Source organism: Polaribacter batillariae (genome assembly GCF_017498485.1).
Classification (GTDB): Bacteria; Bacteroidota; Bacteroidia; order Flavobacteriales; family Flavobacteriaceae; genus Polaribacter; species Polaribacter batillariae.
Genome location: NZ_CP071795.1, coordinates 3,428,529 through 3,525,000, shown reverse-complemented (window position 1 = coordinate 3,525,000; position 96,472 = coordinate 3,428,529). Strand labels below are relative to the sequence as shown.

Genomic DNA, 96,472 nt, shown 5'->3' with positions numbered 1-96,472 from the left:
ATAATGAATGTTGCTGGTGCTTATTGGCGCGGTGATGAAAACAATAATCAGTTGACGCGTGTTTATGGAATTAGCTTTCCGAAGCAAAAAATGTTGACTGAATATTTAGAGTTATTAGAGGAAGCTAAAAAGAGAGATCATAGAAAGTTAGGAAAAGAGTTAGAATTGTTTACTTTTTCTCAAAAAGTAGGTGCGGGTTTGCCTTTATGGTTGCCAAAAGGCGCTGCTTTACGTGCCAGATTGGAAGATTTCTTAAAAGCGGCTCAGAAAAAAGCGGGTTACGAAATGGTAATGACGCCTCATATTGGTCAGAAAGAATTGTATGTTACTTCTGGACATTATGAAAAGTATGGGGAAGACAGTTTCCAGGCAATTAAAACTCCGAAAATGGATGAAGAGTTTTTACTGAAGCCGATGAATTGTCCACATCATTGTGAAGTTTACAATTTTAAACCTTACTCTTATAAAGATTTGCCAAAACGTTTCGCAGAATTTGGAACCGTGTATAGATATGAGCAAAGTGGAGAACTACATGGATTAACTCGTGTTAGAGGTTTTACACAAGATGATGCACATATTTTTTGTACTCCAGAACAGTTGGATCAAGAATTTAAAGATGTTATCGATTTAGTATTATATGTATTTGGTTCTTTAGGTTTTGAAGATTTTACTGCACAGGTTTCTATTCGAGATAAAAGCAATCTCGATAAATATATAGGAGATACCAAAACTTGGGAAATTGCTGAACAAGCAATTATTAATGCAGCAACAGATAAAGGTTTAGATTTTGTGATTGAAGAAGGCGAAGCTGCTTTTTATGGTCCGAAATTAGATTTTATGGTAAAAGATGCTTTGGGCAGAAGTTGGCAGTTGGGAACCATACAAGTTGATTATAACTTGCCAAAACGTTTCGATTTGACTTATACAGGCTCAGACAATCAATCTCATAGGCCTGTGATGATTCACAGAGCGCCATTTGGTTCTATGGAACGTTTTATTGCAGTATTGCTAGAACATACAGGTGGAAATTTTCCACTTTGGCTCACTCCAGATCAAGTTATCTTATTGCCAATCAGCGATAAATATCAAAAATATTCAGAAAAAGTTTTAGAATCGTTAGAAAATTCCGAAATTCGCGCCCTCGTAGATAACCGAAGTGAAAAAACTGGACGTAAAATACGAGATGCAGAAGTTGGCAAAATTCCATTTATGGTAATTGTTGGTGAGAAAGAAGAACAAGATGGCACAGTTTCTGTAAGAAAACACGGTGAAGGTGATATTGGAACATTTACCGTTGAAGAATTTATTTCTTTAATTAAAGCCGAAGAAAGTAAAACATTGAAAAAATTTTAATTAATTTTGAAATTCAATAGAAAATAAAAAGGTTGGAAAACAGCCACAAGTTAAATTTAAAAATTTTAAGTCATAGCAATACGTAGAAGTAGGTCAAGAAGACCGTTAAGAGTAATCAAAGAAGATCAACATAGGATTAATGAAAAAATAAAATATGTTGACGAAGTTCGTCTTGTAGGCGATAATGTAGAAGTTGGTGTATATCCTTTAGCCAAAGCTAAAGAAATTGCCAAAGAACAGGAATTAGATTTGGTAGAGATATCTCCCAAAGCTAAACCACCTGTTTGTAAGGTTATTGATTACAAGAAGTTCTTGTATGAGCAAAAAAAACGTGAAAAAGCTTTAAAATCTAAAGCGACAAAAGTTACCATTAAAGAAATACGTTTTGGCCCTCAAACAGATGAGCATGACTATGAGTTTAAGAAAAAACATGCCATAAAATTCTTAAAAGATGGGGCAAAATTAAAAGCATTTGTATTCTTTAAAGGACGTTCGATTATATTTAAAGAACAAGGACAAATTCTTTTATTAAAATTAGCACAAGAATTAGAAGAATATGGTAAAGTAGAGCAATTACCAAAACTAGAAGGTAAACGTATGATTATGTTTATTGCTCCCAAAAAGTAAAATAAAATAAAAAGCCCTGGAACAAGTTCGGGAATAAATGTCTTATAAGCAAGATAAAAACGAAGGAGAAATGCCTAAAATAAAAACCAAATCTAGTGCCAAAAAACGTTTTAAACTTACGGGTACTGGAAAAATTAAAAGAAAGCACGCGTTTAAAAGTCACATCTTAACAAAGAAGTCTAAAAAACGTAAATTAAAGTTAACTCACGATACTTTGGTACACAAAGCAGACGAGGCTAACATTAAGCAACAATTAAACTTAAAATAAGTTTAATAAGGGAATTTAATTATTAACCATGGAGTTAGGCAACATTTAAAAAGTATTCTTAATTGAATCGCCTACTACAAAAAACATTGAAATTATGCCAAGATCAGTAAATTCAGTAGCCTCAAGAAAAAGAAGAAAAAAATCTTGAAGGCAGCAAAAGGTTACTTTGGACGTAGAAAAACGTTTACACAGTAGCAAAAAATGCGGTTGAAAAAGGTATGCTTTATGCATATAGAGACCGTAAAAACAATAAGAGAAACTTCCGTTCTTTATGGATTGTGCGTATTAACGCTGCAGCTCGTTTGCACGGAATGTCTTACTCTCAGTTTATGGGAAAAGTAAAAGCGAACAATATCGAATTAAACCGTAAGGTTTTAGCAGATTTAGCCGTAAACAACCCAGACGCTTTTAAGGCAGTTGTAGAGAAAATAAAATAAATATAAATACTTGCTTATATAATAAAAACCCAAACATAACCGTTTGGGTTTTTTTATAAATTTGTAATCTACTCAAAAAAAACTTTAAAATGAAATTTAAATTAGCTACTTTTTGTTTATTAATTTGCACAATGTTTTCATTTGCACAAGAAAATACTCAAGAAACAGTTCAAGAAGATAACTCTTTAGAAGGACAGTTTGATAAGATTTATAGAACTTCAACCACCTACAAACCTAAAGGTACACCCAAAAGATACAAAGTTGTTGATATTAAAAAATACGAAGAGTTAAAATCGAATGTTTTAGATTCAATAAAAGTATTTCAAAAATTAGTTTTAGAGAAAGAGAGCCTTTTAAAAATAGAGAAAGATAATATTCAAAAAATTCAAACAAACTTATCTAAAACACAATTAGATTTAGAGACAGCTACCAACAAAGAAAATTCTATTCCTTTATTTGGTTTACAACTTAACAAAACTACTTATAATCTTATTTTATGGGGCGTTATTTTAGTATTAACTTTGGCTTTATCTTACTTTGCCTTTAAGTTTTCTAGAAGTCATGTTATCACAAAAGAAGCACAAAGCAATCTTTTAGAAATAGAACAAGAATTTGAACAACATCGCAAAAAATCTTTAGAAAGAGAGCAAAAATTAAGAAGACAACTTCAAGATGAAATTAATAAACAGCGAAACAGCTAAATTTTATTTTTTATATCTTAATAATATATTAAGTAATGCTTCTTATTACTAATAAATCTTTAATTATACTATACTAATTGCCCCTTTGTATTATTAAAGTGATAATAATACTTCTTGTGTAGGTAATACCTGATATTTTTTTGTTAATTTAACGTCGTTAATTTAAAAACAAACAACGATTATTAATTATTAAATTATCTGTTAAGCCTATGAAAGCACTTTTTTTTACAAGAGAATTTCCTCCATATGTTTATGGTGGAGCTGGAGTTCATGTTGAATATTTAGCAAATGAACTTGCTAAACTAATGGAAATTGATGTAAGGTGCTTTGGAGACCAAGATTCAAAAAACAATAATTTAACAGTAAAAGGGTTTCCTTACGAAAATACGATATTCGATAATTCTAACGATAAATTAAAAGCTGTTTTTAAAACACTAAGCACTGGGCTTCACATGAATGCGGCTCCAATTGATGCAGATGTAGTTCATTGCCATACTTGGTATGCTCATTTTGCAGGAATCGTTGCAAAACTTTGCTATGGAATTCCACTAGTAATTACCACACATTCTTTAGAACCTTTAAGACCTTGGAAAAGAGAACAATTAGGTCGTGGTTACGATGCTTCTTCTTGGATAGAAAAAACAGCTATTGAAATGGCAGACGCACTTATTGCAGTTTCAGAAGAAACTAAAGAAGATGTTTTAAATTATTTTAATGTTGATGAAAAAAAAGTAAAAGTAATTTACAACGGAATTAATTTACAAGAATACATAACCACTTCCGAAAGCAATACTTTAGATGAATATGGTATCGATAAAAACAAACCTTATGTTCTTTTTGTAGGAAGAATAACAAGACAAAAAGGGATTATTCATCTAGTAAATGCCATTAAATATATAGATGCAAATACACAAATTGTTTTGTGTGCAGGGGCACCAGATACTCCAGAAATTGGAGAAGAAATGAAAAATGCCGTAAACGAGGTTCAAAAAACACGCAGCAATGTTATTTGGATTGATAAAATGGTAACCAAAAAAGAAATTATTCAATTATATTCTCATGCACATGTTTTCTGTTGCCCATCTATTTACGAACCTTTTGGCATTATTAATATCGAAGCCATGGCTTGCGATACAGCTGTTGTTGCCAGTGCTGTTGGAGGAATTAAAGAAGTAGTTGTACATAACGAAACTGGAATCTTAGTGCCTGTTGAGCAACAAAAATCGGCACCTTTCGAACCTATTGATCCAGATAAATTTGCCAGAGATTTAGCAAATGGAATAAACAAAGTTATTCATAATCCTGAATTGAGAAAATCGATGGCAAAAAAAGGAAGACAAAGAGTTGAAGAACATTTCGATTGGATAGCAATTGCAAAACAAGTAGAAGAATTATATAAATCACTAAAAAACTAACCAGATGATAAACGATAAAGTATTAGGAATTATTTTAGGAGGAGGCCAAGGCTCTAGATTGTACCCATTAACAGCAACAAGATCTAAACCAGCTGTACCAATTGCAGGAAAATATAGGTTGGTAGATATTCCTATTTCTAATTGTATAAATTCAAATATAAAAAGAATGTATGTTTTAACACAGTTTAACTCAGCTTCTTTAAATCAACATATAAAAACACCTATCATTTTAGTTTTTTTAGCTCTGCTTTTGTAGATGTTTTAGCAGCAGAACAAACCATACATAGCGATAAATGGTTTCAAGGAACTGCAGATGCTGTAAGGCAAAGCATGCATCATTTTTTACAAAACGATTTCGAATATGCATTAATACTTTCTGGAGACCAATTATATCAAATGGATTTTAACGATATGATTCAAAAACACAGAGAAAGCAATGCCGAAATATCGATTGCAACCTACCCTGTAAACGCTAAAGATGCGACCTCATTTGGTATTTTAAAAACCAATGACGAAAACACAATTACTTCTTTTATCGAAAAACCAAGTGAAGATTTACTACCAGATTGGACTTCCGATGTTAGTAATCAAATGAAAAATGAAGGCAGGCATTACCTTGCCTCCATGGGAATTTATATTTTTAACAGAGATCTTTTAGTAAAATTAATGAACAATCCAGATACTGTAGATTTTGGCAAAGAAATTATTCCACAAGCCATTGGAGATCACAAAACCTTAAGCTACCAATATGAAGGATATTGGACAGACATTGGAAACATCGACTCTTTCTTCGAAGCAAACCTAGGCCTGGCAGAAGATGTGCCAAAATTTAATTTGTACGACGAAGAAAAAAGAATATACACAAGAGCTAGAATTTTACCAACCTCTAAAGTTTCTGGTACAATGCTTCACAAAGCTGTTATTGGAGAAGGATGTATTATAAACGCAGCAAAAATTGATACCTGTGTTATTGGAATTCGTTCTAGAATTGGTAAAGAAGCAGTTGTTTCGAATACCTACATGATGGGAAACGACTTTTTTGAATCGTTAGAAGAAGTTGCCAATAATAAAATTGAAATTATGATGGGAATTGGAGATAGATGCCACATCAATAATTGTATTATCGATAAAAATTGTAGAATTGGAGACGATACTAAAATTAATGGAGGACCTCATCTAGAAGATACAGAAACAGATAGTTATTTTGTTAAAGATGGTATTGTAGTGATTAAAAAAGATGCAACAATTCCAAAAGGAACCATTATCGGAATGAACTAATTTTAAATTCTTTAACATTAAAAAGAAAAACGAATTAATGCAAAATCAAAGTAGAATTGTAATAGAAAACATAGCTCCTCAAATAAACTGTGGAGCTGTTTTTATAAAACGTGTTGTAAACGAAATTGTAACTGTAACTGCCGATATTTTAGTAGATGGGCACGATGTAATTCAGGCTAGTTTATTGTACAAACACAAAAATGAAAAAACTTGGAAAGAAGCAAGAATGTATCCAACAAATAACGATGGATATACTGCTAGTTTTCAAGTAACAAAACAAGGGTTTTACGAATACAAATTACAAGGTTGGGTAGATTATCCATTAAACTGGCAATATGGAATTGGCAGAAAAATTGATGATTATCAGCACGTAAAATCAGAACTTTTAGAAGGCGCAGCATTATTAAAACCAATCGTTAAAAAAGCATCTACAGAAGAAAAAAAATATTTAAATTCTTTAATTGCCATTTTCGAAGACGAAACAACATATGCAGAAGCCATAAAAGAAGCAGTTTCTAATAAATTAAAGGAAATTTTAATCAAATATCCTATCAAGCTATTAACGCAAGAAAGCAAATCTTTATCTGTTTATGTAGATAGATTAAAAGCACGTTTTAGTACTTGGTACGAATTTTTTCCACGCTCAGCTTCAGAAACCGAAGGCAAACATGGTACTTTTAAAGATTGCCACAGATTGTTGCCAAGAGTCGCAAAAATGGGATTCGATACCTTGTACTTCCCTCCTATTCATCCAATTGGAGAAGTAAACAGAAAAGGAAAAAACAACACTACAGAAGCAGAAAAGAACGATGTAGGTTCTACTTGGGGAATTGGGTCTAAATACGGTGGGCATAAAGACATTCATCCAGAATTGGGTTCTTTAGAAGATTTTAAAGAATTAATTAAAGACGCAAAAAAACAAGGCATTGAAATTGCCATGGATTACGCTTTACAAGCAGCTCCAGACCATCCTTGGGTAAAAGACCATCCAGATTGGTTCAAGTGGAGACCAGATGGAACTGTACAATATGCAGAAAATCCGCCAAAAAAGTACCAAGACATTTTACCAATTTATTGGGAAACCGCAGATTATAAAAATCTTTGGAAAGAATGTTTAGACACCTTGTTTTATTGGATAGATTGTGGCATTAATGTTTTTAGAGTAGATAATCCGCATACAAAACCTTACTATTTTTGGGGTTGGATAATTACTGAAGTAAAGAAAAAACATCCAGATGTATTATTTTTAGCAGAAGCATTTACGCGCCCAAAAATAATGCAACAACTAGCAAAACAAGGTTACACCCAATCTTATACTTATTTTACTTGGCGAGAATCGAAACACGAGATTATCGAGTATATGAACGAGTTAACAAAAACCGATCAAAAAGAATACATGCGTCCTAATTTTTGGCCAAATACACCAGATATTAACCCGTTTCATTTACAAAATGCACCAGAAGCTAAATTTCTTTTACGCTATGCTTTAGCGGCTACATTAAGCTCCAACATAGGTATTTACGGGCCAGTTTTTGAACAAATGATTAGTGAGCCAATTATTGGAAAAGAAGAATATTACATGTCAGAAAAATTTCAACTTTGCCATTACGATTGGAACAAAGAAAATAGGTTAACGACCATTATTTCGTCGATTAATTCCATCAGAAAAAACAACGAATCTTTTCAACAAACCAATAACATTCAATTTTGTGAAACAGGAAACGATCATTTAATTGCTTTCTATAAATGGAATCAAGATAAAACCAACGAAACCTTAACAATTATAAGTTTAGATGCTTATCATTCGCAATCTGGCTCTGTGCAAGTTCCATTGCAACAATTAAATGTGCATGAAGGGCAAAAAATAGAAGTCCACGATTTAATAACAAACAATTCTTACAATTGGTATAACGAGTGGAATTATGTAGAATTACATCCGTACATTCCTTTTCATATATTTAAAATTAACAAATAAAAATGTTAGAAAAAGTAGCATCGAATACTAAAACCACATTGTTTTCTTCCAGTAAAAATTGGAACGAAATAATGTTGGATACAGATTTTACTGCTATTTTTCTGTCTGAAGTTTTAGAAGAATACATTCAAAAACAACGTTGGTATGGAGGAAAATCGAGCCAATTAAAATATATAGAATTAAGTGAATATTTTAAAATTCAACAAGATGGAGAAATCTATTTTGGCTTAATTTTAGAAGTAAATTTTGTAGAAGCCTTTTACCATCATTACTTTTTACCCATTGCTTTTGTTTCTGATGAAAGTGCTGCTGAAAAAAGTAAAATTTTACCCATAAAATTAGAAAACAAAAAAGGTTTTATTGTAGATGCCATTTATTTAGAAAGTTTTAGAAAAGTCGTTTACGAAAGAATTAGCACAGCTTTGCCAATAGACAAAACCCCTGTGCAATATCATAAGTCAGAAGGTTTTCAATTTCCAAATTACCAATCTTCAAAATTAATGGGGGCAGAACAAAGCAACACTTCTATTATTTATAATGATGCATTTATTCTAAAATTTTTCAGAAGAATTTATGCGGATAAAAATCCCGACTACGAAATGAGTCGTTTTTTATCAGAAAAAAAAGAATACCAAAATACACCACCTTATTTAGGCAGTATTCATATTATTGATTCTGACGATGTAAACATTACCATTGGTTTAATGCAAAAATTAGTACCAAATAAAGGCGATGCTTGGGAATATTTTCTGAAAGAAATTCATACGATTTACCAAAATGTAGATCAGAAAAACATCATTTTTAAAAATTTACCCGATGTAAGTTTATACGACCGTGTAAAAATCACAGAAGTTGCTCCGCAAATAATCGATTGGTTAGGACTCAATATTTTAAATAACGTAAAACTAATTGCTAAAAGAACTGCAGAAATGCATGCAGCTTTAGGATCCGAATTCGAAGATACCGCCTTTACACCTACTCGTTTTAATGGAGATTATTCTGTTTGGTTAAAAAACAGGTTAACCTATCAGTTTCAAAACAGGTTAAATCTTGCCGAAAATAATTTACACAAGTTAGAAGGGTATTCTTTAGAACTCGCCAAAGATTTTTTAGAACGAAAAAATGAAATTAGAAAACGCCTGGTTCATTTCGATTGGACAAAGTTAAAAGGCGAGCGCATTCGAATTCATGGCGATTATCATTTAGGGCAAATTTTAGTACAAGAAAACGATTTTTGCATTCTCGATTTCGAAGGAGAACCAGAAAGTACTATAAGAGATCGTAAAGTAAAACAACCTCCATTAAAAGATGTCGCTGGTTTGTTTCGTTCTTTCCATTACGCCATTTATTCAACCATATTTAACAACGAAAATACGTATTCTAAAAGCAGAGAAGAACTTTTTGAATATGGAGAATTATTATACAAATACATGGTTTCAATTTTCATGGAAACCTATGTGGCAACAACAAAAGAAGCAAACCTACACATTGGTTATAGAAACGAAAGAAGGTTTTTATTAAAATATTGCTTGCTAGAAAAAGCAATTTACGAATTGGGCTACGAACTCAATTCAAGACCAAAATGGACCATTATTCCATTAAAAGGTATTGCTAACATATTAGATTCATAAAACTATGACACAAACAAAAGTACACAGTCTTTTTACAGATTTTGACATTGATTTATTTAAAGCAGGAAAACATTATCGTTTATACGAAAAATTCGGCGCACACATTATTACTGTAGATGGTGTAAAAGGCACCTATTTTGCGGTTTGGGCACCAAGCGCTAAAGCCGTTTCTGTAATTGGAGACTTTAACTTTTGGCAAGAAGGCGAACATCACTTAAACGTACGTTGGGATGAAAGCGGAATCTGGGAAGGTTTTATACCGAATGTTAAAAAAGGTGCTATTTACAAATACAAAATTCGCAATTCTAGCAATAATGTAATTACCGAAAAAGCAGATCCATTTGCAAGAAGGTGCGAACATCCACCAAAAACAGCCTCTGTTGTTTGGGAAGATAATTATGCTTGGAATGATAAAAAATGGATGAAAAACAGAAAGAAAAACAACGCATTAGATGCACCTTTTTCTGTATATGAAGTTCATTTAGGCTCTTGGAAAAAACAAATCGAAGAAAATCGATTTTTAAGTTATAACGAATTGGCAGAAGAATTGGTAAAATATGTAAAAGAAATGAATTTTACGCACGTAGAATTTATGCCAATTATGGAATATCCTTACGACCCAAGTTGGGGATATCAATTAACTGGATATTTTGCACCAACATCTCGTTTTGGTTATCCTGATGAATTTAAATTTTTAGTTGATAAATTTCACGAAAACGGAATTGGCGTTTTATTAGATTGGGTGCCTTCTCATTTTCCTTCAGACGACCATGGTTTAGGATTTTTCGACGGTTCGCATTTATACGAACATCCAGATAGAAGAAAAGGATATCACCAAGATTGGAAAAGTTTAATTTTTAATTACGGAAGAAACGAAATAAAAGCATTTTTAATTAGTAATGCCATTTTTTGGTTAGACCAATACCATGCAGATGGTTTGCGAGTAGATGCAGTTGCCTCTATGTTATTTTTAGATTATTCTAGAGAAGATGGCGAATGGGAGCCCAATATGTATGGTGGAAATGAATATTTAGAAGCCATCGATTTTATAAAAGAAATGAATACGGCTGTTTATGAAGCCTTTCCAGATGTACAAACCATTGCAGAAGAATCGACTTCTTTTTCTAAAGTTTCGAAACCAATTTACGATGGTGGTTTAGGTTTTGGTATGAAATGGATGATGGGCTGGATGCACGATACTTTACAATATTTTGCCAAAGAACCTTTGTATAGAAAGCATCATCAAAACGATTTAACTTTTAGCTTAAATTACGCATTTACAGAAAACTTTATGTTACCTCTTTCGCATGACGAAGTTGTGTATGGCAAAAAATCCATCGTTTCTAAAATGCCTGGAGACGAGTGGCAACGTTTTGCTAATTTAAGGTTGATGTACAGTTATATGTTTACACACCCTGGAACAAAACTGTTATTTCAAGGTGGAGAATTTGGGCAAACGTCTGAATGGAATTTCGAAGGAAGTTTAGACTGGCATTTATTACAATACGACGTGCATAAAGGCGCACAAACTTTAGTAAAAGAATTAAATACATTTTATAAAAAAGAAAAAGCACTGCACCAAAAACAATTTTCTCACGAAGGTTTCGAGTGGATAAATCATGGAGATCATCAAAATTCGGTATTATCTTATATAAGAAAAGGAGAAAACGAAAAAGACAATGTAATTATTGTATTGAATATGACACCCGTTCCTAGAGAAAAATACAGAATTGGCTTGCCCAAAGCTGGCAAATTAAAAGAAGTTTTTAATAGCGACGATAAAAAATTCTACGGAACAAATCAATATAAAAATAAAACAATTACTTCAGAAAAAAAGACGTGGAACAATAGAGAAAACTCTATAGAATTAGATTTACCACCTTTAGCGATGGTTGCTTTTAAATATCAATAAAAATAACTGTTTATTTTTACTGTTGTATTGGTAAAAATAAACAGTTATTTTTTAATACTTCAAAATAAAGAAGTGCTATTTTTATAGAATTCTAAATAATTTATACACTTTATTCTTATTCTGTTTTTTATAGTATTTTAGCACTTTATTTATCAAAAATAAACTAAAACGTTATCGTAAAAAAAGAACTTTATAGAAGGTTCTATACCAAACTTTTACGATTTTTACACGATAAAAAACAAGCAAAATATATGATTGTTAATACCGAATTAGAACAAAAAGGAAATCTTTTTCCTTCAGAAATTATAAAATATAGAAAAGACGTAGATACCCTTTATTTTACAACTAGCAATAATGTAGTACTACAAATTACAGTCATTAGAGACAGTGTAATTCGTTTTCGCTACTCAACCACAGGAAAGTTCGAAAATGATTTTTCTTACGGAGTTACCATTCATGCAAGTAGAGGATACAACTTTTTAAAAGTTACAGAAAACGATACGCATTATGTAATTACAACTGCAAAATTAGTTTGTAAAGTAAGAAAGCAAAATTTACAAATTAGTTTGTACGATGCTATAGACATGAAACTAATTAACGAAGACGAAATTGGTTTTCATTGGGAAGAAAGTTACGAATATGGTGGAGACATTGTAAAAATGAGTAAAGCTTGCCAAAAAGCAGAAAGTTTTTACGGTTTAGGAGACAAGCCTGTAGATGTAAATATGAAAGGGAAACGTTTCGAAAACTGGGCAACAGATTCTTACGCTTTTGGTAAAAATACAGACCCAATTTACAAGGCAATTCCTTTTTACACAGCCATTCAAGATAACAAAGCTTATGGTATTTTCTTTGACAATACTTTTAAATCTCATTTCGATTTCGCACACGAAAGAAGAAATGTAACTAGCTTTTGGGCGCAAGGTGGAGAAATGAATTATTACTTTATTTACGGCCCAGATATGAATGATGTCGTTAGAAATTATACCGATTTAACAGGAAAACCACATGCTTTACCTCCATTATGGGCCTTAGGATTTCACCAATGCAAGTGGAGTTATTACCCAGAAAGCAATGTAAAAGAGGTTACCAATACTTTTAGAGATTTAAAAATACCTTGCGATGCTATTTATTTAGACATCGATTATATGGATGGTTTTCGTTGTTTTACTTGGGATAAAAACCATTTTCCTGACCCAAAAAGAATGGTAAAAGAATTAGAAGACGATGGTTTTAAAACGGTGGTTATTATAGATCCAGGAATTAAAATTGATATGGAATATGATGTTTTTAAGGAAGCATTAGATAAAGATTATTTCTGTAAACGTGCAGATGGACCTTACATGAAAGGTAAAGTTTGGCCTGGAGAATGCTATTTCCCAGATTTTACAAAACCAGAAGTTAGAGATTGGTGGTCTGGTTTGTTTCAAGAATTAATTGAAGAAATTGGTGTAAAAGGTGTTTGGAATGATATGAACGAGCCAGCAGTTATGGATGTTCCAAACAAATCTTTTCCAAACGATGTACGTCATGATTATGATGGTAACCCTTGTTCTCACAGAAAAGCGCACAACATTTACGGAACACAAATGGCACGTGCAACCTACCACGGTTTAAAAAAATATGCATATCCAAAAAGACCTTTTGTAATTACACGATCTGCCTATTCTGGTGCACAACGTTATACTTCTACTTGGATGGGAGACAATGTAGCAACCTGGGAACATTTGGCCATTGCAAACAATCAAGCGCAAAGAATGGCTATGTCTGGCTTTTCTTTTGCAGGAAGCGATATTGGTGGTTTTGCAGAACAACCTCAAGGAGAATTATTTGCAAGGTGGATTCAATTAGGAATTTTCCATACGTTTTGTAGAGTGCACTCCTCTGGAGATCATGGAGATCAAGAACCTTGGGTTTTTGGTGATGAAATTACAGACATCGTAAGAAAATTCGTAGAAATTAGATATCAACTTTTACCTTATTTATATACTTCTTTTTGGAAATATTTAAATGATGGAACACCAATGTTAAAATCGTTGGTTTTGTATGATCAAGAAGACCAACAAACACATTATAGAAGTGATGAGTTTGTATTTGGAGAACAAATTTTAGCCTGCCCAATTATAGAACCCAATGCCAAAGGAAGAAGAATGTACATTCCAAGAGGCAAATGGTATAATTTCTGGACAGATGAAATTGTAGAAGGTGGAAAAGAAATGTGGGTTGATGCAGATATCGATAGCATGCCTATTTTCGTAAAAGAAGGAGCTGTTATCCCTAAATATCCTGTACAACAATATGTAGGTGAAAAAGATTTTGATGAAATTACGTTAGACGTTTATTATAAAGAAGGAAAAGAATCTTCTAAATTATATGATGATGCACATGATGGATACGATTATAAGAAAGGAAGGTTTAGTTTACGTACATTTAAAGTAACTGGTAAAAAATCAGAATTTATTTTACAGCAACATAAACGTGGAGATTTCGATGCGAGTTACACGAAATTTAATATTGTATTTCACAATTTGCCTTTCGAAATTACATCAGTTCAAATCGATAATGTAGAAATCGAATTAGACAGAATAAATTCGTCTGTAAATAAAGCTATTACAATAAATAAAGACTTTACAGAACTACATTTGTTCGGAGAATAATACCATTTTTTTTTGAATAAGACTTTCGAAATATTCATTTAGAAAAAAAAAGCGATTAAAAGTCCCCCAACTTTAATCGCTTTTACATGTACTTAGAAATTATATTTCATAGTTTTTGCACTCTTTTTCATAGCTTTTCACTTCTTTTTCGAATAACATTTTTTTCTTTTTCTTTCATCGTTTTTATTGTAACTTTTTTTGATTTTTTTCTCCTTCTAGCTTTTTTTCTTTTTCTTGTTCTTCTTTATTTTTTTTATATGCGTAAGCAAGAATTGCAATTTCTACAAGCAATATTGCAATTTTAATTTTTTTACTCTTTGTAAAGGCACTAGAGAGACCTAAAATTTTTGTGGCTATCATTTTTTTTCTTTTACACTTCAAAAGTAAGTAAGAAACAAAAGGCAAATTAATTCATATACATCAAAAAGTATCTCAAATAAAAAAGAGGCTGTCACAAAAATAAATTTAACTACTATTTTTGACCGAAGTCAAAGGTACAAGATGCTAAAATTCAATAGATAAAACTTCTCCATTTCTCCATTACAGTCGAAAATGATAAATTTTAATACTTTCGAGATAGCTTCTTGTAATTATATGTAACCGTAAAAATTTTAAATTCCGTCTCCTAATTCTTTTAATTTCTCGGTGTTTTCTGCCAACATTAATTCGTCGATAATTTTCTGAATATCTCCATTCATTATATTTGGCAAATCGTATAAAGACAATCCAATTCTATGGTCTGTAACCCTACCTTGTGCGTAGTTGTAAGTTCTAATCTTCGCACTTCTGTCTCCAGAAGAAACCATAGAACCACGTTTTAAAGCGTCTTCTGCCTGTTTCTTTGCCAATTCCATGTCATACAAACGAGAACGCAATACTTTAAATGCTTTCTCTTTATTTTTATGTTGCGATTTTTGGTCTTGACATTGCGCCACCAAACCTGTAGGAATGTGCGTTAAACGTACTGCAGAATAAGTAGTGTTTACAGATTGACCTCCAGGACCTGAAGAACAGAAAAAATCGATCCTTACATCTTTGGGGTTAATTTCTACATCAAACTCTTCTGCCTCTGGGAAAACCATACAAGTTGCTGCAGAAGTATGTACACGACCTTGTGTTTCGGTTTGTGGCACTCTTTGTACACGATGCACACCCGCTTCGAACTTTAAAATTCCATAAACATCTTCTCCAGTTACCTCAAATTGAATTTCTTTAAAACCGCCATTTGTACCTTCAGAATAATCTACAGTAGAAACTTTCCAACCTTTACTTTCGCAATATTTAGAATACATTCTAAACAAATCTCCTGCAAAAATACTGGCTTCATCTCCACCAGTTCCTGCTCGTAATTCTACCACTGCGTTTTTAGAATCTTCTGGATCTTTTGGTATTAAAAGAAATTTTATTTCTTCTTCTAATTGAGGAATTCTACTATTGGCTTCTTCCAGTTGCATTTTTGCCATTTCTGTCATTTCTGCGTCAGAGCCATCTGCAATTATTTCTTTTGCCTCTTCTATATTGTCTGTTAATTGCTGGTATTCTTCCCCTTTTTTAACAACATCGCCTAAATCTTTATATTCTTTCATTAATTGCGCATACCGTTTTTGATCTGTAATTACATCAGGTTGAATAATTAAATCCGAAACCTCATCATAACGTTGCTTTACAATTCTTATTTTTTCTAACATTTGATACTCTTTTCTTGTACTGCGAATTTACAATATTTATCGGAAATTTAAATGTTTCGTTTTGAGTATATTTGAATAATTAAAACGTACTTGTTATGAAATATTTTCTGCTCATTTGTTCTTTTTTATTGATAGTTTCTTGTAAAACAGAAACAGAAAACGTGAACAAACCAACTTTTATCATTGGAAAATGGATTCGTTTAAACGACAAAGAAGGATATAAAACCTACGAAAATTGGAATACCGATTTTACAGGAGTAGGTTACACACTAAAAAATAAAGACACTACATTTAAAGAAATTATGAGTATTGTATCTGTAAATGATACGTTACACTTAAAAGTAGAAGGTGTAAATGAAACCGCCACTTTTTTTAAATTTACATCTCAAACAGATACTTCTTTTGTTTGTAAAAATGCACAAAATGAATTTCCTACCAAAATAAAATATTACATAGAAAACATGCAGTTGAAGGCACTAGTTTCTAATGATGATTTTAGTATTGATTTTGTTTTTGAGAGTGTAAAATAATTTAATTTGTTTCTAAACTTAAAAAAATATAACTTCGCTAACACCGATTATAATTCATTAAAACAGACGTCATAATCGTGTTATTGGCAACAAGCTAGAAAAGAAATCGTAACTTTGCACACAAGTTTTAAAAACTAAATTGAAAGTAGAACATAACATATCACGAATTAGACATTTGCTAGAAATGTACAGAATGGGTGTACAAGATTTCTTGCAAAAAATCAGTATTGGACTTAAAAATCCAATTACCAAAGAGGATGTGTTTGGTAAAGAAATTCAGATTTCTTACCTAAAAAGAATTGATAAAATTTTTGAAAAAGGACTACACTATTATCTAGACCCAAAAGCACCTGAAAAATCAAAAGAAGCAAGTGTGTTTTTTAGAAAGCAAAATTTTCAAAACGATGAACTTAATCTAGGAGCTATAAAAATTGTAAATCAATTTGAAGAATTAAAACTATCACTTTCAGCAATTGCAAAACTTTCAGATTTAGATTTTAAAAGACAGATAAAAAAATACTCGATTTCTGACAACCCAAGAGAAATTGCATTAAAAGCTAGAAAAGTTTTATATCCAAGGTTTGATAAAAACAGACGTAATTTCTTAAAAGCTTTAATTTCTTCATTAGCCACTAAAAACATAATGGTTTTTGAGTTCATAGAGACCTGGAATAAAAAGGAGAAAGCTAATATTGACGGATTTTATCTAAAGCCAAATATGATTGTCCTTAAGAGACATCAATCTTTTTCTAGAGAAATATTTACTCTTGCTCACGAATTAGGTCATTACCTATTAGACGAAGAAGAAATTGAAGAAATAAACTATAGTGTTTACAACAAAAACCTTTCAACTATAGAAAGATGGTGTAATGACTTTGCATTTTTCTTTCTGGCAGGTAATTATTCAAAAACTTTAGACACACTAGAAAAAGCATCTTCAAGTAATGATTATCATCACGACTTTATTGAAAAAGTTTCTCAAAATACTCATTTAAGTCAGTTATCACTTTTTACCAGACTTCTTTATCAAGGTAAAATATCAAAGTCTAACTATAAATTAGTAAGAGAAGAGTTTGAAGAAATTTTTAGACAAAGACAAGAAGAAAAGGAAAGAGAAAAGCAATTACTAAAAGAACAGGGCATCAAACAAAGAGGTTCAGTTGCCAAACCAATTCCGTCACCTTTGTTCTTATCAACAATTCAAACTGCTTATTATGAAGGTGTTTTAAACGAATATGAAGTTTGTAAAAAACTTAATATCAAACCCGAAAAATTAGATAAATATATTTGATGAAAGTAATAATTGATACAAGTTCCTTACTGTCCTTGGTTCGTTATTACTTACCATTTGACAAAAAAACAAAGTTGTTTGATTTCATAAAATCTGAAATTGAAAATGGTAATCTAATCCTAATAGATGCTGTTTATCAAGAATGTGAATACACTACTCAAGGTTTAGTCCTAAAATCTTTAGACTATTTAAAAGATAAAGATTTTAAAAAACACTTTAAAATTCCTTTAAGAACAAAAGATTTACTTCCTCCTTCTACAAAGAAATTTTATAATCTTTTAAATAACAACTTTAGAACACCATTATCTAGAAGACTTAATGATGCAGAGTTTGAAGAACGTAAAAAAGAATTTTTAGAGACAGCAGATGCTAGAATGATAATTCTTGCTTTAATAAAAAAGAGTGCAAAAAAGGAAATAGCAATTGTAACTGAGGAATCTGAAAATGGGAATGACCACAAAGCATTTAAAAAGATACCATCCATTTGCAAAATGCTTGATATTAAAGTTATGACATTACCTGATTTACTAAAAATTTACCAAGGTATTGACATTGAATTTAAGTAAAAGCCTGCGTACAATACCGTATATAATTTATTGCTGGTTCTAGCCTACTTACAAAAATCCTCGCGGATTTTTTCTATTCGGTTTTTATTTGCTAACTTCAGTGCTTAAACCACGCAAAAAACCATACACAAACACATTAGCCAAATTCAAAAAAAAACTTAATACTCAAAGACCCCAAATTCGCTTTTAATAGTCAATTTCTTTTTATCAGCAGCTTTTACACTACCCACAATTTGTGCATTCACATTGTAAGATTTTGAGATAGCAATGATGTTTTCAGCAATTTCTGGAGAAACGTAAATTTCCATTCTGTGTCCACAATTAAAAACTTGGTACATTTCTTTCCAATCTGTTTTTGATTGTTCTTGTATTAACTTAAACAAAGGTGGAATTGGAAATAGGTTGTCTTTTACAATGTGCAATTCATCAACAAAATGTAAAACTTTTGTTTGTGCGCCACCAGAACAATGGACCATTCCGTGAACTGTATCAGAATTAAATTTCGATAAAATTTCTTTAATAATTGGTGCATAGGTTCTTGTTGGCGATAATACTAATTTACCAGCATCAATAGGAGAATTTTCAACCTTGTCTGTTAATTTTGTATTTCCAGAATACACCAAATCAGATGGAACAGCAGCATCGAAACTTTCTGGGTATTTTTCTGCTAAATAGTTATGAAAAACATCATGTCTTGCAGAAGTTAATCCGTTAGAACCCATACCTCCATTATATTCAGTTTCATAAGTTGCTTGTCCGAAAGATTCTAAACCAACAATTACATCACCTGCTTTTATATTTGCATTATCAATAACATTAGAGCGTTTCATACGTGCAGTTACTGTAGAATCTACAATAATTGTACGAACTAAATCGCCAACATCTGCAGTTTCACCTCCTGTAGAATGAATGGTTACTCCAAACTTTTTTAAGTCTTCAATCAACTCTTCAGTTCCATTTATAATTGCTGATAAAACTTCACCAGGAATTTTACTTTTATTTCTTCCAATGGTAGAAGACAACATAATATTGTCTGTTGCTCCCACACATAACAAATCGTCAATATTCATAATTAAAGCATCTTGTGCAATACCTTTCCATACAGAAATATCACCAGTTTCTTTCCAATACATATATGCCAAAGACGATTTTGTTCCTGCACCATCTGCATGCATTATTAAACAATAATCATCGTCATTTGTTAAATAATCTGGCACAATTTTGCAAAATGCTTTTGGAAACAAACCTTTGTTTATGTTTTTAATAGCATTGTGTACATCTTCTTTGGATGCAGAAACACCTCTTTGTGCGTATCTTTTAGAAACTTCTTGGCTCATATTGTTGTGTTATGTTTGCAAATTTAGGCTTTTGCTTAAAAAAAACCGTGGAAAATTATAATGAATTTTGTTGTTTTTAAAAACTTCCTTTTCGGTTTTGCTATTTGCGTTAGGGATTGCAATGGCATCCTTTTTTTTGGTAAAAAAAAAGATATAATGGAAAGCCCGTTAAAACGCCCAAATAATTTTATTTTGTAAACAAAAGCTCTCTATATTTGGTTAATGGCCACAAATTATCGTTTACCATGGTTTCTAGTTTATCGCAATGATAACGAATTTCCTCGAAAAATGGTTTTACATTTTTACAATACATTTCTGCAGATTTCAATCCTTTTTGTTGGTTCGATTTTGCACGTTGTGCTTCCATTTTTAAAGTTAATGCGTTAATTTCTGTAATGTGGTTCGAAATAGTCATAATTAACTCGATTTGTTCTTTGGCAATAGTTTTATAGGCTTCGCCAAAAATTTCTTTTAAATTCTTTGTGTTTTCTAATAGTGTATTTTGATAAATTATAGCTGTTGGTATTACATGATTTCTAGCAATATCTCCTAACACCCTGCCTTCTATTTGCAATCTTTTGGTATATTCTTCTACTGCGATTTCGTAACGAGCTTCTACCTCTACTCTGCTCATTACTTCCATTTCTTCGTACAAATCAATGGTTTTTTGTGCGATTTGTATTTTTAATGCTTCTGGAGTTGTTTTATTGTTACTTAATCCTCGTTTTTTTGCTTCTTTTTCCCATGCTTCTCCATACCCATCTCCATCGAAACGGATCTTCTTAGATTCTTTTATGTATTCTCTTAAAACGTTAAAAATGGCTTCGTCTTTTTTAAGGTTTTTGTTTTCTATTAGCTTATCTACTTCTATCTTAAATTCCTTTAATTGCTTCGCCACAATGGTGTTTAAAACCGTCATTGGAGCCGCACAATTAGAGGAAGAACCTACTGCTCTTAATTCGAATTTATTTCCTGTAAATGCAAATGGCGAAGTTCTATTTCTGTCTGTATTGTCTAATAATATTTCTGGTATTTTACCAATAATATTCAGTTTTAAATCTGTTTTTTCTTGTGGCGATAATTTCCCCTTGGTTACGTTTTCTAGCTCGTCTAAAACCGCCGAAAGTTGTTTACCTATAAAAACAGATATAATTGCTGGAGGTGCTTCGTTTGCACCCAATCTATGGTCGTTACTTGCAGATGCAATAGAGGCTCTTAACAATTCTTCATTTTCGTGAACTGCTTTAATTGTATTTACAAAAAAAGTTAAGAATTGTAAATTTTTCATGGGTGTTTTCCCTGGGCTTAGCAAATTTGTATCGTGTGATGTCGCCAAAGACCAATTGTTGTGTTTTCCAGAACCATTAATGCCCGCAAATGGTTTTTCGTGAAATAATACTTTAAATTTATGTCTGCGAGAAACTTTTTCCATCACGTCCATTAGTAAGGAATTATGATCTACTGCCAAATTTGCTTCTTCGAAAATTGGAGCTATTTCAAATTGATTTGGAGCAACCTCATTATGCCTAGTTTTAACAGGAATGCCCAACAACATGCATTCTTGTTCTAAATCTTGCATAAAAGCCATCGCTCTTGCTGGTATGGTTCCAAAATAATGGTCTCCAAGTTGCTGACCTTTTGCTGGAGAATGCCCAATTAAAGTTCTACCTGTTAATAAAATATCTGGTCTGGAGTTTGCCAAGGCATCATCAATTAAAAAATATTCTTGTTCCCAACCTAAAGTAGCACTTACTTTAGAAGCGTTTTTATCGAAATATTTACAAACAGCGGTTGCATGAGTATCTATGGCCTGTAGTGCTCTTAATAAGGGCGTTTTATTGTCTAAAGCCTCTCCTGTATAAGCCACAAAAATGGTTGGAATACACAAAGTAGTTTCGTAAATAAATGCAGGTGATGTTGGATCCCAAGCTGTATAACCTCTTGCTTCGAATGTATTTCGAATGCCTCCATTCGGAAAACTAGAAGCTCCTGGCTCTTGTTGCACCAACCGTTCGCCATCGAATTTTTCCATTGCCAAACTACCATTAATAGATTCGAAAAAAGCATCGTGCTTTTCTGCAGTGGCTCCTGTAAGTGGCTGAAACCAATGTGTGTAATGTGTTGCTCCTTTAGACATTGCCCAATCTTTCATACTTACAGCCACCTGGTCTGCAATTTTACGATCTATTTTTGTTCCATGCTCTATTGCATCCATTACACTTTCGTATGCAGCCCTTGTAAGGTATTGTTGCATTGCATGTTTGTTAAACACGTTTTTTCCAAATAAAGACGACCTTTTTTCGGTTTGAAGTACCTTTAAAGGACTTCTATTGCTGGTTTCTTGCAAAGCATTAAATCTAATCCTTGACATATTATTAATTTTTGCTGTTTATTTTTACTTATAATCAAATATACCCTTATTAAAATTAGGGATAAAATTATTTTTGTGCAAAAATAAACATTTAACCCCTTATTTTTTTGATATGTATAGAAAAAATTTCATTTTTGTGGTGTTAACATTACACATTCAATTATTTATTATGGCAAAAATTAAATTAGAATACATTTGGTTAGATGGATATTATCCAACTCAGAATATGAGAAGCAAAACCAAAGTCGAAGAACATGAAAATTTTCAAGGAACAGTAGAAGAATTAAGTATGTGGTCTTTTGATGGATCATCTACAAGACAAGCTTCAGGAGATTCTTCTGATTGTTTACTAAAACCTGTTGCAATCTACCCAGATCCTGCAAGAAGAAATGGTTATTTAGTGATGACAGAGGTTTTAAATGCAGACGGAACACCACATGTTTCTAACGGAAGAGCTACAATTGATGATGAAGATGATGATTTCTGGTTTGGTTTTGAGCAAGAGTACTTTATAATGGACAAGAAAACTCAATTACCACTAGGTTTCCCTGTTGGTGGTTATCCTGCTCCTCAAGGAATGTATTATTGTTCTGTTGGTGGAAGAAATACTCATGGTAGATCTTTAGTTGAAGAGCATGCAGATTTATGTATTGATGCAGGTTTAAATTTTGAAGGAATTAATCAGGAAGTTGCATCTGGTCAGTGGGAATTTCAATTATTTGCTAAAGGCGCAAAAAAAGCTGGAGATGAAATTTGGATTGCTCGTTATTTGTTAGATAGATTAACAGAAAAATATGGCTGGTATATTGAATATCATCCAAAACCATTAGGAAAAGACATGGATTGGAATGGTTCTGGTATGCACGCAAACTTCTCTAACTCTGTACTAAGAACTTGTGGTTCTAAAGAGACTTATGAGAAAATTTGTGAAGCATTTAGACCTGTTGTAAAAGAACATATCGAAGTTTATGGTGAGTTTAACGACCAACGTTTAACTGGAGATCATGAAACAGCATCTATCCACGATTTCTCTTATGGAGTTTCAGATAGAGGAGCTTCTATTAGAATTCCAATTATTACAGTAGAAAAAGGCTGGAAAGGTTGGCTAGAAGACAGAAGACCAGCTTCTAATGGAGATCCATACAAAATTGCTGGTAGAATTATTAAGACTGTAAAGTCTGCCAATATTAGCTAAGAAATATATTTGATACTAAAAAGCTCGCAAATAAAATTTGCGAGCTTTTTTAGTATAGAGGTTAAAGTTAAAAATTAGTTCGTACTAGTTCCTGAATAACCAAACTCTGTAAATATTGTTGAATTAATAGAAGTGTTTCTTAAATATTGCCCCATAATTCCAGCACTTTGTGCATAACCAATTATAGTGTTATTATCTCCGTTCCATAGCACTTCTGGATTATATACAGCGTAACCTGATAAATAAGCCACGTCATTAATCAAGTTAATATTATTATTCGTTAAAAAATTATAATTTACTCCTAAAGACTCAATTTTCTCAACACGATCAATTATTTCTGATAACTGAGAACCAGTAACTCCAAAAGTTAAACCAACATCATAAGAGGTCGAGCTTTTATCTTTAAATACTCCTGAAGCTTCTAAATTTATAACTGGCTTTACCTCTGTACTTGGATAAAACCCAAAAACTTTAGTATGCATTCCTTGACTTATTTCTACAAAAGCTTCTCCAATATCTTTAACATTATTGTATAAATTTCTAAACATCATATCCGAATTAGGGCTTGGCTGATCTATACAGATTGTGATAGTTGCACCTGCATTAATATCTAAAGACCCTAAAAATTGACTTATACTACTAATTGTACTTCCTGAAACATTACTATGGACTTTAGAATTAGAATTCCAAGCTAAACTATTCACTCCTGAACTTGGGTTTACATTAGAAGCATCTTGATAAAAGCAATATGTAAAAGTATCGTTTGCCCAATAAAATTCTGTTTTCTTAGTATCATGATTATACCTAGTCTTCCTAACGCTATTGTTCAAAGTTGTTGAAGTGCAATTTATATTTCCAAATTGACTCTTTACTTGTGGATTTTCCTCTTTAATGCTATTTTCAATGGTAGAATCAACATTAAATTCTAAATCATTATCAGTTTTTCCACATCCCATCAATGTTAAAAATATTGAAGAAATAATAATTGTTTGTTTTGTTTTTTTTAAAATCATTTTCTTTATTTTTTTTGTTATTGCTATAAATTTATATAACAATATAATTAAAAAAAACTTATTTACATTACCTTAACCAAACGATAATGTAAGTAATCGTATTTATAATCACGTTTATCTACAATCAATTAATGTTAAATTTAGAGGAATATGTTTAGAGTACTGAGAATAAAAAAATCTTTAATATTATCGCTTCAACTTTTACAACTGTTGCTAAAAACCAATTTTTATGCCGTAGTTTTAAAGACTAAATAAATAAACAATGCATATCCAAAAAACAGAAAAGCTCCTTTAAACCTACTTAAAACAAATTTCTTTGGCATAAATACCAAAGGAAGCAAAACTACTGCAAAACCTAACATCCAAAAAACATCTCTAGATAGTATTTGAGCTTCTGTAACCGGAATTTCTTTTATAAGCGCAGTAAAACCCAATACAGATGCAATGTTAAAAATATTAGAACCAATTAAGTTTCCTAAAGAAATTGCCTTTTCTCCTTTTACTGCAGCAATTATAGATGCCGCCAATTCTGGTACACTGGTTCCAATTGCAATCATCGTTATAGATATTGCACCTTCACTTACGCCTAAACTTTGTGCAATGTCTTTAGCACCCACTACTAATAAATCTGAACCAAAATACAAAGCAACTCCACCAACAATTAACCAGAAAAATATTTTTCCGTAACCAATTTCAGCCAAAGCATCATCTACTTCATCTAAAGAAACTTCTTCTTTTCTTGCGCTACGTATTAAAACTATTAAGAAAATACACAAACTAAATAGAAGAATTAAACCTTCTATAAAAGTTAAGATACGATCATTATATAAAAAATAATAGAGTACTAAAGAAAAAAGCATCATTGCAGGCCAATTTAACTTGTAAAAATCTTTACTTACTACAATAGGACCAACAATCGCTGTAATTCCTAATACCAAACCAATATTAGCAATATTAGAACCAATAACATTGTTTATAGATATGGCTGGAGAACCGTCTAAAGCAGCTTGCAAGCTTACCAAAAGTTCTGGGGCAGAGGTTGCGAAAGAAACAACTGTCATACCAATAACCATTTTAGAGATATTTAATTTAAATGATAAGCCTATTGAAGATTTTACCAAAAAATCGCCCCCAAGAACTAATAAAATAAGCCCTATTACCACATAAAAAAAACTCATAAATTTTTATTTTTTACGAAGATACATTTTTATAGACTTTCCAAAAAAGAAATAATGAAAACGTATAAAATTTAGTTTATAAAGACAAAATCTTCTTTACATTTAAATTTTAAGATATTTTGCTGCTTTACTTCCTTACAGAAATACAATATAATAAAATTTTACATTACATTATAAAACATATTTATAGTTAACATACTTACACTTTAAAACAAATTGTATTTTTTTAGTTATAAATATAATATTAATTTCATTAAAAAGTATAAAATGATTTGGTCGTGTTTTTTTAATGTGCATATATTCACAAAAAAATAAAAAAATACACCAAAATACTAACTCAAAAAACTTATAATTATGATTGTTATCGCACTTAAAATTATTAAAGACATTTCTGAATTTATTTTTTCGATTTTATGTTAATCGACTAACTTTAAACAATTCTATAAAAGAGTTGTTTATTTTTATTAAATTTGATTAGAGTTCGCATAAAATGAAAAAACAATTTTTTAAAATTCTTGCCAAGATTAATAAAACCATTTTACCTTCTTACACAAAGAAAGGATTACATATTGCTAAAGCTACTAAATTACAATTAGCTTTAATTGGTTGGAAAGCTTTTGTTACCAAGAATTCACTTAACTAAAAACTTAATTATGAAAGATGAACACATTAAAATTTTTACAGGATCTTCTATTTTAACAAATAGATTAAAACAGTTGTTAGAGGAAGAAAACATCTCTTCTATAATTAAAGACCATGTAAATTCTGGAAAATTAGCAGGCTTTGCGCCTTTAGGCAATTCTGTTGAGTTATTTGTCTTAAATTGCGACATAAAGAAAGCCCAACCTATTGTAGATGCTTACAACGAAAAAATAAATTCGTAAAAAAAGCAAATCTGCTTTCTAATGTCAAAAAACTCTATTATATTTGCACCCGCAAAAAGGCCATGTGGCGCAACTGAATAGCGCACTTGATTACGGCTCAAGAGGTTGCAGGTTTGAATCCTGCCATGGTCACTTTAAAACCAGTACTTTCTAACGATTTGGAAATCACTGGTTTTTTTATGCTCACACTTTTTACATCTACTAACGTGAATTTGACGCAAACCATATACGAAATCACTCATTATCAATATTTTAATGTAAGCATCAAATTAAGCGTGGTCGAGATTTATTTAAAATACTAATTTTACAACTGCTCTCTAAACTTCGTTTTGCTACTTTCCATCAAAATATATTTTGATTTCAGTAATGCTCGAACTGAAAAATACTTAGAACAAGTCATAGATAAATAATTTCTTAAAACCAACTACTCTCGAGGCAGAAACACAGAGGTATTTTGCTAGTTTTATTCTCACCTAAAAAGGTCAAAAAACCAAAATGTTATATTTAAATTTCCGTTTTCTCGGAAGTGATATTTTCAACGCAAACCCCAAGCCAGAGTCTTAAGAAATTCTTTTCGATTAAAAAGACCCTAGGCATTTGCCTAAGGTCTTTTTGTCTAACCAAACTTAGTATATAAATACTAACTACTACTATCTTTATATTTTTTTCTAACTCCGTAAATTACCCCCAAAGCAAGCAAAGCGCCAGAAAAACCATCAATTGGTAAACCAGGTGGTGGTGGTGGTGGGCCTGGTGATGGTGATGGTGGTGCAAGCTGAGCAAATCCTATAAAAGGAAGTATTAATAAAATTATTATTAAAATATTTTTAGGGCCCATTTTGTCTTATTGTCTCTTTTAAGACACATGGGTAAAAAAAAGTCACATGTTTTTTTGTAAAAAATAACTCGAGATATTTGCTGAATTATTCTATATATTTTCGAAGTGTAATTCTATGTTCTGGAATACTTTTATCGTAGTTTTTTATAAGTGATTCCAATATTTCCGGAGCTTTTTCTCCAATATCTTGCTTTCCTGTATATTTAGAGACATACAAGTTATATTGCTCATTTTCTTTTTCAAAAATTAAAAAATGAGTTTCATTTAATTCTGTAAAAGAGATTTCATTCCCAGAAAAAAAACCACTTTTGTCTTTAAAAAAGTTGGTACTAAACCAAAAAGTGTGTAAGTAAAGTTATTCTGAAATTTTTCTAGAGCAATATTTAAATTGCTCCATGAGGAAAAATTTCGGAAATAACTTTACGATTAAATAATCACTAAATTTATAAACACACTTTTATTATGAAACCAGAAGATTTATTAAACGAAGAATTTTTAAAACAATTTAAAACAGGTTCAGAACTAACCAGTTTTATAGAACAACTGCACAAACGTGGTGTAGAAAAGATTTTAGAAGGCGAATTAGATGCACATTTAGATTACGATAAGCATCAAAAAAGCAACAATCCTAATTCACGAAATGGCTATGGCACCAAAACAATAAAGACGCATTTAGGAGAAACTAAAATAAAAGTTCCAAGAGATCGCGATGCTACTTTCAATCCAATGCTTATTAAAAAGCGAGAAAGTACTGCAGATGGAGTTGAAAACCTGATTATTTCTTTATATGCCAAAGGAATGAGTACTACAGATATTGAAGAACAAATACGGGAATTGTATAATTTTAACATCTCTAGTTCAGCCATTTCTAGAATCACAGATAAAATTACAGCTGACATTATTGCTTGGAAAAATAGACCTTTAGAAGCTACTTATCTGATTGTATGGATGGATGGCATCGTTTTTAAGGTTCGTGAAAACTCCAAAGTCATCAATAAAACAATTTACATTGCTGTTGGTCTTAGAGTAGATGGTAAAAAAGAAGTTTTAGGACTTTGGTTAGGAAAAAACGAATCTTCCTCTTTTTGGATGAGCGTTTTAACCGACATAAAAGCCAGAGGAACACAAGACATTTTAATTACAGCAACTGATAATTTAAACGGATTTACAGACACCATTAAAACTATTTTTCCCAATTCAGTAACACAAATATGTGTGGTTCATCAAATCAGAAACTCTTGTAAATATGTAGTCTGGAAAGATAAAAAAGCCTTTACAAGAGATATGAAGCAAATCTATACAGCTCCTACAAAAGAAGCAGCAAAAGCAGCCTTAGAAGACTTTAAAGAAAAATGGGAATCCAAATATTCTTATGCCATTAAATCATGGGAAAACAATTGGGATGAACTCACTGTTTTCTTCGATTTCCCATTAGAAATCAGAACCATTATTTATACCACAAATTTAATTGAAAACTTAAATGGGAAAATTAGAAAATACACTAAAAACAAACTCTCATATCCAACAGATGATGCTGTAATTAAATCCGTATTTTTAGCTTTGAGAGAATCAACAAAAAAATGGACATTGCCTATTAGAAATTGGGGTATCATTCTTAACCAATTTTTGGCTATATTTGAAAACAGGATTAAACTATGAAAAATTTAATCCTGTAATTTTTAACTTACACACTTTGTGGGAAAGTGTCAAAAAGTTAGAAAACTGGTAATAATCTAGAATGTTATCCATCATTTATACCAATTCTGCAGACAAACCTAATTGCAACAATTTAGAACACCTAGGTTCTAAATCTTTATACTCTCCAGACTTTACAGTACATTTTCCTTTATAGTGCACTAAGGTTGCACATTGTTCTGCTTGCTCTAAAGTATGATCACAAACGCTTACTAAAGAATCGATCACGTGATCGAACGTATTTACATCATCGTTATGTAAAACGATTTCATACTGAAATGTTTCTTGATCTAAAACATCTATTTCTTCCTGAATTTTTTCTTTTGCACTCATATTGCAAAAATAAAAAATATTATTTATTCTTTTACATATTTTAACGAAACCCAATTGTTACGTTCTATAAATGTATTTAAACTTAAACCGTATTTAGAAGCTTCTGCATCTATAATTGGAATGTCTTCTTGATAGAACCCACTTAGCAACAAAATGCCATTTTTATTTAAACCGTTTGCATACACCTTTATATCTATTAATAAAATATTTCTATTGATGTTTGCAATAATTACACCATACTTTTTATTGACTAATAAAGAAGAATCGCCTTCGTAAACGGAAATGTTGCTACAATTATTACGTGCTACATTTTCTAATGAGTTTTCGTAACACCAATTATCAATATCGATAGCATCTAATGGTTTTGCGCCTCTCATTTCAGCAAAAATTGCTAAAATTCCTGTTCCACAACCCATATCTAACACTTTTTTATCTTTTAGTTCTAATTGTAATAAATGTTGAATCATCATATGAGTCGTTTCATGGTGTCCTGTTCCAAAACTCATTTTTGGTTCAATTACAATATCGTATTTTAAGTTTGGATTCTCGTGAAAAGGCGCACGAACGCTTACCAAACCATCAACCTGAATTGCTTCGAAATTCTTCTCCCATTCTGCATTCCAATTGGTTTGCGCTACTTCATTTTTATTATAATTAATTGAAAATTCATCTGAATTTAACACAAAAATAGATTCTAAAATTGCTGCATTCCAATCTAATTTTTGAATGTATGCAGTTACACCTGTTTCAGTTTCCACAAAACTTTCGAAACCAACATTCCCTAATTCTGCAATTAAAATTTCAGTTGCGGGTTCTTTCGGATTTACTGTAAAGTTGTACTCTATATAAATGTTGTCCATAATTGTATTTCAAAAAAAAGGCTGTCACAAAAGTAAATTCAACTGTTATTTTAAGCATTACTAAAATCAAAATATATTTTGATTGAAAGTAGCAAACGAAGTTATCTAAAAATATAAAATACTGAAATTCAGTAAGTAAGATTTCTCCATTACAGTCGAAATGACAAGTTTTACTACAGTCGAAATGACAGGTCTTGTTATAGTCGAAATGACAAGTTTTATTACTTTCGAGACAGCTTCAAATTTATTGTTTTCTTTTGATTTTACAACTACTAAATAGCGGCAATAATTGCTGTAAAATCATCTACATGCAAAGCTGCTCCACCAATTAAACCACCATCTACATCTGGTTTCGAAAAAATTTCTTCGGCATTTGTTGGTTTTACACTTCCACCATATAAAATAGATACTTTTTCTGCTACTTTTGCATCGTATTTTTTCTCGATAATACTTCTAATAAATGCGTGCATTTCTTGTGCTTGTTCTGGACTTGCAGTTTCTCCTGTACCAATTGCCCAAACTGGTTCGTACGCTAAAATAATGTTTTTCCAATCTTTTGCTTCTAAATGGAATAAGGCATTGTTTAGTTGGCTTTCTACAACTGCAAAATGATTATCGGATTTTCTGTCTTCTAACAACTCTCCAAAACAGAAAATGGTTTCCATTTCTTTATCAATAACCGTATTTACTTTTTCTGCTAAATTTTTATCAGTTTCACCAAAATAAGTTCTTCTTTCTGAGTGTCCTAAAATAACCGTTTTTACTCCAATTGCCTTTAACATATCTCCAGAAACTTCACCTGTAAAAGCTCCATTTGTAGCCTGATGCATATTTTGCGCAACGACTTCTATCTTAGAGTTTTCTGCTTTTTTTACTGCAGAAGAAAGGTTTACAAATGTTGGCGACACAATTACTCTTGTGTTTTTAAGAGGCATTTTTTTAATTGATTTTTTTAGGCTTTTAATCAATTTTTTAGTCTGCTCTTTGTCGTTATTCATCTTCCAGTTTCCTGCTACAATCTTAGTTCTCATGTGTATAAATTTGGTTCTTTTTACAGAAGTTTGTTATTAAATTCTAAGTGGTAAATTTAAGAAATCCTCTTTAAAATATTTTAGGAAATAGAAATAGTTACTAAAACGATGTATATGTATTATTTTAAAGCTTCAACAATATTAGCATCTGATGCTTTTGTTGCTTTAAAAAGCTTAATTTTTCCTTGCTCGCTAATCACTAAATATCTGGGAATCCAACTTAAGTTTAAAAAATCTACGAAGTCGCCATCTTTCATTCCTTTAGGTAAATTATAATGTTCTCCTGTAATACCAAATTTTGCAATACCGTTTTTCCATGCTCTTTTATTTTTATCTACAGATAAAAATAAAAAAACAACTTCTGGATATTGTTTTTGAAGATTTTTAACACTTCGCAGTCCTTTTATACAGTCTCCACACCATGAAGCCCAAACATCTATTAAAATCTTTTTCCCTTTATATTTATTTAGAATTTCTTGAATAGAAATTTGTTCGTTAGATACTGTATATGCTTTCTCTTTTAGTGCCAATTCAGAAAATTCTGTCGGTTTTTCGAAAGTGCAACTAGACACTAAAATTATAAAAATTAGAAGTATTTTTTTCATTATAGAATTCAAAGGGTTTCGAAATTTTTGTCTTCTTTAGACTTAAAAACTTACAAATTAAAATCTAAATTAAGTATTTTTGTGAAACTTTATAAAAATTATGACCACACAAGAGCTATAAAAAGAAATGCAATTACTGATGTAGATAAGTAAGTCAAAATAAAAAAGCACTGAAAATAATCAATTCAGTGCTTTTTAACTTTTTATAGACTAAAAATAATACTATTTAATTAATATTTGGATTTGCATCCACTTCTCTTTGAGGTATTTCATAAATCATTTTTGTATCTAAAGGAGGTATGACCAAATCTGCACCAGGCTGCACTAAATTAACCCTACCATCTTTTCTATTAAGCCCCAAACCAAGCCTTGCCATATCAAAAGAAGCTACTCCATCTCCCCATAATTCAATTCTTCTGTAAAATAAAATTTCGTCAATTAAAGCCTGACCTGTATTAGTAGATAATGTATAGTTAGAATCTCTAACAGAATTTAAATCAAATAGAGTTTTTTGAGCTTCAGCTGTCTTATTTTGTCTTGCCAAAGCTTCTGCTTTTGTTAAAATGAACTCAGTATTTCTGAGATAAATATAATCACCAATAAATTGCCCAGGACCTGGTTGAGCTATAAATTTTAAACTAGTATATTTAGGTGTTCTGTTATAATGAGGCCATGTACCTGGTACAATTACAACTCCAGGAGGGTATTCTTGGTCAGCAAACCATGAGTGCCTTAAATCAGAAGCTGGAAGAGCATCAACTAAATTCGAGTTAGCTGTCTTAAAATGATTCCACCCACTATACCCATCATTAATTTGACTTATATGCGAGAAAAATGATTGATAAACTTCAGACGTGTTCGGAGTAACAACTGCTCCCCATATTGCTTCAGAGAGCGAAAGCTCATCAAAACCATGAGCAACATCTGCACTAATACTTCCAGCTTTCATAGCTATATCAGCATATTTTTCAGCCTCAGACCAATTCTCATAAGTTAAATGATATCTTGCTAAATAAGCAGCTACAACATTAGCATCAACTTCTTCTTTAGTAGCTCTCGTATAATTTTTTAAGCCCTCATAGGCAGCTGTTAAATCATCAAAAATTAATTTTTTGACCTCACCAACTGTAGCTTTAGACTCGCCAACAAAATCTCCAAAATCTATGGGGATTGCAGGTGTACTATCATCAGCTCTAGTGTGTTGATATATTCTTATTAAATAAAAGTAACTTATAGCCCTGTAAGCATATGATTTACTTTTGTAAACCAATAATTCTTCTGGGGCTTCATCAGAAATTAAACTGATAACTTGGTTGGCATTATTAATTGCTTTGTAGAAAAATTCCCACATAAAATCATTATTACCAGACGTTAATACAGTATTGTCGTATCTATGGTATGCGCCATACCAAGTACTTCTACTCATATCCATGTCATTACTCCTTAAATCCATTCCTAAATCAATAGATTTAATACCAAATTCGATTTCGCCATCTTCTCCATCTCTAAAATAGGATAGAGAAGCACCATCTAATGCTACAATTCCAGTTGTTCCTCCAGAATTGTTAATTTCAGTAAAATGTTCTTCACTTAAAAACCTCTCATCTTGAAAATCTCTTTCGAAATTATCACAGGAAACGAAAAGGTTCACAATAAAAACAAATACTAATGTAATTAAAGCTTGCTTTTTTGAAATTCTATATTTATTCATTTTATTATTTTTTTAATTTAATTTTAAATTTACTCCAAAAGCAATCGTTCTATTTGCTCCAAACTCGGCAGAAGATTCACCTAAAGAGTTTAACCTAGGGTCATACCCTTGTCTTGCACTATATAAAAGAAATGCATTATTCACAGTTCCATAAAAACGAATACTATCAATATGATACTTTTTTGTAACTTCATTTTTTAATGTGTAACCTAAGTTAATATTGTTTAGACTCAAATAACTCATATCAATTAAACGAATATCGGATACCCTATATTGATCTGCAGCTAGAGGATCTACTCTCGGTAATCTTGCTGTTGGATTATCAAAAGTCCAAGTTTTATCATAATCTACAATATTAGTTACGTTTTGAGTAGCACCTAAAAGTCCAAAATACTCATTATCAACTCCATATCCACCAACTTGAAAAGCAAATTGCAAGCCTAATGAAAAATTTCCTATTTCAATATTAGTTCCAAAACCACCTGTTAAATCTGGTATAGCTTGTTTATCTAAAAAGTACCTGTCAGCTTCATTGAATACTTCAGTAATTTCGTCTTCACCATTAGTACCTTTTTTATACCATTGAGCATTTCCATTATCTGGATTAACACCTGCAGATCTTCTCATAAAATAGTCAAAAATACTTCTTCCTACAACTCTTCTAAAATTTCCTACTTGAATAGAATCTCTAGGTAACTCTTTTATTTCATTTTTAAAAGTCGAAACATTAGCATTTAAGTTTACATTTAGTTTTTCTTTTTGAATTACATTAACCCCCAACTCTACTTCAATACCACTATTGACCATTGATCCAAAATTAGCAGATCTTGAGCTCTGTCCAGTAGAAGGACCAATAGGCGTATTAAATAATAAATCCTCTGTAGTTTTTCTAAAATACCCTAAAGAAAGATTTGCTCTATTGAATAATCTCATTTCATAAGCTACATCCAAACTTGCAGCTTTTTCCCAAGTAATGGCATCATCTCCTAAATACGAAAGTTGCAATGTAAGTGCTCCATTATTTTCATTCACATTATACTGATTTTCATATGTCAAAAAGTTTCTTGTACTTGTTCCTGGTAAGAAAATTCTATCATTACCTGTTGTACCATAGTTAATAGCTAGTTTGGAGTAGTTAATTATATCTGAATTTTTTAAGAAATCTTCATTACTTAAAACCCATGAAGCACCAGCTGACCAAAAGGCACCCCAACGTGAATCAGGAGCAAATACAGAAGAAGCATCATATCTTCCTGTCAAAGTTAAATAATAAGTATCATCTAAACCATAAATAAATCTTGAAAAGTACCCCTCTGTCGTGTATTTAGTATTATAATTACTTGCGCCTATATAAACCGAAGTATTATCCAAGATTGGACTAAAGTTTCCTACAATATTATACTTTGTTAAAGACAATGTTGTAAAGTTTTCTACATAGGTCTCATGTCCTAAAAGAACATCAAAGCTGCTTCTATCATAATTCTTTTTCCAAGTTAATAATTGTTGATTTGTAAATGCAGAAAAATTATTTCTATTATTCGTGAGCAAACCATTTTGAGCAGCTGCAAAAGCTCCTGCCCCTGGCTTTGTAAAATCTATACCTTTATCCACTTCTGTTAAATAGTTCATAACGTACTCAAACTTTATTTCAAAAGGTAAATCTACTTTCGCTCTAAGAGCAGCATTAAAATTATCTCTTTCAATAGTCTCTATTGAATTATCTATAACCGCCAAAGGATGTTCTCCTGGCGCATAATTTCTTGGTCCTCTTGTACTACCATCAGGAAAAAATTGAGGAACACCAAAATCATAAGCAAATCCTCCTGGGTTATTTGAATCTAAAATTGGATTCCAGTTCTGATCATATTGAAATGCTGGATAAATTGGAGCTATTCTTCTAGTCCAGAAAAAAGCATTGGAAAAAGTATTTCCTCCATCACCAGGTACAAATTGACTATTAGATTTAGCATAAGAAACATCTCCACTAATATCTAAAATATTAGATATTTCTGTAGCATTAACTTTTACTCGAGCAGTATGTCTTTCAAATACACTACCTACAGCGTAACCATTGTTTTTTTCTGTTCCAAGTGAGAAATAGTAAGCAACATTATTAGACCCACCCGATATATTTAAATTTGTAGAGCTAAAATTTGCATTATCATTAAAAAGTACGTCTTCCCATCTATCATTAACTAATAAATTAGCATTAGAATTTAATCTTCCTGTAGTAGGGTCTATCAAAACATTATCTGCAACATCATACAAGTTATACCCCAATCTATCAATTAAATTATTTGAAGCAAATTGTCTTGCTTCTTGAATTGATATAGCATTACCGGCTACATTTTGAGCATAGAATTCAGAGTTAGCTAATACACTATGGTATGTCTCGTAAAATTCTTGTGGAGAACCCGTGATGTTATATTCTTTTGTTGCTCTTTGAGTAACACCAACTCTTGTATCTATATTAATTTGAGTCTTAGTTTTAGATCCTTTTTTTGTAGTTATTAATAAAACTCCATTAGAAGCCTTATTACCATATAAAGAAGTGGAAGAAGCATCTTTTAAAACAGTTGTAGATTCAATATCCTGTGGATTGATACTGCTTAAACTTCCAGTATAAGGTACTCCGTCTAAAACTATAAGAGGTGCACTATCCGCATTTATAGAACCAAACCCTCTAATTCTAATAATTGGATCGGCTCCAGGTTGACCAGTTGCTTGAATTACTCTTAATCCGGATACTAAACCTTCTAAACTTTTAACAGGATTAGAAAAGGTTGCGTTTTCAATTTGCTCAGAGTTAATAACACTTACTGATCCAGTTAGCGATGCTCTAGACTGAGTACCATAAGCCACAACAACAACTTCTTCTAACACATTTGAATCTTCTGATAAAGTTACATTGATAGTATTTGAATTACTTACCGTTCTTTCAATAGATTTGTAACCCAGATATCTAAAAACTAATATATCGCCAGATTTTGCTTTGATAGAATATTTTCCATCAAAATTAGTTTCTGTTCCACTACTAGTTCCTTTAATTAAAATACTAACTCCTGGTAATGGCCCTGATTCATCAGAAACTTTACCTGAAATTGTCTTTTGTTGAGCAAAAGTTATTTGCACAACCAACGCTATAAAAAACGTTAAAATTCCATTAAAATTTGTCTTCATTATATAATTATTTGAATTAATTACGCCAAAAATCTTAATTTTTTCTTAAAAAAAGAAATATTATACCAAAAATCTTAATTTTTTCTTAAAAAATAATTACGGCCTTAATTAGTCATGCCTTGTATCATACTTTAATAACTAGCCTGTCAAATATCTTTGTCTCTAATTTACAAAAACAAGAATTACTTAAAATAGCCTTTAATTCATTTTCTTTTTTTCTCTATTTCGATTTAATCCTGCAAGGCAAAACTCTGTCTTAAAAGTACTGTATTTCTTAAACCAACTTTTTCACGAATGCTTTTTCCCCAAACTTCAATCATCTTGAACACTAATTTTAATGCTTCTTTGGTAACATATTACGTTAAATTTAGATTCACTTTGCTAACAATTAAGGGATAGAGTTATATTTATACCATTTAAACATTAAAAACGTTATAAAAAGATTTTAGATAAAATTCATATCCGGTTATAGACTTAATGGTATTATTATCCATTTGATAAATTAGGTGCTCTATTTTGGATTCTAGTATATCTAAAGTGTCATAAATTTTCATTGCAATTTTACTTTTAAGGTATTGCCAAACTTTTTCAGCTGGATTTAGTTCAGGGCAATATGCAGGGATAGGTAATAAGATAATATTATCAGGCAATTTTACATCTTTAGTAGAGTGGAAAGCTGCATTGTCAATAATTACAATTTTTAGTTCCAAAGGATTACAGGCACTTAAGTCTGTTAAATACTCAATAAAAAAGTCTTTACACACAGTATCTGTTAGCATGCAGAAACTCTCACCTGTAATGGGTGAAAAACTTCCCCATAGCCATTTACTCTGATAACTATGTTTGTACTTTGCTATAGGTTTAACGCCTTTAGCTGTAGTGACTCTTTTTTGTTTGGTGATTAATCCAAAACGAGATTCATCTTGAAAAAATAAATTGACCGATTCAAAGTTATTTTTATTTAGTTTTGTTCTAAATAATTTAAAAGTGTTTTCTAGGTTTTTTAAAAACCATTTCGGCTTTCGGGTCTTTTTTATAATGTGACTTTCTTGATACTTTTAGCTTAGACTTATGTTTTCGCCTACAATGTGCATAAAGTGCACCATAATTTATCATCTCTGATAAATCTTCGGCTATATGAGCTTGTAACTCTATATAGGAAGTTATGGTGGTATCGCTGTTAGATAATGTCTTGGAGATATAGGCTTTTGCTCTATCAGAAATATGAACGGTATTATTACCTCCGCTATGTATTTCTAATAAATTTGAAAGGCCTCCTGTTTCATAGTCTTTAATCCAATTGCCTATGGTGGTTGGACGTCTGCCAAGCTTCTTTGCGATTGCATTACGATAGATATACTTCCCGGACTTTATGTAGTATAACATTTTTAAACGATCTCTTCGTAATTCTGTAGTGGTAGACTCATATAGTTTTCGCAATTCAACAGATTCTTCTTTAATCGATAAGGTAATTTTCTTTGGCATATTGAAAGATAATAAATTTTACCCCGAAAGATAATAAATATTATCTTGAATTCAAAGTTTAAATGATATTAGTAATTGATTCAAACTTTATCTGCGCCAGCCAACTTTAGAAAAAAAATTATTTATAACAGGACTTAAAAACTTACAAATTAAAATCTAAATTAAGTATTTTTGTGAAACTTTATAAAAATTATGACCACACAAGAATTAGTCGCTCAGATTCGAAAGAAAAAATCTTTTTTATGCATTGGTTTGGATGTAGATTTAGATAAAATTCCAGCACATTTATTAAAAGAAGAAGACCCTATTTTTGCTTTTAACAAAGCCATTATTGATGCTACGCAGCATTTATGCGTTGCTTACAAGCCCAACACTGCTTTTTATGAAGCTTACGGTTTAAAAGGCTGGAAATCTTTGGAAAAAACGATTTATTACCTGAATGAAAATTATCCCGAAATTTTTACGATTGCTGATGCAAAACGTGGTGATATTGGCAACACCTCTACCATGTATGCAAAAGCTTTTTTCGAAGATTTGGCCTTCGATTCTGTAACTGTAGCACCTTACATGGGTAAAGATTCTGTGGAGCCTTTTTTAGCTTTCGAAAATAAGCATACCATTATGTTGGCCTTAACTTCTAATGAGGGTGCTTTTGATTTTCAAACAAAAAAAGTTGGTAATCGAGAGTTCTATAAAACAGTTTTAGAAACTTCTAAAAACTGGAAAAACTCTACAAACTTAATGTATGTTGTTGGCGCAACAAAAGCAACCTATTTTACTGAAATTCGTAAAATTGTACCAAATTCGTTTTTATTAGTTCCTGGTGTTGGAGCGCAAGGTGGTAATTTAAAAGATGTTTGCAAATACGGACTTTCGGAAAATGTGGGGTTGCTAATAAATTCTTCCAGAGGAATTATTTATGCTTCTAATGAAGTTGATTTTGCTGAAAAAGCAGCCGAAAAAGCCAAAGAATTGCAACAAGAAATGGAAGCTTTTTTATAGTTTTGATAAATTCTAGTCATAAATTTCGGATTATTTCTTTAGTGCCTAGCCAAACTGAATTGTTGGTTGACTTAGGTTTAGAGAATGCGATTGTTGGTGTTACGAAATTTTGTGTACACCCCAAAAATATTAGAAAATCAAAAATGGTGGTGGGTGGCACAAAAACGATTCATCTTGATAAAATAAAAGCGTTAAACCCCACTTTTATTCTCTGTAATAAAGAAGAAAACACAAAAGAAATTGTAGAAGCTTGTGAAAAAATTACACAAACTCATACTTCAGAAATTTACACAATTAACGATACTTTAGAATTGATAAAAATTTACGGAGGCTTTTTTTCTAAAGAAAAAGAAGCACAAAATTTAATTTTAAAATTAAATACAATTATTGAAGATTTTTATCAATTTATTAAAAACAAACCCACTTTAAAAGTTGTTTATTTTATTTGGAAAAACCCTTGGATGATCGCTGCAAATAATACTTTTATTAATTATTTACTGACTTTGAGTAAGTTTGAAAATGTCTATAAAAACCTATCTAGATATCCAGAAATTACTATAGAAAATTTAAAACAATCGGATTTTATTTTACTGTCTTCGGAACCTTATCCCTTTAAGGAAAACCACATAACGGAAATTCGACAATATGCTAAAAACGCTAAAATTATTTTAGTGGATGGCGAATATTTTTCTTGGTATGGAAGCAGGCTTTTAAAAGCTTTTGGCTATTTTAAAAAACTAAGAGAAAGTATATAAAACATCTCTATCTAAATAGCTTATTCTATTTATTTTATCTAAAATTTTCATCGCTTTAAAAGCGGCAAAATCGCTTTTAGATTCGTCTATATATTTATAATCGTTTGATTTTTCTAAAAGCTTACTATACCTGTCTTCTAGGTGCTTTCTGTAGGTTTGTAATTGGTTAATTCGTGACATTTTATTTTTTTGGGAATTTAAATATAACGAATATTTTCTTTAAAAATAAAATTAGTTGATTATTTATTATCTTGCAACGCAAAAACTTGTCTTAAAAGTGCCGTGTTTCTTAAACCAACTTTTTCACGAATGCCTTTTTCTTCAACTGCAATCATTGTAAAAACCCCATTTAAAGCTTCATTAGTAACATATTGTGTTAAGTCTGGATTTACTTTACTCACAAAAGGGATGGAATTATATCGAGAAATTAATTGATTCCAAACTTTATCTGCACCAACTTTAGAAAAAGATTTATCGATAACAGGACTAAAACTTGCAAATAGTTTTTGCGAAGTTTTTGCTTTTAAATAAGAAGTTGCCGCATTTTGGTCTCCTAATAAAATATCTTTTGCATCTGCAAACGTAATATTTTTCACCGCATTTACAAATATTGGAGTTGCCGTTTTTACAGCATCTTCTGCTGCTCTGTTTAAAACTTTAATGCCTTCGTCTGCCAAATTGCTTAGTCCTATTTTACGCAAACCTTTGTCCACAGCTTGCAATTCTTTTGGTAACACAATTTTTACCAATTCATTTCTATAAAACCCGTCTTTAGAAGTTAATTTAGATACCTGATTTTTAATTCCATTATCTAAAGCTTGCCTTAATCCTTTACCTATTTGATCTTGACTTAAACCTGTACCATTTGGTAAATTATTTACAACATTTTGCAATTCTGCACATCCTGCAAAATTAATTGCTACTAATAAAACTAAAATTTTCTTCATTATTTTTTCTAAATTATTTATTGTTTGGAAACTTCTTTTATCTAAAAGTCACTTTTATTTAAAACTATCTGTTTTTTTATCATAGCCATAAGGGCAATGTTTGCAGCCGTTTTTACAACAGTAACCTCTTTTTAAATGAAATTTCTCTGTAAAAACTTTATAACCTTGTTCGTTAAAGTAAAAATCGCCTTCTTCTAAAGGCAGTATTTTATGGTACATTATTAATTAAATTGTTAGTGCAAAAGTAAACCTTTAATCCATAAAAAAAGCGTTCCTAAGAACGCTAATTTTTATTTTCTCTCTTTTCCTGGAGGAAATCTCGAAACAATTTCTTTTACAAATTCCTTAATTCTAGCTTCTTTCTTTTCTCTATTACTCATTTTTAAAGCCCCTGTTCCAACACCTTGCCAAACCAATTCTTTTCTATCTTTATCGATAAAGTCGATAAATAAAGTGCCTTCTGTATATTGCGAAACATTTACATTGTTATTCATTCCATTCCACATCCAAGGGTTCCAACCCCAACCAAAACCGTAGCCAAAATTGTTTTGAGAAACGTTTACTTTTTCTCTCGATTTTGTAAAAATACTTACCAACATATCTGGGTTTTCCGATTTCGAAAAACCTTGTAACTCTAATTCATTTTCAATGGCACGTAAAATTCTTTTCTTATCCAAATCAGAAATTTCTGCTTTGTCGATGCCTGTTTTGTAAAATGCAAAGGTTTTGTATTTAGAAAAATCTACTTTCGAATCGTAATCTGTAGCAACTTTTACAGAGCTACAAGAAGACAAAATAACTGCAAAAATTAAGACAAAAGGCTTTAATAACTTCATAGGAACAGGTTTTAAATTGTTGGTTTTAATTTAGAAATTTTATCAATTTCAGTCTAAATTAACACTAATTTTTTATTAATTTAGAGTTACAATATATAATCAATAAATATGCCAAACTTTTATTTTTAAGTATGATTTTAATTTCGAAGCATATAGTACCTAAAGGTTTTATAGGAATTACGCTTTTTCCTTTTATATTTTTAAAAAATTCTCGTTTCAAAGAGCATAAAGTTCTAATAAATCACGAAAAAATTCACTTAAAACAACAATTAGAATTATTGGTGTTTTTCTTTTATGTTTTTTATATTTTAGAATGGTTTATTAAACTTTTAAAATACAAAAGTAGTTATATTGCTTATAAAAACATTAGTTTTGAGCGTGAAGCTTATGAGCACGAAAAAAATTTAAATTACATTAAAAACAGAACATTTTGGGCATTTTTAAACTATCTATAAAACTTTTTCTTTGTTTATTTTTCTTTGGAAATTGCAACCCATCGAAAAAAGAAAAAATTACGAAAACAAAATCTTTTAAAGTCGATACCATTCCAAAAACACCTAAATATCTTACTAAAAATTATGTTTTAGGCAAGTTTAATTATACAAATAATGCTGATTTTGTTTTGGTACCAAAAGAGGTTTCTAACAAAAAAATATACTTACGAAAAGAGGTTTTAAAAGCTTTTTTAAAAATGAAAAGAGCTGCAGAAAAAAATAACATTCGTTTTAAAATTATTTCTGGAACTCGAAATTTTAATCATCAAAAAAGAATTTGGAATTATAAATGGAACACAAAATACAAAAATCTTCCTCCTTTAAAAAGGGCCAAAAAGATTTTAGAATTTAGTTCTATGCCATCAACATCTAGGCATCATTGGGGAACAGATTTAGATATCAACAGTTTAAATAACACATATTTTACAAAAGGAAAAGGGTTAAAAGAATACCATTGGCTGCTAAAAAATGCCTCGAAATTTGGATTTTATCAAGTATATACCTCTAAAAAAAATGGAAGAACAGGTTATCATGAAGAAAAATGGCATTGGACCTACCTCCCACTCTCGTCTATATATTTAAAGTACTACAATACACATGTTACATTAAATGATATTACTGATTTTAAAGGTGCTGCATTTGCCAAAGAACTAAATATTATTAAAAACTATGTAAACGGAATTAATCCAGAAATTTTAAATCCTTAAGACTTTCACAAAACAATCGTTTTATTTTGAAAATTCCGTAAATTGCAAGCCTAAAACGAAACATTTATTACGAATGAAACAAATAAAACCTTATAAACCTACTCATAAAGTAAGAATTGTAACTGCTGCAGCTTTGTTTGACGGACATGACGCTGCTATAAATATTATGCGCAGAATTATACAATCTACTGGAGTTGAGGTCATTCACTTAGGCCATGATAGAAGCGTAGAAGAAGTCGTAAATTGTGCCATTCAAGAAGATGCAAATGCAATTGCCATTACTTCTTACCAAGGTGGGCATAATGAGTATTTTAAATACATGTTCGATTTATTACAAGAAAAAGGTGCTGGCCATATCAAAATTTTTGGTGGTGGTGGTGGCGTAATTCTTCCTGAAGAAATTAAAGAATTAATGGATTACGGAATTACCCGAATTTATTCTCCTGATGATGGTCGTGAATTAGGTTTACAAGGAATGATTAATGATTTGGTACAACAATCTGACTTTGCTATTGGAGATTCTTTAAATATTGGCATCGAAAATTTATCAAATAAAGAAAATGGAAAAATTGCGAGAGTAATTTCTTCTGCAGAAAATTTTCCTGAAGTTGCAAAAGAAACTTTAGATAAAATCCATACTAAAAATAAGAATTCGAAGACTCCAGTTTTAGGAATTACAGGAACTGGTGGTGCAGGAAAATCATCTTTAGTAGATGAATTGGTAAGACGTTTTTTAATTGATTTTCCAGAAAAAACAATCGGTTTAATTTCTGTAGATCCATCCAAAAGAAAAACGGGTGGTGCACTTTTGGGTGACAGAATTCGTATGAATGCCATAAATAACGAACGTGTATATATGCGTTCTTTAGCTACGCGTCAATCTAATTTAGCACTTTCTAAATATGTAAATGAAGCGATTGAAGTTTTAAAAGCTGCTGAATTTGATTTAATTATTTTAGAAACTTCTGGAATTGGACAGTCAGACACCGAAATTATTGAACATTCTGATGCTTCTTTGTATGTAATGACGCCTGAATTTGGTGCAGCAACACAATTGGAAAAAATTGACATGTTAGATTTTGCTGATTTGGTTGCCATCAATAAATTTGATAAAAGAGGTGCTTTAGATGCAATACGTGATGTAAAAAAACAATATATGCGTAACAATAATTTATGGGACATTCCTCAAGAAGAGTTACCTGTATTTGGAACTATTGCCTCACAATTTAATGATCCTGGAATGAATACGTTGTACAAGCGTATTATGGATAAATTAGTGGAGAAAACTGGTGTTGATTTAAAATCGAAAATGGAAATTTCAGAAGCTATGTCTGAAAAGATTTTTGTAATTCCGCCTGCAAGAGTGCGTTATTTGTCTGAAATTGCAGAAAACAACAGAGCTTATGATAAAGATGTAAATGAACAAGTAGTTGTTGCTCAAAAATTATACGGAATTTATCAAACAATTTTATCTTTAGGTGAAAATGTCTGGTCGAGCGCAGTCGAGACCTCATTATTAACTAAAAGTGGTTTAGATGAAGATGAGATCCTGAAACAAGCCAAAGATGACGAAAAAGAATTTATCAAATTACTTTTAGCGCAATTCGAAAAAGTAAAACTAAACTTCAATCCTTTACATTGGGAAATTATTTTAAACTGGCAAGAAAAAGTCAATAAATATAAAGACCCCATTTACACTTTTAAAGTGCGTGATAAAGAAATAAAAATTGAAACACACAGCGAATCGCTATCTCATTCTAAAATTCCGAAAGTCGCCTTGCCAAAATACCAAGCGTGGGGCGATTTATTACGCTGGAATTTACAAGAAAACGTACCTGGAGAATTTCCTTTTACTGCAGGATTGTATCCGTTTAAAAGAACAGGAGAAGACCCAACAAGAATGTTTGCCGGTGAAGGTGGCCCAGAAAGAACCAACAGAAGGTTCCATTATGTAAGTTTAGGAATGGACGCAAAACGCCTTTCTACAGCTTTTGATTCGGTTACTTTGTATGGAAATGATCCTGGACACAGACCCGATATTTATGGTAAAATTGGAAACGCAGGCGTTTCGATTTGTTGTTTAGATGATGCTAAAAAATTATATTCGGGGTTCGATTTAAGTCATCCAATGACCTCGGTTTCTATGACCATTAATGGACCAGCTCCTATGTTATTGGGCTTTTTTATGAATGCTGCTATCGATCAAAATTGTGAGAAATACATCATCGAAAATAAGTTAGAGAAAAAAGTTGAAGCAAAGTTTAAAGAAATTTATGACGATAAAGGTTTAGAAAGACCCAAATATCAAGGAGAATTGCCAGAAGGAAATAATGGTTTAGGGTTGCTATTATTAGGTTTAACTGGAGATTTGGTTTTACCATCAGAAGTGTATCAACAAATAAAAAAAGATACGTTAGCACAAGTTAGAGGAACTGTACAAGCAGACATTTTAAAAGAAGACCAAGCACAAAATACCTGTATTTTTTCTACAGAATTTGCATTAAGATTAATGGGCGATGTGCAAGAATATTTTATTGAAAAGAAAGTTCGTAACTTTTATTCGGTTTCTATTTCTGGATATCATATTGCAGAAGCTGGTGCCAACCCAATTACACAATTGGCATTAACTTTATCTAACGGATTTACCTATGTAGAGTATTATTTAAGTCGTGGAATGGATATTAATAAATTCGGTCCCAACTTATCTTTTTTCTTTTCTAACGGAATTGATCCAGAATATTCGGTCATTGGACGCGTTGCTCGTAAAATTTGGGCAAAAGCGATGAAACATAAATACGGAGCCAATGCGAGAGCACAAATGTTAAAATATCATATACAAACTTCTGGGCGTTCTTTACACGCACAAGAAATTGATTTTAATGATATTCGAACTACGCTACAAGCTTTGTATGCCATTAACGACAATTGTAATTCCCTACACACAAATGCCTATGATGAAGCCATTACCACACCAACAGAAGAATCTGTAAGAAGAGCCATGGCAATTCAGTTAATTATTAATAAAGAACTAGGCTTAACCAAGAATGAAAATCCAATACAAGGAGCGTTTATTATTGAAGAATTAACAGATTTAGTTGAAGAAGCTGTATTGAAAGAATTTGATAGAATTACAGAACGTGGAGGCGTTTTAGGTGCGATGGAAACCATGTACCAACGTTCTAAAATTCAGGAAGAAAGTTTGTACTACGAAACGCTAAAACACAATGGAGAATTCCCAATTATTGGTGTAAATACATTTTTGAGTTCTAAAGGTTCGCCAACTGTACAGCCAGCAGAAATAATTCGTGCTACAGAAGAAGAAAAGCAATTTCAAATTCAGACTAAAGAATTACTGAATAAAGCAAACCCCAATAAAGTAAAAGAACAAATTGCAATTTTACAAGAAGCCGCCATTCAAAACGAAAATTTGTTTAACAAATTAATGGAAGCTACCAAAGTTTGTTCTTTAGGCCAAATTACAGAAGCGTTGTTTAAAGTGGGTGGGCAATATCGTAGAAACATGTAAGCAGAAAAACAAAATTCTATTAAGAATTTTGTGTGAATCGCTTATCCCTTTTTTTAGCGGGATTTTATAGACTTACTTATTTCTATAATACCAAAAATCTGCACAAATTGTGCGGATTTTTAATTCTATATCTTATAATTTAATACTTTTTATATTCTGTTTTACCCGATTTTAAGTAATTAATAATGTGCTCTACAGCTCTTTCTTTTGCTTTGTAAAAGGTTTTTGTAAAATCGAACATAAAAACAGATTCTTCTCCTATAACCACAAAGTCTAAAATTTCTTTATCTGTCTTTGCGTCATAAATGTCAACTTTTACTTTAATTACACAATATTCTGCAGAAGTGGTGTTCATGCCTACTCCATTAACACCCATTCCTCCAGTATTATTCCATTCTACTCTATTTGAAATTTCGAAATTTGAAAAGTATATGATGTAGTCTGAATTTTTGGTACTTACATCTTCGTAATTAAAACTGTCCCTGTCTATTAAAATATCGGAAAAGAGGTGGTTTGCAAGCCCTTTGTTCGAGAATTCTTTCATAAAATTGAATGTGAAATCTCTTTTTTCTGGAAAGTTTTTTTGAAATGTTTTTTTAAATTCATTTACGCGAACATCGTTGGTTGCAAAAACAATTACTTTCTTTGTTTCGGGTGTTTTAATATCTTCTTTTTTTGAAATATATTGTACGTATTGTTTGTTTACTATACAAGAAGATAAACTAACTACTGCTATTAAAAAGGCGATTATTAAAACTGATTTTCTTTTTATATTTTTTTTATTTTTTCGCAAAACCATACATTGGCAAAACTACATAAATTTAAAATATCTATTAACTTTTAAAAAATAACTTTATTTTCTACAGAAACTTCAGAACCTTCTAACAATAGTACAGAACTGGGTTGTTTGTTGTTTAAAAAACCGAAATCAGCCCCATAATTGGCCTGAAAATCTACAAGAATTTGGTGTGTTGTAACAGGATAATATTGCCAAGTTGGGTGTTTTACTTCGTATTCTGTTGCTTTTTGGGCATTTATCTTAGAATATCCCCAATAATGTTCTGCAATGAATTCGATTTGTGATTTTTTTGCAATTTTTTGAGGTTTTGTTTCTGCTTCTACTGAAACTTTGTTCCATTTATTGTTAACTTTCCATTCGTAAGAAACCTCTATTTTCTCTTTATCGATATTCCAAAAATGTTTCATTGGTAAGGTTTGGTAGTGCTCGTTATAAAATACATTTGCCACAAAAGTAAGTGCTGGTTTTGGTACAATTTCTTTAATAAAAACCACTCCTCTTTTTATCTCATCTTCTACTTTTCTTTTTACATAAAACCGAAGGTTTACTTCTTCGAAATTTATATGAAAAGGCACTTTTATACCTAACAATCGTGTCTTTAAGAACATAAAACCAACTAAACTTACGTAACATTTTCCTTCGAAAATGTCTATTTCTGTTCCTTTTGGCAGGTATTTTTGTAATATTTCTGGCTGTACTTCATAATTTGCCATTATTAATTTTCTCCATTCTGCTTTTAAAAAACTCATTGTTATATTTTTTATTTTTATTATAAAATTCTTTCGGGGCTATTTAATATCGACTGTAAATGCATAAAAAAATTACAGTTAAATACATCCAAAAAATTGTGAATATGATATGCATTGCAGTTTCAAACTTTTTTCTTCTCCAAAGTTTTGGCGAATACACAAATAATTGAAACAGCAATCTTATACTCCAAAAAACACCCAATCCTAAAGAAATTCTTTTACCTAATTTTGTGTATATTAATTCGTTTGAAGAAGTTAAGCATAATAAACCAATTAATAAAACTACCAATGCAATAAAAAAGGTATGTACTGCCATTATTTGACGATTGATTAAACTTAGGGATTTTAATTCGATTTTCCATTTAAAATATTTAGAAAACCCTACATGTATAAAGGCCAATATCGACAAAAGAATTCCTATAATTTTAAGTTGTAGTACCATTTTCGAATTATTTATTAATTGCCGTAAAAACCGACATAAAAGGGGTGAATTTTGTTTCTGATATTGCTGTAAATCTGGCTTTTCTAAAAACATGTTTCCAAGTTTTACTGGAGAAAAAATGAGTAAATCCGACAGAAAAAGCAAAAAAATTAGGAACATCTCTTAAATGCTCTACCATAATTACTTTTCCGTTTGTTTTACAAATTCGTTTGCATTCAGTTAAAAACGCTACTTTTTCGTTATTATTTCTTATTTCGTGAGCTGCCGATAATAAGAAAATTACATCTACAGAATTGTTCTTTAAAGGAATTGCATTGTATGCTGTGTGTTGTGTGTTTGGGTATTTTAACGTTACTTTTCTTGCTCTAACAATTGCGGGTTCTGTATGTTTATTTGCATTGTAAAAATCGAAAACTTTTAAATGAGATTTTGGGAATTTATTTTTAAGAATAAAACTCGTTTCATCGAAACCAGCATTGATGTTTACAAAAGTATTTTCTTTTGAATCGACAATTTTAAACCGATTTAACCAGTTAAAATGATAATATCCAGAAAAATCATACACATAAGCAGAAACTAGTAAAGGCATTAAAAATCCGTATAAAAACGCACCAATTATCAACCAAATGATAAAATTTGGAATATTAAAAAATAAGGAAATTGATATCATCAGGAATAAAACAATCAATCCGATAACATAAAAATGTCTGTTAAAACTTAGTATATTTAAAACTCCCTGAAACGATTTTCTTTCTATTTCCATGATTCTATTTTTCCTTTTTTCCATTGATATGGAATGTTTTCAATGATAAAACTGTTTGCCAACACACAATTTTTCAATTTTAATTGATTTAAAAAATTAAAATGATAATCATCCACTTTTAAAGGTTTTGGTTTCCAATTTGTTCGAACTCCTTCTATGATTAAAATTTCTTTTGTTGCTGCATTATAGGTAAATGTAAATGGCAAAGGACCAGCAAATCTTCTTGCTTCTTTCCAATTTGCAAAGGGTGAATTTGCAGGTAAATCGATTTCTGCTTCGGTTTTATCTACTTTAATATTAAAATTTGATTTGTTGGAAAACAACTCTATTTTATGTTTATCAGAATTAATATTTACATCTGTAGTTGTGTAATTATAATGTGTAAAAATGTTTCCTCTAAAAGTCATTTTATTACAATCTGTTTCTGACTTCAAAATATACAAACCTCTTAATCTTTTGCCTTTACGATTTGTATAGCGCACAAAAACTCGATACCCAATTAAGAAAAAATCGTTGCCCATAAATTTTGGCATTCCTTTAATTCTTAAATCTTTGGTTTGCACCATTGCAATTGCAATAAAAGCCCATTTATCTTTAAAAGTATCTAGTGTTAAGCAATCAGGAATTAATGATTCTAATTCCTTTTTTGGAACTGCAAAAGTGAATACAATTGAACTTTTAAAGAAAGCTTCAACAGCAAAAGGATGATTTTTTAATTTTTTAAACATGGCTTTTTCTTTTAATTACGAATTCATTGTAATAAATAATAGAACAAAAAATTAACGCAAAAACGATATTCAGTTTTCCAAATAGTAATAAATCTTTTGCCAAAATAAATTCAATAGTATTCATTGTAATTATAATTGCTATTTGTAAAATGCTAGTCAATTTAGATTTCAAACCTGATAAAACCCAAACAGTCATTAATACTTCTAAAACTCCGATTGAAATTGTAATTTCTCTTACATATTCTTCTCCTAAAATTCTACCAACAATTTTTTGATGTCTTGAAGTTAAGTTTAATATTTTACAGAAAAATCCGTTTATGAACCAAACTAAAGCGATTAAATAATTAATTAATTTCATCTTGATTTTTTATTGATTTTAATATTCTAATAAAAAAACAACCAATTACCATAGGGATTAAACCTATACAAACCATAAACAAAATCCATTCATTTAAAAAATCCCAATTAAATAACCATAAAGAAAAATATAATACAATAATCGACCAGTAAAAGTAAATTCTCTTTTTTTGTTCTGCTGATAAACTTCTGCAATAAAAAAGAATAAGAAAAGAACTTAGTACTTGAATAAATCCTAATACAATTTCAGCAAGTAAACCAAAATAAATAGTAATAAATAAAAATAAGGTTACGAAATACCAGCCTACATTCAGAGAATAAATAACATTTATTAATTTTTTACTTTTCAAAATTTTAACATTTAAAACTTTCAGAAATATTTGAAAGTTTGTTTACAAATTTTTTTACTTTTTTATCATTTTGGTAAAGTTAGACAATAACCAGTGTTCATCGGCTTTTATCGCTTTTTCTAAAATAGAATTTACTTTTGTGGTTACTGAAGATAAATCTGCTAACACTTTTTTAAATTGTTCTCCATCTTCAGTAGAATCTTCCACTTGTTGTAATTCGTCTAATACTTTTAAAACAGGTTCAATTTCGCGTTTTTTACGCTCTTTTGTAATTTGTTTAAACAATTCCCAAATGTCTTTATCTGCCACAAAAACTCCTTACGCTCTCCCACTACAAATTCTTTTTGTACAATGCCCCAATCCATTAAAGCTCGTACATTCATGTTTACATTTCCACGAGAAATTTGTAATTCTTTCATAATATCTTCCGCAGAAAGTGGCTTTGTAGAAACTAATAATAAAGCATGCACTTGTGCCATCGTTTTGTTAATTCCCCAAGAAGTTGCTAAACTTCCCCAAGTTTGTATGTATTTATTTTTTGCTTCATTTAATTCCATACAGCAAATATACAATATCTTTTTGAACTTTCAATAATTATTGAAAATTAAATATCGTTTTACGGTAAAAATAATTTGAACACTGTTTTTAAAACTATAAATGAGTCCAGAATTCCACAAATGAGTCCAGAATTCCACAAAACGTGGAATTCTGGACTCCAAAAACTTTTAAATCACATAACTTTACAATACAAACCTAAAACCCTATTGATTATGAAACAGTTATTTTTTAAAACAACACTTTTACTTTTTGCATTTACTATAAGCAATTGCGAAAAAAACGATCCCGAAGAACAATTACCTCCAATTACACAAACTGGTGCAAATACCTTTGGTGCTATTGTAGATGGGAAAATATTTGTAGCTAAAGATAAAACAGGTTATACACCCCCTGGAGGAGGAACACCAAAAGGTATTGCAGTTACTGTAGGCAGTTCTTTACCAGACTATGAATATTTTGGTATTGATGCTAGAAATTATGAAGATGTATATATATATGTATATGTACCAAATGAACTTCCAAAAGAAACTACTTACTTTTTTGAAAAAAGTCCAGGGGTAAGAGCAAGTTTGGAGAGACCAAATTACGCACATATATTTTGTAGCATTAATGGAAGTAGATACATAAGTTATGAAAACTCAGGGTCTATTACTTTTAATAAAGTTGATTTTGATAATGGTATATATTCTGGCACATTTAACGTAAAATTAAAAAATAAAAATGATGAAAATGATATAATAGAAATCACAGAAGGGAGATTTGACATATAAAAAAGCAGTTGCTACCAACAACCGCTTAAAAAATTAAATACTACAAACACAAATTTACATGAACTGAACTTGTTTCATTGTCTAGTTTAACAAGTCAAAAAATATAAAAAAACCATAACAATAACCTTCCCATTCGTCACAAATGAGTATAGAATTTTAAAAACAGACAAAAAATATCATTTTTATAAACACTTGTAAAACAATGTTTTAAAAAATAAATGAGTCCAGAATTCCACAAATGAGTCCAGAATTTCACAAAACGTGGAATTCTGGACTCCAAAAACTTTTAAATCACATAACTTTACATTACAAACCTAAAACCCTATTGATTATGAAACATTTCTTTTTAAAAACAGTGCTATTTCTTTTTGCTTTTACTTTAAGCAATTGCGAATCTAAAACAGAAGATGAAAGATGGAACCCTGAACTACCACCCATTACACAAATAGGTGCCAATACCTTTGGTTGTAAAATTAATGGACAAGTAATGATACCCAGAGACAGTAGAGTAAGCCAATTAGGTGGAATTCCTACTGGTGTTACATATGGATGGAGTACAAACACAGCAAGTTATGATTGGATTAAAGCGGTAGATCGTTATACCAATAGAGGAGGTGTTGCATTTAAATTACCAGAAATACAAAAATTAGGTGTAGGAGAATATATTGTAGAGACAATGGTTGGTGGCTATGTATCTACAAAACCAAATGTAATTTATATGGGGGCTAGTTATTTTGGAAAAAGTCCAACATCAGGTTATGGCTCTATAAAAGGTACAGGCAAGATTATAATTACAAGATACGATGATGAAGTAATTGCTGGTACATTTTATTGCAAATTAAAAAACAATATCTATCCTGATGATATTATTGAAATAACCGAAGGAAGATTCGACTTTAATAAAAACACAATTAACTCAAAAAGATTTAGATAAAAAAAGAGGTTGCGCCAACAACCTTTAAAAAACTTTACAATACAAACCTAAAACCCTATTGATTATGAAGCATTTCTTTTTAAAAACAGTGCTATTTATTTTTGCTTTTACTTTAAGCAATTGCGAAAAAAACGATCCCGAAGAACAATTACCTCCAATTACACAAACTGGTGCAAATACCTTTGGTGCTATTGTAGATGGTAGAGCCTTTACACCTGCAGATTCATTCTCTACCACACCTGGAACCCCTAAGTTTAAAGGGCTACAAGTATATGTAGGTAATAATTTTAAAACTAGTAATGGAGATGATAAATGGACTATTTCAACTGGGAATTTTAAAATAAACCCAAGTATATATTTATACATATATATCCCTTCTTTAAAAGATTTATCAACAAATTATATTGTTGATTCAAGTGATGGTTTAGAAGATTCAGATTTATCAAATGCACATATTTACTGTCATATTAACGGAAATAATAATACATATTTATCGACCGTAAATTCGGGTATAATAGAATTTACTCGTTTAGATATAGCCAATGGTATTTATTCAGGAACATTAAGCGTAAAACTAAAGAATAAAGATGATGAAAATGATATTATTGAAATTACAAATGGAAGATTCGACATCAACCTAAATACAGTAAACAAATAAAAAGCAGTTGCTACCAACAACTGCTTAAAAAATTAAATACTACAAACACAAATTTACATGAACTGAACTTGTTTCAGTGTCTAGTTTAACAAGCCAAAAAAAAAACCATAACAATAACCTTCCCATTCGTCACAAATGGGTATAGAGTTTTAAAAACAGACAAAAAACATCATTTTCATAAACATCTGTAAAACAATGTTTTAAAAAATAAATGAGTCCAGAATTCCACAAATGAGTCCAGAATTTCACAAAACGTAGAATTCTGGACTCCAAAAATTTTTAAATCACATAACTTTACAATACAAACCTAAAACCCTATTGATTATGAAACATTTCTTTTTAAAAACAGTGCTATTTCTTTTTGCTTTTACTTTAAGCAATTGCGAATCTAAAACAGAAGATGAAAGATGGAACCCTGAACTACCACCCATTACACAAATAGGTGCCAATACCTTTGGTTGTAAAATTAATGGACAAGTAATGATACCCAGAGACAGTAGAAAAAGCCAATTAGGTGGAATACCTAAGGGAGTTTCTTACGGTACAGACTTAAACTACGATTGGATTAAAGCGTCTGATAGATATACTGCAACAGGAGGAGTAGCAATTAAAATACCTAATCTTCAAACTTTAAAAGTTGGGGAGTATGAAGTTAAAACTATTATTGGTGGTTTTGCATCTACACATCCAAATATTGTTTATATACAGGCAACGCATCATAAAGGTTTTTATGGTTCTATTGAAGGTACAGGTAAGGTTATTATAACACATTATGATAACGAAATCATTTCAGGTACTTTCTACTGTAAGCTAAAAAACAGGGATATTTCTGATAATTTTATTGAAATAACCGAAGGCAGATTCGACTTCAATAAAAATACGATTAATTCAAAAAGATTTCGATAAAATAAAGAGGTTGCGCCAACAACCTCTAAAAAAATTAAACATTCATCATATTAATTATAAACATTTAATATTTTCAAAATTATGAAAAAAATTATATACTGCATTTTTTTAATGCTAATTTCATTCTCATTAGTTTCACAAACTGCTCTACCAACACCAGAACAAATAGCACAAAAAGACAAACAATTTTGGTCTAAAGCTCTTATAAATATTTCTTCACAAATTAAAACAGGTGTTTTATATTCCAAAGTAACTCCGTTTAGTAATTTATACAACTTTAATACATTGGCACACAATACAGCGAATAGCAGCCTCTTTACACAAGCAATTTCAGAATTGTACAATGCAAGTGACAAAACGCTTTTTATAGCCACAGCACAATTAAAATTAAAAAAACAACAATTATATGCCGCCAAAGCCAGCAACACAATACCAAGTATAAATATTGGCGTGTTAAATACTTCCTTTGATTTTTTATTTTATGATGAAGAGAATGAAAGTAATGGCGGCTTAACGCTTGTAAATGGTGTTTTTAAACCTATAGCAGGCAAACCTTCCGTTTTTACCAAACATATTACATTAATTAGCCCCCAACAAGAAATTATAACCACAACCAATAGTGGCGACGTTAATTTCAGGTTAGATAATTCACTATTTTTTAATAGAAACAAAACCATTAAAAAATTAGTAGCCAATTTTAATACAACCACCAATTATACATTAGTGAACAATAGTGCCCCTACAAATACCGTTGCAAAAATTAATTACACTACAGCTGGTAAAAAACTAATTACATTTACCGCAACATATAAAGATAATACTACACAAACCACCTACGCTACTATAACTATAGTAAAACCAAAAATACAATTACAAAAAAATAACAATTGCCTAAAAAGTAATGTATTACCTTTTACTTCTACCATCCCTTTTAAAGCATGGGACGAAAACACAGCCAAGTTCGGCAAAATGGAATATAAAATATTCTTTGGAAAAAACAACCAAACTGGAAGTTGTGGAATAGCGAGAGTTAAAAAACCATTTATTGTTATTGATGGTTTTGACCCTGGAGATACAAGACGAATTGAATTAGAAGATTGTGATGCTATTTGCCAAAAATTAAATCAAGATGAAAATGATAATTTTATAGCTTCAGATTATGAATCAATCTATGAACTGATGAAATTTAGTGAAGACCCAAATGATAATATAGTTACTAAACTACAAGAAGAAAACTACGATGTCATTATTATTAATTTACCTACAATAAGAGCAGCTTATGATCATAAAAAAATTATACACGATTATGGCGCAGATTATATAGAGCGTAATGCCATGAGTTTAGTCTCTTTTATTCAAGAAATAAACACAAAACTTACCGTAAATAAAAGTAAAGAAAAATTGGTAGTTGTTGGGCCAAGTATGGGTGGGCAAATAACCCGCTTTGCATTAGCATATATGGAGAAAAAAGAACATGAAACAAATAAGGTTATTTGGAACCATAATACCCGTTTATGGGTAAGTGTAGATAGCCCGCACCAAGGAGCAAACATACCATTATCAGTACAAGGTAGTACTTATTTTTTAGGTTTTATAGCTAAAAAAGAGGGTGCTAAACAAAAGTATGAAGCAAGTTTACGCTCGCCAGCAGCAAAACAAATGCTCATAGACCATTATGATAATGTTATCAATTCACGTACTAAGTCACCATATTTCACTAATTATCAAACTGCTTTACACGCAAATGGCTTGGCAGGTTCTAATGGATACCCTACAAAATCTAGAAATATAGCGATGGTAAAATGGTTCTATGTCGGGTAAAAAAGTCGCCACACCAGGCCAACGCTTTTTAGATATGAGAGGTTATATAGATTTATCTTTTCTTATTTTTGATTGGACAATAAATGTATTTACAACAAAAAACAACTACCAACCAGAATATAATAAAACGGAATTACTTTATGACACACGAACTTATGGTGCTGGTTTTTTATACATTAGCTATCATAGAGGAAAATATAGTTTTACAAATAACAATAAAAAAGGAAGTTTAGATGTAGTTCCAGGTGGTCTTTTTAATTCTGGTAATGATTATAAAGAAGAAGCAATTAAAGAAATTAAAGGTAGTAGTGCTAGAAGAAAAATGTATATTCCTTCTACTGAAGAAGGGTTAGTAAACCCTCATGCTTTTATTCCTACACATTCTGCTTTAGATACAAAGGGTTTTAAAGATTGGTATCAACCAATAGACCATAATTTGGTTTGTAGCAAACAAACACCTTTTGACAGTTATTATGGCGAAGAAAACAATACACCTCACGTCACTTTTACTCAAAAAGCAAAAAATTGGTTGTTTAAAGAATTAGGAGGTTTTCAGCAAATACCTGCAAATATTGTAGATCATAGTTTAACTTCTCCTAGAGTTACGTTATGTCTAAATTTGAAAAATGAAGTAATAGTTAGCTTAAATTCAGATCCATGTACATCATCAAAAGCAATAGCATGGGAAATTTCTTCTAATTTAGAAAAAATAAACGCCACACCATATTCTATTACTGTAAAAGCGATAAATGATGATAACTCAAATGCCTTTATTAAGGCTAAATTAGAAGATGGGCATAACACTTTGAAAAATTTCAACATTTTAGACAAACCCACAATAAGTTTTAACAACACTTCTTTAAGAGACGCTATTTTAGCAGGGGTTGCACCTTCTAATTATCCAGATGTTTTTATAACTGAAGGCAGTAAAATTAAAATAAACCAAACCTTAGTGCACACTGTTTCTTGGAAATACACTAGAGAGAGAAAATACATTCCAGAAGATGCTCCTGGTACACACACTTATTACGATCCTGCTTCTTTAGTTGGCGACTTTCTACCTTATTTTTCTTGTGAAGACGATATTTCTTCCTTTTCTTTACCTTCGAAAAGTGTAGCAGGTTTGGTACCATTAATCGATTATCATTTTCAAGAAGAACTTTATAGGGTATTACCAGATAATTATAACAATCCATTGCCAGATGGAAGTGCTTATCCTTTCGATTTGCCAACCATACAACAAGCTTCTTTAGATGAAAGTTCTAAAATTGTATTTAGTGAAACAGGTTTTTTAGAAGTAGAAGTTACCGCACAAAATGATTGTGGTTGTGCAACAGATACCAATGTGTATAAAACTGCTATTCCAGCATCTACAGCCACTACACCCCAGCCCTTTGTTACCTTTACTTTAACACCTAATCCAGCAGAAGACGGTTTTGTAACCGTGACTTTAGATAGAAGAACTAAAACAACAAACCCAGCAACCATAGAAAATATAAACTGTAACATTGCCTTTACAAAAGTAACTACAGGTACTACTCTACTTACTAAAGAGATAACTTTTAGTAATAATACCCAAGTCGATTTAATTAATTTGAGTAATTTTAGCACAGGCGTTTACACAGTTACGGTTACCTCTAGTTATGGTACAACATCTAAACAGCTTATTATAGAATAGGAGTAAAATAAAACAACACTATTTTAAAACGTCATTAAAAAAATTAATGGCGTTTTTTTATGCTCAAAAAGAAAATCCTTATCTTGGCTATCTATAGTGTAGCTTCTTTTATTTTTAGCTAATTTTATTTATATTCTAAATCCTAAATTTTGAACATAAAAGAAATTTTTAACCTCTTTTTATTAATAAGCGCTTTGCACGGCTTTTTATTTTGTTTTCTTATCTTATTTTCTAAAAACGGAAGAGAAAAAAGCATGTTGTTTATCAATTTATTGGTGTTAATTATTTCTTTAAACAACATTCAATCTTGGATTCTCGCCAAAGATTTTTTTATCGAATATTTTTTTCTAGATTATATACACATTCCTTGGCATTTTTTAATTGCGCCTTTCTTTTACATGTTTCTAATTCATTATTTAGAGATCGAAAAACGGAGTAAAAATCTGTTAAAAATTGTGCTTCCTGTTTTTCTTTTCATTATTCTTATACGAATTGGTTTTGTTTCCTTTTTTAGCGATAGAAACACGGCAGACATTGCTCACCTTTTCGAAAAATATACCTCTATTGAAGAAATTTTCTCTTTAATTGTTTCGCTAATTATTTTTGGATACTCTTTTACAATTTTATCGAAAAAAGAGAAATTATTTACCAAAATACTGTCTTACGATAATTTAAAATGGATTTATACTTTCTTTAAACTCGGCCTGTTAACCTATTTTTTTTGGATTATAGCATTGGCAATAACAGTTGCGTTAGATTTTAAAGAATTTATCTACTCTTACTATCCATTAAGAGTTTTAACCACCATTTTAATTTATTGGATTGGCTACCAAGCATTATTACAACTCCGTTTATTAAAAGAGCGTAAAAAATTAAGAAAAAAATTAAACTTTACCCCTATTATTCAAGTGAATGATGGTATTGTAGAAGAAAAAGATGCGGATAAAAAAATAGTTTTCGACGAAATACAATTGCTCATCCAAGAAAAAAAACTCTTTATAGAACCGAAACTAAATGTCGATTTTTTAGCAAACGAAGTAAATATTAGTTCTAATAAACTCTCTAACATTCTTAAATTATGTACCGATAAAAATTTTAACGATTATATAAACGAATTTCGCATCGATTTTGCCAAAGAACTTTTAGCAGACCCAGAATATAGAAATTATACGATTACTTCTATTGGTTTAGAATCTGGTTTTAACTCAAAATCTACCTTTTTTGCTACCTTTAAAAAACATACTGGGTTTACTCCTGTACAGTATCAAAAAAATATATACAAATTAATGTTATCCTCTAAAAAAGAAAGGCAGCAATCTTAAATAACAAATTGTTTTCTAAACTGGTAATTTCGAAAATAAAAAATTTCTTAAAACCAACTATCCTCGGCATTCTTTTCAATTAAAATCTATTATAGTTTTTTAAGTACGTTTTTTTTATCGTCGATAACATTTTTATGTGATTGATAATAACAAATAAAAAATGATATAAGACTATAAATAAGTCCAGAATTTCCTAAATGAGTCCAGAATTCCACAAATGAGTCCAGAATTCCACAAAATTGTAAAATTCTGGACTCTTGTTTTTAACCGATTGCTAATTTGGCAGAGAATTTAAAAGAACCTTAACTATGAAAAAAATACTTTTATTTGCCGTTTTAATTTTAAGCATACAAAGCTACGCTCAAGAAACTAAAAATAAAAACTTGGGTAAAAATGAGTTTAAAGTAAACCTCGCCTTTTTAATTGCTGGTTACCCAGAAATAACTTACGAGAGATTATTGTCTAACGAAACTTCTTTTGGAATAACAATGGGATTTTCTATCGATAATTCTACAAACTCAGAAAACAATACCAATTATAATTTTAGTTTACTTCCTTATTACAGAATTTATTTTGGCAACAAACCCAATGCAGGTTTTTTTATTGATGGAAACCTCGCTTTATACTCACAAAAACAAAGACATGGAGATTTTTTTTCTGAAGATAAAAAAGGCGGAACTGGATTTGGGTTTGGTTTTGGAATTGGAAAAAAATACAAAACAAAAAAAGGTTGGGTTGGAGAGTTTTCTTTCGGATTAACAAGAACGCTTATAAACAAAGACAAAATAAACTTATTGTACCCAAGATTTGGAATAACTGTCGGAAAAATATTTTAAAAATCTTTTTGAAAAAGAGAATGTAATTTCGAAAACGTCGCTAATTTTTTAGTGGCGTTTTTTAATACTCAAATTCTAATTTATTATCTTGCTTTAAATTCTATTTAAAACAATTTATGAAGCAATTTCTAAGAATCTTTTTTACTTTTTTATTTTTTACTACAAACGCACAAGATGTTGCCATTTTAAAATACAATGGTGGTGGAGATTGGTATTCGAACCCAACAGCAGTTCCTAATTTAATTCGTTTTGCCAATACAAACATTAAAACCAACATTTCTAAAAATCCGCAAACTGTAGCTGTTGGCAGTCAAGATATTTTTAACTTTCCAATGGTTTTTATGACTGGGCATGGAAATGTATTTTTTTCTGATGATGAAACCGAAAACCTGAGAAATTACTTAATTTCTGGTGGATTTTTACATATTTCCGACAATTATGGTTTAGATAAATTTATTAGAGCGGAATTAAAAAAAGTATTTCCGAAATTAGAATTGCAAGAAATTCCTAGCAATCATTCGATTTATAATCAAACGTTTAAATTTCCGAACGGAATTCCAAAAATACACGAGCATGACAAAAAACCTGCGCAAGGTTTTGGAATTTTCTACGAAGGCAGATTGGTTGTTTTTTACGATTACGAAACCGATTTAAGTGATGGCTGGGAAGACGAAATTATACACAACAACCCTAAAAGTGTTCGAGAAAAAGCCTTAAAAATGGGTGCAAATATTATAGAATATGCTTTTAAGAATTAGTTGGCAGTTAGCAGTTAGCAGTTAGCAGTTAACAGTTAACAGTTAACAGTTAACAGTTAACAAAAATAAAAAATCTAAATATTGTTATTTCGAAATAAAAATAAATAAAAAATCGAGTACATTTAAAATCTTACAAAAACCTCGAATACAAAACCTTTAATCTTGAATTCCAAAGCATGCAAAACGCGATAGACATCGATTCTATAAAAATAAATTTCGACACTAATGGTTTGTGGGTGTTAAACATTGCCATTGCCATTATTATGTTTGGAGTCGCTTTGGGCATTTCTATCGACGATTTTAAACGGCTTTTTAAAAACCCGAAAATTCTTTTTGTAGGTGTTTTATCTCAGTTTATTTTATTACCTGCATTTACTTTTTTAGCCATTTTAATTATAAATCCGTACCCAAGTTTTGCTTTAGGAATGATGCTAATTGCAGCCTGCCCTGGTGGAAATGTTTCTAACTTTTTTAGCAAAATGGCTGGTGGAAACGCAGCACTGTCTGTAAGTTTAACTGCTTTTGCCACTTTAATTTGTATTTTTATGACACCTTTTAATTTACAATTTTGGGGAAGTTTGTACGAGCCAACAAACCAAATTTTAAAAACGGTGGAATTAAATTGGATAGATTTGTTAAAATTGGTTGCTTTAATTTTAGGAATTCCGTTATTTTTTGGAATGCTAATTAAACATTACCATTCTAAAATGGCAAATAAAATAGAAAAGGTTTTAAAACCATTATCTATGTTGGTTTTTATCGCATTAATTTTTATTGCTTTTTCACAAAATTTAGATGTTTTTGTAAATCACATTCATCATGTAATTTTCTTGGTTATTTTTCATAATATTTTTGCCTTTGTATTGGGTTTTGTTACTGCGAAATCTTTTAAACTCAATAAAAAAGATACCAAAACAATTGCTATGGAAACTGGTATTCAAAATGGTGGTTTGGGCTTGTTATTAATTTTTGGTTTTTTCGATGGTTTGGGTGGCATGGCTTTACTAGCTGCTTTTTGGGGCATTTGGGATGTGTTTTCTGGAATTCTTTTGGCAACTTATTGGGGTAGAAAACCCAAAAGTAAAATGGCAGTAAAACAAATGCACAATTTATGATTCAGAAAATTTGGTTTACATTACTTTGGTCTTATATAAAATTTGGCCTCTTTTTTTACTCTAAAAAAATTACTGTTTTGGGCAAAAAAAACATTCCTAAAAAAGGGGCTGTTTTATTGGCTGTAAATCACCCCAATGGTTTGGTAGATCCTTTATATGTTACCACTGTAAAATTTCGACAAAATTATTTTTTAGTAAGGGCAGCTTCTTTTAAAAATCCGTTAATTAAAAAGATTTTAGAATCTTTAAATTTAATGCCTATTTATCGAATTAGAGATGGAATAAAGCAACTTTCTAAAAACCAAGAAATTTTCGAAAAGTGTTTTAATATTTTGGCAAAAGGAGAAACTTTAATGATTTTTCCTGAAGGAAGTCATCATAAAAAAAGAACCATAAGACCTCTTAGCAAAGGGTTTACAAGAATAATTTCTGGTGCTTTAGAAAAACACCCTAATTTAGATATTAAAGTGGTACCTGTAGGAATTACTTACCAACATATTTCTAATTTTCCTGCAAAAGTGTGTATAAATTATGGAAAACCAATTGCGACCAAAGCTATTTTTAAAGCGAATACTCCAGCAAAATCGAGTAGTATTTTAAAACAAAAAGTTACAGAACAGTTACAAAAATTAACTGTTTACATTCCTGATGACAAAAATTACGAGCAAACTTTACAAAAACTAAATAATGCGCAAGTAGATTTTACAAAGGTAGATGCTGTAAATAAAATGATTAAAAACAACGCTATTCCCGAGAAAAAAACGCCCCAAAAAAACTATTTAAAGCCGTTACTTTATCTTATTATTTTAAATAGTATTATTCCTTTTTTAATATGGAAGAAAGTTGCTAAAAAAATCGACGAAATTGAATTTATAGACACGTTTAAATTTGGTTTAAATTTTGCTACTTGTTCTTTATTTTACTGTTTACAGGCTTATATTATTTGTGTTTTTTATGGTAATTTAATAGGTTTTTGTTATTTAATAATGGCTACTTTGTTGATTTTAATTTACGTAAAATTTAGTCCTACAAATGCAAAAAAGCATACGGAATTAACGAAAGCCAGCAAACAGGTTTAGCCCAGATTGAAGCAATTGTTTGAGCTCTTTTTTGCTCTTTTCAGCAAAAAAAGCGAGTGCGGAAAGCTGGAAATAGCTCCAAAAAAAAATGCATCATAAAACCCGACACGCAATTGTATCGGGTTTGTACATTCGACTTTCGAAGAATGAATTTGCACTAAGAGTATTTTAATATTTTGCTATAAAAACAGAATTAATTCTACTAAAAAGTTGCACTAATAATAAGTAAATCGCCTAACTTTTGCGATGTGTTTTGCCAAACGAATTACTTGATGCGAATAGCCATATTCGTTGTCGTACCAAACATAAATTACAATAGAATCTCCATCTGTAATGGTTGCTTTGCTATCGAAAATCGACGGCGCAGTGGTACCAATAATGTCGGAAGAAACCAATTCGTTATCCATAGAGTATTTAATTTGCTCTACCAAATCGCCTTCTAAAGCGTTTTGTTTCATAATTGCATTTAGGGTTTCTTTTGTAACTTTTGAGCGTAATTGTAGGTTTAAAATGGCCAAAGACCCGTTTGGAACTGGAACTCTAATGGCATTAGAGGTAAGCTTATCTGCTAATGCTGGCAACGCTTTGGCAACTGCTGCGCCTGCGCCAGTTTCTGTAATTACCATATTTAAGGCAGCTGCTCTTCCTCGCCTGTATTTACTGTGCATATTATCGACTAAATTTTGGTCGTTTGTGTATGCATGGATGGTTTCTAAATGCCCCTTTTTTATTCCGTAATTATCTTCTAAAACCTTTAAAATGGGTGTAATTGCATTGGTTGTACAAGAGGCTGCAGAGAAAACATCTACCTTATCTGGGTTGTGCTGCTTGTGGTTGACTCCGTGTACAATATTAGGAATTCCTTTTCCTGGAGCTGTAAGTAAAACTTTGCTTGCTCCTTTCGATTTTAAATGCCTGCTTAATGCTTCTTTATCTCTAAAAGCACCTGTATTGTCTATAATTAAAGCCTCTTTAATTCCGTATTTTGTATAATCTACATCTTCTGGATTGTTTGCAGAAATCATATAAACTGTTGTTCCGTTGATAATTAGTGCATTGTTTTCTACATCTGTTTGTACAGTTCCTAAAAAATTGCCGTGTACAGAATCGATACTTAATAACGAAGCTCTTTTTTCTAAAACATTCTCGTTTATGACTCCACGAGTTACGACTGCTCTTAGCCTTAGTTGAGAACCTTTGCCCATTTTGGTCATTAATTCTCTTGCCAACAAACGCCCTATTCTACCAAAACCGTATAAAACAACATCTTTTGGCTTTATGTTTTTGGCTTCTGTGGCATTTTTTAATTTCTTTTTTACAAAAGCTACTTTGTCTTCGCATAATTTTGGACTTAAATAACATTCGTATGCTAATTTTCCAATATCTAATTTCGAAGATGGTAAATCTATTTGCTGAATTGCCTTTGCAATATCTAAAGCATCTGTAATTGTAATTGGCTTGCTTACAAATTCTCTGGCATAATCTATTAAATTTAAAACTTCGCTAGCTCTTTTATCTACTAACGGATTTCTAAACAATACCAATTCTATAGATTTATCGTACCATAAGTCGTTTACGATATTAATAAATTGAACGGTTGCCCTTCTTGTTTGTGCTTGTGATAAAACTTCTTTGTTGTAATCTATAATTGTTGACATCGTTGTGTAACTAAAAAATTAAATTTCCGGCAAAAGTATTTCTTTTTTTTACAATACGAAATCGATTTCGTAAAATTTTCGTAAATAAAAAAATAATTCCCTGTATCTACTTTTTAACTACATTTTAAAGCCGCCTTAAATTTGTATCTATTATATTTACAAAATATCTTAAGGCTACGTACCTTTTCTTAAAATTACATTTACAAAACACCTGTTTTATTTGTAATTATAAACTTTATATTTGTAAAAAATTAAAAATATTATAAATGAAAAATTTTGGCATTTTACTTCTTACACTTCTAATTTTAAGCTCGTGTACTAAAGAAAAAGATTTTGTAAGCTTATCTGGAAAGCTGGATAATAATAAAGATTCTTTAATTACCATTGCTGGGCAAAAAGGCCCTATAAAAACCATTAAAATTAACGACGATGGTACTTTTAAAGATACTTTACAGGTTAAAAAAGCCGATATTTTTACTTTTCAGACTTCTACCTATAAAAGGTCTCCTATATATTTAAAGAATGGTTACGACCTAGATTTAAAAGGCAATGCAGCTAAGTTTATGAGGAGCTTTAAATTTTCAGGAAAGGGTGCAGATAATAGTAATTTTTTAATTTCTCAAATAAGCGAAAGTCAAAAAATTGGAAATCCGGCTTTAGTTTTAAAACTATCTGAAGAAGCCTTCGAAGAAAAGGTAAATTCTATAAAAAATAGGTTTGATAGTATTTTAAATTCGTACAAAGATTTAGATACGGCTTTAATTTCGAAAGCAAATAAGCAAACAGATTTAATGGTTTCTTATTTTAAAACTGAATATGCTAAAATGAGCTCTATTAGAAAAGGAAAAACATCTCCAAAATTTGAAAACTATATGGATTTTAAAGGTGGAAAAAAATCTTTAGATTCTTACAAAGGAAAGTATGTTTATATAGATGTTTGGGCAACGTGGTGTGGTCCTTGCCTACAGCAAATTCCTTACTTAAAAGAATTAACAAAAGAGTACAAAGGTAAAAACATCGAATTTATAAGTATTTCTACAGACGAACCCACAAGAAGTGGTGGTTCTTGGGAAACTGCAGAAAAAAAATGGAGAAAAATGGTAAAGGAACGCGATCTTAAAGGTGTACAACTTTGGGCAGGAGAAGACAATTCTTTTCAACAATCGTATCGAATTACCGGAATTCCACGATTTATTTTAGTCGATCCGAATGGAAATATTGTAGATGCCAATGCCCCAAGACCTTCGCAACCAAACTTAAAGGAATTGTTTACTTCTTTAGGAATATAGTTGGGGTTAATATTGTACTTCGTTGTTATAAAGAATCGAATTTTTTAGCGGATTTGAAATTCTGTTTTTTGTAAATAGAATTAATTACATTTGCTTACGATTCTTATTAATCTTGCCAAACATTATGAAACAAATTATTATATTTTTACTACTTATTATTGCTTTTTTTATCGGGTTTGGAAAATATCAACAATATAAAAGATACCACTCGCCAAATGTAAATTATAAAACAAATGCAAAAATTGATGTAAATTATTACAACAAAGAAACTGTGTTAAATTACAACAAAGCCATCGAAGATTTAAATAGTTTTATAATGTTACAATGGACAGCAAACGAAATAGATGTTAGAACTCCAGAAGACGATGATACTGAAACAAAAGTTGCTGTAAAAGAATATGCTAAAAAATTGGCAAAAGTTAAGTATTATGAAGCTATTTTAGAAAACTCTAATCAATTAAAAGAAAAAGGTCTTTCTAACAAAGAAGTTAAATTTTTAGAAGAAACTGGCACTAATTTAAAAACGCATCTTCTAAAAAAAGAAAATACTGTTTATAAAAATAATATGAGAGCCTTGTTTGCTGACTCTAAAAAAATAGTTTATAACCAAAAAACTGCGCTAATTTACGAGGTACAAAAATTACTGGTTAAAAATGGTTTTGATATTGCTGTAGATGGAATTTACAGAGTAGAAACTTCTAATGCAATTAAATCTTTCGAAGAAAAAAACAACCTTCTTGCAGATGGAAAATTAGATGTTTTAACTTTGGATGTTTTGTTGGAGTAAAAATTAAACTTTTTCGAATTCGTTTTTTTGTTTACTTACTCTGGTCTCGCTTTTAATTTTCTAATATAAATGGAATATACAAATACCGTTAAAAACCAAATTAGAATTACTGTAAGAGAAAATAAGTGATATTATTTGTCTAATACACTAAAAAACCATTTCCAAAATATAGAAATTTTACTTTGTATCTGCCAACATTTTTGGTGTTGCAACTGTTCTAAAACCAATGTGATCTGCACTTGAACTTGGCTCCATTCCCATTCTTGCAGAAATTCTAAAACTCGCACAATAAGAAGCATGACATAAAAAAGACCCTCCTTTCATAACTCTTTCTAGTTGATATGGGTTCGAAGGTGAATAAGATGTATTTGCCCCTTTTGGGTTGTTTAAAACCTCTTTTGGTTTTATAGATTTGTAGTAATTTACATTGAATAAATCCGTAGTCATTTCCCAAACATTCCCTGCCATATCATACAATCCTATACTGTTAGGTGGATATGATTTTACTGGAGAAATATATTCGAAGCCATCTACAGAATTATTTTCTGTTGGAAATTGCCCTTGCCAGGTATTTGCATTTGCGTCTAGTTCTGCCAAATTATTTCCCCAAGCAAAAGTATCTGCTGTATTATTGCCTTGTGCAGCAGACTCCCACTCTGCTTCTGTTGGCAATCTTCTATTTGCCCATTTACAATAAGCCAAAGCATCGTCGTAACTTACGTGTACAACTGGGTAGTTGTCTTTTCCTTCGATAGAACTTCCTGGACCTTCTGGCTGTTTCCAGTTTGCACCAACTTTCCATGTCCACCATTGTTGGTAATTGTTCATCGAAACGATTTTGCCTGCATGTTTGTTAAAAATTAAACTTCCTGGCTGCAAAATAGAATCTGCTGGTTTTTGAGTTCCTGCTGGTAAATCTTTTTTAATTTCGTTCCAATCGATTGGCTTTTCGGCTGTTGTAATATAATTCGTGGCTTCTACAAATGCTCTAAATTGCTTGTTTGTAACTTCGTGAACATCAATAAAAAACCCATCTACAGAAACTTTATGTGCAGGTTTTTCGCGCATCATAGCATATGGGTCGCCTTCTTTTGCCCCCATTAGAAAAGTTTTTCCTTCCACCCAAACCATTTCTTTAGGAGTTTTTACATTGTTTTTCGAAATGGTTTTTGTAAGTTTTTCGTTTTTAACTGTCGTTTTTGCCTTCTTTTTTTGGTCACATGAAATAATAAAAGAAAAGAATATAGAGAGTGTTATAAAGGTAAGTTTTGTTTTAAAGGTCATAATTTATAAATGTAAATATGTAATTCTATTAGGCTATTGTGTAATATTTGTTATTTTTACCACAACAATTTACAAAGGTACATATTGAAATTTATTATTGAGGTATTTTCTATTTTCATTTTATTTTTTGCTCAAAATAAGTACGCTCAAAATAAAATTGAATTTTCGCAACTTGAGGGAGAAAATGTTTCTACCCAAAGTATTACTTATGCTATAAAACAAGATTATATTGGTAATATTTGGATTGCTTCTGAAGAAGGAATATTAAAACACAATTCTAAATTTTATAAGGTTTACAATACTTATAATGGATTGCCAGAAACACTTAGCAACAGAGTAAACGAAATTTTTATTGCTAAAAATAATAATATTTGGGCAGGCTTAGAAAAAGGGGTTTGCTTGTATAATAAAGAGTTAGATAAGTTCGAACTTATTAGCAGCGAAAATAACATCAACCCATCTTTAGTAACCTCTATTGATGAAGATGCTGCTGGCAATATTTGGATTGGCGGATTTAATGGTTTGTGGATGTACAATTACGCAACCCAAAAAATTAAAAATGTTGGGTACCAAAAACCAATTGAAACCCTTGTTGTTTTTAAAAATGATGTTTATTGTGGCACTGCAAAAGGACTTTTTAAATACAGTACAGAAACTAAAAAAATCACAAAAATCGAACTTTCGGAGGCTATTAAAGACGTTCATTTTATAAATAATATTAAAAACACCATTTACGGCGCAACAAAAAAAGGAGTTGTATTTAAACTAAAAACGGTTTTCGATAAAATTTCTTTCGATAAAATCATGTACGATTTTAAGTTTACTGTAAAAGATATTATCGAAGGAAAAAATAACAGCATTTATGTTGCTACAGATGGCGATGGTATTTATCAATTAGATGATAAAAGCAATATAATTCGTCATTTTATACAAGATTCTAACAATCCTAGCTCCATTTCTAGTAATGGGGTTTACGATTTAGAATTAAGTTCAGAAGGTATTTTATGGGTTGCTACTTATGGAGGAGGCATTAATTATTTTAACTCTAAAAGTCTTCCTTTTTTAAAAATTCAACATCAGCTAAATAACGAGAATAGCTTATCTAGCAATTTTACAAGAAGTATTGCAGAAGACAAAAACGGAAATTTATGGTTTGGAACCAAAAAAGGATTGAGCATTTGGAATCGTAAAAAAAATACTTGGAAACATATTTCGCAGTTCGACCGTAAAAACAAATCGTCTGTAATCGTTTTAGCCATTGAGGCAGATAATAATTTTATGTGGATTGGAACCTATAATTTTGGGTTGTATAAAATTAATGTCAATAATTTTTCTATTACAAGCTTTAACGACCAACACAAAAACAAAAATCTTATCACTAAAATTTATGCCATAAAAAAAGACTCAAATAACACGATTTGGGTGGGTGGTATTGATAAAAATTTAATTGCAATTGCTCCTTCTGGAACTATAAAAGAATTTCCTATTCTTCATATTAAATCGATTACAGAAGCTAATAACGGAACCATTTTAGCAGCAGGAAGAAATGGAATTTATAGAATCAATCCAAAAAATAATAACTTTAGAATTGTCGAAGATTTAGAACCTAGTAAAAGTACATTGGCCTATTCTTCCATTCATGCAGTCGCAGAAACCTCTAACAACAACTTAATAATTGGCACAAATGGAGCTGGTATTATTTTTTACAATTCAGCTTCTAAAAAAATTAAAAAACTAAATATTAATTCTGGCATGCCTTCGGATATTGTACAAGGTGTACTTTTAGAAAACGACAGTGCCATTTGGGCGAGTACCACAAGAGGACTTGTAAATATTAAAACCTTAAAAAAAGATACCATTATTAACATTTACGATAAAAAAGATGGTTTGGCAAGTACCGAATATAATTACGGAAGTTATGCTATGTTGAATAAAAACCTAATGGCTTTTGGTGGTGTAAATGGGGTTACTTTATTCGATCCAAAAAAAATTGTGATTCAAGAACAAAAGCCAAAGTTAGTTTTCGACGAATTTAAATTATTTAATCAAGGGATAAAACCTTCGGAAAAACCTTTAGGAAAACATATTAATGAGACTTCGACCATTCTTTTAAAAAGTAACGAGAATTCAATAGAAATAGAATTTACAGGAATACAACACAGTACTTCTAGTAAAATGAAATATTCTTGGATTTTAGAAGGTTTCGATGAAGATTGGTCTAAACCCTCTGTTAATAATTTTGCAGCTTACACCAATTTAAGTAGTGGTAACTACACCTTTAAAGTAAAAGCTATTAATAAATACAATTTCGAAAGTGATCTTCGAACCATTCAAATAAAAGTAGCATCTCCTTGGTGGACTACCACAAGCGCATTTGTTATTTATGGAATTATTTTTATTCTTTTAATATTGGGCGTTATTTATTTTACAACTGTAATAATGAATAAGAAAAATGCCGAAGACCAAATTGAATTCTTCAACAATATTACTCACGAAATAAAAACCCCACTAACCATCTTAATGTCTTCTTTAGAGAACATTACAAACGAAAGTTCAGATACTACAAAAAACTCTAATAAGAGAATAAAAACAACGGTTAAGAGAATCAACTCACTTTTCGAACAAATGCTAAATTTCCATAAAGTTACCTCTCAAGATAGTATATTTCAGGAAGTTTCTAAAGTTGATGTAAATAAGTATTTACAACGAAGAATTAACAATTTTAAGCCTTTAACAGAAGAAAGAAACATTTCTATAGAAGTAAATAATCATTGGACAGATCAAATTTTTTATTATTACAGAGATGTTTTCGATAAAATTATACTAAACCTGCTTTCTAATGCCATTAAGTATTCTTTTGATAACGGAAAAATTACCATCAATTTACACAAAACCCCAAAAGGAGAGCTTCAAATACAAATTGCAGACCAAGGAATTGGCATTCCTAAAGATCAACAAAAATTTATTTTAAAAAGATATTACAGAGCAAGAAACGCAATTAATAGCCAAAGACCTGGAACAGGATTGGGTTTAATAATGACCAAAAAATTAGTTGAAAAAACAGGTGGAAACATCAGTTTTGAAAGTTTAGAAAACAAAGGCACTACTTTTACCATCGTTTTAAAAAATTTAACATCCGAATATAAAGAAAGTACCATACAAGAAAAAGAATTAATACAAATAGAAAATGCAATTGAAGAACAAACCGAACTAGATAAATTTAGCAATGCAAAAATTTTAATTGTCGAAGATAATGATGAGTTAAGAGATCTTTTAGTGGAAAAACTAGGAACTTATTTTCAAATTTTCGAAGCCAGCAATGGAGTTGAAGGTATTGAAATCGCATCGCAGCATTTTCCTGATATTATCTTAACCGATTTAATTATGCCAAAAATGGACGGAATGGAAATGGCAAAACAATTAAAAGAAAACATTAACCTAAACCACATTCCTGTTTTTATGTTAACGGTTTTACAAAACTCTACTCAAAAATTAGAAAGCATAGAAGCTGGCGTGTCTGAGTATATCGAAAAGCCTGTTGATATTAAATTACTACTTGCAAAAATTTTAAATACCTTAAAATTTCAAATAAAATTACGAGAAAAATACGTTCACGATTCAGATACAGAAAACGCTTCTTTATTTAGAAACCAAAAAGACCAAGATTTTTTACAAGATTTAGAAAATAAAGTTTTAGAAAATATAGAAAATAACTCGTTCTCTGTACACGATTTATCGAAGAGTTTTGGAATGAGTAGAACATCTTTATATATGAAACTAAAAAACTTGGTAGATTTATCGCCACAAGACTTTGTAATTCACACAAAATTAAAGCAAGCAAAAAGCTTATTAATTAAAGGCGAGTTAAGCATTAAAGAAGTCGCTTACAGTTCTGGTTTCTCTAACCCCAAATATTTTAGCACTTCTTTTAAAAAGTTCTATGGAAAAACACCAAGTGCATTTATAGAAAGTCTAAAAAACAATTCTTTTTAAAAAAAATAGAAATTAAAATTTCTTACCTCTTTTTTTACACATCCTCCACAAAAACTCAATAAAATTGGTTGTTTTGACAATTATTGAACCTTTTATGATGTTAATTAAAAGTTAAATAAACATTTAAAAATTAATTTAGCATCAAATAAATCAAATCAAAATTATGAAAAAAACATTCTATTTAATTTTGCTATTCCTGCCACTTTCGTTTTTGGCACAAACAACTTTAAAAGGTAAGGTTGTAGATGATTCTAAATACCCCTTACCAGGAGCGTCAATTATCGTTAAAGGAACAACAAAAGGAGAAATTACCGATTTCGATGGTAACTTTACCATTACAATAAGTAAAACACCAGTAACATTGGTTGTTAGTTATTTAGGTTATAAAACAAAAGAAGTTCTAATAGACAAACAAACTAACATTACAATAGAATTAAAAGCAGATACTCAGCAATTAGAAGAAATTGTGGTTATTGGTTATGGTTCTGTAAATAAAAAAGATTTAACAGGTTCTGTTGCTTCTGTAAAGGTAAATGAAGTAACTGCTCAACAAAACACAACAGTCGATCAAATTCTTCAGGGTAGAGCTGCTGGAGTTCAAGTAACTCAGAATGCAGGTAGTCCTGGTTCTGGTGTTTCTGTAAAAATTAGAGGTGTTAATAGTTTAAGAGGTAATAACGAACCATTATATGTTATCGATGGAGTTATTATAGCTTCTGCAGGTGAAGACGCAGGAAACGCTGGAGACAGTAATTCTCTTCAAGAAAATCAAAGTGGGTTAAATGGTATTAACCCTAGAGATATTGAAAATATTGAAGTTCTTAAAGATGCTTCTGCTACTGCCATTTATGGTTCTCGAGGAGCAAATGGAGTTATTATTATTACTACCAAAAAAGGTAAAAAAGGTAAAATCTCTATTTCTAGTTATTTAACCACAGCCGCATCTAGTATTGATCGTAAAATAGATATGTTAAGTGGTTTAGAATTTGCTAAATACCAAAATGATGTAAATGCTGTAAACTCACAAAATCCAGACTATCAAATTACAAATGGAGAGGTTTTTAGAATTAATGCTGATGGATCTGTGAATACAATTGCATCTAGACAAGCTAATTGGCAAGATGAATTCTATAAAATAGGATTTTCTCAATCTGCTGGTGCTTCTTTTAGTGGTGGTTCTGAAAAAGGCAATTACTTTGTTTCTGTTGGTTACAATAACCAAGGAGGAATCGTAGAAAACTCTAAATTTCAAACAGGAAACTTTAATGTAAATATTGCACAAGACCTATCAGACAAATTAAAATTGAATGCGAAATTTAGTGCATTTTTAGGAGGTGGTAATTTTGCGCAAGATGGTGATAGAGCAGGTGGAGGTAATCGTAGTTTTGTAAATAATATCTTAACGTTTAGACCTTTAGAGGATGAAGACGGAGGTATCGTAAATCCAGATGATGCATTTGGCCCTAGTACATGGATTAATGATTTCGAAGATGTTTCTGAAGAAAGCCGTTTTATTGCAATGATGGCACTTACTTATAAATTTGATGTAAAAGGGTTAAGCTTTAAGTTTCAGGCTGGTGGAAACAAGCGCGAGAAAGAAAGAAGAAGGTATTATGGCATTTCTACTTTTATTGGTGGGCAAGGAAATGGAGTGTTTACATCTACAAAGTTAGACACAAAATCTTATCAGGTAAACAATTTACTTACCTATAATAATACTTTTAACAAAGAACATAGAATTAATGCTGTTGCTGGAATAACCTATGATGTTAGAGAAAGAAAAAATACTTTATATGCAATATCAGATTTCTCGACAAATATTTTTGGTTCAGATTTACCTAATTACGGTCAAGCTGTTACTAGACCTTTAACTGTAGAGCCCTCTAAAACACAATTACTATCTTATTTAACTCGTCTAAACTATACCTTTAAAAATAGATATGTTTTAACGGGTACATTTAGACTAGATGGTTCTTCTAAGTTTTCTAAAAAAAATAGATTTAGTGCATTCCCATCATTCTCTCTTGCTTGGAGAGCAACGAATGAGAATTTCTTAAAAAATTCTAAAGTTATAAACAATTTAAAAATTAGAGCAGGTTGGGGTAGAACAGGTAATCAAGCTATTGAACCTTACCAAACATTTGGAAATTACACTAATGTTTTATACGGTACAACAGGTAATACTACAGCTATAGGATTTGTTCCTGCAAATATTGGTAACAGCGATTTAATTTGGGAAACAACAGAACAAGTTAATTTTGGTATAGATTTCGGTTTATTCGACAGTAAAATTACAGGTAACATAGATGCCTATAGAAAACAAACTGACGATTTATTACAATTAGCAGCTATACCTGTTTCTAGTGCGTTTTCAAACTTATTAATAAATAGAGGAAGTATTCAAACAAAAGGTATAGAATTTTCTTTAAATGCTAACTTAGTTGATAAAGATGATTTTACAATTGATCTTGGAGGAAATATAGCTTACAGTAGAAATAAAATTTTAAACTTAGGTCTTCCTACTTCAGATGTTTACATTAACGGAAATTTAGAGCAACGCTCTTTTTATTTGGGAGACCCAATATCATCAGGAACTTTTTTTAGAGTACCAGCAAATATTTTTATAGAAGGTGAACAAATAGGATTGTTTTATGGCTATGAAACAGATGGTATTTATCAATCTGGAGACCCTATTAATGTCTCAAATACAGTTGCTGGAGATGTTAGAATCATTGATCAAAATAATGATGGAGAAATAAATGCAGACGATAGAACTGTTATAGGTAATCCAAACCCAGATTTTATATTTGGTGGATATTTAGATATGAAATATAAAGGATTTAGTCTAAATGTATTAATGAATGGTGTTTACGGGAATGATATTGTTAACGGAACAAATGTTCGCATAGGTTATGCAAATGGACAAACTCACAATATTATAAGAAAAGCCTATACAGAGGCATGGTCGCCTACAAATCCATCTACAACATATCCACGAGTTGGTTACAATAAAGAAAATCAAGCTCTAGCAATTAATGATAGACAAGTAGAAGATGGTAGTTTTTTAAGAATAAGTAACATTACTCTAGGATATGATATTCCTGTGGAAAAATCAAAGTTATTTAGTAGAGCCAATATTTTTGTTTCTGGATCTAATTTATTTACTTTCACAAACTATAGTGGTTATAACCCTGAGATTACTAGTTTTTTATATAATGGTAACATTATAGGAACTGATTGGAATGGAGCGCCAAATGCTAAAACCATAACATTAGGTTTAAACTTAAATTTTTAAATTAAAACGTTCAAAAAATGAAAAATTATAAATTTACATTATTGTTAATTTTTGGTCTAATAGCTTCGAGCTGTGATCTAGAAGAAGAACCTCCATTTTTAGCAAATGAAAACGTGTATAGTACTGCAAGTACTGCAACATCAGCTTTAATTGGTATGTATCAAAGCCTAATAACTTATGATTATTATGGAAATGAATTTATGAACTTAACTTGTTTAAATTCTGGTTTTGGTGTAACTAAAAGAGGGGGGCAAAGAAATACAAATATTCACAACACTACAACTGCTTCTTTAAAACCAACAAGTTCCACAAGACAAGTAGAACTTGCTTGGTCTTCTATGTATAGAACTATTGGGCTAGCTAATGATGCCATTAAATCGGCTAAGGTTGTTGAAAATCCTGTAACACAAGACGATAAGGTTATTAATGATGTTATTGGGCAAGCTTATTTCTTAAGAGCTTTTAATTATTTTAATTTAGTTAGAATGTGGGGAGAAGTACCTTTAAGAATTTCACCAGCAACCAAAGAAACTATACATTTAGCAAAATCTCCAATTAAAGATGTTTATGCTCAAATTATAAACGATGTTAAAATGGCTCAAAGTTTAATGAATTCTTCAATTGGCGACTTTGCAGTAAAACCTTATGCAGCAGATATGTTGCTGGCTAAAGTGTATATGCAGTTAGCAACTGCTCCAGCAACACACCAAGAAGCAGGTTTAAATTATTGGGATTTAGCTTACAAAGAGGCAATAAAAGTCTATGGAGCTTATTCATTATATCCAAGTTATGCAGGCTTATTTGAAGTTTCTAATGGTAATAATACAAGCGAGTCAATTTTTGAACTTCAATCTTCAGAAGGTGCATCATCAGATCATATTAGAGCATTTACTCCTTCAAACTTCTCAACATCACAAAACTTTGGTTGGTTACAAGTAAACTCAGAAGTATACGATTTACATGCAACAACATACCCAAACGACCCTAGAATTGAATCTACATATCTTAGCGAGTTTATTAACGTGAGAAATGGTAAACCTTTTAAGCTTTATCCAGTAGTACCTAGAAGTAATAATTTTTTGAGAAGTTTCCCTTACTTTTTTAAATTGGGAACTAAAAACCCAGAAAATGTTAGCACGTTGCATAATAAAAATTTTAAAATTTATAGATATGCAGATTTATTATTAATGCTAGCTGAAATTTCAAATGAATTACAAAACGGAGAAGAATTAGGTTATGTTTCCGAAGTTTTAGCAAGAGTTGGTTTAACTCCGCAGGCAGAATACTCTGGAGGTAAAGATTCTTTTAGAAAAGCAATTATGAAAGAATATCAATTTGAATTATTGTTCGAAGGTCAAGATTGGTTTACTAATAGACGTAGAGGTTACACATATTTTTTAGAGAATGTAATTAATTATCATAACAATCATCCTAATTTTAATCCAAGAGTAGATGTTAAGCTAGAAACAGACGAGGCAACAGTTATGTATTTACCAATACCGCAAATTGAAATTACTACAAACCAACTTATTTCTGAATAAACAGTTTTATTTTATTAATTATAAAGTTATGATACTAAGTTTCTTAAGAATTATAAATTTATAACATTTAAGTGAACAAAAAATCATTAAAAATATTAATAGTTATATTATTTTCCAGTCTTATTACAGCTTGTAATAAGACTGAGAAGATAATAGATAACAACAAAAAAATTGCTTATTTAGATACTACATTATCTATCAATAAAAGAATAGAAGATTTAATGTCTAGAATGACATTAGAAGACAAAGTATATCAAATGTGCCAATATGTAGGTTTAGAGCACATGAAAAAAGCAGAAACCAAAATCTCTAAAAAAGACTTAGACAAAAACGATGCTTTAGGTTTTTACCCAGGCTTAAACAACGATAGTATTGCCAAAAGAATCACACAAGGTAAAATAGGTTCTTTTTTACACGTACTTACTGCAAAAGAAGCCAATCAACTACAAAAATTAGCTTTAGAGGCTCCTTTAAAAATTCCTCTTTTAATTGGTATTGATGCCATTCATGGTAATGGATTGGTTAAAGGTGCTACAATTTACCCCTCACCTATTTCACAAGCAGCTACTTTTTCTGATGCGTTAATTCAAGAAAGTAACAAACAAACAGCCATAGAAATGAGAGCCAATGGTATGCACTGGTCTTTTACACCAAATATCGACGTTTTAAGAGATCCTAGATGGGGAAGAACAGGGGAGACTTTTGGAGAAGATCCTTTTTTGGTTGGAAATATGGGCGTTGCAACCATAAAAGGGTTACAGTCTAATTCCATAAATAAAAATAGTGTTATTGCCTGTGCCAAACACTTAATTGCTGGTAGTTCTTCTATCAATGGAATAAACGCAGCTCCTACAGATGTTTCTAAAAGAACATTATTCGAAATTTTCTTACCACCTTATAAACGCGCTGTAAAAGAAGCAAATGTTTTTTCTATTATGGCTGCTCACAACGAAGTTGCAGGCTTACCTGGCCATATGGATTCTTTTATGATGACCGAACTTTTACGAAATCGATGGAATTTTAAAGGTTTTTACGTGAGCGATTGGAACGATGTTGCTAGAATTGCCAATTGGCATCATGTGGCTAAAGACTTTAAACAAGCTATCGAATTTTCTGTAAACGCAGGAATGGACATGAACATGCATGGGCCGTTTTTTGACGAATATCTTATAGAACTTGTAAAAGAAGATAAAGTGTTAGAACAAAGAGTAAATGAAGCTTGCTACAAAATTTTAGAAGCAAAGTTTAAACTAGGTTTGTTTGAAAACCCTTTTGTAGATATAGAAAAAGTAAAAAAGATAAATTTCTCAAAAGAACATCAAAAAACAGCTTTAGAACAAGCTAGAAAAGGAATTGTTCTACAGCAAAACAACTCGAACTTTTTGCCACTTTCTAAAAAAGGAAATAGAAAAACAATATTTATTACTGGGCCAAATGCCAACAACGAAACCACTTTAGGAGATTGGGTAAAACCTCAACCTAAACAAAACTACACAACCATACTTAAAGGCATTAAAAATCTAGGCAAAAAATATCATTACAATATAAATTATTACAACGCTGGAGAACGTTCTAAAGAAATAACTACAACAAAAATTATTGAGGCAGAAAAACATGCAAAAAAAGCCGATATTATTGTATTAGTCTTGGGCGAAAATTCTTTTCGACACGACCCAAAAAGAAAAACTACAGGAGAAAATGTAGATAGAGCCACACTACAACTATCTGGAAATCAACTTCAACTAGCAAAAAACATGCTAAAAATTGGCAAACCTGTAATTGTTGTTTACGTGAGCGGAAGCCCAATTGCAGAACCTTTTATTGAAGAAAAAGCAACTGCTGTATTAAATACCTGGGAAACAGGTGCTTTTGCAGGGCAAGCAACTGCAGAAATTTTATTCGGAGACGTAAACCCTTCTGCAAAACTACCTTTAACAATCCCAAGATCTGTAGGGCAATTACAAATGGTTTACAACCACAAACCAACCAATTATATACACAGATATAATACTGAGTTAAAAACACCTTTGTATCCCTTTGGATATGGTTTAAGTTACACCCACTTTAGTTTTGAAGAGCCAATTTTATCTAAAAAAGAATTTTCTGGAAAAGACGATGTAATTACTGCAACTATAAAAGTTACAAACACAGGAAAAATCGCTGGCGAAGAAGTGGTGCAATTATACATAAGAGACAATATTAGTACGTTTACGCGACCTGTAAAAGAACTTAAAGCATATAAGAGAATTTCTTTAAATCCTGGAGAATCAAAAAATGTTTCTTTAGATATTACTGCGAACAGTTTGGCGATGTACAATAAAGATTTTAATTATGTGGTAGAAAAAGGCGATTTTACAATTATGACAGGTAATTCGTCGGCTTCAAAAGATTTAAAAGAAACCACAATTACTGTAACTAACACTATTCAACTAAAAGAATAAAATGAAATATTTAAAAAGAAATATTCTAACCACACTTATCGTTTTAGGTGTTCTATCAACACTTTTTTATTGTGGAAACAAAAATATAAATCGGGTTGCACAAAATACAATCAAAAAAGAAAAACCCAATGTAATTTATATAATGGCAGATGATCTTACTACGCAAGCCATAAGTGCATATGGCGGAATTTACAAAGACCTTGCTCCTACTCCTAATATAGATAGATTGGCAAATGAAGGAATGCTTTTTAACGATGTGCTGTGTACAAACGCAATTTGCGGTCCATCAAGAGCTGCAATTCTTACAGGAAATTACAGCAACATAAATGGTTATTACAAAAACGAACGAGGTGGAAAATTTGATGAAACAAAATGGACGTTTCCTCAAGAATTTCAAAAAAATGGCTATCAAACAAGTTTGTTTGGGAAATGGCATTTAGGTACAGAACCACAAGGTTTTGATGTTTTTAAATATCATAATTCAGCAGGTCAACAAGGGCATTATTGGAATCCTACTTTTAATGAAAATGGAAAAGATGTAAAAGAGAAAGGCTATTCAACCAATTTAAGTACAGATTTTGCAATAAATTGGCTAGAAAACGATCGCAAACAAGACGACCCTTTTTTAATGGTTTTACAATACAAAGCCCCTCACAGACCTTGGGAACCAGACACAAAATACGAAAAACTTTGGGACGATATCGAAATGCCTTATCCTTCTACTTTTAATGATACGTATAAGGGCAGAGAGCTAACTGCTGGCGATACAGAAATGACAATGGATTATTTTTCACGTAGAGATATGAAGTTAGAAACGCCAGACAGCCTTAAAAAAGATTGGAAAAAACGTTTAAGCTGGGAATTTTATGGTGCAAAACCTGGTGAAATTGTACAGCCAGAAAACATGTCTGCAGAAGAAGGAAAAAAATGGCGCTATCAAACGTATATAAAAGATTATTTAGCGTGCGTAAAATCTGTAGATGACAATATTGGTCGTGTTTTAAAATATTTAGACGATAACAATTTAACAGAAAACACCATTGTGGTTTTAACCTCAGACCAAGGTTTTTACCTAGGAGATCATGGTTTTTTCGACAAACGTTTTATTTACGAAGAATCTTTAAGAATGCCTTTTATGGTTAGATATCCCAAAAAAGTAAAAGCAAAAACGGTAAATAATGATGTAATTACAAACATCGATTTTGCTCCTACTCTACTAGATTTGGCAGGTATCAATACCAATGAAAAAATGCAAGGAAAAAGCTTTAAACCAATGTTATTAGGAAACACACCTAAAAATTGGGAACAAGCAATGTATTATCACTATTACGAATTTCCATATTGGCATCATGTGCAACCACACTATGGAATTAGAACCCAAAAATATACATTGGCACATTTCTATTACAATATTGATGTTTGGGAATTGTACGATTTAGAAAAAGACCCACAACAAATGCACAATGTTATTTCGGATCCACAATACACAAATGTAGTTGCAAATCTAAAAATTCAATTAAAAGATTTAATGAAAAAATACGAAAATGACAAATCTTTAGCCGACTTTAGAAAAATTACAGATACCGATTTTGGTGCAATTGTAGAAAGTAAAGATGGTGAGCCTTCTGTGCAAGATATTATTACCAATAAAAAGTAAAACACCTCTTGTGTATTTTGATAAAATTCTGTCAATTCGAGTAATTTTTACAATTAAAATGAATAAAATTTGCATCAAGAATAAGAATTTTAACTTTTAAAAAGTGCCCGATACCATTTTTTTCGTTCTTCAATATCACTTAAAATTACATTTTTAAATATTTTTAATTCAAATGTAAATATTTGTTAGAATCTGTTTAAAACACCTATAAACACTTAAAACAAAGAGACAAACTTTACAGTACAGTAAAAGAGGTTTTATATTTTTTGACTATATAAAAACCTCTTTTGATTTTAAATAGACCATTATTACCTGTTATAAATATACTTTTACTTCAAAGTATTTCGAACCCGTTTTTCGAAATTTCTTAGAACTATGACAAAACTAAAACTTAAAGAAAAAATTGGATACGCCCTTGGAGATGGAGCCGCAAATATTGCGTGGAGAGGTGTGGCTACTTTTTTGTTTATTTTTTATACAGATGTTTTTGGGCTAAACCCAATTACAGTCGGAATTTTATTTTTAGTTGCCAGATTTAGCGATGGAATTTCCGATGTTTTAATGGGAATTATTGGCGACAGAACCCAAACTAAATATGGCAAATTTAGACCTTGGATTTTGTGGACCGCAATTCCACTCGCTGTAATGCTTTCTTTATTATTTACAAATCCTGGTTTTAGTACTACTGGTAAAATTATTTACGCTTACATTACTTATATTTTATTCACGCTAATCTATACAGCCAATAACATTCCTTATGGAGCATTAATGGCTGTGATGACTGGCGACGATAAAGAACGTGCAAGTTTAGGATCTTACAGAATGGTAGGTGCTTTTGCAGGTGGCATGTTGGTACAAGGTGCTTTGCTGTATTTAGTAGCGAGTTTTGGAAATATCAACCCTAATATACAGCTTCAAAAAAATTCCGAAGATCGGTACGAAGCTACAATTTCATCCAAAGAAAACTTCGAAAATGTAAACATTAAAACCGACAACGGAATTGCATTATTCGCCTTTACAGACACTTCTTTAGAAACCGAAAATGCAGAACCAGTTCCTTCTAAAACTTTTTCTGTTGAAGCAAATAAAATTTATAAGTTTACCATTTCAGGAGAAAAAGATTTAAAAGTAAACGATATTACCATCATCAATCAAAAAAAAGGATACAGCAATGCCATGTATGCAATGTCGGTGGTTTTAGCCATTCTTTTATTAATTACTTTTTTTTCTACGAAAGAAAGAGTTTTACCTCCAAAAACACAAAAAAACAATTTAAAACAAGATTTTAAAGATTTAATCCATAACAAACCTTGGTTGATATTATTGATTGTTGGACTACTTTTTAATATTTATAATTCCATCAAACAAGGCATTATAATTATTTATTTTACGCATTATTTAAACAACCAATTATTATCTGCCTCTTTTTTAGTAAGTTTAATGATTGCTTCTATTTTAGGAGCCATGGCAACAGCTCCTTTAAGTAAAAGGTTTGGAAAAAAGAACCTGTTTATTGGTGCTTTATTATTTTCTGGAATTGTAAATAGCTTGTTTATTTTTTGCAATCCAGATAATATTAAAGCCATTTTTACCATCGGAATTTTATCAGAATTTGCAGCCGCAATTTTTCCAACACTATTCTTTGTTATGTTAGGTGATGCTGCAGATTATTCAGAATATAAAAACAAAAGAAGAGCCACAGGTTTAATTTATTCTGCAGGTTCTTTTGCTACAAAATTTGGTGGCGGAATTGCAGGCGCAATTATTGGGTTGGTTTTAGGAATGTACCATTACAATGGGCAAGACACTGTTGCTATACAAGGTGCCATTCCAGGAATATTAATGTTAATGAGTTGGATTCCTGCAATTATTACAGCTATTGCTGCAGGTTTAATGACGTTTTACCCATTAACGCAATCGAAAATAACACAAGTTACACAAGAATTATACACAAGAAGACAATTAGAACAAAAGAGCAACACTATATAAATATGAAAAAATTTCCAAAAGATTTTATTTGGGGTACCGCTACTTCTTCTTACCAAATAGAAGGAGCTGCAGATATAGATGGCAAAGGACCTTCTATATGGGATGCATTTTGCACGATTCCAGGAAGAATTGTACAAGGAGAAACAGGCAATATCGCTTGTGATCATTACCATAAGTTCAAAGAAGACATTCAACTAATGAAAAAGATGGGCGTAAAAGCATATCGATTTTCAATTGCCTGGGCCAGAGTAATGCCCACAGGAAAAGGAGATGTGAACGAAAAAGGAATTGAATTTTATTCTGAATTAATTGACGAACTTTTGAAAGCTGGTATAGAACCTTGGGTAACATTGTATCACTGGGATTTACCACTTGCGTTACAGTTAGAAGAAGATGGTTGGCTCAATAAAAATATAACAGATTATTTCTCAGATTACGCGAATTTGTGTTTTGATAGATTTGGAGATCGTGTAAAAAATTGGATTACATTAAATGAACCTTGGGTTGTTTCTATTTTAGGATATGGTCAAGGAGTATTTGCCCCTGGAAGATCTTCTAATTCAGAACCCTATCTCGCTGCACATCATTTAATTATCGCGCATGCAAAAGCAGTTGCAGTTTATAGAGAAAAATATGGGCATCAAAAAGGGCAAATCGGAATTTCTAACAATTGTGATTGGCGTGAACCTCTAACCGATAGCCAAGAAGATAAACAAGCTGCAGAAAGAGCGCTTGAGTTTTTCTTAGCTTGGTTTGCAGACCCTGTTTATAAAGGCGATTATCCAGAGGTTATGAAAGAAAAACTAAAAGAACGTCTTCCTAAGTTTTCTGAGTCTGAGAAAAAAATGATAAAAAATTCTTCAGATTTTTTCGGATTAAACCATTACACGACCATGTATGCTGCACATTCAGAAGGTAAACAAGAAGAAATTTCGGTTCATGGAAATGGAGGTATCTCAGAAGACCAAGATGTTAGCTTGTCTTTAGATAAAAGCTGGAATGTAACGTTAATGGACTGGGCTGTTGTGCCATGGGGTTGTAAAAAATTACTAAAATGGATAGACAATCGCTATAACCAACCCAATATTTACATTACTGAAAACGGTTGTGCTTACGCAGATAAATTAGTTAACGGAAAGGTTAACGACCAAGAAAGAGTCGATTTTTATCAAGGATACTTAAAAGCTTGCCAAGAGGCAATTGAAGATGGTGTGAAGCTTAAAGGCTATTTCGCGTGGTCGTTTATGGATAATTTTGAATGGGCATCAGGCTACGAAAAACGATTTGGGTTGCATTATGTAGATTTTGAAACTTTAGAAAGAATTCCAAAAAAATCTGCACTTTGGTTCAAAGAAGCTATCGAAAAGAACAGTGTTGAATCAAATGATATAAAAAAGCAATAAAATACCTGTAATGTTATCGTAACATTAGGTTAATCAACAAAAACCAATTAATTATGGCAGAAAATGCAAACCAAGTTGTTAGTAACGAAGACAAAGTTCCTTTTTTAAAGAAACTTGCCTACGCTGCTGGTGGTCCAGTAGATATTTTAGGAGTTTGGGTAATGGTAAGTATCGCTTATCAAGTATTCAACTTTGAGTTAAAAATGCCTCCAACCTACGTGGCAATTATTTTAATGTCTTTACGTTTGTGGGATGGCGTTATGGATCCACTAATGGGTTGGATTTCAGACAACTTTCGCTCTAAATGGGGGCGAAGAAGACCCTTTATTTTAGTGGGTGCAATTTTGGCAGGAATTACATATCCTTTTATTTGGTGGTTTCCAACAGACATGTCTCAAGAAGGCATTATGTTTTGGGTAATTGGTTTTGGTATTTTATTTTACACCTGTTTTACAGTTTGGGCAATGCCTTACCAAAGTATGCTAATGGAAATGACACCAGATTACAACGAACGCACCAGAGTTGCAGAAATAAGAAGTTATTTTCAAACAATTGCTGGTTTTTTTAACGGCTGGGTTTGGTGGTTAAGCATGTTACCCATTTTCTTTATTAATGGAGAAGCAAGTCCCGTAAATGGGATGCGCTACATTAGTTTAGGTATTGCTGTTGTTATTTTGGTTTTAGGAGTTTTACCCGCCATTTTCGTAAAAGAACGTTATTACGAAAGTGATTTAATTCAAAATCAAAAACAAGTAAAATTAACAGACAGTTTAAAAGAAACATTTTCTAATAAACCTTTTTTAATTTTATGCGGATTGACCATTTTCTTCCTATTAGCAACCTCTATTTTTGATAGTTATGGACGCTATGTTGGAACCTATTATGTGTTAGGTGGCGATTGGAACGAAGGTGCAAAATTTGCTGGCTATGGCACCGTTGTTTATATGGCTTTTAGTTTTATGTTTATTCCTTTATTTAGAAAATTATCAGAAAAAATAGGAAAACCTAGAGTTCTTATGATTTCTATGCTTTTAGTAATCGTTGCAGTTACCACAACTTGGTGGACGTTCAACCCAAATAACCCTTGGTTAATGTTAGCTAATACGGCTTTTATTGGTGCTGGTTATGCAGGTTTATGGTTAATGATACCTTCTATGCAAATAGATGTGGTAGATTATGATGAATTAAAAACAGGCGAAAGACGTGAAGGAAGTTTTGCTTCGATATTTTCTTGGGTTTTAAAATTTAGTTTTGTAATTGGTTTTATGATTTCTGGTCCATTAATCGAGTTAACAGGTTTCGATGCTAATTTAGATACAGCACAGCCTGAAGGTGTTTATGATGTTATGAGAATTGGCTTCTTAGCCATACCAATTGCGGCCTTAACAATTGCCATATTACTATTAAGAATATTTCCAATTACAGCAAAAAAAGCAGCTGAAATTAGAGAACAATTAGAAGAAAGAAGAGGTAAAGTATAAAAAATAAGACCTCACAGGTTTTAAAAACCCGTGAGGTCTAAACGATAAATCAACATAAAAATATATTAAAATGAAATACGGATATTTTGATGACAACAAAAGAGAATACATTATTACAAACCCAAAAACACCCGTAAAATGGACCAATTATGTGGGTACATTATCTTTTGGTGGAATCGTAGATCAAACAGGAGGTTCTTTAATTTGTAAAGGCGACCCTGCATTAAACAGAATTGTAAAATACATTCCACAACTACCAGGCTCAGATTTTAAAGGAGAAACTTTATACATAAGATTTAAAGAAGAAAACGGAAAATACAAGATATTCTCTCCTTTTTTTGTTCCTACTTTAGATGATTACGACCTATATGAATGCCATGTTGGCTTGTCTTATCAAAAAATAGTATCCGAATTTTATGGTATTAGAACAGAAGTTACCATTTTTGTACCGAATGAAGAAAATAGAGTAATTCGTAAGATTGAAGTAAAAAATATCAGCGGAAAAGATTTAGAAATAGATGTAATTCCGGTAGTAGAATTTACACATTTCGATGCTTTAAAACAATACACAAATGCAGATTGGTGTCCGCAAACAATGACGATGAGAGCCAGCAAAAATGCAGATGGAACAGTATTATTGCGACAGTATGCTTTTATGAAAAAAGATACAGAAAACAATTTTTTTACTTCGAATTATCCTGTAGATTCTTTTCAAACAGATCGCAAATTGTTTTTAGGCGATAACGAATACGGAACTTGGAAAAATCCTTTAGAGTTGCAAAACGAAAGTTTGTCTAATTTCGAAGCCAACAGAGGAGACAACATTGCTGCTTTATTGCATAAATTAGGAACTGTAAAAGATGGTGAAACAAAAACGGTTGTTACCCAATTAGGACAAGGAGCACCCAATGAAATAGAAAAAAATGCAGAAAAATTTAAAAAGGTTGCTAAAGTAGATAAAGCATTTCAAGAATTATCAGAATTTTGGGACGACTATTTATCAAAAGCTGAATTCCACACACCAGATGCAGCTTTCAACTCAATGGTAAACATTCACAATCCACGCCAATGCCATACCACATATAACTGGTCTCGCTACTTATCTTTATACCAATTAGGTTTAGGAGCCAGAGGTATTGGTTTTAGAGACAGTTCGCAAGATATTTTAGGAATTTTATCTTCAATGCCCCAAAAAGGAAAAGAATTAATTAAAAAATTAATTTCGGTAAAAAAAGAAGACGGTTCTGCCATGCACCAATTTTTTCCATCTACGATGGAAGCTAATGAAGGAGATTCTCGTGAAGAACCACATTTAAAAGATTATTATGGTGATGACCATTTATGGATTGTACAAACGGTTATCGAATACATTAAAGAAACAGGAGATTACGATTTCTTAGATGAAGAAATTACCTTTTACGAAAAGAAAGTTCCTTTATCCAATCGAAAAAAAGCAACTGTTTTAGAACATTTAAAACGTTCTTTAGAATTTACAAAAAACAACTGTGGCAAACATGGCTTACCTATGTTAGGTTTTGCAGATTGGAACGATACTGTAAACTTACCAGGAGATGCCGAAAGTATTTTTAATGCCAATTTATACGGAAAAGCATTAAACGAAATGGCTGCAATGTTAGACCATTTAGGCGATACAACATTGGCAGACCAGTATAGAAAAGATCACGCGCACATGAAAGAAGTGGTAAACACACATTGTTGGGATGGAGATTGGTATTTACGTTATTTCGAAGACAATGGCAACCCTATTGGCTCAAAACAAAACAGCGAAGGCCAAATTTATACCAATGCACAATCTTGGACCATTTTAGCTGGTTTTGCTACTGAAGAAAGAGCTAAAAAATCTTTAGATTCCATAGAAGATAAATTAAACACCAAATTTGGTATTAAATTAAGTTACCCAGGTTACAATGGTTATGATGAAAGTATTGGGGGGTTTCTACGTATCCTCCTGGAGCAAAAGAAAATGGCGGTATTTTCTTACATTCAAATCCTTGGGTAATGATTGCAGAAACAATCATGGGAAATGGAGACAGAGCCTTTCAATATTACAACCAAATCAATCCTGCCTCTAAAAACGATATTATAGACACGTTTGAATGCGATCCTTATTGCTATCCACAAAACATTTTAGGAGACGAGCACCCTCAATTTGGTTTGGCAAGAAATTCTTGGCTATCAGGAACTTCTTCTTGGACCTATCAAGCAGCAACCAAACACATTATGGGGGTTCGTCCAGACCATAAAGGCTTAATTATAGATCCTTGTATCCCTAAATCTTGGGATGGTTTTACAGCTGTTCGTAAATTTAGAGGCGCCACTTATAATATTGATGTAAAAAACCCAAACAATGTTTCAAAAGGAGTGGTTTCTATGCTTGTTGATGGACAAAAAATAGATGGACATATTGCACCAATTTTTAGCGACGGAAAAGAACATTCTGTAGAAATTATTTTAGGATAAAAAACTTCCTGCAAGGTTTCAAAGTTATCCTGCAAGGTTTTAAAAACCTTGTAGGTATTAACATTAACTTAATAAGTATCAACATAAAATAGAAAGTAAATAAAAATAATACCATTTCTTGTTTAAAATTACAGTAATTTCAAGTGATAAATGGTATAAAACCTACAAGGTAAAAAAAGAGACCTTACTAGAATAGAAAACAATATCTTATGAAAAATAAAATATCAAACATCTTTCTTTTATCACTTTGTACAATTTTAATTGTTTCATGCAATCAAAAATCAGCAAAGAAAGAAGCCGTAAAAAATCAACCAAAAAACATTTTATTTATTGCAATTGACGATTTAAAACCTTTAATGGGTGCTTACGGTCATAAAGAGGTAAAAACGCCAAATATAGATAAATTAGCGACGAATGGCTTTGTAATGTTAAACAACCATTGCCAGCAAGCAGTTTGTGGGCCTTCTAGAGCAAGTATTCTTACAGGAAAAAGACCAGATTATACACAAGTTTGGGATCTAAAAACGTTAATGAGAGACAAAAACCCGAATATTGTAACCATGCCACAATATTTCAAACAAAATGGTTATGAAACTGCAGCAGTTGGTAAAGTTTTCGATTATAGATCTGTAGATAAGGGCAATGATTCTATTTCATGGACTTATCCTTATGATAATTTTAAGCATCATTCTAAAATTGGTAGAGAATACATTAAAAATAAAGAGCGTGTTTCTTACGAAATTGTAAATGTACCTGATAGTATGACAGCAGATGGAGAGGTTGTAAGAAGAACAGTAAAGCAATTGCGTAAATTTGCCAAAGGCAATAAGCCTTTCTTTATGGCTACAGGTTTTTACAAACCTCATTTGCCATTTGTAGCTCCAAAAAAATACTGGGACATGTATCCTATAGAAAACATAAAGCTTCCAGAATATATGAAAGATCCAGAAGGAACTCCAGCATATGCTACACAACCCAGTTGGGAGTTAAGAGGTGGTTACGCAGACATTCCAAAGGATTACAATACCCCTATTCCTGTGGAAAAACAAAAAAGAATCATTCAAGGGTATTATGCATGTGTATCTTTTGTAGATCAGCAAATAGGAAACGTATTAGATGAATTAGACAAATTAGGTTTAAGAGAAAATACGGTAATTGTACTTTGGGGAGACCATGGTTGGCATTTAGGCGACCACAACATGTACTGTAAACACACTAATTACGAGCAATCTACAAAATCTCCTTTAATTTTTTCTGCGGGTAAAGATAAAGTTGGAACATCAAATTCTCCAACAGAATTTGTAGATGTTTATCCAACACTTTTAGAATTGGCAGGGATAAAATCACCAGGAAATTTAGATGGTGTTAGCTTAGTACCATTGATGGAAAACAAGGTAGAAAAAGTTAAAGATGTTGCTGTAAGCCAGTTTCCAAGAGATTCAAATAAAATGGGTTATACTTTTAGAAACGAACGCTATAGATATACTATTTGGATTAAAGATGAACAACCTTATGAGGCAAATAGAAATATTGACGAAGCAGAAATTGTAGCCGAAGAGTTTTACGATTACAAAGAAGACCCGCAAGAAACCAAAAATCTTGTGAATGAAAAGGAATATATAGAGGCTAAAAAAGATTTAAAAGCAAAAGCTTTTGCATATTTTAAAAGTCAAGAAACCAAGTAAACATGAAAACTTACATCTCTAATTTACTAATAATAGTAACGCTTTGCGTTGCTATTATTGGTTGTAACAAACCCAAAAAACACCAATTACCAGAAGCAATTTCGTACAACTTTACACCAAAAGATACCACGTGGAAAAGTTTGTCTATAAGAGAAAAAATTGGACAAACTATGATTGTAAGAGCGTTTCACAAAGCACAAGTTGCCCAATTTGGTTCTATCGAAAATATGATGGAAAAATACCCAATTGGTGGAATTTTTATTCCTTATTGGGACTATCTTTTTACTCCGCCAAGAGATCAAGTAATTCCAACTATTAAGAATGCGATTTCAGATTATGAAAACGCCTCAAAATACCCAATGATTGTAACCGAAGATTTTGAGCGTGGAGTTGGAAGTATTTATAACGAATTTACAAACATGCCTTCAGAAATGGCAGTTGGCGCAGCAAACAATACCGATTTAGCTTACAAATTCGGGAACGCCATTGCAAAAGAATCCAATGCATTAGGCGTAAATTGGTTGTTACATCCTTTGGTAGATTTAAACATGAATCCGCTACAAGATTTGGTCGTAGAAAGAGCCATTTCAGATGATGCAACAAGAGCTTATCCGTTGTTAAAAGCTCAAATTAAAGGTATGAATGCGCAAGGTGTCGTTTCAACTATAAAACATTTTCCAGGAGATGGAGCAACCATTAAAAACCAACATTTAATTACCTCTGCCAATAATTTATCTATTTCTGAATGGAATAAAACCTTTGGTACCATGTATCAAAAAATGATAAATGAAGGAACACCTGCAATTATGGTAGGTCACATTCGTTTTCCTGCCTATCAAAAAGAAAAAAGAAATGGTGTTTTTTTACCAGCTTCTTTATCAGAAGAATTAATGGTAGGTTTATTAAAAAAGAAAATGAAATTTAATGGAATAATTATGTCTGATGCACTAAATATGGGAGGTGCAGCAGGTTATTATAAAAATGAAATAGAAACCTCTTTAGCGGCATTTAAAGCTGGTGTAGATATGGTGTTATGGCCAACACTAAAATTTATGGACTCTTTAGAAGTAAGAATCAAAAGAGGAGACATTCCAATGTCTAGATTAGATGATGCTGTTGAGAGAATTTGGGGTGTTCGTGAAAAATACGGATTGTTACAAAAGAAAAAAAATATTTTCTATCCAATTTCAGAAAAAGAAACAGCCATCATTAAAAAAAATGCGCAAGAAATTGCGAATAGCGCTGTTACTTTATTAACAGATGCTATTAAAATTCCTTTAAAACCTTCAGAAAACAAAAAAATTGCGATTGTAAATATTAGTCACGAAAACAGAACCAACGATTTACGCTTTACTCAAGATTTACTAAAAACCAAAGGTTTTGATGTAGATACGATTTTGCACAATCCAAGTTTTTTAGAATGGGGTGAAAAATTAAATTTCTTTGACAAATATGATAAAGTATTGGTAGCTTTCGAAAATCGATACTTTAGTCCTTTAGGCGCATCCCTTTTAAAAGACAAAGAAGCGTTGGGTGTTTGGACCTTGGGAATGTTGCCACAAGAGAAAATTATTGCAGTTTCTTACAGCAATCCTTATTATGTAAATTTCTATTTTGAAAACGCTTATATAGGAATAAACGCCTATAGTTTAGATACATTTTCACAAAAAGCAGTCGTTAACGCATTAACGGGTAAAATTCCATTTAAAGGCACCTCTCCTGTTAAGTTAGTGCATGAGGTTTTGAAGTAAGTACAATTTTTTTACAAGATAAAGACCTTGAATGAATGGCATTTCAATTAAGGTCTTTTTTTATGGGTAAATTTGAAACACTACATTTTATCATCTGCAAAATTTCAACTTGATAGCTTAGGTCGTTTTGTCATTATGTCTAATTTATACTACAAATATTGAGGACGTGACAATTTTTAGCCCCATTTTTGATGATTATTAAACTGCAGCACAGGGGTTCATTATGTAATTTGCAATCGCAAAACTAAATAATATAGCGTCATGTTAAAAAAAATTACTTCCTTCGCCCTTTTGAACTTCATTTTTTTGGCTTCTATTTTTGGTCAAACACTACCAACCGACATTAATTTTGACACTAATACCTGGACAGAAAGTGGTTCTGGTATTACACTTTCAGGAAACGAATATACCATTGTAGGTCCTGGTTCTGGAATTAGTAAAGTGTATCTAGACGTACCCGTTTCTAACACCTATACGGATGTTTATGTTACTGCTGAAATTCAATTGAACAATATAGGTTATGGCGATCAAGTTTTTGAGGCACCAAGAGTAAAAGTGCTCAAAGGTGTTGGAGGCGCACTGTTAGTTGCAGAAAACTTAACAAAACACCCTATGGGAGCTTTTTACAAAGTAGGGGTTGCAATAAAAAAATACAATAATAAAAATACAAGTTCGGTTAGAATTGAATTTGTGATGCAGACAGCTACTGGAGAAATGAAAATTAAAAACCCAGTAATAACAAATGTACAGCCAGCAATGGAATTTGCATTTCCTTTTTCAGTACCAGCAAATCCAACGTATAATTTGGACATCGACACTAACAGCAAGCATGCTTTCAATAACGATTTGCTGTCTTCAAATACACATTTTAGATTTCTTGAGAACGACGGCGGGTATTCTTGGAGTTCCCCAGAGACGTCGCAAGTTATCAATAATTGGTTCCCACAAACCAATTTCAGGTTTCCTGGTGGTACAGTAGGTAATTATTACAATTATCAAACCGATGGGTACTATGCACCAGGTACAAACGGTGTAAATTTCACGAATTACTCTTCAGTTTTTAAGTTTGGTTACCCTGGTTATAAAGATATTTGTTTAAACAATAACGCATCATCAACTTTAATGTTTAACATGCTGATAGACTCTCCAACCGATTCAAAAAACAGATACCAAAGCAGATTAAATGATGGTTTAGATGTAAAATGGATAGAATTAGGAAACGAAAACTTCTTTTCCCAGCAGCAAGGTGGTAATGTAACAGATGTGGCTAGTTATATTTCACATACTACCAATGTAATTAATGAGTTAAAAACGGTAAACCCTAATGTAAAAGCTGCTGTAGCTTTAGAAAAAGATTATTATTTTAATGGAAGTTGGAATCATACTATTAAGCAGCATTTATTAACAGATGACTATTTTGATGCAGCTACACTTCACTTTTACAACAATACCAATGCCTTTTTGTATAGTGGTTCTACAATATACCGTATGCTAAAATCCTACAAGATAACTCAAGACAAGATTGCCAAATTCAATACACATTTTCCTGGGAAATCTGCCTTAATAACAGAATGGGGTGTTTTAACAGGTAATATGCCCGTAAACTTCTCTCAAACATTGGCAAGCGCTGATGTATTTTTAGCACTAGAAAAAGGTAACCAACAAGGTATCGTACAGCAAGCAGGTGTGCACATGTTCTGGCACAGTAACAAATATCACGAATCAACTCTAACTTATTTTGATGGTGGGCAAATGAAGTTGACCGCTATGGGAGTTATGTATTCATCTCTTTTCGATGTGTTTAAAGATAATGAGGTTTATGACGCTTATAGCTCTGGACCAGAGCTAGAAACTGGTTTGGAAGGTATGTACGCTAAAGCGGTTAATACAGGTTCTGAATACAAATTATTTGTAGTGAACAAACTGCCAGTTACATCTACTTTAAACTTTGCTATTGACGGGCTTCCATATGATGGAGATTATACCATTGAAACGTTTAATGAGGATATTACATCTGAAATGACAATCCCTTATGCTACAAAAGCTGCAGCGTTTAGCAATTCTACTACAACGGCAACTGCAGGTAATTTAAGTATTCCAGCATATAGTATAAACATAATAACTATTGCTTACCCAGTAGTAACTTGCGAAGCTTCAGAAGAAAACATCATCGCTAATGGTAATGCAGAATGTTTATTAGCAGATGGAAATTGGTCTGGTGTTATTTCTGGTTCTGCAGATGCTGAAGCTACGTTTTCTGATGAAAGTACCGAGGTTAATAACGGCAATAACGCATTTAAAGTTTCAACTACAAAAACCAATACATTAGCAACACCAAAACTAGGTGACGTTAGACTTGATAATGTAAAGTATGATGGAGATTTTAATGGAAAAACCATAACTGTTGATGTTTGGGCAAAATCTGATGTAGCTGCACAAATAGGAATTCAGTTAAAAATTGATAAAACTGCTGGAGGTTCATATTTTGTTGGAAATTATCCAACATTAACAACAACGTACACAAAATATACCATAACAACCAATATCAACGAATCAACAACAGGAGTTTCCCTAAGGTTATTAGCGGGTAAAACAGTTGCTAATTATTATTTTGATGATATTATGGGAGTAATAAATACCAATCTCGATGTTGATAACGATGGCTATAATAATGATGTAGATTGTAACGACAATGATGCTACAGTAAACCCAGGAGCAACTGAAATCCCTAATAATGGTATTGATGACGATTGTAACCCACTAACTGAAGACAATCAACCTACGTGCAATAACCAAACTTATGATTATACAGATTTTGAATCTGGTTGGGGTATTTGGAATAGCACTGGTTCTGATAGTAGAAGAATTTCAAATGCTTCTTATTCTATGGATAGTTATAGTATAAAACTACGAGATAATTCATCATCATCTATTATTTACACAGATAATATGAATTTAGTAAACTATGAAGAGTTAACTATCGATTTTACCTACTACTCTATTGGTTTTAGTACTGCTAATGAAGGTTTCTTTTTGGAGATTTCTACAAATGGTGGCGCATCCTATTCGCAAGTGGAAGAATGGAATTATACTGATGAGTTTGTAAATAACCAACGCTACAATGAGCAAGTGGTAATATCTGGAGTTACTTTTACCGCTAACACTAGGTTACGATTTAGAGCTAATGGAACAGATAACTTAGATCGATTTTTTATAGATAATATCTCTATTTCTGGGTGCTATAAGGGTTCAGCAAGTAAAACTGCAAATACTACTAAAAAGAAAAAGGCTGGTAAAACAGAAGAAATTGATAAACAGAGTATTTTAGGATTGGAAATGTACCCAAATCCAGCATCAAGTTTTATAAATGTTAACTTAAGCTCAAACATAGATAGAATAAAAGAGATACATATATTCGATTTAAGTGGCAGACTAGTAATTTCTAGTCAAGGACATAATAAGTTTAAAACAAAAATACCATTAAATACTATTAATAATGGCATTTATCTATTGCAAGTAGTTACAAAGAAAGGTAAAGTATTAAAAATGAATAAGTTTATAAAGTTTTAAAGTTTTTTACACAAGATGATGTTTATAAACTTTTTATCATGTACAATAATTTAATGCCAGTTATTATTTTAAACTACTGGAAAAGAAATTGATGATTTTTTTTCTTTATATTTAAAATTTCTATAAAAAAGAGGCTGTCACAAAAGTAAATCTAACTGTTCATTTTTAGCATTACTAAAATTAAAATATATTTTGATTGAAAATAGCTAACGAAGTTATCGAAAAATATAAAATATTGAAATTCAATAAATAAGATTTCTCTATTACAGTCGAAATGACAAATTTTAATACTTTTGAGACGGCCTCTTCTTTTATTTTGAAGCAATAAGTGAAAAAAGACGTATAGTATAATTCGTAAAGTTGGCTCTAGATTTAAAACCTAAGCATACATTTTATCACGTAGTTCTTTAATTTTTGGATCCGATAAATAATCGTCGAAAGTAGCATATCTATCTATTACGCCTTTTGGTGTTAGCTCTATAATTCTATTGGCAACCGTTTGTGCAAACTCATGATCGTGTGTAGAGAACAAAATAGTTCCTTTAAAATTAATTAAAGCATTGTTTAAAGACTGAATTGATTCTAAATCTAAGTGATTCGTAGGTTCGTCTAAAAGTAAAACGTTTCCTCTTTTCATCATCATTCGAGACAACATACAACGTACTTTTTCTCCTCCAGAAAGCACGTTGCTTTTCTTTAAAGCTTCTTCCCCAGAAAAAATCATTTTTCCTAAGAAACCACGTAAAAACACTTCTTCTCGCTCTTCTTCGGTTTGTGCATATTGTCTTAACCAATCTACTAAATTTAGCTCTCCGTCTTTAAAAAAGCTCGAATTATCTAAAGGCAAGTAAGATTGAGTTGTGGTAACTCCCCAAGAGAATTCGCCTGCATCTGCTGCTTCATTTCCAGTTATAATTTGATAGAAAGCTGTAACTGCTCTCGAATTTCTAGAAATAATAGCGACTTTATCTCCTTTATTTAAATTGATATGAACCTCTTTAAACAAAATTTCATCTTCAAAAGTTTTCGACAAGCCTTCGATATTTAAAATTTGGTCTCCTGCTTCTCTATCTCTATCGAAAATAATGGCAGGATAACGTCTGCTCGAAGGTTTTATGTCTTCTACATTTAACTTTTCAATCATTTTTTTACGAGAAGTTGCTTGTTTCGATTTTGCAACATTGGCAGAAAAACGACGAATAAAATCTTCTAACTCTTTCTTTTTATCTTCT

76 protein-coding genes, 1 tRNA gene and 3 pseudogenes (2 of these 80 only partly in view) are annotated in these 96,472 nt (G+C 31.3%); 49 read left to right on the top strand and 31 right to left on the bottom strand.

All coding sequences use genetic code 11. The features are described 5' to 3' along the window. The 11 genes and pseudogenes from thrS to JL193_RS15410 all read left to right on the top strand — a co-directional run. A protein-coding gene (gene thrS / locus JL193_RS15460) for a threonine--tRNA ligase (protein ID WP_207971631.1) crosses the window boundary here: on the top strand, positions 1–1,353 show its 3' portion. 588 nt of this gene lie to the left of the window's left edge; 1,353 of the gene's 1,941 nt are visible here — the last part of the coding sequence; its start codon lies beyond the left edge, outside the window; the stop codon is at positions 1,351–1,353. A gap of 114 nt (positions 1,354–1,467) precedes the next feature. Further along, complete coding sequence (infC, locus tag JL193_RS15455) at positions 1,468–1,980, top strand: translation initiation factor IF-3 (protein ID WP_302849929.1); 513 nt, start codon at positions 1,468–1,470, stop codon at positions 1,978–1,980. Positions 1,981–2,050: 70 nt separating this feature from the next. Next, complete coding sequence (gene rpmI, locus JL193_RS15450; protein WP_207973502.1) at positions 2,051–2,248, top strand: 50S ribosomal protein L35; 198 nt, start codon at positions 2,051–2,053, stop codon at positions 2,246–2,248. A gap of 94 nt (positions 2,249–2,342) precedes the next feature. Continuing rightward, positions 2,343–2,685, top strand: a pseudogene (gene rplT, locus JL193_RS15445) (50S ribosomal protein L20). Positions 2,686–2,774: 89 nt separating this feature from the next. Next, positions 2,775–3,386: a hypothetical protein gene (locus tag JL193_RS15440; protein WP_207971630.1), complete on the top strand. Its 612-nt coding sequence runs from the start codon at positions 2,775–2,777 to the stop codon at positions 3,384–3,386. 209 nt (positions 3,387–3,595) lie between these two features. Continuing rightward, positions 3,596–4,801, top strand: a complete 1,206-nt coding sequence (glgA, locus tag JL193_RS15435; protein WP_207971629.1) for a glycogen synthase — start codon at positions 3,596–3,598, stop codon at positions 4,799–4,801. 4 nt (positions 4,802–4,805) lie between these two features. Beyond that, a pseudogene (locus tag JL193_RS15430) lies at positions 4,806–6,079 on the top strand (glucose-1-phosphate adenylyltransferase). 37 nt (positions 6,080–6,116) lie between these two features. Beyond that, positions 6,117–8,054 carry an alpha-1,4-glucan--maltose-1-phosphate maltosyltransferase gene (locus tag JL193_RS15425; RefSeq protein ID WP_207971628.1) on the top strand — a complete coding sequence of 646 codons (1,938 nt, stop codon included), beginning with the start codon at positions 6,117–6,119 and terminating at the stop codon, positions 8,052–8,054. 2 nt (positions 8,055–8,056) lie between these two features. After that, complete coding sequence (locus tag JL193_RS15420; RefSeq protein WP_207971627.1) at positions 8,057–9,685, top strand: trehalose synthase; 1,629 nt, start codon at positions 8,057–8,059, stop codon at positions 9,683–9,685. 4 nt (positions 9,686–9,689) lie between these two features. Continuing rightward, a complete protein-coding gene (glgB, locus tag JL193_RS15415) occupies positions 9,690–11,597 on the top strand; it encodes a 1,4-alpha-glucan branching protein GlgB (protein WP_207971626.1) in 1,908 nt (635 codons plus the stop codon). A 251-nt stretch (positions 11,598–11,848) separates the two neighbouring features. Further along, the gene (locus JL193_RS15410; protein WP_207971625.1) at positions 11,849–14,254 is read left to right on the top strand and encodes a glycoside hydrolase family 31 protein; all 2,406 of its coding nucleotides are present in this window, start codon (positions 11,849–11,851) and stop codon (positions 14,252–14,254) included. Between the two features lie 183 nt (positions 14,255–14,437). Here the strand turns inward: JL193_RS15410 and JL193_RS15405 are convergent, their stop codons facing one another. Continuing rightward, complete coding sequence (locus JL193_RS15405) at positions 14,438–14,614, bottom strand: hypothetical protein (RefSeq protein ID WP_207971624.1); 177 nt, start codon at positions 14,612–14,614, stop codon at positions 14,438–14,440. A 251-nt stretch (positions 14,615–14,865) separates the two neighbouring features. Continuing rightward, complete coding sequence (gene prfA, locus JL193_RS15400; RefSeq protein ID WP_207971623.1) at positions 14,866–15,942, bottom strand: peptide chain release factor 1; 1,077 nt, start codon at positions 15,940–15,942, stop codon at positions 14,866–14,868. Between the two features lie 95 nt (positions 15,943–16,037). Here prfA and JL193_RS15395 point away from each other — a divergent pair, with 95 nt between their 5' ends. The 3 genes from JL193_RS15395 to JL193_RS15385 all read left to right on the top strand — a co-directional run bounded on the left by JL193_RS15395 (position 16,038) and on the right by JL193_RS15385 (position 18,329). Further along, a complete protein-coding gene (locus JL193_RS15395; RefSeq protein ID WP_207971622.1) occupies positions 16,038–16,472 on the top strand; it encodes a DUF6265 family protein in 435 nt (144 codons plus the stop codon). Positions 16,473–16,611: 139 nt separating this feature from the next. Beyond that, positions 16,612–17,763: an ImmA/IrrE family metallo-endopeptidase gene (locus JL193_RS15390; RefSeq protein ID WP_243456777.1), complete on the top strand. Its 1,152-nt coding sequence runs from the start codon at positions 16,612–16,614 to the stop codon at positions 17,761–17,763. Beyond that, positions 17,763–18,329: a DUF4411 family protein gene (locus JL193_RS15385; protein WP_207971621.1), complete on the top strand. Its 567-nt coding sequence runs from the start codon at positions 17,763–17,765 to the stop codon at positions 18,327–18,329. The genes JL193_RS15390 and JL193_RS15385 overlap by 1 nt, the downstream gene beginning before the upstream one ends. Positions 18,330–18,487: 158 nt before the next feature. Here the strand turns inward: JL193_RS15385 and JL193_RS15380 are convergent, their stop codons facing one another. Both JL193_RS15380 and JL193_RS15375 read right to left on the bottom strand, forming a co-directional pair. Beyond that, on the bottom strand, positions 18,488–19,666 hold the full coding sequence (locus JL193_RS15380; protein WP_207971620.1) for an AIR synthase related protein: 1,179 nt from the start codon (positions 19,664–19,666) through the stop codon (positions 18,488–18,490). Positions 19,667–19,853: 187 nt separating this feature from the next. Then, positions 19,854–22,037, bottom strand: a complete 2,184-nt coding sequence (locus tag JL193_RS15375) for a glutamine synthetase III family protein (protein ID WP_207971619.1) — start codon at positions 22,035–22,037, stop codon at positions 19,854–19,856. Between the two features lie 169 nt (positions 22,038–22,206). On the opposite strand from JL193_RS15375, the gene JL193_RS15370 reads away from it, so the two are divergent. Then, the gene (locus JL193_RS15370; protein WP_207971618.1) at positions 22,207–23,232 is read left to right on the top strand and encodes a glutamine synthetase beta-grasp domain-containing protein; all 1,026 of its coding nucleotides are present in this window, start codon (positions 22,207–22,209) and stop codon (positions 23,230–23,232) included. A 74-nt stretch (positions 23,233–23,306) separates the two neighbouring features. On the opposite strand, the gene JL193_RS15365 is transcribed toward JL193_RS15370, so the two are convergent. Together JL193_RS15365 and JL193_RS15360 are read right to left on the bottom strand one after the other, a co-directional pair. Next, the gene (locus tag JL193_RS15365) at positions 23,307–24,191 is read right to left on the bottom strand and encodes a hypothetical protein (protein WP_207971617.1); all 885 of its coding nucleotides are present in this window, start codon (positions 24,189–24,191) and stop codon (positions 23,307–23,309) included. A 281-nt stretch (positions 24,192–24,472) separates the two neighbouring features. Further along, positions 24,473–25,423 (bottom strand): calcium/sodium antiporter, encoded by a 951-nt coding sequence (locus JL193_RS15360; RefSeq protein ID WP_207971616.1) that lies wholly within the window; start codon positions 25,421–25,423, stop codon positions 24,473–24,475. 490 nt (positions 25,424–25,913) lie between these two features. Here JL193_RS15360 and JL193_RS15355 point away from each other — a divergent pair, with 490 nt between their 5' ends. The 3 genes from JL193_RS15355 (at position 25,914) to JL193_RS15345 (ending at position 26,439) form a co-directional block, all read left to right on the top strand. Next, a complete protein-coding gene (locus tag JL193_RS15355; protein ID WP_207971615.1) occupies positions 25,914–26,066 on the top strand; it encodes an SsrA-binding protein in 153 nt (50 codons plus the stop codon). 10 nt (positions 26,067–26,076) lie between these two features. After that, entirely contained in the window at positions 26,077–26,307 is a 231-nt protein-coding gene (locus tag JL193_RS15350; RefSeq protein ID WP_207971614.1) for a putative signal transducing protein, read from the top strand. 58 nt (positions 26,308–26,365) lie between these two features. Next, positions 26,366–26,439: transfer RNA gene (locus tag JL193_RS15345), tRNA-Arg, on the top strand. 508 nt (positions 26,440–26,947) lie between these two features. Here JL193_RS15345 and JL193_RS15340 read toward each other — a convergent pair. After that, positions 26,948–27,145: a PID-CTERM protein-sorting domain-containing protein gene (locus JL193_RS15340; protein WP_207971613.1), complete on the bottom strand. Its 198-nt coding sequence runs from the start codon at positions 27,143–27,145 to the stop codon at positions 26,948–26,950. Between the two features lie 462 nt (positions 27,146–27,607). On the opposite strand from JL193_RS15340, the gene JL193_RS15335 reads away from it, so the two are divergent. Continuing rightward, on the top strand, positions 27,608–28,804 hold the full coding sequence (locus tag JL193_RS15335; RefSeq protein WP_207971612.1) for an IS256 family transposase: 1,197 nt from the start codon (positions 27,608–27,610) through the stop codon (positions 28,802–28,804). 93 nt (positions 28,805–28,897) lie between these two features. Here JL193_RS15335 and JL193_RS15330 read toward each other — a convergent pair whose 3' ends face one another. From JL193_RS15330 to JL193_RS15295, 8 genes are all read right to left on the bottom strand, one after another. Beyond that, positions 28,898–29,173 carry an ATP-dependent Clp protease adaptor ClpS gene (locus tag JL193_RS15330; RefSeq protein ID WP_207971611.1) on the bottom strand — a complete coding sequence of 92 codons (276 nt, stop codon included), beginning with the start codon at positions 29,171–29,173 and terminating at the stop codon, positions 28,898–28,900. Positions 29,174–29,196: 23 nt separating this feature from the next. Next, entirely contained in the window at positions 29,197–30,033 is an 837-nt protein-coding gene (prmA, locus tag JL193_RS15325; protein ID WP_207971610.1) for a 50S ribosomal protein L11 methyltransferase, read from the bottom strand. A 272-nt stretch (positions 30,034–30,305) separates the two neighbouring features. Continuing rightward, complete coding sequence (gene tpiA, locus JL193_RS15320; RefSeq protein ID WP_207971609.1) at positions 30,306–31,064, bottom strand: triose-phosphate isomerase; 759 nt, start codon at positions 31,062–31,064, stop codon at positions 30,306–30,308. Positions 31,065–31,183: 119 nt separating this feature from the next. Next, positions 31,184–31,669, bottom strand: coding sequence for a TlpA family protein disulfide reductase (locus JL193_RS15315; RefSeq protein WP_207971608.1), 486 nt, complete (start codon positions 31,667–31,669; stop codon positions 31,184–31,186). Positions 31,670–31,895: 226 nt separating this feature from the next. Continuing rightward, positions 31,896–33,320 carry a RagB/SusD family nutrient uptake outer membrane protein gene (locus tag JL193_RS15310; protein ID WP_243456776.1) on the bottom strand — a complete coding sequence of 475 codons (1,425 nt, stop codon included), beginning with the start codon at positions 33,318–33,320 and terminating at the stop codon, positions 31,896–31,898. A 72-nt stretch (positions 33,321–33,392) separates the two neighbouring features. Then, the gene (locus tag JL193_RS15305; RefSeq protein WP_207971606.1) at positions 33,393–36,560 is read right to left on the bottom strand and encodes a SusC/RagA family TonB-linked outer membrane protein; all 3,168 of its coding nucleotides are present in this window, start codon (positions 36,558–36,560) and stop codon (positions 33,393–33,395) included. 416 nt (positions 36,561–36,976) lie between these two features. Then, complete coding sequence (locus JL193_RS15300) at positions 36,977–37,597, bottom strand: IS630 family transposase (RefSeq protein ID WP_243456899.1); 621 nt, start codon at positions 37,595–37,597, stop codon at positions 36,977–36,979. Continuing rightward, positions 37,542–38,045, bottom strand: coding sequence for a helix-turn-helix domain-containing protein (locus tag JL193_RS15295; RefSeq protein WP_207970473.1), 504 nt, complete (start codon positions 38,043–38,045; stop codon positions 37,542–37,544). The genes JL193_RS15300 and JL193_RS15295 overlap by 56 nt, the downstream gene beginning before the upstream one ends. A gap of 192 nt (positions 38,046–38,237) precedes the next feature. Between JL193_RS15295 and pyrF the strand changes: the two genes are divergently transcribed. Together pyrF and JL193_RS15285 are read left to right on the top strand one after the other, a co-directional pair. After that, positions 38,238–39,047: an orotidine-5'-phosphate decarboxylase gene (pyrF, locus tag JL193_RS15290; RefSeq protein ID WP_207971605.1), complete on the top strand. Its 810-nt coding sequence runs from the start codon at positions 38,238–38,240 to the stop codon at positions 39,045–39,047. A gap of 2 nt (positions 39,048–39,049) precedes the next feature. Next, the gene (locus JL193_RS15285; protein ID WP_243456775.1) at positions 39,050–39,802 is read left to right on the top strand and encodes an ABC transporter substrate-binding protein; all 753 of its coding nucleotides are present in this window, start codon (positions 39,050–39,052) and stop codon (positions 39,800–39,802) included. Here the strand turns inward: JL193_RS15285 and JL193_RS15280 are convergent. From JL193_RS15280 to JL193_RS15265, 4 genes are all read right to left on the bottom strand, one after another. After that, positions 39,785–39,982, bottom strand: coding sequence for a Lacal_2735 family protein (locus JL193_RS15280; RefSeq protein ID WP_207971604.1), 198 nt, complete (start codon positions 39,980–39,982; stop codon positions 39,785–39,787). The genes JL193_RS15285 and JL193_RS15280 overlap by 18 nt on opposite strands. Positions 39,983–40,041: 59 nt before the next feature. Then, entirely contained in the window at positions 40,042–40,749 is a 708-nt protein-coding gene (locus JL193_RS15275) for a DUF4197 domain-containing protein (RefSeq protein ID WP_207971603.1), read from the bottom strand. 54 nt (positions 40,750–40,803) lie between these two features. Next, positions 40,804–40,968, bottom strand: coding sequence for a C1orf53 family protein (locus JL193_RS15270; protein ID WP_207971602.1), 165 nt, complete (start codon positions 40,966–40,968; stop codon positions 40,804–40,806). 71 nt (positions 40,969–41,039) lie between these two features. Beyond that, positions 41,040–41,585, bottom strand: a complete 546-nt coding sequence (locus JL193_RS15265; RefSeq protein ID WP_207971601.1) for a DUF4136 domain-containing protein — start codon at positions 41,583–41,585, stop codon at positions 41,040–41,042. A gap of 131 nt (positions 41,586–41,716) precedes the next feature. Here JL193_RS15265 and JL193_RS15260 point away from each other — a divergent pair, with 131 nt between their 5' ends. The 3 genes from JL193_RS15260 (at position 41,717) to JL193_RS15250 (ending at position 46,312) form a co-directional block, all read left to right on the top strand. Next, a complete protein-coding gene (locus JL193_RS15260; RefSeq protein ID WP_207971600.1) occupies positions 41,717–42,040 on the top strand; it encodes a hypothetical protein in 324 nt (107 codons plus the stop codon). Next, a complete protein-coding gene (locus JL193_RS15255; protein ID WP_243456774.1) occupies positions 42,016–42,786 on the top strand; it encodes a M15 family metallopeptidase in 771 nt (256 codons plus the stop codon). The genes JL193_RS15260 and JL193_RS15255 overlap by 25 nt, the downstream gene beginning before the upstream one ends. 73 nt (positions 42,787–42,859) lie before the next feature. After that, a complete protein-coding gene (locus JL193_RS15250; protein ID WP_207971599.1) occupies positions 42,860–46,312 on the top strand; it encodes a methylmalonyl-CoA mutase family protein in 3,453 nt (1,150 codons plus the stop codon). A 139-nt stretch (positions 46,313–46,451) separates the two neighbouring features. Here JL193_RS15250 and JL193_RS15245 read toward each other — a convergent pair whose 3' ends face one another. From JL193_RS15245 to JL193_RS15210, 9 genes are read right to left on the bottom strand one after another with little or no spacing between them, the layout of a single operon-like run. Then, positions 46,452–47,111, bottom strand: a complete 660-nt coding sequence (locus JL193_RS15245) for a hypothetical protein (protein ID WP_207971598.1) — start codon at positions 47,109–47,111, stop codon at positions 46,452–46,454. A gap of 41 nt (positions 47,112–47,152) precedes the next feature. After that, on the bottom strand, positions 47,153–47,860 hold the full coding sequence (locus JL193_RS15240; protein WP_207971597.1) for a YqjF family protein: 708 nt from the start codon (positions 47,858–47,860) through the stop codon (positions 47,153–47,155). A 43-nt stretch (positions 47,861–47,903) separates the two neighbouring features. Then, positions 47,904–48,302, bottom strand: coding sequence for a hypothetical protein (locus tag JL193_RS15235; protein ID WP_207971596.1), 399 nt, complete (start codon positions 48,300–48,302; stop codon positions 47,904–47,906). A 7-nt stretch (positions 48,303–48,309) separates the two neighbouring features. Then, positions 48,310–49,065 carry a class I SAM-dependent methyltransferase gene (locus tag JL193_RS15230; protein WP_207971595.1) on the bottom strand — a complete coding sequence of 252 codons (756 nt, stop codon included), beginning with the start codon at positions 49,063–49,065 and terminating at the stop codon, positions 48,310–48,312. Next, entirely contained in the window at positions 49,056–49,793 is a 738-nt protein-coding gene (locus JL193_RS15225; RefSeq protein ID WP_207971594.1) for a DUF2071 domain-containing protein, read from the bottom strand. Before JL193_RS15225 ends, JL193_RS15230 begins: the two co-directional genes overlap by 10 nt. Beyond that, on the bottom strand, positions 49,786–50,151 hold the full coding sequence (locus JL193_RS15220; RefSeq protein WP_207971593.1) for a DoxX-like family protein: 366 nt from the start codon (positions 50,149–50,151) through the stop codon (positions 49,786–49,788). Before JL193_RS15220 ends, JL193_RS15225 begins: the two co-directional genes overlap by 8 nt. Then, positions 50,138–50,500, bottom strand: coding sequence for a hypothetical protein (locus JL193_RS15215; RefSeq protein WP_207971592.1), 363 nt, complete (start codon positions 50,498–50,500; stop codon positions 50,138–50,140). The genes JL193_RS15220 and JL193_RS15215 overlap by 14 nt, the downstream gene beginning before the upstream one ends. 54 nt (positions 50,501–50,554) lie before the next feature. Next, complete coding sequence (locus JL193_RS17525; protein ID WP_367890019.1) at positions 50,555–50,785, bottom strand: hypothetical protein; 231 nt, start codon at positions 50,783–50,785, stop codon at positions 50,555–50,557. Further along, positions 50,731–51,057: a GbsR/MarR family transcriptional regulator gene (locus JL193_RS15210; RefSeq protein WP_367890018.1), complete on the bottom strand. Its 327-nt coding sequence runs from the start codon at positions 51,055–51,057 to the stop codon at positions 50,731–50,733. The genes JL193_RS17525 and JL193_RS15210 overlap by 55 nt, the downstream gene beginning before the upstream one ends. A gap of 213 nt (positions 51,058–51,270) precedes the next feature. Between JL193_RS15210 and JL193_RS15205 the strand changes: the two genes are divergently transcribed. From JL193_RS15205 to JL193_RS15155, 11 genes are all read left to right on the top strand, one after another. Continuing rightward, entirely contained in the window at positions 51,271–51,828 is a 558-nt protein-coding gene (locus JL193_RS15205) for a Riean_0653 family protein (protein ID WP_207971591.1), read from the top strand. Between the two features lie 331 nt (positions 51,829–52,159). Next, positions 52,160–52,762: a Riean_0653 family protein gene (locus JL193_RS15200; RefSeq protein WP_207971590.1), complete on the top strand. Its 603-nt coding sequence runs from the start codon at positions 52,160–52,162 to the stop codon at positions 52,760–52,762. A gap of 64 nt (positions 52,763–52,826) precedes the next feature. Continuing rightward, the gene (locus JL193_RS15195; protein WP_207971589.1) at positions 52,827–53,420 is read left to right on the top strand and encodes a Riean_0653 family protein; all 594 of its coding nucleotides are present in this window, start codon (positions 52,827–52,829) and stop codon (positions 53,418–53,420) included. A gap of 324 nt (positions 53,421–53,744) precedes the next feature. Continuing rightward, on the top strand, positions 53,745–54,326 hold the full coding sequence (locus JL193_RS15190) for a Riean_0653 family protein (RefSeq protein WP_207971588.1): 582 nt from the start codon (positions 53,745–53,747) through the stop codon (positions 54,324–54,326). Positions 54,327–54,407: 81 nt separating this feature from the next. After that, on the top strand, positions 54,408–56,147 hold the full coding sequence (locus tag JL193_RS15185) for an alpha/beta hydrolase (protein WP_207971587.1): 1,740 nt from the start codon (positions 54,408–54,410) through the stop codon (positions 56,145–56,147). Then, on the top strand, positions 56,137–57,825 hold the full coding sequence (locus JL193_RS15180) for a T9SS type A sorting domain-containing protein (RefSeq protein ID WP_207971586.1): 1,689 nt from the start codon (positions 56,137–56,139) through the stop codon (positions 57,823–57,825). The genes JL193_RS15185 and JL193_RS15180 overlap by 11 nt, the downstream gene beginning before the upstream one ends. 149 nt (positions 57,826–57,974) lie before the next feature. Continuing rightward, a complete protein-coding gene (locus JL193_RS15175) occupies positions 57,975–59,147 on the top strand; it encodes a helix-turn-helix domain-containing protein (protein WP_207971585.1) in 1,173 nt (390 codons plus the stop codon). 308 nt (positions 59,148–59,455) lie between these two features. Beyond that, positions 59,456–59,983 (top strand): DUF3575 domain-containing protein, encoded by a 528-nt coding sequence (locus tag JL193_RS15170; RefSeq protein WP_207971584.1) that lies wholly within the window; start codon positions 59,456–59,458, stop codon positions 59,981–59,983. A gap of 116 nt (positions 59,984–60,099) precedes the next feature. Beyond that, a complete protein-coding gene (locus JL193_RS15165; protein WP_207971583.1) occupies positions 60,100–60,741 on the top strand; it encodes a DUF4159 domain-containing protein in 642 nt (213 codons plus the stop codon). 176 nt (positions 60,742–60,917) lie between these two features. Then, positions 60,918–61,856 carry a bile acid:sodium symporter family protein gene (locus JL193_RS15160; RefSeq protein WP_207971582.1) on the top strand — a complete coding sequence of 313 codons (939 nt, stop codon included), beginning with the start codon at positions 60,918–60,920 and terminating at the stop codon, positions 61,854–61,856. Further along, on the top strand, positions 61,853–62,935 hold the full coding sequence (locus tag JL193_RS15155; protein ID WP_207971581.1) for a lysophospholipid acyltransferase family protein: 1,083 nt from the start codon (positions 61,853–61,855) through the stop codon (positions 62,933–62,935). The genes JL193_RS15160 and JL193_RS15155 overlap by 4 nt, the downstream gene beginning before the upstream one ends. 215 nt (positions 62,936–63,150) lie before the next feature. Here JL193_RS15155 and JL193_RS15150 read toward each other — a convergent pair whose 3' ends face one another. After that, complete coding sequence (locus JL193_RS15150; RefSeq protein WP_207971580.1) at positions 63,151–64,593, bottom strand: glyceraldehyde-3-phosphate dehydrogenase; 1,443 nt, start codon at positions 64,591–64,593, stop codon at positions 63,151–63,153. 266 nt (positions 64,594–64,859) lie between these two features. Here JL193_RS15150 and JL193_RS15145 point away from each other — a divergent pair, with 266 nt between their 5' ends. Together JL193_RS15145 and JL193_RS15140 are read left to right on the top strand one after the other, a co-directional pair. Continuing rightward, positions 64,860–65,882 (top strand): TlpA family protein disulfide reductase, encoded by a 1,023-nt coding sequence (locus tag JL193_RS15145; RefSeq protein ID WP_207971579.1) that lies wholly within the window; start codon positions 64,860–64,862, stop codon positions 65,880–65,882. A 124-nt stretch (positions 65,883–66,006) separates the two neighbouring features. Further along, the gene (locus JL193_RS15140) at positions 66,007–66,669 is read left to right on the top strand and encodes a peptidoglycan-binding domain-containing protein (RefSeq protein WP_207971578.1); all 663 of its coding nucleotides are present in this window, start codon (positions 66,007–66,009) and stop codon (positions 66,667–66,669) included. A 177-nt stretch (positions 66,670–66,846) separates the two neighbouring features. Here JL193_RS15140 and JL193_RS15135 read toward each other — a convergent pair whose 3' ends face one another. Then, complete coding sequence (locus JL193_RS15135; RefSeq protein WP_207971577.1) at positions 66,847–67,953, bottom strand: formylglycine-generating enzyme family protein; 1,107 nt, start codon at positions 67,951–67,953, stop codon at positions 66,847–66,849. Positions 67,954–68,037: 84 nt separating this feature from the next. Here JL193_RS15135 and JL193_RS15130 point away from each other — a divergent pair, with 84 nt between their 5' ends. From JL193_RS15130 to JL193_RS15070, 12 genes and pseudogenes are all read left to right on the top strand, one after another. Beyond that, a complete protein-coding gene (locus JL193_RS15130) occupies positions 68,038–71,946 on the top strand; it encodes an ATP-binding protein (RefSeq protein ID WP_207971576.1) in 3,909 nt (1,302 codons plus the stop codon). A gap of 163 nt (positions 71,947–72,109) precedes the next feature. Beyond that, positions 72,110–75,241 (top strand): SusC/RagA family TonB-linked outer membrane protein, encoded by a 3,132-nt coding sequence (locus JL193_RS15125; protein ID WP_207971575.1) that lies wholly within the window; start codon positions 72,110–72,112, stop codon positions 75,239–75,241. A gap of 17 nt (positions 75,242–75,258) precedes the next feature. After that, positions 75,259–76,782: a RagB/SusD family nutrient uptake outer membrane protein gene (locus JL193_RS15120; protein ID WP_207971574.1), complete on the top strand. Its 1,524-nt coding sequence runs from the start codon at positions 75,259–75,261 to the stop codon at positions 76,780–76,782. A 71-nt stretch (positions 76,783–76,853) separates the two neighbouring features. Beyond that, positions 76,854–79,223 carry a glycoside hydrolase family 3 N-terminal domain-containing protein gene (locus JL193_RS15115; RefSeq protein WP_207971573.1) on the top strand — a complete coding sequence of 790 codons (2,370 nt, stop codon included), beginning with the start codon at positions 76,854–76,856 and terminating at the stop codon, positions 79,221–79,223. A 1-nt stretch (position 79,224) separates the two neighbouring features. Beyond that, positions 79,225–80,880, top strand: coding sequence for a sulfatase family protein (locus JL193_RS15110; RefSeq protein WP_207971572.1), 1,656 nt, complete (start codon positions 79,225–79,227; stop codon positions 80,878–80,880). A 375-nt stretch (positions 80,881–81,255) separates the two neighbouring features. Further along, positions 81,256–82,869: an MFS transporter gene (locus JL193_RS15105; protein ID WP_207971571.1), complete on the top strand. Its 1,614-nt coding sequence runs from the start codon at positions 81,256–81,258 to the stop codon at positions 82,867–82,869. A 2-nt stretch (positions 82,870–82,871) separates the two neighbouring features. Then, a complete protein-coding gene (locus JL193_RS15100) occupies positions 82,872–84,272 on the top strand; it encodes a GH1 family beta-glucosidase (RefSeq protein ID WP_207971570.1) in 1,401 nt (466 codons plus the stop codon). A gap of 53 nt (positions 84,273–84,325) precedes the next feature. Further along, positions 84,326–85,753, top strand: a complete 1,428-nt coding sequence (locus JL193_RS15095; protein WP_207971569.1) for an MFS transporter — start codon at positions 84,326–84,328, stop codon at positions 85,751–85,753. A gap of 70 nt (positions 85,754–85,823) precedes the next feature. Next, positions 85,824–88,234: pseudogene (locus JL193_RS15090) on the top strand (glycoside hydrolase family 94 protein). A 209-nt stretch (positions 88,235–88,443) separates the two neighbouring features. Beyond that, positions 88,444–89,919, top strand: a complete 1,476-nt coding sequence (locus JL193_RS15080; RefSeq protein WP_207971567.1) for a sulfatase — start codon at positions 88,444–88,446, stop codon at positions 89,917–89,919. A 2-nt stretch (positions 89,920–89,921) separates the two neighbouring features. Then, positions 89,922–91,670: a glycoside hydrolase family 3 protein gene (locus tag JL193_RS15075; protein ID WP_207971566.1), complete on the top strand. Its 1,749-nt coding sequence runs from the start codon at positions 89,922–89,924 to the stop codon at positions 91,668–91,670. Between the two features lie 306 nt (positions 91,671–91,976). Then, positions 91,977–95,240, top strand: a complete 3,264-nt coding sequence (locus JL193_RS15070; protein WP_207971565.1) for a T9SS type A sorting domain-containing protein — start codon at positions 91,977–91,979, stop codon at positions 95,238–95,240. Positions 95,241–95,619: 379 nt separating this feature from the next. On the opposite strand, the gene JL193_RS15065 is transcribed toward JL193_RS15070, so the two are convergent. Continuing rightward, a protein-coding gene (locus tag JL193_RS15065; RefSeq protein WP_207971564.1) for an ABC-F family ATP-binding cassette domain-containing protein crosses the window boundary here: on the bottom strand, positions 95,620–96,472 show its 3' portion. The gene runs 767 nt beyond the window's last position; only the last 853 of its 1,620 coding nucleotides appear in the window; the start codon falls outside the window, past its right edge; its stop codon occupies positions 95,620–95,622.

Bases quoted from the DNA above. Each gene is read 5' to 3' on its own strand.
- JL193_RS15185 (WP_207971587.1), top strand. From the start codon at position 54,408: ATGAAAAAAATTATATACTGCATTTTTTTAATGCTAATTTCATTCTCA.
- JL193_RS15105 (WP_207971571.1), top strand. From the start codon at position 81,256: ATGACAAAACTAAAACTTAAAGAAAAAATTGGATACGCCCTTGGAGAT.
- JL193_RS15385 (WP_207971621.1), top strand. From the start codon at position 17,763: ATGAAAGTAATAATTGATACAAGTTCCTTACTGTCCTTGGTTCGTTAT.
- JL193_RS15420 (WP_207971627.1), top strand. From the start codon at position 8,057: ATGTTAGAAAAAGTAGCATCGAATACTAAAACCACATTGTTTTCTTCC.
- JL193_RS15125 (WP_207971575.1), top strand. From the start codon at position 72,110: ATGAAAAAAACATTCTATTTAATTTTGCTATTCCTGCCACTTTCGTTT.
- JL193_RS15340 (WP_207971613.1), bottom strand. From the start codon at position 27,145: ATGGGCCCTAAAAATATTTTAATAATAATTTTATTAATACTTCCTTTT.
- JL193_RS15315 (WP_207971608.1), bottom strand. From the start codon at position 31,669: ATGAAAAAAATACTTCTAATTTTTATAATTTTAGTGTCTAGTTGCACT.
- JL193_RS15080 (WP_207971567.1), top strand. From the start codon at position 88,444: ATGAAAAATAAAATATCAAACATCTTTCTTTTATCACTTTGTACAATT.
- JL193_RS15205 (WP_207971591.1), top strand. From the start codon at position 51,271: ATGAAACAGTTATTTTTTAAAACAACACTTTTACTTTTTGCATTTACT.
- JL193_RS15375 (WP_207971619.1), bottom strand. From the start codon at position 22,037: ATGTCAAGGATTAGATTTAATGCTTTGCAAGAAACCAGCAATAGAAGT.
- pyrF (WP_207971605.1), top strand. From the start codon at position 38,238: ATGACCACACAAGAATTAGTCGCTCAGATTCGAAAGAAAAAATCTTTT.
- glgB (WP_207971626.1), top strand. From the start codon at position 9,690: ATGACACAAACAAAAGTACACAGTCTTTTTACAGATTTTGACATTGAT.
- prmA (WP_207971610.1), bottom strand. From the start codon at position 30,033: ATGGACAACATTTATATAGAGTACAACTTTACAGTAAATCCGAAAGAA.
- rpmI (WP_207973502.1), top strand. From the start codon at position 2,051: ATGCCTAAAATAAAAACCAAATCTAGTGCCAAAAAACGTTTTAAACTT.
- JL193_RS15350 (WP_207971614.1), top strand. From the start codon at position 26,077: ATGAAAGATGAACACATTAAAATTTTTACAGGATCTTCTATTTTAACA.
- glgA (WP_207971629.1), top strand. From the start codon at position 3,596: ATGAAAGCACTTTTTTTTACAAGAGAATTTCCTCCATATGTTTATGGT.
- JL193_RS15155 (WP_207971581.1), top strand. From the start codon at position 61,853: ATGATTCAGAAAATTTGGTTTACATTACTTTGGTCTTATATAAAATTT.
- JL193_RS15245 (WP_207971598.1), bottom strand. From the start codon at position 47,111: ATGGTTTTGCGAAAAAATAAAAAAAATATAAAAAGAAAATCAGTTTTA.
- JL193_RS15210 (WP_367890018.1), bottom strand. From the start codon at position 51,057: ATGGAATTAAATGAAGCAAAAAATAAATACATACAAACTTGGGGAAGT.
- JL193_RS15110 (WP_207971572.1), top strand. From the start codon at position 79,225: ATGAAATATTTAAAAAGAAATATTCTAACCACACTTATCGTTTTAGGT.
- JL193_RS15410 (WP_207971625.1), top strand. From the start codon at position 11,849: ATGATTGTTAATACCGAATTAGAACAAAAAGGAAATCTTTTTCCTTCA.
- JL193_RS15260 (WP_207971600.1), top strand. From the start codon at position 41,717: ATGATTTTAATTTCGAAGCATATAGTACCTAAAGGTTTTATAGGAATT.
- JL193_RS15335 (WP_207971612.1), top strand. From the start codon at position 27,608: ATGAAACCAGAAGATTTATTAAACGAAGAATTTTTAAAACAATTTAAA.
- JL193_RS15075 (WP_207971566.1), top strand. From the start codon at position 89,922: ATGAAAACTTACATCTCTAATTTACTAATAATAGTAACGCTTTGCGTT.
- JL193_RS15145 (WP_207971579.1), top strand. From the start codon at position 64,860: ATGAAAAATTTTGGCATTTTACTTCTTACACTTCTAATTTTAAGCTCG.
- JL193_RS15230 (WP_207971595.1), bottom strand. From the start codon at position 49,065: ATGGAAATAGAAAGAAAATCGTTTCAGGGAGTTTTAAATATACTAAGT.
- JL193_RS15235 (WP_207971596.1), bottom strand. From the start codon at position 48,302: ATGGTACTACAACTTAAAATTATAGGAATTCTTTTGTCGATATTGGCC.
- JL193_RS15095 (WP_207971569.1), top strand. From the start codon at position 84,326: ATGGCAGAAAATGCAAACCAAGTTGTTAGTAACGAAGACAAAGTTCCT.
- JL193_RS15405 (WP_207971624.1), bottom strand. From the start codon at position 14,614: ATGATAGCCACAAAAATTTTAGGTCTCTCTAGTGCCTTTACAAAGAGT.
- prfA (WP_207971623.1), bottom strand. From the start codon at position 15,942: ATGTTAGAAAAAATAAGAATTGTAAAGCAACGTTATGATGAGGTTTCG.
- JL193_RS15100 (WP_207971570.1), top strand. From the start codon at position 82,872: ATGAAAAAATTTCCAAAAGATTTTATTTGGGGTACCGCTACTTCTTCT.
- JL193_RS15330 (WP_207971611.1), bottom strand. From the start codon at position 29,173: ATGAGTGCAAAAGAAAAAATTCAGGAAGAAATAGATGTTTTAGATCAA.
- JL193_RS15160 (WP_207971582.1), top strand. From the start codon at position 60,918: ATGCAAAACGCGATAGACATCGATTCTATAAAAATAAATTTCGACACT.
- JL193_RS15135 (WP_207971577.1), bottom strand. From the start codon at position 67,953: ATGACCTTTAAAACAAAACTTACCTTTATAACACTCTCTATATTCTTT.
- JL193_RS15280 (WP_207971604.1), bottom strand. From the start codon at position 39,982: ATGTCACGAATTAACCAATTACAAACCTACAGAAAGCACCTAGAAGAC.
- JL193_RS15165 (WP_207971583.1), top strand. From the start codon at position 60,100: ATGAAGCAATTTCTAAGAATCTTTTTTACTTTTTTATTTTTTACTACA.
- JL193_RS15440 (WP_207971630.1), top strand. From the start codon at position 2,775: ATGAAATTTAAATTAGCTACTTTTTGTTTATTAATTTGCACAATGTTT.
- tpiA (WP_207971609.1), bottom strand. From the start codon at position 31,064: ATGAGAACTAAGATTGTAGCAGGAAACTGGAAGATGAATAACGACAAA.
- JL193_RS15195 (WP_207971589.1), top strand. From the start codon at position 52,827: ATGAAGCATTTCTTTTTAAAAACAGTGCTATTTATTTTTGCTTTTACT.
- JL193_RS15270 (WP_207971602.1), bottom strand. From the start codon at position 40,968: ATGTACCATAAAATACTGCCTTTAGAAGAAGGCGATTTTTACTTTAAC.
- JL193_RS15355 (WP_207971615.1), top strand. From the start codon at position 25,914: ATGAAAAAACAATTTTTTAAAATTCTTGCCAAGATTAATAAAACCATT.
- JL193_RS15250 (WP_207971599.1), top strand. From the start codon at position 42,860: ATGAAACAAATAAAACCTTATAAACCTACTCATAAAGTAAGAATTGTA.
- JL193_RS15240 (WP_207971597.1), bottom strand. From the start codon at position 47,860: ATGAGTTTTTTAAAAGCAGAATGGAGAAAATTAATAATGGCAAATTAT.
- JL193_RS15275 (WP_207971603.1), bottom strand. From the start codon at position 40,749: ATGAAGAAAATTTTAGTTTTATTAGTAGCAATTAATTTTGCAGGATGT.
- JL193_RS15150 (WP_207971580.1), bottom strand. From the start codon at position 64,593: ATGTCAACAATTATAGATTACAACAAAGAAGTTTTATCACAAGCACAA.
- JL193_RS15295 (WP_207970473.1), bottom strand. From the start codon at position 38,045: ATGCCAAAGAAAATTACCTTATCGATTAAAGAAGAATCTGTTGAATTG.
- JL193_RS15380 (WP_207971620.1), bottom strand. From the start codon at position 19,666: ATGAGCCAAGAAGTTTCTAAAAGATACGCACAAAGAGGTGTTTCTGCA.
- JL193_RS15395 (WP_207971622.1), top strand. From the start codon at position 16,038: ATGAAATATTTTCTGCTCATTTGTTCTTTTTTATTGATAGTTTCTTGT.
- JL193_RS15425 (WP_207971628.1), top strand. From the start codon at position 6,117: ATGCAAAATCAAAGTAGAATTGTAATAGAAAACATAGCTCCTCAAATA.
- JL193_RS15200 (WP_207971590.1), top strand. From the start codon at position 52,160: ATGAAACATTTCTTTTTAAAAACAGTGCTATTTCTTTTTGCTTTTACT.
- JL193_RS15180 (WP_207971586.1), top strand. From the start codon at position 56,137: ATGTCGGGTAAAAAAGTCGCCACACCAGGCCAACGCTTTTTAGATATG.
- JL193_RS15170 (WP_207971584.1), top strand. From the start codon at position 59,456: ATGAAAAAAATACTTTTATTTGCCGTTTTAATTTTAAGCATACAAAGC.
- JL193_RS15360 (WP_207971616.1), bottom strand. From the start codon at position 25,423: ATGAGTTTTTTTTATGTGGTAATAGGGCTTATTTTATTAGTTCTTGGG.
- JL193_RS15190 (WP_207971588.1), top strand. From the start codon at position 53,745: ATGAAACATTTCTTTTTAAAAACAGTGCTATTTCTTTTTGCTTTTACT.
- JL193_RS15305 (WP_207971606.1), bottom strand. From the start codon at position 36,560: ATGAAGACAAATTTTAATGGAATTTTAACGTTTTTTATAGCGTTGGTT.
- JL193_RS15140 (WP_207971578.1), top strand. From the start codon at position 66,007: ATGAAACAAATTATTATATTTTTACTACTTATTATTGCTTTTTTTATC.
- JL193_RS15225 (WP_207971594.1), bottom strand. From the start codon at position 49,793: ATGTTTAAAAAATTAAAAAATCATCCTTTTGCTGTTGAAGCTTTCTTT.
- JL193_RS15120 (WP_207971574.1), top strand. From the start codon at position 75,259: ATGAAAAATTATAAATTTACATTATTGTTAATTTTTGGTCTAATAGCT.
- JL193_RS15265 (WP_207971601.1), bottom strand. From the start codon at position 41,585: ATGAAGTTATTAAAGCCTTTTGTCTTAATTTTTGCAGTTATTTTGTCT.
- JL193_RS15220 (WP_207971593.1), bottom strand. From the start codon at position 50,151: ATGAAATTAATTAATTATTTAATCGCTTTAGTTTGGTTCATAAACGGA.
- JL193_RS15370 (WP_207971618.1), top strand. From the start codon at position 22,207: ATGGCAAAAATTAAATTAGAATACATTTGGTTAGATGGATATTATCCA.